The sequence below is a fragment of the Micromonospora sp. D93 genome (genome assembly GCF_018070365.1).
Taxonomy (GTDB): domain Bacteria; phylum Actinomycetota; class Actinomycetes; order Mycobacteriales; family Micromonosporaceae; genus Micromonospora; species Micromonospora ureilytica.
The window spans coordinates 1-111,299 of record NZ_JAGPXW010000026.1 but is presented as its reverse complement, the minus strand read 5'-3'; the positions used below and the strand labels follow the sequence as shown (position 1 = coordinate 111,299).

99 protein-coding genes, 1 pseudogene and 1 riboswitch are annotated in these 111,299 nt (G+C 70.8%); of the genes and pseudogenes, 17 read left to right on the top strand and 83 right to left on the bottom strand.

Translation table 11 applies throughout. The features are described from left to right. Positions 1-603: 603 nt before the first annotated feature. Positions 604-1,896, bottom strand: a complete 1,293-nt coding sequence (gene tyrS / locus KBX71_RS25230; protein ID WP_210820359.1) for a tyrosine--tRNA ligase — start codon at positions 1,894-1,896, stop codon at positions 604-606. 100 nt (positions 1,897-1,996) lie between these two features. On the opposite strand from tyrS, the gene KBX71_RS25225 reads away from it, so the two are divergent. Beyond that, positions 1,997-2,386 (top strand): PaaI family thioesterase, encoded by a 390-nt coding sequence (locus KBX71_RS25225; protein WP_124818804.1) that lies wholly within the window; start codon positions 1,997-1,999, stop codon positions 2,384-2,386. Positions 2,387-2,408: 22 nt separating this feature from the next. Here the strand turns inward: KBX71_RS25225 and KBX71_RS25220 are convergent, their stop codons facing one another. The 5 genes from KBX71_RS25220 to KBX71_RS25200 form a co-directional block, all read right to left on the bottom strand. Continuing rightward, on the bottom strand, positions 2,409-3,740 hold the full coding sequence (locus tag KBX71_RS25220; RefSeq protein WP_210820346.1) for a hemolysin family protein: 1,332 nt from the start codon (positions 3,738-3,740) through the stop codon (positions 2,409-2,411). A 204-nt stretch (positions 3,741-3,944) separates the two neighbouring features. Next, positions 3,945-4,586 carry a hypothetical protein gene (locus tag KBX71_RS25215; RefSeq protein ID WP_210820345.1) on the bottom strand — a complete coding sequence of 214 codons (642 nt, stop codon included), beginning with the start codon at positions 4,584-4,586 and terminating at the stop codon, positions 3,945-3,947. Between the two features lie 9 nt (positions 4,587-4,595). Then, positions 4,596-5,096 carry a GNAT family N-acetyltransferase gene (locus KBX71_RS25210; protein WP_210820344.1) on the bottom strand — a complete coding sequence of 167 codons (501 nt, stop codon included), beginning with the start codon at positions 5,094-5,096 and terminating at the stop codon, positions 4,596-4,598. Positions 5,097-5,142: 46 nt separating this feature from the next. Further along, positions 5,143-6,615, bottom strand: a complete 1,473-nt coding sequence (locus KBX71_RS25205) for a serine hydrolase (protein WP_210820343.1) — start codon at positions 6,613-6,615, stop codon at positions 5,143-5,145. Between the two features lie 49 nt (positions 6,616-6,664). Then, a complete protein-coding gene (locus KBX71_RS25200; RefSeq protein ID WP_210820342.1) occupies positions 6,665-7,168 on the bottom strand; it encodes a helix-turn-helix transcriptional regulator in 504 nt (167 codons plus the stop codon). 137 nt (positions 7,169-7,305) lie between these two features. Here KBX71_RS25200 and KBX71_RS25195 point away from each other — a divergent pair, with 137 nt between their 5' ends. After that, entirely contained in the window at positions 7,306-8,178 is an 873-nt protein-coding gene (locus tag KBX71_RS25195) for a universal stress protein (protein WP_210820341.1), read from the top strand. Here the strand turns inward: KBX71_RS25195 and KBX71_RS25190 are convergent. From KBX71_RS25190 to KBX71_RS25170, 5 genes are all read right to left on the bottom strand, one after another. After that, positions 8,171-8,806, bottom strand: a complete 636-nt coding sequence (locus KBX71_RS25190; RefSeq protein ID WP_210820340.1) for an FMN reductase — start codon at positions 8,804-8,806, stop codon at positions 8,171-8,173. The genes KBX71_RS25195 and KBX71_RS25190 overlap by 8 nt on opposite strands. Further along, a complete protein-coding gene (locus KBX71_RS25185) occupies positions 8,803-9,945 on the bottom strand; it encodes an LLM class flavin-dependent oxidoreductase (protein ID WP_210820339.1) in 1,143 nt (380 codons plus the stop codon). The genes KBX71_RS25190 and KBX71_RS25185 overlap by 4 nt, the downstream gene beginning before the upstream one ends. 150 nt (positions 9,946-10,095) lie before the next feature. Continuing rightward, positions 10,096-10,371, bottom strand: a complete 276-nt coding sequence (locus KBX71_RS25180) for a ubiquitin-like small modifier protein 1 (protein ID WP_112584619.1) — start codon at positions 10,369-10,371, stop codon at positions 10,096-10,098. A 2-nt stretch (positions 10,372-10,373) separates the two neighbouring features. Continuing rightward, complete coding sequence (locus KBX71_RS25175; protein WP_124818787.1) at positions 10,374-11,459, bottom strand: sialidase family protein; 1,086 nt, start codon at positions 11,457-11,459, stop codon at positions 10,374-10,376. 88 nt (positions 11,460-11,547) lie between these two features. Further along, positions 11,548-12,189: a DNA-3-methyladenine glycosylase gene (locus KBX71_RS25170; protein WP_210820338.1), complete on the bottom strand. Its 642-nt coding sequence runs from the start codon at positions 12,187-12,189 to the stop codon at positions 11,548-11,550. A gap of 183 nt (positions 12,190-12,372) precedes the next feature. On the opposite strand from KBX71_RS25170, the gene KBX71_RS25165 reads away from it, so the two are divergent. The 3 genes from KBX71_RS25165 (at position 12,373) to KBX71_RS25155 (ending at position 13,803) form a co-directional block, all read left to right on the top strand. Further along, positions 12,373-12,828 carry a hypothetical protein gene (locus tag KBX71_RS25165; RefSeq protein WP_210820337.1) on the top strand — a complete coding sequence of 152 codons (456 nt, stop codon included), beginning with the start codon at positions 12,373-12,375 and terminating at the stop codon, positions 12,826-12,828. Positions 12,829-12,931: 103 nt separating this feature from the next. Next, positions 12,932-13,372: a DNA-binding protein gene (locus tag KBX71_RS25160; RefSeq protein WP_210820336.1), complete on the top strand. Its 441-nt coding sequence runs from the start codon at positions 12,932-12,934 to the stop codon at positions 13,370-13,372. Between the two features lie 77 nt (positions 13,373-13,449). Further along, the gene (locus tag KBX71_RS25155) at positions 13,450-13,803 is read left to right on the top strand and encodes an MmcQ/YjbR family DNA-binding protein (RefSeq protein WP_124818781.1); all 354 of its coding nucleotides are present in this window, start codon (positions 13,450-13,452) and stop codon (positions 13,801-13,803) included. 43 nt (positions 13,804-13,846) lie between these two features. On the opposite strand, the gene argH is transcribed toward KBX71_RS25155, so the two are convergent. The 9 genes and pseudogenes from argH to KBX71_RS25110 all read right to left on the bottom strand — a co-directional run bounded on the left by argH (position 13,847) and on the right by KBX71_RS25110 (position 22,779). Next, a complete protein-coding gene (gene argH, locus KBX71_RS25150; protein WP_210820358.1) occupies positions 13,847-15,310 on the bottom strand; it encodes an argininosuccinate lyase in 1,464 nt (487 codons plus the stop codon). A gap of 14 nt (positions 15,311-15,324) precedes the next feature. Then, positions 15,325-16,530, bottom strand: coding sequence for an argininosuccinate synthase (locus KBX71_RS25145; RefSeq protein ID WP_124818779.1), 1,206 nt, complete (start codon positions 16,528-16,530; stop codon positions 15,325-15,327). Further along, a complete protein-coding gene (locus KBX71_RS25140) occupies positions 16,527-17,042 on the bottom strand; it encodes an arginine repressor (protein WP_124818777.1) in 516 nt (171 codons plus the stop codon). The genes KBX71_RS25145 and KBX71_RS25140 overlap by 4 nt, the downstream gene beginning before the upstream one ends. Then, on the bottom strand, positions 17,039-17,992 hold the full coding sequence (argF, locus tag KBX71_RS25135) for an ornithine carbamoyltransferase (RefSeq protein ID WP_210820335.1): 954 nt from the start codon (positions 17,990-17,992) through the stop codon (positions 17,039-17,041). The genes KBX71_RS25140 and argF overlap by 4 nt, the downstream gene beginning before the upstream one ends. Beyond that, positions 17,989-19,266: an acetylornithine transaminase gene (locus KBX71_RS25130; protein WP_210820334.1), complete on the bottom strand. Its 1,278-nt coding sequence runs from the start codon at positions 19,264-19,266 to the stop codon at positions 17,989-17,991. The genes argF and KBX71_RS25130 overlap by 4 nt, the downstream gene beginning before the upstream one ends. Further along, on the bottom strand, positions 19,263-20,168 hold the full coding sequence (gene argB / locus KBX71_RS25125) for an acetylglutamate kinase (RefSeq protein WP_210820333.1): 906 nt from the start codon (positions 20,166-20,168) through the stop codon (positions 19,263-19,265). The genes KBX71_RS25130 and argB overlap by 4 nt, the downstream gene beginning before the upstream one ends. Beyond that, complete coding sequence (gene argJ / locus KBX71_RS25120) at positions 20,165-21,337, bottom strand: bifunctional glutamate N-acetyltransferase/amino-acid acetyltransferase ArgJ (RefSeq protein WP_124818771.1); 1,173 nt, start codon at positions 21,335-21,337, stop codon at positions 20,165-20,167. The genes argB and argJ overlap by 4 nt, the downstream gene beginning before the upstream one ends. Before the next feature lie 55 nt (positions 21,338-21,392). After that, positions 21,393-22,394: an N-acetyl-gamma-glutamyl-phosphate reductase gene (gene argC, locus KBX71_RS25115; RefSeq protein ID WP_210820332.1), complete on the bottom strand. Its 1,002-nt coding sequence runs from the start codon at positions 22,392-22,394 to the stop codon at positions 21,393-21,395. Between the two features lie 111 nt (positions 22,395-22,505). Continuing rightward, a pseudogene (locus KBX71_RS25110) lies at positions 22,506-22,779 on the bottom strand (hypothetical protein). 293 nt (positions 22,780-23,072) lie between these two features. Between KBX71_RS25110 and KBX71_RS33970 the strand changes: the two are divergent. The 4 genes from KBX71_RS33970 (at position 23,073) to KBX71_RS33960 (ending at position 26,667) form a co-directional block, all read left to right on the top strand. Continuing rightward, entirely contained in the window at positions 23,073-23,546 is a 474-nt protein-coding gene (locus tag KBX71_RS33970; protein ID WP_307847302.1) for a helix-turn-helix transcriptional regulator, read from the top strand. Beyond that, a complete protein-coding gene (locus KBX71_RS33965; RefSeq protein WP_247684080.1) occupies positions 23,546-24,247 on the top strand; it encodes a hypothetical protein in 702 nt (233 codons plus the stop codon). Before KBX71_RS33970 ends, KBX71_RS33965 begins: the two co-directional genes overlap by 1 nt. Before the next feature lie 10 nt (positions 24,248-24,257). Then, positions 24,258-24,968, top strand: a complete 711-nt coding sequence (locus tag KBX71_RS25100; RefSeq protein WP_210820331.1) for a 5-formyltetrahydrofolate cyclo-ligase — start codon at positions 24,258-24,260, stop codon at positions 24,966-24,968. 1,327 nt (positions 24,969-26,295) lie between these two features. After that, positions 26,296-26,667 carry a hypothetical protein gene (locus KBX71_RS33960; protein ID WP_247684079.1) on the top strand — a complete coding sequence of 124 codons (372 nt, stop codon included), beginning with the start codon at positions 26,296-26,298 and terminating at the stop codon, positions 26,665-26,667. A gap of 99 nt (positions 26,668-26,766) precedes the next feature. On the opposite strand, the gene pheT is transcribed toward KBX71_RS33960, so the two are convergent. The 9 genes from pheT to KBX71_RS25050 all read right to left on the bottom strand — a co-directional run bounded on the left by pheT (position 26,767) and on the right by KBX71_RS25050 (position 35,325). Next, entirely contained in the window at positions 26,767-29,313 is a 2,547-nt protein-coding gene (gene pheT / locus KBX71_RS25090) for a phenylalanine--tRNA ligase subunit beta (protein ID WP_210820330.1), read from the bottom strand. A gap of 40 nt (positions 29,314-29,353) precedes the next feature. Beyond that, positions 29,354-30,421 carry a phenylalanine--tRNA ligase subunit alpha gene (gene pheS / locus KBX71_RS25085; protein ID WP_210820329.1) on the bottom strand — a complete coding sequence of 356 codons (1,068 nt, stop codon included), beginning with the start codon at positions 30,419-30,421 and terminating at the stop codon, positions 29,354-29,356. A gap of 220 nt (positions 30,422-30,641) precedes the next feature. Next, the gene (locus tag KBX71_RS25080; RefSeq protein ID WP_247684078.1) at positions 30,642-31,439 is read right to left on the bottom strand and encodes an RNA methyltransferase; all 798 of its coding nucleotides are present in this window, start codon (positions 31,437-31,439) and stop codon (positions 30,642-30,644) included. Between the two features lie 83 nt (positions 31,440-31,522). After that, positions 31,523-31,915, bottom strand: coding sequence for a 50S ribosomal protein L20 (gene rplT, locus KBX71_RS25075; protein WP_030488429.1), 393 nt, complete (start codon positions 31,913-31,915; stop codon positions 31,523-31,525). A 32-nt stretch (positions 31,916-31,947) separates the two neighbouring features. Continuing rightward, a complete protein-coding gene (rpmI, locus tag KBX71_RS25070; RefSeq protein ID WP_007458415.1) occupies positions 31,948-32,142 on the bottom strand; it encodes a 50S ribosomal protein L35 in 195 nt (64 codons plus the stop codon). A 20-nt stretch (positions 32,143-32,162) separates the two neighbouring features. Next, positions 32,163-32,813, bottom strand: coding sequence for a translation initiation factor IF-3 (gene infC, locus KBX71_RS25065; RefSeq protein ID WP_124818759.1), 651 nt, complete (start codon positions 32,811-32,813; stop codon positions 32,163-32,165). A gap of 546 nt (positions 32,814-33,359) precedes the next feature. Continuing rightward, the gene (locus KBX71_RS25060) at positions 33,360-33,833 is read right to left on the bottom strand and encodes a PH domain-containing protein (RefSeq protein ID WP_210820327.1); all 474 of its coding nucleotides are present in this window, start codon (positions 33,831-33,833) and stop codon (positions 33,360-33,362) included. A 333-nt stretch (positions 33,834-34,166) separates the two neighbouring features. Next, positions 34,167-35,012 (bottom strand): ATP phosphoribosyltransferase, encoded by an 846-nt coding sequence (gene hisG / locus KBX71_RS25055; RefSeq protein WP_030488425.1) that lies wholly within the window; start codon positions 35,010-35,012, stop codon positions 34,167-34,169. 49 nt (positions 35,013-35,061) lie between these two features. Beyond that, positions 35,062-35,325: a phosphoribosyl-ATP diphosphatase gene (locus KBX71_RS25050; protein ID WP_030335709.1), complete on the bottom strand. Its 264-nt coding sequence runs from the start codon at positions 35,323-35,325 to the stop codon at positions 35,062-35,064. Between the two features lie 133 nt (positions 35,326-35,458). Here KBX71_RS25050 and KBX71_RS25045 point away from each other — a divergent pair, with 133 nt between their 5' ends. Genes KBX71_RS25045 through KBX71_RS25035 form a run of 3 tightly spaced genes read left to right on the top strand, consistent with a single transcriptional unit; the run spans position 35,459 to position 37,911 of the window. Continuing rightward, a complete protein-coding gene (locus KBX71_RS25045; protein WP_210820326.1) occupies positions 35,459-36,322 on the top strand; it encodes an ABC transporter substrate-binding protein in 864 nt (287 codons plus the stop codon). After that, positions 36,319-37,164: an amino acid ABC transporter permease gene (locus KBX71_RS25040; RefSeq protein ID WP_210820325.1), complete on the top strand. Its 846-nt coding sequence runs from the start codon at positions 36,319-36,321 to the stop codon at positions 37,162-37,164. Before KBX71_RS25045 ends, KBX71_RS25040 begins: the two co-directional genes overlap by 4 nt. A 3-nt stretch (positions 37,165-37,167) precedes the next feature. Beyond that, a complete protein-coding gene (locus KBX71_RS25035; protein ID WP_305798245.1) occupies positions 37,168-37,911 on the top strand; it encodes an amino acid ABC transporter ATP-binding protein in 744 nt (247 codons plus the stop codon). A gap of 19 nt (positions 37,912-37,930) precedes the next feature. Here KBX71_RS25035 and ribH read toward each other — a convergent pair whose 3' ends face one another. The 7 genes from ribH to rpe form a co-directional block, all read right to left on the bottom strand. Next, positions 37,931-38,431, bottom strand: a complete 501-nt coding sequence (ribH, locus tag KBX71_RS25030) for a 6,7-dimethyl-8-ribityllumazine synthase (RefSeq protein ID WP_210820356.1) — start codon at positions 38,429-38,431, stop codon at positions 37,931-37,933. A gap of 2 nt (positions 38,432-38,433) precedes the next feature. After that, positions 38,434-39,699 carry a bifunctional 3,4-dihydroxy-2-butanone-4-phosphate synthase/GTP cyclohydrolase II gene (locus KBX71_RS25025; RefSeq protein ID WP_124821270.1) on the bottom strand — a complete coding sequence of 422 codons (1,266 nt, stop codon included), beginning with the start codon at positions 39,697-39,699 and terminating at the stop codon, positions 38,434-38,436. Next, positions 39,696-40,379: a nicotinamide riboside transporter PnuC gene (gene pnuC, locus KBX71_RS25020; RefSeq protein WP_196927261.1), complete on the bottom strand. Its 684-nt coding sequence runs from the start codon at positions 40,377-40,379 to the stop codon at positions 39,696-39,698. The genes KBX71_RS25025 and pnuC overlap by 4 nt, the downstream gene beginning before the upstream one ends. Next, entirely contained in the window at positions 40,379-41,023 is a 645-nt protein-coding gene (locus tag KBX71_RS25015; RefSeq protein ID WP_196927262.1) for a riboflavin synthase, read from the bottom strand. Before KBX71_RS25015 ends, pnuC begins: the two co-directional genes overlap by 1 nt. A gap of 1 nt (position 41,024) precedes the next feature. Then, positions 41,025-42,086 carry a bifunctional diaminohydroxyphosphoribosylaminopyrimidine deaminase/5-amino-6-(5-phosphoribosylamino)uracil reductase RibD gene (ribD, locus tag KBX71_RS25010; RefSeq protein WP_124821267.1) on the bottom strand — a complete coding sequence of 354 codons (1,062 nt, stop codon included), beginning with the start codon at positions 42,084-42,086 and terminating at the stop codon, positions 41,025-41,027. 167 nt (positions 42,087-42,253) lie between these two features. After that, positions 42,254-42,424: riboswitch (FMN riboswitch) on the bottom strand. 78 nt (positions 42,425-42,502) lie between these two features. Next, positions 42,503-43,570, bottom strand: a complete 1,068-nt coding sequence (locus KBX71_RS25005) for a response regulator (RefSeq protein WP_210820355.1) — start codon at positions 43,568-43,570, stop codon at positions 42,503-42,505. Next, positions 43,461-44,141: a ribulose-phosphate 3-epimerase gene (gene rpe / locus KBX71_RS25000; RefSeq protein ID WP_124821265.1), complete on the bottom strand. Its 681-nt coding sequence runs from the start codon at positions 44,139-44,141 to the stop codon at positions 43,461-43,463. The genes KBX71_RS25005 and rpe overlap by 110 nt, the downstream gene beginning before the upstream one ends. 254 nt (positions 44,142-44,395) lie before the next feature. On the opposite strand from rpe, the gene KBX71_RS24995 reads away from it, so the two are divergent. Further along, positions 44,396-45,289 carry a septum formation family protein gene (locus KBX71_RS24995; protein WP_210820324.1) on the top strand — a complete coding sequence of 298 codons (894 nt, stop codon included), beginning with the start codon at positions 44,396-44,398 and terminating at the stop codon, positions 45,287-45,289. Between the two features lie 82 nt (positions 45,290-45,371). Then, entirely contained in the window at positions 45,372-46,262 is an 891-nt protein-coding gene (locus KBX71_RS24990) for a septum formation family protein (RefSeq protein ID WP_210820354.1), read from the top strand. Positions 46,263-46,312: 50 nt separating this feature from the next. Here KBX71_RS24990 and KBX71_RS24985 read toward each other — a convergent pair whose 3' ends face one another. From KBX71_RS24985 to pyrR, 19 genes are all read right to left on the bottom strand, one after another. Then, positions 46,313-47,749 (bottom strand): RsmB/NOP family class I SAM-dependent RNA methyltransferase, encoded by a 1,437-nt coding sequence (locus KBX71_RS24985; protein ID WP_210820323.1) that lies wholly within the window; start codon positions 47,747-47,749, stop codon positions 46,313-46,315. Continuing rightward, positions 47,746-48,672, bottom strand: coding sequence for a methionyl-tRNA formyltransferase (gene fmt, locus KBX71_RS24980; RefSeq protein ID WP_210820322.1), 927 nt, complete (start codon positions 48,670-48,672; stop codon positions 47,746-47,748). Before fmt ends, KBX71_RS24985 begins: the two co-directional genes overlap by 4 nt. A 5-nt stretch (positions 48,673-48,677) precedes the next feature. Beyond that, positions 48,678-49,235, bottom strand: coding sequence for a peptide deformylase (gene def, locus KBX71_RS24975; RefSeq protein WP_124821261.1), 558 nt, complete (start codon positions 49,233-49,235; stop codon positions 48,678-48,680). A gap of 87 nt (positions 49,236-49,322) precedes the next feature. Then, positions 49,323-51,758 carry a tetratricopeptide repeat protein gene (locus tag KBX71_RS24970; protein WP_307847299.1) on the bottom strand — a complete coding sequence of 812 codons (2,436 nt, stop codon included), beginning with the start codon at positions 51,756-51,758 and terminating at the stop codon, positions 49,323-49,325. Positions 51,759-51,975: 217 nt separating this feature from the next. Then, complete coding sequence (locus KBX71_RS24965) at positions 51,976-52,959, bottom strand: AAA family ATPase (RefSeq protein ID WP_210820320.1); 984 nt, start codon at positions 52,957-52,959, stop codon at positions 51,976-51,978. Positions 52,960-53,215: 256 nt separating this feature from the next. Then, positions 53,216-55,126 (bottom strand): primosomal protein N', encoded by a 1,911-nt coding sequence (locus KBX71_RS24960; protein ID WP_307847297.1) that lies wholly within the window; start codon positions 55,124-55,126, stop codon positions 53,216-53,218. A gap of 59 nt (positions 55,127-55,185) precedes the next feature. Beyond that, entirely contained in the window at positions 55,186-56,379 is a 1,194-nt protein-coding gene (gene metK / locus KBX71_RS24955; protein ID WP_124821257.1) for a methionine adenosyltransferase, read from the bottom strand. Positions 56,380-56,466: 87 nt separating this feature from the next. Next, positions 56,467-57,675 (bottom strand): bifunctional phosphopantothenoylcysteine decarboxylase/phosphopantothenate--cysteine ligase CoaBC, encoded by a 1,209-nt coding sequence (coaBC, locus tag KBX71_RS24950; protein ID WP_210820319.1) that lies wholly within the window; start codon positions 57,673-57,675, stop codon positions 56,467-56,469. Positions 57,676-57,689: 14 nt separating this feature from the next. Beyond that, positions 57,690-57,953: a DNA-directed RNA polymerase subunit omega gene (rpoZ, locus tag KBX71_RS24945; protein WP_030335666.1), complete on the bottom strand. Its 264-nt coding sequence runs from the start codon at positions 57,951-57,953 to the stop codon at positions 57,690-57,692. Between the two features lie 64 nt (positions 57,954-58,017). Further along, the gene (locus KBX71_RS24940) at positions 58,018-58,551 is read right to left on the bottom strand and encodes a guanylate kinase (protein WP_210820318.1); all 534 of its coding nucleotides are present in this window, start codon (positions 58,549-58,551) and stop codon (positions 58,018-58,020) included. A gap of 25 nt (positions 58,552-58,576) precedes the next feature. After that, positions 58,577-58,894 carry an integration host factor, actinobacterial type gene (gene mihF, locus KBX71_RS24935; protein ID WP_030335662.1) on the bottom strand — a complete coding sequence of 106 codons (318 nt, stop codon included), beginning with the start codon at positions 58,892-58,894 and terminating at the stop codon, positions 58,577-58,579. Between the two features lie 178 nt (positions 58,895-59,072). Continuing rightward, positions 59,073-59,909 carry an orotidine-5'-phosphate decarboxylase gene (pyrF, locus tag KBX71_RS24930; protein ID WP_210820317.1) on the bottom strand — a complete coding sequence of 279 codons (837 nt, stop codon included), beginning with the start codon at positions 59,907-59,909 and terminating at the stop codon, positions 59,073-59,075. A 73-nt stretch (positions 59,910-59,982) separates the two neighbouring features. Then, positions 59,983-61,257, bottom strand: coding sequence for an adenosylmethionine--8-amino-7-oxononanoate transaminase (locus KBX71_RS24925; RefSeq protein ID WP_210820316.1), 1,275 nt, complete (start codon positions 61,255-61,257; stop codon positions 59,983-59,985). Between the two features lie 235 nt (positions 61,258-61,492). Next, the gene (locus tag KBX71_RS24920) at positions 61,493-62,539 is read right to left on the bottom strand and encodes a quinone-dependent dihydroorotate dehydrogenase (protein ID WP_210820315.1); all 1,047 of its coding nucleotides are present in this window, start codon (positions 62,537-62,539) and stop codon (positions 61,493-61,495) included. After that, positions 62,536-65,883, bottom strand: a complete 3,348-nt coding sequence (gene carB, locus KBX71_RS24915) for a carbamoyl-phosphate synthase large subunit (protein WP_210820314.1) — start codon at positions 65,881-65,883, stop codon at positions 62,536-62,538. Before carB ends, KBX71_RS24920 begins: the two co-directional genes overlap by 4 nt. Further along, positions 65,876-67,039 (bottom strand): glutamine-hydrolyzing carbamoyl-phosphate synthase small subunit, encoded by a 1,164-nt coding sequence (gene carA, locus KBX71_RS24910; RefSeq protein ID WP_210820313.1) that lies wholly within the window; start codon positions 67,037-67,039, stop codon positions 65,876-65,878. The genes carB and carA overlap by 8 nt, the downstream gene beginning before the upstream one ends. Beyond that, positions 67,036-68,367: a dihydroorotase gene (locus KBX71_RS24905; protein WP_210820312.1), complete on the bottom strand. Its 1,332-nt coding sequence runs from the start codon at positions 68,365-68,367 to the stop codon at positions 67,036-67,038. Before KBX71_RS24905 ends, carA begins: the two co-directional genes overlap by 4 nt. Further along, positions 68,364-69,290 carry an aspartate carbamoyltransferase catalytic subunit gene (locus tag KBX71_RS24900; protein WP_124821248.1) on the bottom strand — a complete coding sequence of 309 codons (927 nt, stop codon included), beginning with the start codon at positions 69,288-69,290 and terminating at the stop codon, positions 68,364-68,366. Before KBX71_RS24900 ends, KBX71_RS24905 begins: the two co-directional genes overlap by 4 nt. Then, the gene (pyrR, locus tag KBX71_RS24895; RefSeq protein WP_210820311.1) at positions 69,287-69,871 is read right to left on the bottom strand and encodes a bifunctional pyr operon transcriptional regulator/uracil phosphoribosyltransferase PyrR; all 585 of its coding nucleotides are present in this window, start codon (positions 69,869-69,871) and stop codon (positions 69,287-69,289) included. Before pyrR ends, KBX71_RS24900 begins: the two co-directional genes overlap by 4 nt. A gap of 288 nt (positions 69,872-70,159) precedes the next feature. On the opposite strand from pyrR, the gene KBX71_RS24890 reads away from it, so the two are divergent. Beyond that, complete coding sequence (locus KBX71_RS24890; protein WP_007458348.1) at positions 70,160-70,648, top strand: transcriptional regulator; 489 nt, start codon at positions 70,160-70,162, stop codon at positions 70,646-70,648. 90 nt (positions 70,649-70,738) lie between these two features. Here the strand turns inward: KBX71_RS24890 and nusB are convergent, their stop codons facing one another. The 5 genes from nusB to KBX71_RS24865 form a co-directional block, all read right to left on the bottom strand. Further along, the gene (gene nusB, locus KBX71_RS24885) at positions 70,739-71,149 is read right to left on the bottom strand and encodes a transcription antitermination factor NusB (protein ID WP_184188983.1); all 411 of its coding nucleotides are present in this window, start codon (positions 71,147-71,149) and stop codon (positions 70,739-70,741) included. Positions 71,150-71,172: 23 nt separating this feature from the next. Continuing rightward, positions 71,173-71,730, bottom strand: coding sequence for an elongation factor P (gene efp / locus KBX71_RS24880; RefSeq protein WP_007458344.1), 558 nt, complete (start codon positions 71,728-71,730; stop codon positions 71,173-71,175). Between the two features lie 98 nt (positions 71,731-71,828). Further along, positions 71,829-72,254, bottom strand: a complete 426-nt coding sequence (aroQ, locus tag KBX71_RS24875) for a type II 3-dehydroquinate dehydratase (RefSeq protein WP_210820310.1) — start codon at positions 72,252-72,254, stop codon at positions 71,829-71,831. Next, a complete protein-coding gene (gene aroB, locus KBX71_RS24870) occupies positions 72,251-73,330 on the bottom strand; it encodes a 3-dehydroquinate synthase (protein WP_210820309.1) in 1,080 nt (359 codons plus the stop codon). The genes aroQ and aroB overlap by 4 nt, the downstream gene beginning before the upstream one ends. A gap of 10 nt (positions 73,331-73,340) precedes the next feature. After that, positions 73,341-74,339 (bottom strand): YafY family protein, encoded by a 999-nt coding sequence (locus tag KBX71_RS24865; RefSeq protein WP_210820308.1) that lies wholly within the window; start codon positions 74,337-74,339, stop codon positions 73,341-73,343. 79 nt (positions 74,340-74,418) lie between these two features. Here KBX71_RS24865 and KBX71_RS24860 point away from each other — a divergent pair, with 79 nt between their 5' ends. Further along, complete coding sequence (locus KBX71_RS24860) at positions 74,419-75,147, top strand: alpha/beta fold hydrolase (RefSeq protein ID WP_210820307.1); 729 nt, start codon at positions 74,419-74,421, stop codon at positions 75,145-75,147. 146 nt (positions 75,148-75,293) lie between these two features. On the opposite strand, the gene KBX71_RS24855 is transcribed toward KBX71_RS24860, so the two are convergent. The 4 genes from KBX71_RS24855 to KBX71_RS34865 all read right to left on the bottom strand — a co-directional run bounded on the left by KBX71_RS24855 (position 75,294) and on the right by KBX71_RS34865 (position 84,203). Beyond that, complete coding sequence (locus tag KBX71_RS24855) at positions 75,294-75,797, bottom strand: shikimate kinase (RefSeq protein WP_210820306.1); 504 nt, start codon at positions 75,795-75,797, stop codon at positions 75,294-75,296. Continuing rightward, positions 75,797-76,975, bottom strand: coding sequence for a chorismate synthase (aroC, locus tag KBX71_RS24850; protein WP_210820305.1), 1,179 nt, complete (start codon positions 76,973-76,975; stop codon positions 75,797-75,799). The genes KBX71_RS24855 and aroC overlap by 1 nt, the downstream gene beginning before the upstream one ends. Positions 76,976-77,622: 647 nt before the next feature. Next, positions 77,623-83,727: an RHS repeat-associated core domain-containing protein gene (locus KBX71_RS24845; protein ID WP_307847295.1), complete on the bottom strand. Its 6,105-nt coding sequence runs from the start codon at positions 83,725-83,727 to the stop codon at positions 77,623-77,625. 371 nt (positions 83,728-84,098) lie between these two features. Next, on the bottom strand, positions 84,099-84,203 hold the full coding sequence (locus KBX71_RS34865; RefSeq protein ID WP_247684073.1) for a chorismate synthase: 105 nt from the start codon (positions 84,201-84,203) through the stop codon (positions 84,099-84,101). 460 nt (positions 84,204-84,663) lie between these two features. Between KBX71_RS34865 and KBX71_RS24835 the strand changes: the two genes are divergently transcribed. Beyond that, positions 84,664-87,831 (top strand): RHS repeat-associated core domain-containing protein, encoded by a 3,168-nt coding sequence (locus KBX71_RS24835; protein ID WP_247684072.1) that lies wholly within the window; start codon positions 84,664-84,666, stop codon positions 87,829-87,831. A gap of 415 nt (positions 87,832-88,246) precedes the next feature. Here KBX71_RS24835 and KBX71_RS24830 read toward each other — a convergent pair whose 3' ends face one another. The 19 genes from KBX71_RS24830 to KBX71_RS24740 form a co-directional block, all read right to left on the bottom strand. Further along, a complete protein-coding gene (locus KBX71_RS24830; protein WP_210820303.1) occupies positions 88,247-88,903 on the bottom strand; it encodes a class I SAM-dependent methyltransferase in 657 nt (218 codons plus the stop codon). Positions 88,904-88,965: 62 nt separating this feature from the next. Further along, positions 88,966-89,886: a glycosyltransferase family 2 protein gene (locus tag KBX71_RS24825; protein ID WP_210820302.1), complete on the bottom strand. Its 921-nt coding sequence runs from the start codon at positions 89,884-89,886 to the stop codon at positions 88,966-88,968. After that, on the bottom strand, positions 89,883-90,539 hold the full coding sequence (locus KBX71_RS24820; protein ID WP_374102641.1) for a glycosyltransferase: 657 nt from the start codon (positions 90,537-90,539) through the stop codon (positions 89,883-89,885). Before KBX71_RS24820 ends, KBX71_RS24825 begins: the two co-directional genes overlap by 4 nt. A 35-nt stretch (positions 90,540-90,574) precedes the next feature. Continuing rightward, positions 90,575-91,054: a UDP-N-acetylglucosamine--LPS N-acetylglucosamine transferase gene (locus KBX71_RS24815; protein ID WP_210820301.1), complete on the bottom strand. Its 480-nt coding sequence runs from the start codon at positions 91,052-91,054 to the stop codon at positions 90,575-90,577. Between the two features lie 224 nt (positions 91,055-91,278). After that, positions 91,279-92,541 (bottom strand): hypothetical protein, encoded by a 1,263-nt coding sequence (locus KBX71_RS24810; RefSeq protein ID WP_210820300.1) that lies wholly within the window; start codon positions 92,539-92,541, stop codon positions 91,279-91,281. Next, complete coding sequence (locus tag KBX71_RS24805) at positions 92,538-93,440, bottom strand: sulfotransferase domain-containing protein (protein WP_210820299.1); 903 nt, start codon at positions 93,438-93,440, stop codon at positions 92,538-92,540. Before KBX71_RS24805 ends, KBX71_RS24810 begins: the two co-directional genes overlap by 4 nt. A 7-nt stretch (positions 93,441-93,447) precedes the next feature. Continuing rightward, a complete protein-coding gene (locus KBX71_RS24800; RefSeq protein ID WP_210820298.1) occupies positions 93,448-95,031 on the bottom strand; it encodes a lipopolysaccharide biosynthesis protein in 1,584 nt (527 codons plus the stop codon). After that, positions 95,028-96,350 (bottom strand): O-antigen ligase, encoded by a 1,323-nt coding sequence (locus KBX71_RS24795; protein WP_247684086.1) that lies wholly within the window; start codon positions 96,348-96,350, stop codon positions 95,028-95,030. The genes KBX71_RS24800 and KBX71_RS24795 overlap by 4 nt, the downstream gene beginning before the upstream one ends. A 20-nt stretch (positions 96,351-96,370) precedes the next feature. Beyond that, positions 96,371-97,981, bottom strand: coding sequence for a lipopolysaccharide biosynthesis protein (locus tag KBX71_RS24790; protein WP_210820297.1), 1,611 nt, complete (start codon positions 97,979-97,981; stop codon positions 96,371-96,373). A 151-nt stretch (positions 97,982-98,132) separates the two neighbouring features. After that, complete coding sequence (locus tag KBX71_RS24785) at positions 98,133-100,052, bottom strand: delta-60 repeat domain-containing protein (RefSeq protein WP_210820296.1); 1,920 nt, start codon at positions 100,050-100,052, stop codon at positions 98,133-98,135. A 236-nt stretch (positions 100,053-100,288) separates the two neighbouring features. Continuing rightward, entirely contained in the window at positions 100,289-101,119 is an 831-nt protein-coding gene (locus KBX71_RS24780; RefSeq protein WP_210820295.1) for a phosphatase PAP2 family protein, read from the bottom strand. Positions 101,120-101,474: 355 nt separating this feature from the next. Beyond that, positions 101,475-103,178 carry a glycosyl hydrolase gene (locus KBX71_RS24775; RefSeq protein ID WP_210820294.1) on the bottom strand — a complete coding sequence of 568 codons (1,704 nt, stop codon included), beginning with the start codon at positions 103,176-103,178 and terminating at the stop codon, positions 101,475-101,477. A 298-nt stretch (positions 103,179-103,476) separates the two neighbouring features. After that, positions 103,477-104,304, bottom strand: a complete 828-nt coding sequence (locus KBX71_RS24770) for a shikimate dehydrogenase (protein WP_210820348.1) — start codon at positions 104,302-104,304, stop codon at positions 103,477-103,479. Between the two features lie 102 nt (positions 104,305-104,406). Then, positions 104,407-105,603: an endolytic transglycosylase MltG gene (mltG, locus tag KBX71_RS24765; protein ID WP_210820293.1), complete on the bottom strand. Its 1,197-nt coding sequence runs from the start codon at positions 105,601-105,603 to the stop codon at positions 104,407-104,409. Next, on the bottom strand, positions 105,603-106,061 hold the full coding sequence (gene ruvX / locus KBX71_RS24760; protein ID WP_184184558.1) for a Holliday junction resolvase RuvX: 459 nt from the start codon (positions 106,059-106,061) through the stop codon (positions 105,603-105,605). Before ruvX ends, mltG begins: the two co-directional genes overlap by 1 nt. Before the next feature lie 72 nt (positions 106,062-106,133). Then, positions 106,134-108,812 carry an alanine--tRNA ligase gene (gene alaS, locus KBX71_RS24755; RefSeq protein ID WP_210820292.1) on the bottom strand — a complete coding sequence of 893 codons (2,679 nt, stop codon included), beginning with the start codon at positions 108,810-108,812 and terminating at the stop codon, positions 106,134-106,136. Beyond that, positions 108,809-109,114, bottom strand: coding sequence for a hypothetical protein (locus tag KBX71_RS24750; protein WP_124823093.1), 306 nt, complete (start codon positions 109,112-109,114; stop codon positions 108,809-108,811). The genes alaS and KBX71_RS24750 overlap by 4 nt, the downstream gene beginning before the upstream one ends. 29 nt (positions 109,115-109,143) lie before the next feature. Further along, entirely contained in the window at positions 109,144-109,608 is a 465-nt protein-coding gene (locus KBX71_RS24745) for a DUF948 domain-containing protein (protein WP_210820291.1), read from the bottom strand. A 149-nt stretch (positions 109,609-109,757) separates the two neighbouring features. Continuing rightward, on the bottom strand, positions 109,758-110,456 hold the full coding sequence (locus KBX71_RS24740; RefSeq protein ID WP_210820347.1) for a hypothetical protein: 699 nt from the start codon (positions 110,454-110,456) through the stop codon (positions 109,758-109,760). Positions 110,457-111,299 lie beyond the last annotated feature (843 nt).

Here is a 111,299-nt window from a genome sequence, read left to right as displayed (position 1 = left end):
GCCAAAGGAATCCCAACCAGCCAGCAAAAACTGACCAGTCCGGGGTATAAATCATAATTGGCACTGGCTTTACAAGCACCCTGTTGAGTTCTCAAAGAACAACCACACACCGACCAGAAGCCCCACCACAGTGGAACCCATCTCGGGGCTTTACCGCTCCGCACACCGGCGCTATCAGCGCCAGGCACTTTTACTACGTTACCCGCTCGTTTCCGCCGTGTCAAACCGATATTTCGCGGTTCGCCATGCTTCACCCGATAACGCGGGCACCATGTCGCAACCGGCTCGCGCCGCTCTCGTCATGGATTCGATAGGCCGGCCGTCGCGATTTCCCGCGACCCGCCCGGTGCCCTACCGGTTCGTAACCATACCCGGTCGGTTTCGCCGCGCCAAATCCGCCTCGCGGCGTTTCTGGTGGCACCTCCCGGTCGGGGTTCCCGGTGGGCGTGCCCACCCGGCCCCCAGGCCGTTGGCCGGCGCTCCGGCCGTCTCAGGCTTTCGCCTGTTTCGTCCGTTCCGCGCTGGCAGAGAGAAAGTTACGCGTCCGGCGGGATGATCGTCAAATCCGCCGGACGCGTCCCCCGTCACATCGTCGACGGACGGCTATTCACCCAGCTCAACGCCCGCGAACGAACGCTTCCCGCGCCGCAGCACCAGGTATCGCCCGTGCAGCAGATCGGCCGGCGACACCCCGGCGTCCACAGCGGTCACCCGATTGTTGTTGACGTAGGCGCCGCCCTCGGCGATCACCCGACGGGCCTCCTTGAGGCCACTCACCAGCCCGGAGTCCCGCAGTAGACCTGCCACATCCGGCAATTCGCCGGAGAGGCGTACGAGACCCGCCTCGGTCAGGGCCGCGCGCAGAGTCTCCGGCGCCAACTCGTCCAACGATCCGCGGCCGAAGAGCGCCTGGCTGGCGGCGATCGCCTGCCGGGTCTCGTCGGCGCCGTGCACCAGGGTCGTCAGCTCCTCGGCGAGTGCCCGCTGCGCCAGACGGGCCGCTGGCCGCTCGGCGGTGGCCTTCGCCAGCTCTTCCAACTCGTCGCGGCTGCGGAAGCTGAAGTACCGCAGGTAGCGGTCGACCTCCTGGTCCTCGACGTTGAGCCAGAACTGGTAGAAGGCGTACGGGCTGGTCATCGTGGGATCCAGCCAGACGGCGCCGCCCTCGCTCTTGCCGAACTTCGTACCGTCGGCCTTGGTGACCAACGGCGTGGTGAACGCCTGCACCGGCCCGGCGCCTCGCCGGCGGACGTAGTCGACGCCGGCGGTGATGTTGCCCCACTGGTCGGAGCCGCCGAACTGGAGCTGACAGCCGTGCCGGCGGTGCAGCTCGTAGAAGTCGTTGGCCTGCAACAGCTGGTAGCTGAACTCGGTGAAGCTGATGCCGGTCTCCAGCCGGGCCCGCACCACCTCCCGCGCCAGCATCTTGTTGACCGGGAAGTGTTTGCCCACGTCGCGGAGGAACTCGACGATCGACATCTCGCCGGTCCAGTCCAGGTTGTTGACCAACTGGGCCGCGTTGTCGCCGGTGTACGACACGAAGGGCGCGAGCTGCTCGCGGATCCGCTCGACCCAGCCGGCGATCACGTCGAGTGGGTTGAGTGCGCGTTCGGCGCTCTCCTTCGGGTCACCGATCTGACCGGTGGCCCCGCCGACCAACAGCAGCGGGCGGTGGCCGGCGAGTTGCAGCCGGCGGGCCATGAGGACCTGCATGAGGTTGCCGACGTGCAGGCTCGGAGCGGTGGGGTCGAAGCCCACGTAATAGGTGGCGGCCGCTCCACCGTCGAGCAGCTCGCGCAGCTCGTCGAGGCCGGTCGAGTCCTGTATCAGGCCACGCCAGAGCAGGTCGTCGGTCAGGGAGTCCCGCCCGGGCGGCGGAGGGCTGCTGTCGGTCACGGTCACCAATTCTCCCCCATCGCCGGCACCGAGCCGTACCGGGTTTGGCGCAACCCGCCCCGGCTAGGCTTGCGCCCCGTTGATCGAGGAGGGCTTTGCCATGGAGATTCCGGATCTGACGGGCGGTTTCGTCGCCCTGCTCGGCCTCAAGTTCGAGGAGGCGAGCGCCGACCGGGTGGTCGTCAGTTGGCAGGTCCGCCCCGAGCTGCACCAGCCGTTCGGCATCCAGCACGGCGGGGTGTACTGCGCCGTCGTGGAGTCCGCGGCCAGCGTGGGCGGCGCCCTCTGGTTCGCCGACCGGGGCAGGGTGGTCGGGGTGTCGAACCAGACCGACTTCCTACGCGCCGTCCGGGACGGCGAGCTGACCGCCGTCGGCACCCCTGTGCATCGGGGCCGCAGCCAGCAGCTCTGGCAGGTGGAGATCACCGACGCCGACGAGCGGCTGGTCGCCCGTGGTCAGGTCCGTTTGCAGAACCTCTCCCGCGACTGAGCGACGGCGTGCGCCGGATGGCTCAGCTGCGGGCCTCGTCCAGTACCGGCTCCGCGGCCTGGTCGGCGTCGGTGTCGGTGTCATCGGGTACCCGGCTCAGTCGTACCTCGGTGATCGCCCGGTGGTCGATGCCGGCCACCACCAGCACCCAGCCGTCCAGCCTGACGTCCTCGCCGGCGACGGTGGGGATGTGCCCGAGCCGGGCCAGCACCAGCCCGGCGACGGTCGTGTAGTCACCGGCGGGGCGCGACGGCAGCTCCACGCCGATGTCCGTAAGGTCGTGCACCGGGAAGGTGCCGGGCAGCAGCAGCGCGCCGTCGGGGTCACGGCGCACCGAGCGCACATCCCGGTCGGTCTCGTCGTAGATCTCGCCGACGATCTCCTCCAGGATGTCCTCCAGTGTCACGATGCCGTCGACGGCGCCGCGCTCGTCCACGACCAGCGCGATGTGCTGACGCTCGGCCTTGAACTGGCGCAGCGCGTCCACCACCGGTAGCGAGTCGGGCAGCAGCATCGGCGGTCGGGCGATCTCGTCGACCGGGCGGTCGTCGGGCACACCCACCAGGTCACGCAGGTGGATCACTCCGGCCGTGTCGTCCAGGCCGCCGTGGCGCACCACCGGAGCACGGGAGTGCCCGGTGGCGGCCAGCACGAGCCGCGCGGCCTCCGCGGTGGTCCCGCTGTCGAGCGTGAAGACCTGCAACCGGGGTACGAGGACAGCCCGCAACCGCCGGTCGGCGATCTCCACGGCGCCCGCGATGATGGTGCGCTGTTCCTTGGTGAAGCCGTGGTTGCCGGCGACGATGTCGCGCAGTTCGTCCGGGCCGATCTCCTCCGGCTGGTGTTTGGGGTTGAGCCCGACCAGGCGGACCACCACGTCGCTGGTGGCGCCGAGCGCCCAGACGGCCGGCCGGGTGAGGCTCGCGAGCAGGTCGAGTGGGCGGGCCACCAGCAGCGCCCACCGCTCGGCGGACTGCATGGCGATCCGCTTGGGCGCCAGCTCGCCGAAGACCAGGGTGACGAAGGTCAGCGCCAGGGTGACCATCACGATCGCCGCCGTCTCGGCGGCGCCGCCGAACACCCCGAGCAGGGGCACCAGGGGTTTGGCCAGCGAGACCGCCGCGGCGGCGGAGGCCAGGAAACCGGCGAGGGTGATGCCGATCTGGATGGTGGCCAGGAAGCGGTTCGGGTCCTTGGCGAGCCGGGCCAGCACCCGCCCGGCCCGGCTGGTGCGCTCCAGCCGCTGGATCTGGCTGTCCCGCAGCGACACCAACGCCATCTCGCTGCCCGCGAAGAGCGCGTTGATCACGACCAGGACTCCGACCAGGGCCAGTTGGCTCCCGTAGCTCTGCACGCCCGGTTCGCTCCCTCGTGGTGGTGGCACCGGCCGCTACGCGCGGCACCCGCCGGTCGGCGAGCCCGCCCGGCGTAGGCGTTGTCTGTGCCCCGTCCGGCGCCGGCCGAATCCTGCCTCGGCGACGCTACGCCAATCGGGCGTCAGCGACGCCACGCTGAATCAGGCGTCAGCGACGCCACGCCGAATCGGGCGTGGACCGCGCTACGCCGTCGCGGTGCTCGGTGACGCCGGCAGGTCGAGGACGTACGAGTCGCCCTCCGGTCGGAAGCCGAGCCGGTGGTAGTAGGGGGCGACCATCCGGGGCGGGCTGACCACCCGGTGGAAGCCGCGCTCGGTGAAGAGGTGGCTGCGCCGGTAGACGAACTCGCCCGGGGTGAAGTCACGGAACTTCGGGGTCACGTAGTCCAGATCGATCTGGGCGACACCGGGCGCCTCGGCGTGGGACAGCACCACCCCGACCACCTCGTCGGCCGTGACCACGAGGAACGCCGAGCGCCCCGACGCGACCGGGTCCCAGTGGAAGTCGGGGTTGAACCTGGCGATGTCAGTGGCGTGCACCCGCAGCGTGTGCGCGAGGAACTGGTCCCCGACACCGACCTCCACCACCTGGTAGGTCTTCTCGTCGTGCCGGGTGGCGAGCATCCCGCGCAGGTACCAGATGTTGATCGCCGCGAGCACGACGTTGAGCCCGACCCCGGGCCAGACCTCGATCGCGGCGTTGTAGCCGATCAGCACGAAGCAGCCGACGAGGTTGAGCGCCCGCAACCGCAGAATGCGCGACTGCAGCAGCGACCAGACCAGCACCGCGGAGCCGGCCCAGCCGACGAGATCCAACCAGTTCACGTCGCGAGACTAGTGCCCGCCCAGGTCAGGGCCATCGGCGGGCAGCTCGAGCAGCCACTCCTCGACGTCTTCGCCGCGGCCGTTGGCGTACCCCGAGTCTTCACCGACCACCACGAACCCGCACTTGCGGAGCACCGCGAGGGAGGCGGCGTTGTCCTTGGCGGCGCGGGCGTGGATCGGCCGGGGCAGCTCGCGCAGCAGGGCGGCCAGGGCCGCCGTGGCGTGACCCCGGCCCCAGCGCGCCGGGTCGATCCAGTAGCTGACCTCGGTCTGCCCCTCGACCGGAAAGGCGCTCACGTAGCCGACCACGTCGCCGTCGACCTCGACGGTGCGGACCAGGTTCGCCGGGTTGGTGAGCACCCGGGCCCAGTGCGCGGCGAACTCCCGGTGGTCGGACGGGTCCTTGGGGCCGAACGCGGCCATCCGGTTGGCCTCCGGGTCCTGCTGGTGCAGGAAGAACTCGACGAGATCGTCCTCACGGACCGGGCGGAGCAGCAGATCGGACGTCATCCGGCGAGGGTACGCAACCAGGGTGACACGAGGCGGCGGCGCGAACTCAGGCGGCGACGGCCGCGACGGCCAGCGCGGCGGCCACCAGGGAACTCGCCACCGACAGCACGCGACGCCACGGCACCTTCGCGTCGACCGTCGGCAGTGCACGCCACCGGGCCGCCGCCTGGGCGATTCCCACCGCGGACAGGCCGACCCCGACCGGCCACAGCCAGGCCGGCACCACCGACCAGTCCCCCATCCGGTGCCCCAGGGCGAGGTAGGCCACCCCCCACACCGTCGCGGCCAGCAGCGTCACCCGGTCCAGTTCGCGGCGCCGGGCGGTGCCGAGCAGTGACAGGCCGCCGAGGAAGGTGAAGGCCACCGCGAGGCCGATGCCAATCCAGACCGGGGCAACCGGGGCTGCCGCCTCAGCCTCCTCCTGCGGCACTCCGAGCAGCCGCAGACCGATCGGTTCCACACCCTTGTCGGTGTTGCCGAGCACCACGACCGCTCTGCCGGTGGCCCGTTCGAAGCCGACGTATGACCGGAATCCGCTGGTCGCGCCGTTGTGCCACACCACCTCGCGGTCACCGTGCCGGGTGGTGAACCAGCCGTACCCGATGCGGGTGTCGCCGTCCTCGCGGAAGCGGGCGGTGGCGGCGTCGGCGCCCGACGCGGTGCCCGCGAGGGTCGCGGCGGCCAACCGGGCCAGATCCTCCGCCGTGGACCAGGCGCCGGTGCCGGCCGGGGCGTACCCGGCGCCCGTCCACGGGTCGAGCGGCCGGCCGGCGGCCCGGCTGCCGTGGGCGCGTTCGGCCGGCAGGCCGTCGGCCTGGGCGGCGACCACGGTGGCGGTCATGCCGAGTGGCCGCAGCAGCCGCGCCTGGAGCAGGTCGGGGTATGCGACGCCGGCCTTCGTGGCGAGCGCGTGGCCCAGCACTGACACCCCGAAGTTGGAGTAGTGGACCTCACCGCGCCCGTCACCGGGGGTGGCCCGGTCGGCGGCAGCGCGGACGGTGTCGACGTCCTGCTCGGCGTACGGGTTGCCACCGGAGACGTTGGACCACAGCATGCGTGCCCAGGCCAGCGGGGAGCCGAGGGCCACCCGGGGCAGACCGGCACGGTGGCTGGCCAATTCGGCGAGGGTCACGTCGCGGGCGGGACCGGTGATCGTGGGCCAGGTGGCGCCGAGCGTGTCGTCGGGATGGACGATGCCGGCGGCGGCCTGGTCGGCGAGGAGCATGCCGGTGAACGCCTTGGTGACCGAGCCGATCTCGAAAGGGGTGCCGGGCTCGACGGGCCGACCGGCGGGATCCCGGTCACCCAGGCCGGCGGTGCGGATCCGGCCGTTCTCCACCAGGGCGACGGCGAGCCCCCGGTGCCCCGACGGATCGGACGCGGCCGACCGTGCGGCCGCGGCCAGGTCGCGATCGCCACTGGTCTGCGCGCCCAGTCGGGGCACACGGGGCATCAGCGCCACCCCGACCAGGCCGGCGATCAGCGCGACGACGAGGGCGGTGACGGTCGTTCGGCGCATGGTTGTTCCTCCCAGAGGGTGGTCGGATGCGCGGCCGAGCCGCGTCTGGTCAACGGCCAGCGGCGGTGAGGATGGCCAGCAGCGGCACCACGCGTTCGGCCGGGACCGCGTACCGGCCCCGGCCGGCGCTGCGCAGCCAACCGGCGGCGGTGATCTGGCGCAGGTGGTGATGCAGTTGGCCGGTGGTGCCCAACTCCTCGATCTCGGCCAGCTCGCTGGTGCTCTGCCGACCGGCGAGGACCTCCCGTAGCAGCCGCAGCCGCACCGGGTGGGCCAGCGCGGAGAGGGTGCTGGCCAGCTCGGTCCAGTCGGCGGAGAGCAGGTCGTCGACGGTGCGGCCGTACTGCCAGTCGTAGTGCTGGTCGGCGACGCGGACGGTGCCGGTGTAGAGGACAGCGCCTGTGCCGTCGGCCGGCAGTCGTTGCTTGAGGCCGTCGAGGGCCCAGAAGGTGCCCTCGGACGGGGTCGGTGCTGGCGCTGCCGCCGTCGGACGCTCGATCAACGCGGCGACCTGTGCTTCCAGTACGGCGAGCCGCTCCTCTAGAGAGGTCATCCGTCGATAATACGAACATACGTAGTTACGTGCAAACGCCGAACCAGTGCGCCGCCAGAAACGCCAGGGCCGGCGCGTCCGGCCCCGCCGGTGCGGCCGAGCGGTCGACAATGACCTGACCGACCCAGGGAGCACCGATGAACCGACCTGTCGTGGTGGGCGTGGACGGATCGCCGTCCAGCCTCGTCGCCGCCGAGCACGCGGCGCGGGCCGCGCTGCTCCGGTCCCGACCGCTGCTGCTGGTGCACGGCTACCTGCATGCGTCCGGCTACGGCGTGCCGCTCAACCCGTACGACCTCGGGGTGCCGGTGCCCTCGGAGGAGGCGCAGGAGATGTTGGAGCGCACGGCGGCCGAGCTGACCGGCCGGTGGCCCGGCCTGGCCGTCGAGGTGCGTCAGGTCGCCGGCGGCCCGGGGGCCACCATGATCGAGGAGTCCCGCCGGGCCGAGCTGGTCGTGGTGGGCAGCCGCGGCCTGGGCGGGTTCGCCGGGCTGCTACTCGGCTCGGTCGGCGCGCAGGTGGCCGCGCACGCGCACTGCCCGGTGCTGGTCGTCCGCCCTGACGAGCAGCCGATCCCGGTGGACGGCCCGGTGCTGGTGGGCGTGGACGGGTCCGAGTCGTCCCGACTCGCCGTGGGCCTCGGCGCCGACGAGGCGGCGCTGCGGGACGTGCCGTTGGTGCTGGTGCACGTCGGTCCCGCGGACGGGGACCGGACGGTGCCGGAGGAGATCGAGGAGTCGCAGGCCGCGTACCAGGCCGAGGCGGTGCGGCTGCTGGCCGACGCCTCCGCCGCGGTGCGCGCCGAGCACCCCGACCTGGTGGTGCGGGAGCATCCGGTCCGGGCGGCCGGCGCGGCCCAGGGGCTCATCGAGGCCAGCGGCGCGGCGTCGCTGCTGGTCGTGGGCACCCGGGGCCGGGCCGGGTTCGCCGGTCTGCTGCTCGGGTCGGTCAGTCAGGCGGCGATCCAGCACGCGCACTGCCCGGTGCTGGTCGCCCACCCGATCAGCTGACCGGCGTGCCGTCACCCCGGCCGAGCATCTGCAGGAAGTCGGTGGTGAGGGCGAACGGGTCGGACGGCCCGGTGGCCGGCGGCCGGCGCTCGATCTGGTCGGCCAACTCCCCGGCGGCGCGCCGGATCCGGTTGCGCAACGCGCCATCGGCGGTGCCGTCGGACCAGTCCTCCGGGGCGGCGAAGACCGCTGTCGGGACCACCACCGACCGGAGGTAGGCGAACATCGGGCGGACGGCGTGCTCCAGAGCGAGGGAGTGCCGGGCCGTGCCGCCGGTGGCGCCGATCAGCACCGGCCGGTCGACAAGCGACTCGGCATCCAGCACGTCGAAGAAGGACTTGAACAGCCCGTTGTACGAGGCGCTGAAGATCGGGGTGACGGCGATGATCCCGTCCGCCCCGGTCACCGTGTCGACGACCTCGCGCAGCGCTGCCGGCGCGAACCCGGTGAGCAGGTTGTTCACCACGTCGTGGGCGTGCTCCCGCAGGTCGACGACGTGCAGCTCCACGTCGGAGCCGCGCCGGACCAATTCGTCGCGGGTGGCCGCGGCGAGCTGGTCGGCGAGCAGCCGGGTCGACGAGGGCTGACTCAGCCCCGCCGAGACGACGGCCAGGGTGCGGTGGGTCATCGGGTCGCCCCCTCCGGCGCCTTGCCCGTCACGTCGTCGACGGCGTGCACGGTGCTGTCCTTGGCGCCGCCCGCCGCGGCGACCAGCGAGGCGTGCGTCGGCGCCGCCGGCACGTGCGCCGGACGCAGTGCGTCGAACTCCTTGCGCAGCACCGGTACGACCTCCTCGCCGAGCAGGTCGAGCTGCTCCAGCACGGTCTTCAGCGGCAACCCCGCGTGGTCCATCAGGAACAGCTGCCGCTGGTAGTCACCGACGTACTCCCGGAAGCCCAGCGTGCGGTCGATGACCTGCTGCGGGCTGCCCACGGTCAGCGGGGTCTCCCGGGTGAAGTCCTCCAACGACGGCCCGTGCCCGTAGACCGGGGCGTTGTCGAAGTAGGGCCGGAACTCCCGGACCGCGTCCTGCGAGTTGCGGCGCATGAACACCTGCCCACCGAGGCCGACGATCGCCTGGTCGGCGGAGCCGTGGCCGTAGTGCGCGTACCGCTGACGGTAGAGCGCGACCATCCGCTGGGTGTGCTCCTTGGGCCAGAAGATGTGGTTGGCGAAGAAGCCGTCGCCGTAGTACGCGGCCTGCTCGGCGATCTCCGGGCTGCGGATCGAGCCGTGCCAGACGAACGGGGGCACGCCGTCGAGCGGGCGCGGCGTCGAGGTGAACGACTGCAGGGGCGTGCGGTACTTGCCCTTCCAGTCGACCACGTCCTCGCGCCACAGCCGGTGCAGCAGGTCGTAGTTCTCGATGGCCAGGGGGATGCCGGCGCGGATGTCCTTGCCGAACCACGGGTAGACCGGGCCGGTGTTGCCGCGGCCCATCATGAGGTCCACCCGGCCGTCGGACAGGTGCTGGAGCATCGCGTAGTCCTCGGCGATCTTCACCGGGTCGTTGGTGGTGATCAGCGTGGTGGCGGTGGACAGCAGCAGCCGCTCGGTGCGCGCCGCGATGTGACCGAGCATGGTGGTGGGTGACGACGGCACGAACGGCGGGTTGTGGTGCTCGCCGGTGGCGAAGACGTCCAGGCCGACCTCCTCGGCCTTCAGCGCGATGGCGACCATCGCCTTGATCCGCTCATGCTCGGTCGGCTCCCGACCGGTGGTCGGATCGACCGTGACATCCCCGACCGTGAAGATTCCGAACTGCATGACCAGCTCCTCGCGTGTCAACCGGGTGCCGTCGTGGTACCCGGACGCAGCTCTCAACTTATTTGACGACGCAACTATTCCGTCGGCGGGACGCCTCGCAGTGGCGCCGATCACCCTCGACAACCGGACATCGGGCCAGGAACTCCCCGCTCAGCCGCCCGCCACCGAGGGCAACACCTGCACCTCCGCGCCGTCCTTCACGGGAGTGGCCAGACCGCCGGAGTGCCGGCAGTCTTCCCCGTCGACGAAGACGTTGACGTAGCGGCGCAGCTCACCGCGCTCGTCGCGGATGCGCCGGGCCAGCCGGGGATGCGCGACGGCCATCTCGTCGAGGACCGCCCGTAGCGTCCCGGCCGCGGTGACGTTCAGGCGACTCGCGCCCCCGGCCTCGCCGCGCAGCGGGCCGGGCAGCAACACGGTGACCACGCTCAGACCTCCGCGGCACGAACGCAGAGCACATCGGGCAGGTGCGCCGCGACCGACGACCAGGAGTCACCCTCGTCGCGGCTGGCGAAGACCGAGCCGGAGCGGGTGCCGAAGTAGACGCCACCGGGGCTGGCGTCGTCGGCGCACATCGCGTCACGCAGCACCGCCGGATAGAACGGGCCCTCGGGCAGCCCGACCGACAGCGGCTCCCACTTGCCGCCGGCGTCGGCGGAACGGAACACCCGGCAGCGGTGGTCGGTCGGGAACCGCTCGCCGTCGGCCACCAACGGGAAGGCCCACACCGTGCCGCCGCGCCCCGGGTGGGCCACCATCGGGAAGCCGAAGTCGCTGGGCAGCCCATCAGCGATCGAGGACCAGGTGCGGCCGTCGTCGTCGGAGCGGTAGACGCCGTGGTGGTTCTGCGCGTACAACCGCTCGGGATTGCCGGCGTCCCGGGCGACCTTGTGCACGCACTGGCCGAACTCCGGCCACTCGTCGGGCATGAAGTAGGCGCGGATGCCGGTGTTGCCCGGCGCCCAACTCGCCCCGGCGTCCTCCGAGCGGTAGACCCCACCTGTGGACATGGCGACCAGCAGCCGAGCCGGGTCACGCGGGTGGGGCAGCACGGTGTGCACTGCCTGACCGCCGAAGCCGGCCTCCCACTGCGGGCGGTGCGGGTGGTCCCAGAGGGAACGGACCAGCTCGAAGCTGCGGCCACCGTCGGTGGATTTGAACAACGCCGAGGGCTCGGTGCCGGCCCAGACCACGTCCGGCTGGTCGGGACCGGCCGGCATCAGCTGCCAGACCCGCCCGAGGGAGACGCCGGTGTCGGCCGGGAACGCGACAGGCGCCTCGTCGGGCTCGTCCCAGGAGGCGCCGAGGTCGTCGCTGGTGGCGACACTGGGGCCGAAGTGTGAGCTGGTCATGCCGGCAAGCAGCCGCGGGGTGGAACGACGGGTGTCGACAGCGACCGCGTAGACGCCGGTCATCGGAAAGTGCGGACCGGTGATTTCCCAACTGCGCCGGTCATCGGTGCTGGTGGCGAGAAACAATCCCTTGGCCGTGCCGATCGCGAGCAGTGTTGCCATGACGTCCTCCGAACCGTCGGTGAGCAGGTTCGGTGATTATGGCCACACCCCCCGACAACCTCCGCCGCCCACACGCCGGAGGGGCTGCTCAGCGCCGGATGCGGGGCACGTGTCGGCGGTACGCGCTGACCGTGGGGTCGCCGTCCAGCCAGAACCGCCAGGGCAGGTCGTGCGCTCCGGTCACGCCGACCCGGGGGCCGGCCACCACCGTCTCCGGCGGCACCGGTCGGGCCGGGGGCCGCAGGCGGACCGGGCCGTCGCCGAGCAGGTGCGCGCCGTACGCCTCGCGGTCGATGCCGAGCGCGGAGCAGAGCCGGGCGGGCCCGCGGGCGAGGTCCACGTCCCGCCGGATGGCCGGCCGGCGCTCCCGTGCCGTGGGCAGCCCGTCGACCACCTCACCGGCGCGCAGCAGCACGGCGGACGCCTCCCCCTCGACACCGGTGACCACGTTCATGCACCAGTGCATCCCGTAGGTGAAGTAGACGTAGGCGTACCCTGCCGGGCCGAACATCACGGTGTTGCGTGGAGTGGGGCCTCGATGGGCGTGCGAGGCGGGATCGCCGCCACTTCCCGCGTACGCCTCGACCTCGGTGATCCGGACGGTGACCCCGCCGGCGTGCAGCTCGCAGCCCAGCAGGCCACGCGCCGCCGGCAGCAGTGGACCGGCGAGCAGGTCCGCAAGCGCCGCCAGGTCGGCGGCGGTGCTGCGGTCGCCGGACGACAGGGCCATGTCCCCGACGGTACCCATCCCGCCGCACCGGCACCCGGCCGGGCGCACCGACCTCTCAGCGCCGACCGAACAAGACTCACGTCGCACATCAGACAGCCGGCCGAACAGTGAAACCCCACCGTCGGCTCGGGAGTGTTCCCGATGTCGTCGCAGGGAGCGACGACATCACGGGAGGAAATCACCATGACCGTACGGAGCATCCGGCGACCACTGATCGCCACCGGCCTCGTCGCCGCAGCCGCGACAGTGGCCTTCACCCCGTCGGCCAGCGCGAGCGTCCCGCTGCGGGCCGCGGCGCAGGCCGACAACGCGGCGCTGCCCACGCTCGCCATCGGCGCCACGGGCAAGATCGAGGCGAAGGGCGCGGCGGCGATCGTGCCGGTCACCGTGACCTGCACGAAGGCCCTCGAGTTCGACGTCACGGTCAAGGTCGCGCAGGCGGTCGGCCAGACGATGCGCGCGGGCACGACGGTTCGGAGGGTCACCTGCGCGGAGGGCACCCAGCAGGTGCGGATCGCGGTGATCCCGGTCGAGCGTCCGTTCGCAGCGGGCGTCGCGTTCGGCGTGGTGACCGCGAGCCCCTGTGACCCGTACTGCACACCCATCCACGACGAGCGGCGGGTCGACCTGACGCTCTGAGGAACCTGACGCTCTGAGGAGTCGCCTGGCGGCACGGCTCGCTCGTGCCGCCAGGCTTCAACATCTCGTTGACAATTAGGCGTTCATAGGGTGTGCTCGGGGTATGACGACCGAGGACATCTTCACCGCGCCGGACCCGGGCCGGGCCCGCGCCCATCGGACGTACGAGGCGTTGCAGCGGATCAGCGAGCGGCACGCCGGCACCGACACCCAGCGGGGCCGCTGGGCCCACCCGTACGTGCTGGACCCGTGGGAGGCGGTCGCCCTGGTCACCGCGCTCGCCGCCGGCGGGGCCGAGCGCGAGCCCGCCGAGGAGCCGATCGACGCGGCCGACCTCACCGCCGCGTTGACCCTGCTGCCCCACGTCCGCGCCGAGCTGGACGCCCTGGAGGCCGGCCTGTTGACGCTGGCCCGCGACCGGGGGCTGACCTGGCAGGCGATCGCGTACGGGTTGGGGCTGGGCAGCGCACAGGCGGCCCGGCAGCGCTACGAGCGGGTCGCCGCCCGCTCGGCCGAGCAGACCACCGGATCCGGCACGTCCTGAGCCGACGCCCGGATCGGCACGCCGCCCCTGCGACGGCGGTCGGGCGGGCACACTGTGCGCACGACGAGGAGGCACCCATGGAGCGCGCGGAAATGCTGGCGTACTGCCTGGCCAAGCCGGGAGCGTGGCTGGACCAGCCGTGGGAGGGCGACGAGGTGGTGAAGGTCGGAGGCCGGATCTTCGCGTTCCTCGGCAGCGACAGCGGCAAGCCGACGGTCGGCATCAAGTGCGGGCCGACCCGGGAGGTGGCCGACGAGTGGCTGCACCGACACCCCGACGACGCCAGCGTGATGGCCTACATCGGCCGGTCCGGGTGGAACACGCTGCGCCTGGACGGCGGGATCGACGACGAGGAGCTGACCGAGGCGGTCGACTCGTCGTACGACATGGTGGTGGCCAAGCTCCCCAAGCGGGAGCGCCCGACGGCCTGAACCGCCGCGGCGCCGGCGGCCAGCGCCGACGCCACGGCAGGGCTCAGCGCGGGACGACCTGTTCGGTGGCCCACTCCCGCCAGCCGGCCAGCCGGTCCGCCGCGGCGGCGAGCTGGTCGGCGACCGGGCCGGGGCCGGTGGAGCCGGGGGTGGTCCGGGCCGCGAGAGCCGAACGGACCGAGAGCACGTCGCGCACCGACGGGTCGAGGTGCCCGCTGATCGTGGCCAGGTCCTCGTCGGAGACGTCGTTCAGCTCGCACTCCCGAGCCGCGCAGAGCGCCACCAGCTGACCGGTGATCTCGTGCGCGTCGCGGAACGGCACGTTGCGTCGGACCAGCCAGTCGGCGACCTCGGTGGCGAGGGAGAAGCCGACCGGGGCGGCGGCGACGAGGCGGTCCACCCGGACCGTCATCGTGGAGATCATTCCCGCCAGGGCCGGAAGCAGCAGCTCCAGGGTGTCGACAGCGTCGAAGGCCGGCTCCTTGTCCTCCTGCATGTCCCGGTCGTAGGTCATCGGCAGACCCTTGAGCATGGTGAGCACTGTCATCAGGCCGCCGATCAGACGCCCCGACTTGCCCCGGGCCAGCTCGGCGATGTCCGCGTTCTTCTTCTGCGGCATGATCGACGAGCCGGTGGCGAACGAGTCGTCCAGCTCCACCCAGCCGAACTCGTGCGAGGTCCAGAGCACCACCTCCTCGCCGAGCCGGGACAGGTGCACCCCGATCAGGGCGGTGGTGAAGAGGAACTCGGCCACGAAGTCCCGGTCGGCGACGGCGTCCATCGAGTTGGCGAACGACGTACGGAAGCCCAGCTCCTTGGCCACGGCCACCGGGTCCAGCGGAAGCCCGGAACCGGCCAGGGCGCCCGCGCCGAGCGGGCTGATCGCCGCCCGGTGGTCCCAGTCGCGGAGCCGCTCCAGATCGCGCAGCAGCGGCTGCACGTGGGCGAGCAGCCAGTGTCCGAAGGTGACCGGCTGGGCGTGCTGGAGGTGGGTCATGCCCGGCGCGGCGGTGTCGATGTGCCGCTCGGCCTGCTCGACCAGCGCCTCCGCCAACTCGACCAGGCGACTGGCCACGCCCCGGGCGTGGTCGCGCAGGTAGAGCCGCAGGTCGGTGGCGACCTGGTCGTTGCGGGACCGGCCGGCGCGCAGCTTGCCACCGAGGCTGCCGAGGCGCTCCAGCAGACCGCGCTCCAGCGCGGTGTGCACGTCCTCGTCGTCGATGGTGGGGCGGAACGATCCGGAGGCGCAGGCGGCCTCCAGGTCGTCCAGCGCCGCCAGCATCCGGCCTAGCTCCTCGGGGTCGAGCAGGCCGGCGCCGGCCAGGACCCGGGCGTGCGCCCGGGAACCAGCGATGTCGTACGGGGCCAGGCGCCAGTCGAACTGCACGCTCACCGACAGTCGGGCGAGCGCCTCGGCGGGGCCACCCGCGAACCGGCCACCCCAGAGGCTCGTCCGGTTGGTGGCGGCGCTGTTCTCGGTCAGGCTCTTGTCGTCCACCCCGCCCATTGTGGTCCCCATGGTCAGTGGCCTCCCAGCCGGGCGTCCCGAGCGGCGGCCATCCGACTCGGCAGCCCCCACAGCTGCACGAAGCCCTTCGCCAGCGACTGGTCGAAGGTGTCGCCGGTGTCGTAGGTGGCCATCCCGAAGTCGTAGAGGCTCGCCTCGGAGCGCCGGCCGGTCACCGTCGCCCGGCCGCCGTGCAGGATCATCCGCACCTCGCCGCTCACGTGCCGCTGCGCGTCGTCGATGAACGCGTCCAGCGAACCCTTCAGCGGCGAGAACCACAGCCCGTCGTAGACGAGCTCGCCCCAGCGCTGGTCGACGCCCTTCTTGAACCGGGCCAGATCCCGTTCGACGGTCACCGCCTCCAACTCCTGGTGGGCCGTGATCAACGCGATCGCGCCGGGCGCCTCGTACACCTCGCGGCTCTTGATGCCGACCAGGCGGTCCTCGACCATGTCGAGCCGGCCCACGCCCTGGGCGCCGGCGCGTCGGTTGAGCTCCAGGATCGCCTGGTACGGGGTGACCGTCTCACCGTCGATCGCCACCGGCACGCCGCCGTCGAAGGTGATCACGACCTCGTCGGGGTCGCGCTCCTGGGTCGGGTCGGAGGTGTACGAGTAGAGGTCCTCGACGGGGGCGTTCCAGATGTCCTCCAGGAAGCCGGTCTCCACCGCGCGACCCCACAGGTTCTGGTCGATGGAGTACGGCGACTTGGCCGACACGTCGATCGGCAGCCCCTTCTCCTCGGCGAAGGCGATCGCCTTGTCCCGGGTCCAGGCGAAGTCCCGGGCCGGCGCGATGATCCTCAGGTCGGGGGCGAGCGCGTTCAGGCCCACCTCGAACCGGACCTGGTCGTTGCCCTTGCCGGTGCAGCCGTGCGAGACGATCGTTCCGCCGTGCTTGCGCGCCGCGGCCACCAGGTGCTTGACGATCAGCGGTCGGGACAGTGCCGACACCAGGGGGTAGCGGTCCATGTAGAGGGCGTTGGCCCGGATGGCCGGCAGGCAGTAGTCGGCGGCGAACTCGTCGCGCGCGTCCACCACCTCGGACTCGGCGGCGCCGCAGTCCAGGGCACGCTGGCGGATGGCGTCGAGGTCCTCGCCGCCCTGCCCGACGTCGACAGCGACCGCGATCACCTCGGCGCCGGTCTGCTCGGACAGGTACGGAATGGCGACGGAGGTGTCCAACCCTCCGGAGTACGCGAGCACGACCCGCTCGGTCATGGCGTGGTGTTCCCTTCGACTGTGTCTTCCCGGCGGGCCCAGCCGGCGAGCTTGTCTCCGAGTGCGGCCCCGCCGAGGGCCTCACGGGCCACGACGAGGATGGTGTCGTCGCCGGCGATGGTGCCGACGATCTCGGGCAGGCCCGCCCGGTCCAACGCGCTGGCCAGGTACTGGGCTGCGCCCGGCGGTGTCCGCAGCACGGCGATGTTGCCGCTGGAGTCGACCCCGTTGAGCAGTTCGCGCAGCAGCCGTACCAGCCGGGCCGGCGCGGCCTCGGCGTCGCGCAACGGGCGCTGCCCGTCCTCGGGGATCAGGTAGACGGCCGGCCCGTCGCCGCCGCGCACCTTGACCGCGCCCAACTCCTCCAGGTCCCGCGAGAGGGTGGCCTGGGTGACGCCCACGCCGTCGGCGGCGAGCAGGTCGGCCAGCTCGGTCTGCGACCGGATCGCCCGGTCGCGGATCAGCTCCACGATCCGGGCGTGCCGGGCCGCGCGGGTCAGCGGCGCGGTCATCGTGGCCCGCCGGTCGCGGCGTCGCCGGTCGCGGTTTCCAGCAGGAACGTCAGCAGCGCTTTCTGCGCGTGCAGTCGGTTCTCGGCCTGGTCGAAGATCGCGCTCTGCGGCCCGTCGAGCACCTCGTCGGTGATCTCCTCGCCGCGGTGCGCGGGCAGGCAGTGCAGCACTATCGCGTTCGGCGCGGCCTGGCCGAGCAACCCCTTGTTGACCTGGTACGGCAGGAACGGGGTGATCCGGTCCAACCCGTCGGCCTCCTGCCCCATCGACGTCCAGGTGTCGGTGGCCAGCACGTCGGCGTCGCGGACCGCCTGGGTCGGGTCGGTCAGCACCCGCACCGACCCGCCGGTGTCCGCCGCGATCCGGGCCGCTCGTTCCACCACGGCCGCGTCCGGTGCGAACCCGGCCGGGCCGGCGATCCGCACGTGCATCCCGGCCGTCGCACCGGCCAGCAGGTACGACTGCGCCATGTTGTTCGCGCCGTCCCCCACGTACGCCAGGGTGCGGCCGGCCGTGCCACCGCACCGCTCCCGGATGGTGAGCAGGTCGGCCAGCAACTGGCACGGGTGGAAACCGTCGGTGAGCGCGTTGACCACCGGCACGCTGGCGCCCGCCGCCACCTCGGCGATCCGCTCGTCACCGTGGGTACGCAGCACGATCGCCGCGACGTAACGGGACAGCACGCGACCCGCGTCCGCGAGGGACTCGCCACGGCCGAAGTGGGTGACCTGGGTGTCCACGACGAGGGGGTGCCCGCCCAACTCGGCGATCCCGGCGTCGAACGAGATCCTGGTCCGCAGGCTCTGCTTGTCGAAGAGCACCGCCACCGAGCGGGGGCCGACCAGCGGACGGTGGCCGAACCGGTCCGCCTTCATCCGCGCCGCCAGGTCGAGGACGGCGACCTGTTCGGCGGGCGAGAGGTCGTCGTCGCGCAGGAAGTGCCGGGTCATCGAGTCGTCCCCGTCGTGGTCGTGGGTGTCGGCGTCGAGATCTTGGAAGATTTCGGACCCTGGAGGGGCGCTTTCCCTCCAAGATCTGCGTCGGTTCCGGCGGCGGCAACGGCCGCCGCGTCCAGGGCAGCGGGTAGGGCCGCGAGGAAGGCGTGCGCCTGGGCGGCGGTGAGGATCAGCGGCGGAGCCAGCCGGAGCGCACCCGGCTGCACCGGGTTGACCAGGAAGCCGGCTTCCCGCAGGGCGTCGGCCAGCACCGACGCCACCGGCGCGGTGAGCGCCACGCCGAGCAGCAGACCGGCACCGCGTACCTCGGCGATCAGCGGGTGGCCCAACGCCTCGATGCCGCGACGCAGCCGCTCACCGACCCGCTTGACGTTGTCGAGCAGGCCCTCGTTGGCGATGGTCGCCACCACGGCGAGCGCCGCCGCGCAGCTGACCGGGTTGCCGCCGAAGGTGGTGCCGTGCGAGCCGGGGGTGAGTAGGTCCGCGGCGGGGCCGAAGGCCAACGTCGCGCCGATGGGCAGCCCGCCACCCAGCCCCTTGGCCAGGGTGACCACGTCCGGCTCCACGCCCTCGGCCTGGTGCGCGAACCAGTGCCCGGTACGCCCGACGCCGGTCTGCACCTCGTCGAGAACCAGCAGCGCGCCGTGCCGGGCGGTGATCCGCCGGGCCGCGGCGAGATAGCCGGCCGGCGGGACGAGGACGCCGTTCTCACCCTGGATGGGTTCCAGGATCACCATGGCGGTGGCGTCGGAGACGGCCGCGTCGAGGGCGGCGACATCGCCGTAGTCGACGTGGGTCACCTCGCCGGGCAGCGGCCGGAACGGGTCGGCCTTGGCCGGTTGGCCGGTCAAGGCGAGGGCGCCCATGGTGCGGCCGTGGAAGCCGCCCCTGGTGGCCACCACGTGGGTACGGCCGGTGCGCCGGGAGAGCTTGAACGCCGCCTCGTTCGCCTCCGCGCCCGAGTTGGCGAAGAAGACCCGACCGGGTCGGCCGGCGAGCGCCAACAGCAACTCGGCGAGGGCGACCGGTGGCTCGGCCACATAGAGGTTGGAGACGTGCCCAAGGGTCGCGACCTGCTTCGACACCGCCGCCACCACCGCCGGATGGGCGTGACCGAGGGCGTTGACAGCGATGCCGCCCACCAGGTCGAGGTACTCCCGGCCGGCGTCGTCGACCACGACGGCACCGGTGCCGGAGACCAACGCCAACGGCGGAGTGCCGTAGTTGTCCATCATGGACTGCTTCCACCGCTGCGCCAACGTGCTCATGTCGCGTCCGTCCCGTCTCCCGGCACCACCATCGTTCCGAACCCTTCCGAGGTGAACACCTCGAGCAACGTGGAGTGCGCCACCCGACCGTCGACGACGTGCGCGGCGGGCACTCCCCCACGCACCGCCCGCAGGCAGGCCTCCATCTTCGGCACCATCCCCGACTCGAGGCCGGGCAGCAGCTTGGCCAGGTCGTCCGCCGCGATCTCGGAGACCAGGCTCGTGGTGTCCGGCCAGTCGGCGTACAGACCGGCCACGTCGGTGAGCACCACGAGCTTTCGAGCCCGCAAGGCGATGGCCAACGCCGCGGCGGCGGTGTCCGCGTTGAGGTTGTGCAACACGCCCTCCACGTCCGGCGCCACCGTGGAGATCACCGGAATCCGACCGGCCTCGATCAGGTCGGTCACCGCGGACACGTCGACCGACTCGACGTCCCCGACCTGGCCGACGTCGACCGGCAACCCGTCCACGTAGGCCGGACGGCGCACCGCGGTGAACAGCCGGGCGTCCTCCCCGGAGAGGCCGACGGCGTACGGACCGTGCGAGTTGATCAAACCCACCAGCTCCCGGCCCACCTGACCGACAAGCACCATCCGGACCACGTCCATCGCCTCGGCGGTGGTCACCCGCAGACCACCCCGGAACTCGCTGGCGATGCCGAGACGACCCAGCATCGCGGAGATCTGCGGACCACCACCGTGCACCACCACGGGCTTCAGGCCCGCAAAGCGCAGGAAGACCATGTCGGCCGCGAACGCCCGCTGCAACTCCGGGTCGGTCATCGCGTTGCCGCCGTACTTGACCACGATCGTCGAGCCGGAGAAACGCGCCAACCAGGGCAGCGCCTCGATCAGCGTCTCCGCCTTGACCTGGGCGCGAGCCAGGTCGCTGCTGAGTGTCATGTGGAGTACGCCGAGTTCTCGTGCACGTACGCGTGGGACAGATCGTTGGTCCAGATCGTGGCGGCCGACGTGCCCGCGTGCAGGTCGATCCGGATGGTCACGTCCCGCCCGGTCAGGTCGACCTTCGAGCGGTCCTCGGCGGCGGCGCCACCCCGGCACACCCACACCCCGTTGACCGCCACGTCCACCTCGTCCGGCTCGAACGCGGCGGCGGTCGTGCCGACGGCGGCGAGGATCCGACCCCAGTTGGGGTCGTTGCCGAACAGCGCCGTCTTGACCAGGTTGTTGCGGGCCACCGTACGGCCCACCTCGACCGCCTCGTCCTCGTCCGCCGCGCCGACCACGTCGATGGCGACCTGCTTGGTGGCGCCCTCGGCGTCGGCCACCAACTGCTGGGCCAGGTCGTGACAGGCCGCTGTGACGGCGGCGGCCAGCTCGGCCGGCGTCGGCTCGATGCCGCTCGCGCCGCTGGACAGCAGCAGCACGGTGTCGTTGGTGGACATGCAACCGTCGGAGTCGACCCGGTCGAAGGTGATCCGGGTCGCCGCGCGCAACGCCTCGTCCAGCGTCGCCGGGCCGGCCACCGCGTCGGTGGTCAGCACGCACAGCATGGTGGCCATCCCCGGCGCGAGCATCCCGGAGCCCTTGGCCATGCCGCCGACCGTCCAGCCGCTCCCCCGGGCCACAGTGGTCTTCGGCCGGGTGTCCGTGGTCATGATCGCCTCGGCGGCGGCCGGGCCACCGTCACGGGACAGCCTACGGATCGCCGAGCGGACGCCCGGCAGCAGCTTCGGCATCGGCAGCCGCTCACCGATCAGGCCGGTCGAGCAGACCGCGACCTCACCGGCACCGAGGATCAACCGTGGGCTGACCGAGGTCAGCGCGGCGGCGGTGTGCTCGGCGGTGGCGTGCGTGTCCTGGAAGCCGGCCGGGCCGGTGCAGGCGTTGGCGCCACCGGAGTTGAGCACGACGGCGCGGACCACACCGCCCTGCACGACCTGCTGGCTCCAGAGCACCGGCGCGGCCTTGACCCGGTTGGTGGTGAAGACACCGGCCACGCCGGCGTCCGGACCGTCGTTGACCACCAGGGCGACATCCGCGCCGCCGCTGGCCTTGAGGCCGGCGGCCACACCGGCCGCCCGGAACCCCCGAGGGGTGGTGACACTCACGGCGCCTGCCTTTCGTTCGCGACTGCGGGGCTCCGTTGCGCTGCACTCCTCGCGCTCACGGCGCGGTCCCCCAGATCGACAGGCCCGTCGTCTCCGGCAGGCCGAGCATCAGGTTGGCGTTCTGTAGGGCCTGACCGGCGGCGCCCTTGCCCAGGTTGTCCAACGCGCTGAGCACGATCAGACGACCCGAGTCGACGTCGACGGTGGCCTGTAGGTGACACGAGTTGGAGCCCAGGGTGGCGGCGGTGTGCGGCCAGCGGCCCTCCGGCAGCACATGCACGAACGGCACGTCCGCGTACGCCCGCGCCAGCACGTCCTGCGGGTCGACGCCGCGCGCCGGCACCGCGGTGACCGTGGCCAGGATCCCGCGCGGCATCGGCGCCAGGACCGGGGTGAACGACAGGCCGGTCGCGCCGGTGGCCTGCTTGATCTCCGGGACGTGCTGGTGGGTTCCCACCCGGTACGGCGACAGGTCGCCCATCACCTCGCTGGCCAACAGGTGCGGCTTGGCCGCCCGGCCGGCCCCGGAGGTGCCGGAGGCGGCGACCACCACCACGTCGGCGGGGCTGGCCGCGCCGTCGGCGATCAGCGGCGCGAGCGCCAGGGTGATCGCGGCGGCGTAGCAGCCGGTGTTCGCCACCCGGGTGGAGTCGGCGATCAGCTCCCGCTGGCCGGGCAGCTCGGGCAGGCCGTAGGTCCACTGCCCGGCGTGCGTGCCGCCGTAGTACTGCGCCCAGGCGTACGGGTCGGTCAGCCGGTGGTCGGCACCCAGGTCGACGATCCGCACCTCGGCCGGGAGCTGGGCCGCGAGGGCTGCCGACTCGCCGTGCGGCAGGGCCAGGAAGACCAGGTCGGCGTCGGCCAGGGTGGTTGGATCGGTCTTGCCGAGCACCAGGTCGAGCCCGGTGAGCTGCGGGTGCACCACGTCGACGCGATGCCCGGCCTGGCTGTGCGCGGTGGCGGCGACCAGGTCGAACTCCGGGTGCCCGGCGATCAGGCGCAGCAACTCACCCCCGGCGTACCCGCTCGCTCCGGCGACCGCGACTCGGATCCCCATACTCACCTCCGCATGACTATGCAGCGAAGATTAACAAGGACGACACAGGACTGCAAGTTAATACAATGCTCTGCATGATGATGTAGTTCCATCCCGATGAGCCAGAGCCTTTCATGCTTCTGGCTCATCGGGCTGCGGAGAGCCGATCTCAGTCATCCGGTAGGACCGGGTGTGTCGGGCGGGCCAGCCGAGGAACCGATCGAACATGTCACTGGCGCACCCGGTGGTGGTCGGGTCGAGCTTGTGTAGGTCGTCGATGGCGTCATGGAGCAGACTGGCCAGGTAGAGGAACAGGCTGACCGGGTTGCCGTCGTACTCGGTGACGAGAGCGAGCTTGGCCCGCCCACAGGGCCCAGGGTCGGCCGCAGGCACGGCAGAGCCAGATCGGGGCGCAGCGCGGTGTGCTCTCGGGGCCGCTCTCGCTCCTGAGCGCTCACTTCTTTCCCCACTCGGTAGGTCGGGCTTGGAATGGCAGCGGAACGGGCGGGAGCCCACGCAGTCGCCACACCTTGCACAGCGGCTTCCGCTCTCACCCGTTCCGGCCATGCGTCTACACAAGTCCCGGCGGTCGCTGGTGCCCAGCGCGGCGACGATGCAGAACTGACGCATCCCCATTGCGTCACATGGCGTGAGCTGGATGAATGGACCGTGACGGATGGAGGCGAAGGGAGGCGGTACGTGGCGGACAGGCGTCGGCATCGGCTTGCCCAGCGCCGTAAGACGATCGGGCTGAGCCAGGAACGCCTCGCCGAAGCCCTCGGCGTCGACCGCTCCACCATCGTGCGGTGGGAACGGGCGGAGACTGACCCGCAGCCCTGGCACCGGCCGCGACTCGCTGCGGCCCTCAAGCTGTCGATCGAGGAACTGGCCGACCTTCTGGCCGACGTCGGCCAGGCACCGTCACCGCCCGACGAGCGTCTCGGCTACGTGCTGCGCAACCCCGGCCGCGCCGACCTGATCGCTGTGGCGTACCTGAGGGAAAGCGTGCAGCGCCTCGACGAGCACTACGACCAGACGCCCTCGACGCTCCTGCTCGCCGAGGCCGGACAACTACATGGTCAGGCAATCTTCCTTCGCCAGCACGCCAGCACGCCAGCAACGGGCCGGTTCAGCGCGAACTGGCGGCAGCAGTCGCCGAGTCCGCGACGTTGATGGGTCAACTCGCCTGGGACGCCGCCCAGCGGCGCGACCATGTCGCCAGCCCCGCCTACTTCGACCAAGCGATCAGCGCAGCCCAGGAAACGCGAGACGCGGCCACTGAGGCCAACGCGTTGCTCCGCAAGAGCTACCTCGCCCTCTACGGCACCAAGCAGCCCCACGCCGGCCTCGTCCTGACGACCCGCGCAGCCGCCGTCAGCAACAGGGACAGTCACGTCATCGCCGGCCTCGCCCAACTGCATCGGGCCGAGGCACACGCGATGCTCGGTCAGGCCGGGGACTGCTCCAACGCTCTCGGTACCGCTGAGGCTCACTTCGCCGCCATCGACGCCCGAGATCCAGCCACCGACATCTTCTGCCCCAGCCACTACACGAGGCTCGCGGGCTCCTGCTGGCTCTCCCTCAACAGGCCAGACCAAGCGGTGCCAGCGCTAGAAAACGCCCGACAACTGATCGCCGCACGCCGCAAATCCACGGCCGTCATCCTCGGCAATCTCGCCCTCGCCAGCATCCTCCAACACGACATCGACGCCGCGACGTCCTACCTGCATCAGGCCGTCGACGTCATCGAGCGGACCCGTGCCGGCGGTGGACTCAACCTCGCCTTCGCCGCCGCCCGACAACTACGCCCCTGGCGCAACGAGCCCTCGGTCCAGGACGTGAACGACCGACTCCTCACACTCATGAGCCCATAGGAGCACCAACGTGACCGACATCGACCGCGCCAAACACGCCGTTCGGCAACACGTTTGGGACCTCCTCGAACGTCAAGGTGCCGTCCCACCCGGCGTGCACGGTCACATCCCTGACTTCGTCGGCAAGGAAGAGGCCGCAACCCGCCTCGCGGAACTGGACGTCTGGAAGAACGCCCGAGTTATCAAATGCAATCCCGACCGGGCACAGCTTCCCGTCCGGGTACGAGCCCTGCAGGAAGGCAAGCTGCTCTACATGGCAGTCCCGAAACTCGCTACACCCAAGCCCTTCTATCTGCTCGACCCCGCCAGCCTCACCGCACCAATCGAGACCGCAGCTACGAGTAGCGGTGCACCGCAGGTCGCTCCCACCGTGGGACCCGCCGAAATGCGTCCGGTGGACCTCATCGTCTGTGGCAGCGTCGCTGTCAGCCGCCAAAGCGGCGTGCGGGTCGGTAAGGGCGCCGGCTACTCCGACCTGGAGATCGCCCTCCTCACCGAGGCCGGACTCGTCACCACCGAGACCGCCATCGCCACCACGATCCACCAGACCCAACTACTTGAGGATGTGCTGCCCGACACGGACCATGACTTCAGCGTCGACTTCGCGATCACGCCGAACGAGGTAGTGGCTTGCAGACCCGACCGGGGACGGCCGTCCGGCATCATCAGATCAAACCTTCTTCAAGATCAACTCGACAGCATTCCTATACTGCGCGCCTAGCGACCTTTCGCCACAGGACGTCAGGAGGCCGAGACAGAGCCTCGCTAACGGTGTTTAGCGATCTTGTTCAGTAGGTCAGCGGCTGGGAAGCGGTCGCTGAACGGCCAGCTCGTTGGGAAGATGGCCACGGGCCTTGACCGGCCGCCGGCAGCGGGCGTCCATCGGCACCGCCAGGACCCCCGCCGTTCGCAGAAACACGGTCAACGGCGGGGTGTGTGCAGCCAGGCTCGACGATCTCCCACTCGACGTCGGTCAGGTCAGACGCATACCTGCTTACCGACCGAGCTACACCCATCGACCGGAACCACTGCGCGACACACCCAACCGACCCACAGACCAAGCGCGCCCCTAGAGAGAAGATACGTTCGATTCGTGGCGTTATCAGGGCGTCTGACAAAGTCCGATGAGAAATCGACGTAGCCAAACACGAGCCAGGACGGCAGCGTCTTCGGTCAGGCCGCGTCCGACGTCGGCCGCACGACCGCAACCCGGCAGAACGAATGGCACAGCAGGGTCTAATTCACCGAGCCATGCGACCCTCATCTGGACGTTGAAACCCGGTGTGAAGATGATCTTGGCAAGAGTACCTTCACACCGGGGCTCGGTGTCTTGTTCCACTGCAACAACTTCAGGTGTGGAACCAACCCAGCCTCACCCTGCTACTGCACCGTCGCCCGAGCGGCTAGCGCCGCGTTGATGAATGCCTCAGGTACAGCGTACCCACCGCGAGGAACAGGGATAGGCAGCCTAGTGTCCCTGTGATCCACACTTGGTGCTGCTCATGCGGACGGAACAGCGGGGGAACGGACAGGATGAACGCGCCTGCCGTCAAGGCCATTCCGATGAGTAGCACCGCGGGAAGCGGGTTAGACATATTGCGCATGTCAAATCCTTACGTGAAGCAACTTGCGATTGCTGCAATGGAAGCACCGCCGATAGTGGTGTAGGCAGCGATGCACGCGATGACGCCACAATCCCAAGCACTGCGAGGCAAGACCTCGTGCTTTGGGCTTCGTGCGACGTATCCGTCGAGCTGTTCTTCTGCAACTGAGCATCAGACATGTAGGGCATGTCTCTGTCCTGGCTGCTGATGAGTTTGCCATCGCTGCAGCTGGTGATGTTGAAGTTCCCGGCGGCGTTCTCGCTGACGTACGTCTCGGTGTACTGGACGATACTGCTTTTCTCGGCGAAGAGGACAGTGAAGTAACCCGTCAGGCTGTAGCCGGCGCCGATGGGCACGATCGCGGCCGTGTAGGTGCCCTGCTCGGACGGGTTGGCGTGGACCTTGGCATCTGATGTCTTTAGCGCACTCTTCGCGACGCGAGGGGTGACTACCGATGGCGTCCACCACACCGCCGACCTGCACACCGAGATCCTCGCCTGCGGCCAACAGGGCAGCCTGCGCGCACTGAAAGACTGGTTCACCACCAACCTCGCCGACGCCCGCAACCGCTGCCCCAACCTCGACACCGTCGCCGACCTCGCCCGCAGGTTCACCGCACTGGTCCGCCACCAAGGCACCGGACAACGCTCGACGCCTGGATTCACCGCGCCCGACACGACGCGGCGTATGGCGGTTCATCCATCCGCCGACGCGGCCGGCGTCCAAACGAGCGTGGCCGGTCCAACGGCTTCCGAGCACCCGCCGAGCGACCACTCACCATCGACGTACACGAAAAAGGCCCCGAACCCGGTGTGAACCACCAGGCCAGGGCCCTTGATCGTTGGTGCGCCGCCAGGGACTCGAACACCGAACCCGCGGATTAGGGAATCGCGGGGCAGGGACGGGCCGGTCCGGTTACGCGCCGCGCAGGGTCGCGCCGAGGCGTTCCGACGCGACGGCGACCGCCGCGTCCCGTGCCGCGACCGCCTCCTCGACGGTGAGCGTCCGGTCCGGTGCGCGGAAGGTGAGCTTGTACGCCAACGACCGGCGACCGTCACCGAGCTGCGCGCCGGAGTACACGTCGAACAGCCGCACGTCCTCCAGCAGCTCACCGGCGCCCGCCTCCAGCGCGCGGCGCACCTGCTCCGCCGGCACCGAGTCGTCCACCACCAGGGCCACGTCGATCAGCGCCGGCGGGAAGCCGGAGACCGTCGGCGCTGGCGTCACCGGGGTGGGCGGCAGCGCGTCGAGGTTCAGCTCCATCGCGCTGGTGCGGCGGGGCAGCTCCAACGCCGCTACCGCCACCGGGTGCAGTTCGCCGGCGTGTCCGACGACCGAGTCGTCGACCCGCAGCTCGGCGCAGCGGCCCGGGTGCCACGGGGCGTACTCGGCGGCGCGCACCTCGACCCGCTCGTCGGGGATCCCGGCGGCGGCCAGCACGTCACGGGCCGCCTCGATCGCGTCCGCCCAGCCGGCCGGTCGACCCGGCCCCCACCAGCCGGCCGGGTCCAGGTCGCCGGAGAGCACCACCGCGACGTGCACCGGCTGCGCCGGCACCACCGCGTCGGCGGCCGCGAACTCGGCGTCGGTGGGGCGCCGGTCCACGCCCATCGCCGGCGGGCTGCCGGCGCCGATGCGCGGGTGGAAGACCGCACCGATCTCGTAGAGGGCGAGGTCGCGGTGACCCCGGCCGAGGTTGCGCTTGAGGATGCCGAGCAGCGGGCCGAGCAGTGTGGTGCGCAGCAGCGGCTCCTCGTCGGACAGGGGGTTGGCCAGCCGCACCGCGGGCCGACGCGGATCGTCGGCCGGCAGGCCGAGCTGGTCGGCCAGCTCCGGCGACACGAACGGGTGCGCGAGCACCTCCACGTACCCCCGCTCGGCCAGCGACCCGGCGACGGCCCGGCGGCGGCGCTGCCGCGGGGTCAGACCGCTGCCCGGAGGCGCGGTCGGCAGCACCGACGGCACCTTGTCGTACCCGTCGAGGCGGACCACCTCCTCGACCAGGTCGGCCGGGTCGGTCAGGTCGGGCCGCCAGGTCGGCGGGGTGACGCTCAGCACCGCACCGGCGCCGCTGGCCACGCCGACCGCGCCCGGGTCCTCGGACAACCGGTCCGCGCCCTGCGCGACGGTGCAGCCGACCCGCTCCAGCAGGGCGACCACCCGCGCCGGCGGGTACTCCACGCCGACCCGCCGGGTCGGCAGGTCCGCCGGAAGACTGATCGGGGTACGCGGCCGAACGTGGTCGATGTCCAGGATCTCCGCGCTCGGCGTGCCCCCGCCGTGCTCGGTGAGCAGCCGCACGGCACGCTCCAGCGCGACAAGCGCCACGGCCGGGTCGACGCCCCGCTCCCAGCGCTTCGCGGCCTCGCTGAACAGCTTGTGCCGGCGGGCGGTGCGCCCGACCATCGCCGGGTCCCAGTGTGCCGCCTCGAAGAGCACTGTGGTGGTGGAGGCGACGACCTCACTGGTCTCGCCGCCCATCACGGCGGCGAGGGAGATCGGACCAGTGTCGTCGCAGATGACCATGTCGTCGGCGGTGAGCACCCGGTTGACGCCGTCGAGGGTGGTCAGCTTCTCCCCTGCCTCGGCGCGACGGACCACCAGCGGCCCGACGATCCGGTCGGCGTCGAAGGCGTGCATCGGCTGGCCCAGCTCCACCATCACGTAGTTGGTGATGTCGACGGGCAGCGAGATGCTGCGGATGCCGGCGGTGACGAGCCGCTGGGCCATCCAGGACGGCGTGGGCGCGTTCGGGTCGACCCCGCGCACCAGACGGGCCGTGAACCTGTCGCAGCCGACCGTGTCGAGGACCTCCACCGGGTACGCCGGCGTCTCGGTGCCGCCCGGGGCCGGCGCCAGGGCCGGGTCGCGCAGCGGCACGTCGAACGCGTGCGACAGCTCCCGGGCCAGGCCGCGCAGGCTCAGCGCGTACCCCCGGTCGGGGGTGATCTCCAGGTCGAGCGCGACGTCGTCGAGGCCGACCACCGGACGCGCGTCGTCACCCGGCTTGGCCGTCACGTCCGGCCCCAGCACGATGATGCCGGAGTGGTCGTCACCCAGGCCCAGCTCCTTGGCCGAGCAGATCATGCCCGCCGAGTTGTGCCCGTACGTCTTGCGGGCACCGATGGCGAAGCCGCCGGGCAGCACGCCACCGGGCAGGATCACCACCACCCGGTCGCCCTGGGCGAAGTTACGCGCCCCACAGACGATCTCCTGCGGCTCGCCGGTGCCGTTGGCGGCACCCACGTCGACCCGGCAGAACCGGATCGGCTTCTTGAAGCCGGTGAGCTCCTCGATCTCACGAACCTCACCGACGACCAACTGGCCAGTGACGGTCTCGGCCAGGTCCACCACGGACTCGACCTCGATGCCGAGGTTGACCAGGGCCTGCTCCAGGTCACCGGTGGGCAGGTCGGCGGGCAGGTCGACGTACTCCCGCAGCCAACTGACAGAAACTCGCATGACTTCAGACCACCGTTCCCGTGTCTCGTACCCGCATCGCCTACGCCCCGGTCCCGAGCGCGCGGCTGAACCGCACGTCGCCCTCGAAGAGATGGCGGATGTCGCTGACCCCGTGCCGGACCATCAGGGTCCGGTCGATGCCCATGCCGAAGGCGAATCCGGAGTAGACCTCCGGGTCGACGCCGCAGGCGCGCAGCACCCGCGGGTTGACCATGCCGCAGCCACCCCACTCGACCCACTGCGGGCCGTCCCGGTGCTCCGGGAACCACACGTCGAACTCCGCCGACGGCTCGGTGAACGGGAAGTAGTGCGGCCGCCACCTGGTCTTCGCCTCCGGGCCGAACATCGCCCGGGCGAAGTGGTCAAGCGTGCCCCGCAGGTGCGCCATCGTGATGCCCTTGTCGACCACCAGACCCTCGGCCTGGTGGAACACCGGGCTGTGGGTGGCGTCGATCTCGTCGGTGCGGTAGACGCGGCCCGGCACGATCACGTAGATCGGCGGTTTGCGGCTGAGCATGGTGCGGGTCTGCACCGTCGACGTGTGCGTTCGTAAAACAAGACCCGAACCCTCGGGTGCGATGTGGAAGGTGTCCATCAAACCGCGCGCCGGGTGGTCGGCGGGGATGTTCAACGCGTCGAAGTTGACCCACTCCAGGTCGACCTCGGGCCCCTCGGCCACCTCGTAGCCCATCCCGACGAAGAGATCGCTGATCGACTCCATCAGGGTGCTCAACGGGTGCCGGGCGCCACGCGGACGCCTGTCGTAGGGCAGTGTGACATCCACCCGTTCCTCGACCAGCACCCGCTGGGCCTGCTCGCGCTGCACCACCTCGGCGCGGTCGGCGTACGCGGTCTCGATCGCCCGGCGGGCCTCGTTGACCCGCTTGCCGGCCTCGGACTTCGCCGCCGGCGGCAACGCGCCGATCTCCCGGCGGGCCAGCGAGACCGGTGACCGGTCACCCAGGTGCACCGAGCGCAGGGCGGTCAGCGCATCCGGGTCGGTCGCCGCTGTGAACGCCTTCGTGGCGTCCGCGACGGCCTCGTCCAGGGCGGCGGGGTCGAGCAGGGCGACCTGCTTCGGGTCATACGGATCGTTGCGGTAGCTCATGGCGTACGGGCACTCCCTCACGGCGGCGCCAGCCCTCAGCGGGGCGGCTAGGCGAGTCTACGGACGCGCGGCTGTGCCGCAGCCCGCCGGTAGGAGTTGCGCAGGGAGCAGGTCAGGCCCGCCGCCCGCCGACACCGGCGGGCTGGCTAAACGAACGCCGTGTCGCGTTCATGGACGGACGCTCTCCCCCTGCTGTCAGTCGCGCCGGAGGCAATCACCCTCAGCGCTGCGCTCTCGCTGAAGCGTACAGGCAGACCGCCGCGGCGGCAGCCAGGTTGAGGCTCTCCGCGCGCCCGTACAACGGCACCCGTACCCGGGCGTCGGCGGCGGCGCTCAACTCCTCGGGCAGGCCGTGCGCCTCGGAGCCGAACAACCACGCGGTGGGCGCGACGAGCCGACCGTAGTCGGTCATGTCGTCCAGGTCGCTGTCGCCGTACCCCGTGGTGGCGAAGATCGACAGCCCGGCGGCGCGCAGCGCGTCGACCACAGCGACCGGGTCGGTGGCGCGGACCACGTCGACGTGGAAGAGGCTGCCGGCCGAGGCCCGCACACACTTGCCGTTGTACGGGTCGACGGCGTCTCCGGCGAAGACCACCGCACCCGCACCGGCCGCGTCGGCGGTGCGCAACACCGTGCCGGCGTTGCCCGGGTCGCGGATCTCGGCGAGCACCGCCACCAGCCGGGGCGCGCCCGCGAGGGCCTGCTCCAACGAGACGTCCAGGTGCCGGCAGACCGCCACCAGCCCCTGCGGTGCGACGGTCTCGGCCAGCGCCGCGATGGCGTCGTCGGTCACCTCGGAAACCGGCACGTCGGCGCGGGCCGCCGTGGCGGCCAACTCCGGATACCTGTCGAGCGCGGTGGTCGTACCAAACAGTTCGGTGACCACGCCCGGCCGCGCGAGGGCCTCGCGGACCGCCTGCGGGCCCTCGGCCAGGAAGCGGCCGGTGGCGTCGCGGTCCCGGCGGCGTTGCAGACGACGGGCGGCGACAACCCTGGGGGTACGCGGGGTGAAAGCCATGATGTGCGCTCCTCCGGCACGATTGAGGCGCCCCCCGGACGGCGATGCCGACACGGGAGACGCCTCGCTCTGGTGCGTGGGGATCAGGCGGCCTGAGCCGCCGCGCCGCCGGTGCCCTCGGCCGTGACCGCGGCCCGGGCCAGCTCGACGATCGCCGCGAAAGAGGCGGCGTCGTTGACAGCCATGTCGGCCAGGATCTTGCGGTCGACCTCGATGCCGGCCAGACGCAGGCCCTGGATCAGACGGTTGTAGGTCATCCCGTTGGCCCGGGCGCCCGCGTTGATCCGCTGAATCCACAGCTGCCGGAAGTCGCCCTTGCGGTCGCGACGGTCCCGGTAGGCGTACTGCATCGAGTGCAGCACCTGCTCCTTGGCCTTGCGGTACAGGCGGGAGCGCTGACCGCGGTAACCACTCGCGGACTCCAGCAGGGTACGACGCTTCTTCTGGGCGTTTACAGCCCGCTTGACGCGTGCCATCTCAACTCCTAATTACGTAAAGGTGGCGCGCGTCAGCGGCCGAGCAGCTTCTTGATGCGCTTGACGTCGGCCTTGGCCAGCACGACCGTGCCGGTCAGCCGGCGGGTCTGGGTGGAGGGCTTCTTCTCCAGGTTGTGGCGGAGGCCGGCCTGCTGGGCAACGATCTTGCCCTTGCCGGTCACCTTGACCCGCTTACCCATACCCGTGTGGCTCTTCATCTTCGGCATGTGGAACGTCTTCTCCCCTGTTACTCGCCGCTGGTGTCGGCGGCGAGGCCGGTGTCACCGGCTGCTGCGGTCTCGCTGACCGCCGCGGTCTCATCGGCTTCCGGAGCGGCGGACTCGTCCCCTGCCCGGTCCCGAGGTCCGCCGCGAGACGCCGTGGCGGCGACCGCGGAGGCCTTGACGGCCCGATGCGGGGCGAGAACCATGATCATGTTTCGACCGTCCTGCTTCGGAGCGGCCTCGACGTATCCCAGTTCCGTGATCTCGGACTCGAGCCGGCGCAGGAGCCGGTAACCCAGCTCCGGGCGGCTCTGCTCGCGACCGCGGAACATGATCGTCACCTTGACCTTGTCGCCCGCCTTGAGGAACCGCACCACGTGACCCTTCTTGGTCTCGTAGTCGTGCGGGTCGATCTTCGGCCGAAGCTTCATTTCCTTGATGACGGTCTGCTGCTGATTACGCCGCGCTTCGCGCGCCTTGAGTGCGCTCTCGTACTTGAACTTGCCGAAGTCCATGAGCTTGCACACCGGCGGGCGCGCCATCGGCGCAACCTCGACCAGGTCCAGATCGACGTCCGCGGCCAGCTGAAGAGCGCGCTCCAGCGGGACGATGCCCACCTGCTCACCCTCTGGGCCGACCAGTCGGACCTCACGTGCCCGGATCTGCTCGTTCACGCGTGGTTCGACGCTGATGGGGCCTCCTCGAGTCGTTTCTGCTCTCTCGCCGACCGCTGCGGCTCCCAGGAGGGAACCGACCCGAAAAGCAGAAGGCCCTGGCGCATGCCAGGGCCCGCTCGACCGGTCAGCACGATCACAAGGATCGCGCATCCGGGACCGGGACATGCCCGGAACCGGTGACCGGACCCGGCCACCGTAGCGGTGACTCGGGTGGGAGCAGGCGCCCCGCTTTCAAGGCTGTCTGCTCGCACGCGGAGACAGCCTGGTCGACTCGATAACACTACACCGGCGCCCCGGCCACCCCCAAACCGGGCACGACCTGCGCTCACACCGGCGCGCCGCGCCCCGCCGCGGTGCCGCGCCGCGGTGCCGCGCGGCGCCGCCTGCTGAGATCCGCGCACTTTCCCCGAAACTGCTGCCTCAGGATTTCGGGAGGCAGCAGTTTCGGGGACGTTGTCCAGATCTTGGCGTGGGTGCGCCCGGCCGGGCGGGCGGCGACGCGGGGTCGGCGGTGGGCGGTGGGCGGTGGGCGGTTTCGCTGGGTCAGCGGCCGACGGCGCGTTCGGCGAGACGGGCCTGGTGGGCCTCGTGCAGCCGGCGCAGCGCGCGGACCCCGTCGACGGCCAACTCCTTGTCGGCGGCCTGCAACGCGACCATCGGCAGCAGGTCGTCGTCGTGCAGCTCCAGGCTGGCCCACGGCGCGCCCCGGTCGAAGCGCACGCCCCGGACAACCTCCCAGGGCAGCTCGTAGGAGCTGATGACGTTACGCACCCGGATGCTTCGCGCGTCCGCCTCCACCCGGGGGCGGGTGAACAGCAGGAACCCCAGCGCCCCGAAGACGCCCAGGCCGATCATGGCGATCTGGTCGCCGCGCTGGAAGCTGCCGTAACCATCGCCGGTCGGGCCACTCAGCGACGTGGCGACCAGACCGAACACCAGCACCAGGGCAACCGCCGCCGACCAGCAGACCACGCGAATGCGGCGGGGCTTCAGGCGGACCAGCTCGGTTTCACTCACCCCACCAGTCTGCCACCCACACTCCCCCATCAAACGCACCACCCGCCGAGCCACCACCCCCGAACCGCGAGTCCTGTGGCCCTGGCGAGCGGAAGGGTCGCCGATCTTGCGGTTTCGGTTGTCGGAACGGGGTGATATGCGCCGTGTGTCGGTGCAGAAAGTGCAAGATCGCGGAGGAGGGTCAGGTCGGGCTTGGCGATCATGGAGTTGTGGTGCCCGGTTTGGGGCCCTTCGGGCGCTTTGCCGCCCACCACAACTCCATGATCGACGAGGTAGCACTGGAACGGGCGCGCGCGGACACCCCGGTCCAGCCGGTGTTCGGGACGGGGACGGTCAGAGGCGACAGGCGTGGATGTTGGTGACGAGGATGGCGCGGGCGCCCAGCTCGTACAGCTCGTCCATGATGCGGTGCACGTCGTCGCGGAGCACCATCGCCTGCACCGCCACCCAGCCCTCGCGGTGCAGCGGCGACACGGTGGGCGACTCGATGCCCGGGGTGAGCCCGCTGGCCCGGTCCAGCAGACCGGCCGGCACGTCGTAGGCGAGCATCACGTAGCGGCGGGCCACCAGCACGCCGTGCAGGCGGCGCAGCAACTGCTCGGCCTGTGGTTGTGCGGGCGCGCCGGCGCGCCGGACCAGCACCGCCGACGAGCGCAGCAGCGGCTCGCCGAAGACCACCAGGCCCGCCTGGCGCAGGGTCGCGCCGGTCTCCACCACGTCCGCGATCACGTCGGCGACGCCGAGGCGTACGGCGTTCTCCACGGCGCCGTCGAGGCGGATCACGTCGGCCTTGACCCCCACCTCGCCGAGGTGCCGCTCGACCAGCCCCGGGTACGCGGTGGCGATCCTGTGACCGCCGAGCTCCTGAACGGAGGCGATGTCGTCGGGGCGGGCGGCGAAGCGGAAGGTGGCCCGGCCGAAGGCGAGGTCGACGACCTCCTCGGCCGGCGCGGCCGAGTCGATCAGCAGGTCCCGGCCGGTGATCCCCAGGTCGAGGTCACCGGAGCCGACGTAGGTGGCGATGTCCTTCGGGCGCAGGTAGAAGAATTCGACGTCGTTGGCCTCGTCCCGGCAGACGAGGTCCTTGGGGTCGGTGCGCTGGCGGTAGCCCGCCTCGCGCAGCATCTGGGCGGCCGGTTCGGCCAGGGTGCCCTTGTTGGGAATGGCGACACGCAGCATGACGGAGTGCTCCTTCGATCCGGATGGCGATCAACGGGGTTGGGGGCACTCACAGATGTCGGTAGACGTCCTTGAGCTCGAGGCCACTGGCGAGCATCAGCACCTGGACCTGGTAGAGCAGTTGGGAGATCTCCTCGGCGGTGCGCTCCGGCCCCTCGTGCTCGGCGGCCATCCACGACTCGGCCGCCTCCTCGACGACCTTCTTGCCGATGAAGTGCACGCCCTTGTCCAGCGCGGCGACGGTGCCCGAGCCCGGGGTGCCGGCGGCGGCCTTGGCCTGCAGCTCGGCGAACAACTCCTCGAACGTCTTCACGGGGAGCAATTCTTCCAGCCACCCGAGCGGCGCCCCGCGTCCGGGTCCGCCGGAATCCAGCAAGCGGACAATTCCCTACCAAGATGGTGGGACAATTGTCGATCGATGCCCATGGAGCTCTACGCTGTCCGCCATGGCCAGCAGCTCACGTCTCCTCGCGCTCACCCTCGCCGGCGCCGTCGTCGTAGCCACCGCCGGATGCGCGCCGCAGGACGAGAAACCCACCCCCAATGTCACAGCGGCGCCGTCCTGCGACAGGGACAGCCTGCCCACACGTACGCCGGGCAAGCTGACCATCGCCACCGACCAGCCCGCGTACGAGCCGTGGTTCGCCAAGGACAAGCCGGACAGCGGCGAGGGCTTCGAATCCGCCGTGGCGTACGCGGTGGCCGAGAAGCTCGGCTACGCCCGCGCGGACGTGGCCTGGACCCGGGTCAAGTTCGACACCGCGATCGCGCCGGGGCCGAAGGACTTCGACTTCGACATCAACCAGTTCTCCATCACCGAGGAGCGCAAGCAGGCGGTCGACTTCTCCGCGCCGTACTACCTGGTGCGGCAGACAGTCATCGCGTTGAAGTCCTCGAAGATCGCCGGCCGGAAGTCGCTGGCCGAGCTGCGGGACGCTCGGCTCGGCGCGCAGGTCGGCACCACCAGCTACCAGGCGATCACCGACGTGATCAAGCCGGCGGCCAAGCCGCAGGTCTACAACAGCAACGACGACGCCAAGAAGGCCCTGCAGAACGGGCAGTTGGACGGTCTCGTGGTGGACCTGCCGACCGCCTTCTACATCACCGGCGCGGAGATCACCGACGCGACGATCGTCGGGCAGGTGCCGCAGGTTGGTACGCCCGAGGCGTTCGGGTTGCTGCTGGACAAGAACTCGCCGCTGACGTCCTGCGTGAGCGGGGCGGTCGGTCAGCTCACCGAGGCGGGCACGCTGAAGGAGCTGGAACAGAAGTGGCTCGCGCAGGTGGCGGGGGCGGCCGAGCTGCGGTGACTCTTCTGGATCATGTGCCCTCGGAGGCACAGCTGCGGCGGTCGGCGTACCGGCGGCGGCAGACCGTCCACAGCGTGCTCGTCGCGGCGTTCTCGACGGCGGCGCTCGGCACGCTGCTGGTGATCGCGGTGACCGGGGCGCCGGGCTGGGACCGGGTCCAGCGGTCGTTCCTGGATCCGGAGATCGCCCGCGACGCACTGCCGACGGTGCTGAGCGGGCTCTGGCTCAACGTACGGCTGCTGGTGTGTTGTGCGGTCGGCGCGCTGCTGGTCGGCTTGGTGATCGCCGTGCTGCGGACGCTGCGCGGGCCGGTCTTCTTCCCGGTCCGCGCGCTGGCCGCCGGCTACACCTACACGTTCCGCGGCCTACCGCTGATCATCGTGCTGTACCTGCTCACCCTCGGCGTGCCGGGGCTGCGGTTGCAGGGCATGCCGCCGGTGCTGGTGCTGGGTGGGATCGCGTTGGTCCTCACCTACGGCGGCTACCTCGCCGAGGTGTTCCGGGCCGGCATCGAGTCGGTGCACTCCAGTCAGCTCGCCGCCGCCCGCTCGTTGGGCCTGACCTACCGGCAGACGATGCGGCACGTGGTCCTGCCGCAGGCCGTCCGTCGGGTGGCGCCACCGCTGCTCAACGACGTGGTGGCGTTGCAGAAGGACGTGGGTCTGGTGTCGCTCGCCGGGCCGATCGACGCGGTCCGCGCCGCCCAGATCGCCACCGCCCAGACGTTCAACTACACGCCGTACGTCGTGGCCGGGGTGCTCTTCGTGCTGCTCGCGATCCCGTTGATCGCGGTCACGGACTGGGTGACGCTACGCGCGGCCCGCCGACAGTCGGGGGGCTGACCCATGGCGTTGTTGCGGTGTCGGGGCCTGCGCAAGGAGTTCGGCGGGCACGTCGTGCTCGACCAGCTCGACCTGACCGTCGCCGAGCACCAGGTGGTGGCAGTGATCGGCGCGTCCGGGTCCGGCAAGTCGACACTGCTGCGCTGCGTCAACCTGCTGGACGAACTCGACGACGGCACCATCGAGTTGGACGGGGAGGACATCTCCGATCCCCGGGTGGACCCCGACCAGGTCCGGCGGCGGATCGGCATGGTGTTCCAGGCGTACAACCTCTTTCCGCACCTGAGCGTGTTGGACAACATCACCCTCGCGCCGCGCCGCGTACACCGGCGGGCCCGGGCGGAGGCCGAGGCGCAGGCCCGGGAACTGCTCGACCGGGTGGGGCTCGGCGCCAAGGCGGACGCCTACCCGGACCGGCTCTCCGGCGGGCAGCAGCAGCGGGTGGCGATCGTCCGGGCGCTGGCCAACTCACCTCGACTGATGCTGCTCGACGAGGTCACCTCCGCGCTGGACCCGGAACTCGTCGGCGAGGTGCTGACGATGATCCGGGACCTGAAGGCCGACGGCATGACCATGGTGCTGGCCACTCACGAGATGGGTTTCGCCCGGGAGGTCGCCGACGAGGTGTGTTTCCTCGACGCCGGGCGGGTCGTCGAGAGCGGCCCGCCCGAGCAGGTGCTCGGCGAGCCGACGCAGCCCCGTACCCGGCAGTTCCTGCGCCGGATCATCGAGGCCGGTCGGCTGTGAGCGAGAGGCGGTAGGGGCGTCAGCCGCTGAAGCCGACCCGCTGGGCGTTGCCCGCCGCCACGGTCCGCACGGCCAGTGCCGCGTCGAGCGCCGCGACGGTGGCGGCCCAGCCCTTGTCCTCCGCGGACCCGGGCAGACCGGCGCGGTCGCGGGCCTGCTCGATGGTCTCCACTGTCAACACCCCGTGCGCCACCGGCTTGCCCTCGTCCAGCGCCACCCGGGTCAGCCCGTCGGTGACCGAGCGGCAGACGTAGTCGAAGTGGGCGGTGGCCCCGCGGATCACCACGCCGAGGGCGACCACGACGTCGCAGCGGCGGGCGAGGGCCTGTGCCACCACCGGCAGCTCGACCGAACCGGCGACCCGGGCCACCACGGAACGGGCGCCGCACGCCTCGGCGGCGGCAATCGCACGCTCCAGCATGTGGTCGGTCAGCTCGCCGTGCCAGCGGGCGGCAACGACCCCGACGGTCAGACCCGCGGCGTCGACCGCCTCGACTCCCGGCTCACCGAAACCCGCCATCGTCATGCTCCGATCTCGTCGTTGGCGACCGGACGCCCCAGCGGCGCCTCGGACACCTCGTCCAACTGGTCCAGCAGGTGACCCATCCGGTCCCGCTTGGTGCGCAGGTAGCGCATGTTCTCCGGGTGCGCGCCGACCGGTAGCCCCTCGCGGCCGGTGATGGTCAACCCGTACCCCTCCAGCCCGGCCCGCTTGGCCGGGTTGTTGGTCAGCAGCCGCATCGAGCGCACGCCCAGGTCGTAGAGGATCTGCGCGCCGGTGCCGTAGTCGCGGGCGTCGGCCGGCAGGCCCAGGTCGAGGTTGGCGTCGACGGTGTCGCGGCCGGAGTCCTGCAACTGGTACGCCTGCAGCTTGTGCAGCAGCCCGATGCCACGCCCCTCGTGCCCCCGGACGTAGAGCACCACGCCCCGGCCCTCCTGCCCGACCCGAGCCAGCGCGGCGTCCAACTGCGGCCCACAGTCGCAGCGCAGCGAGCCGAACACGTCCCCGGTCAGGCACTCGGAGTGCACCCGGACGAGCACGTCCTGGCCGTCACCGAGGTCACCCAGCACCATCGCGACGTGCTCGGCGGGGTCGTGCTCGGCCCGGTAGCCGAGCGCCCGGAACACCCCGTGGCGCGTCGGCATCCGGGCGTCGGCGACCAGCTCGACCTGCTTCTCGGTACGCCGCCGGTAGGCGATCAGGTCGGCGATGGTGATCAGCGTGAGGCCGTGCTCGGCGGAGAACTTCTCCAGGTCCGGTAGGCGCATCATGGTGCCGTCGTCGTTGACCAGCTCGCAGAGCACGCCCGCCGGACGCAGCCCGGCCAGTCGGGTCAGGTCGATACCCGCCTCGGTGTGCCCCGGGCGACGCAGCACCCCGCCCTCGCGAGCGCGCAGCGGCACCACGTGCCCGGGCCGGGACAGGTCGGTCGGGTCGGTCGCCGCGTCGGCGAGCAGCCGGCTGGTGTGCGCGCGGTCGGCCGCCGAGATGCCGGTGCCGACCCCCTCCCGGGCGTCCACTGTCACCGTGTACGCGGTGCCACGCCGGTCCTGGTTGGTGTGGTGCATCGGCGGCAGGTCGAGCCGGTCGGCCTCGCTCTCGGTCAGCGCCACGCAGACGTACCCGGAGGTGTGGCGCACCATGAACGCCATCAGCTCCGGCGTGGCCAACTCGGCCGCGAAGATCAGATCGCCCTCGTTCTCCCGGTCCGCGTCGTCGACCACGACGACCGGCCGGCCGGCCGCGATCTCCGCGATCGCCTGCTCGATATCCCCAAAACCGGTCACGCCAGGGCCTCCGTGTAGGTGGGCGTACGGACGGTGGCCGTCGCGCGCGAGGTGCGCCACCAGGCGGCGAAGCCCCAGACGCAGAGGGCGCCGTAGATCAGGTACATGACGGCCGACGGGTAGAACCCGCCGCGCAGCAGCAGCGGCACGCCGACCGCGTCCACAGCGATCCAGAGCAGCCAGAACTCCACCCAGCCGCGGGCCATGCCGTAGGTGGCCAGCAGGCTGCCGGTGAGGATCCAGGCGTCGGGCAGCGGGCCCCACGAGCCCAGGGCCTTGAGCAGCGGGTACGCCGCGGCGGTGCCGATCACGGCGGCCACCAGCAGCAGCAGTCGTTCCCGTCCGGTGGCCCAGCGCGGGACGACCGCCGCCTGCCCGGCGTCGCCGCGACGGTTGCGCTGCCAGCGCCACCAGCCGTAGACGCTGACCGCGAAGAAGAACACCTGTCGGCCGGCCTGCCCGTACAGGTCGTGCTCCTGCGGGGTGGCGAACACCCCGCCGAGGAAGACGGTGAGGAGCAGCGCGTTACCGATCATGCCGACCGGCCACGCCCAGACCAGCCGGCGCAGCCCGAGCAGCGCCGAGACCAGCCCGAACGTGTTGCCGACGATCTCCCGGGCCAGCACCGGCGAGCCGGCGACCTGCACCTGGGCGTCCAGCAGCCAGCTGAGCGGACCCATCAGGCCACCCCGCCCGGTGTCGAGGCCACCCCGCGAGCGTCGGCGTCGGTGACCCGGTCGCCGAGCAGCCGCTCGACGTACTTGGCCAACACGTCGACCTCCAGGTTGACCGGGTCGCCGACGCCCTTCGCGCCGAGCGTGGTCAGCTTGAGCGTGGTCGGGATCAGCCCGACGGCGAACTCGTCCGCGCCGACGGCGGCCACTGTCAACGAGACGCCGTCGATGGTGATCGAGCCCTTCTCCACCACGTACCGGGACAGGGCGGCGGGCAGTCGGAACCGGACGGTCTCCCACTGCTCGGCCGGCTCCCGGGAGATCAGTTCACCGACGCCGTCGACGTGGCCCTGCACCAGGTGCCCGCCGAGGCGACTGCCGAGCGCGGCGGCCCGTTCCAGGTTGACCGGGTCGCCGGGGCGCAGGGCGCCCAGCGCGGAGCGGCGCAGCGTCTCCCCCATCACGTCGGCGGTGAAGACCCCGTCGGCCACCTCCACGACGGTCAGGCAGACACCGTTGACGGCGATCGAGTCGCCGTGCCGGGCGTCGGACGTGACGAGCGGGCCGCGTACGCCGAGCAGCGCGGAATCTCCCGCCGTCGGCGCGACCCGGACGATCTCGCCCAATTCCTCGATAATGCCGGTGAACATCTCAGCCCTCCCTTTTGCGGGGCAAAGCGGTGATCCGGAGATCCGGACCGATCTGCGTAACGTCGACGAACTCCAGATCGATGGCCTCAGCGATGGTGGTCACTCCCGCGTCGACCAGAGCGGTCGGGCCGGCGCCGAGCAACCGCGGCGCGACGTACCCGACGATCTTGTCGACCAGGCCGGCCCGCAGGAACGCGCCGGCCAGTCGGGGGCCGCCCTCCAGCAGCACCGCGCGGACCCCACGCTGGTGCAGCGCCGCGAGCAGCGCCGACAGGTCGACCCGGCCGTCCGCGTCGGCGCCGACCTCGTCGGCGGTCGCGATCCACGTCCGCGCGGCGCCGTCGCGGACCAGGGCGTCAGCCGGGGTACGCCCCGAGCTGTCCACCACCACCCGCAGCGGCTGCCGGATGGCGAGGCTGCCGTCGCGCAGGTTGCGGGCGGTCAGCCGGGGGTCGTCGGCGAGCACGGTGCCCACCCCGGCGACGACCGCGTCGACGGTGCCTCGCAGCGCGTGCACGTCGATCCGGGCCGCCTCCGAGGTGATCCACATGCTGGTGCCGTCCGCCGCGGCGGAGCGCCCGTCGAGCGTGGCGGCGTACTTCCAGATCACATACGGCCAGCCCCGGCGCATCGAGGTCAGCCACGCGACGTTGCCGGCCTCGGCCTCCTCGCCGCGTACCCCCAGATCGACCCGGACCCCGGCGGCGCGCAACGTGGCGGCGCCACCGGAAGCGACCGGGTTGGGGTCGGGTACGGCGATGACCACCCGACCGACCCCCGCCTGGACGAGCGCGGAACTACAGGGGCCGGTGCGGCCGGTGTGATCGCAGGGTTCCAGAGTGACGACAGCGGTGCCGCCCTTGGCCCGCCGCCCGGCCTGTGCCAGCGCGACGATCTCGGCGTGCGGGCCGCCGGCGTACGCGTGGAAGCCCTCGCCCACGACCTCGCCGTCCTCGTCGAGCAGCACGCACCCGACCACCGGGTTGGGGCTGGTGGTGCCGAGCCCGCGCGCGGCCAACTCGATCGCACGCCGCATCGCCTCATCAACGGAGACGCTGGCCATCGCCCTGCCCCTGCCCTCTCACTCGCCGATCCGCGCGCGGGCGGTCAGGGAGGCGGTGGCCATGGGGCCACGGGCAGGCGGTGGCGGATTCCGGGAACGGCACAGCCGGCCCCGGAGGGTCGGGACGGCACGCTGAAGCCAGCGGCCGGCTCGGACCCGTCCGTCCCGCGCGCTGTCTCCCATCCGGACTGTCTGGGCGCGGACGAACCGCCCCCAACCGTCGGCCCCGGATTTTCACCAGGTCCACCGGACGGCAGAGCCGTCCGGGTCGCGGGCTGACCACGGTTGGACCGTGGATCACCGCCGGTTCGGAATTTCACCGAGTCCCGCCAGCGCGTGGTGGGTACACGGGAAGTCTTACACGCCGATGCGACTCTGCCGCCACCTAGGCGAGCTACTTCACAGCGGTATCACGCTCAGGTGACGCCGCGACGCCGGTCCACCGCCACGTACGAACCCGGTTGACTCTTGGCGACCGTCTTCATCTCCGAGGCCACCGCGATCGCTTCGAGGGGGTCGGTGAACCGCTTGCCGTCGTCGGAGAGGGACACCCCGATGGAGAGCGTGACCAGGGCCGCGCGCCTGATGTTGCCGCGTCGGTCCTTCAGCTCGACGAAGCCGCGCTCCCGGTCGGTCGGGTCGTAGAGCGTGTCGGCGGCGTTCTCGAAGTCGACGACCGCCCGGGACGTCAGTGGGCGCACCTGGTCCGGGGCGCAGACGATGACGAAGTCGTCACCGCCGACGTGGCCGAGGAAGGCGGGCGGCAGGCCCACCGCCACGACCGCCCGGTGCAGGCTGCGGGCCAGCGCGGAGATGAAGTCGTCGCCGCGCACGAAGCCGTACCGGTCGTTGACGCTCTTGAACCGGTCGATGTCGACGTAGCCGACCGCGTAGTCCACGCCGTTTCGGACCCGGTCGCTGATCTCCCGGCGGATCCGGCTGTTGCCGGGCAGCCCGGTCAGCGGGGAGACCTCCCGGAACTCCTTGTTGCGGCGCAGCGTGGACGAGACCCGGGCCACCAGCTCGGCGGTGTCGAACGGCTTGACCAGGTAGTCGTCCGCACCGGCGCTGAGCCCGTGCACCTTGTCGACGGTCATCCCCTTGGCGGTCAGCATGATCACCGGAAGAGCGGAGGTCATCGGGTCCGCGCGCAACCGCCGGGTCAGCTCCAGCCCATCGATCCGCGGCATCATGAGGTCGACCACCGCCAGGTCCGGCCGCTGGCGCTCGATGACCTCCAGAGCCTCCTGGCCGTCGCTGGCGTGGATCACCTCGAAGCCGTGCAGCCGCAGGTTGAACTCGACGAAACGAGCGATGTCCTCGTCGTCGTCGACGACGAGAATGATGTCCTTGCGGTCGGCCTCGGGCTCCACCTCAGGCCCCGGGAGCCGCGCGTTCCGCCAGTGCCCGCAGGTGGCGTACCGCCTCCGCCGGGTCGGCGGCCCCGTACACGGCGGTGCCGGCCACGAACGCGTCGGCGCCAGCGGCGGCCGCCTGCTCGATCGTGTCGGCGGCGATCCCGCCGTCCACCTCGATGCGCAGCTCCAGGTGCCCGGCCGACACGTGCCGCCGGGCCGTCTGGACCTTCTCCAGCATCTGCGGAATGAACCGCTGCCCACCGAAGCCGGCCTTGATGGTCATGATCAGCAGGGTGTCGAAGCTGGGCAGCAGGTCCAGGTAGGGCTCGATCGGGGTGTCCCGATCGATGGCCAGGCCCGCCTTCGCACCGGCCGAGCGCAGGTCCTTGGCCAACGCCACCGGGTCGTCCGACGCCTCCGCGTGGAAGGTGACGTTGTACGCCCCCGCGTCGGCGTACCCGGGCGCCCACCGGCGTGGGTCCTCGATCATCAGGTGCACGTCGAAGGGCATCGCCGTGACAGCGCGCAGGCTCTGCACCACGGGCAGCCCAATGGTCAGGTTCGGCACGAAGTGGTTGTCCATCACGTCGACGTGCAACCAGTCCGCGGCGTCCTCGACGGCACGGACCTCTTCGGCGAGTCGGGCGAAATCGGCGGCCAGGATGCTCGGCGCGACGATCGGCGGCGGTACGGTCACGGGGCCAGTGTACGAACGTGGCCACCCGCCACCCGCATCGCGCCACCTTCGGGGACGCGCTGTGACCCAGTAGTGACCAGTGGTGCAGAATTGGACGCTCCGGACCCCCGAATCCGGACGAACAGACATCAGCGACTGGCCGATCGACGGAAACGCGACGACACTCCAACCGGGACGGTGCCATAGGCTGCACGCCCGCCGGGGTTTCGCCGCGGGGCGCGGTGACCGGCCGCCAGCTCCCGGGAGGGCGGACGATGCGACGGTGGCTTCCAGCGCTGGTGCTGGCCGGCGTCACGACGATGCTGCTGCTGACCGGCTGCGCGCCGGCGCGGGGCGCGGACGGTGATCTCACCGACGACTGGCCGACGCTGCGGGTGCCGAAGCCGTTCACCCCCGCCACCGACACCTGTCTGCCGCGGATCGCCACCGTGGTGCAGGCCAGCACGTACGAGACGGTGGACTGCGCGCGTAACCACCTGGCCGAGACCATCCACGTCGGCACCTTCGTCGGGCCCGACGCGCTGACCGAGACCCGACCGGAACCCGGGTCGTCGGCGCTGCGCACGGCTCGCGCCGAGTGCGACCAGCGAGCCCGGCAGGTGCTCGGCGGTGACTGGCACACGGCCCGACTCGCGCTGTCCCTCGCGCTGCCGTCCACACCCGCGTGGACCGGCGGCGCCCGCTGGTTCCGCTGCGACCTCAGCGAGACCGGCAGCATCGACAACACCCGCGCGGTGAACCGCACCGGCAGCCTGCGCGGCGCCCTGATCGGCGACACGCCCCTGACGCACCGCTGCTTCGATCCCAAGCTGATCGGCGACAACCTCAACTACATGGCGCCGGTGCTCTGCACGGAGCCGCACCGCGCCGAGTTCGTGGGCGTCTACGAGGAGGGGGACGTGAGCTGGGCGGAGTTCGCCAAGTCCGCCGAGCAGGCACACCGGCGCTGCATGGCGCTGATCGCCGAGTACGCGGCGGTACCCAACAACAGCGAGCTGCCGTACCGGGCCGGGTCCATCTACTACCCACCCTCGCAGCGGGAGTGGGAGGAGGGCGACCGTGGAGTGCGCTGTTTCCTGTGGAGCGACGACCGCAAGCTCACCCGCTCCATGCGCGGCGCCGGCCCCGAGGGACTGCCCGCGATCTGAGCATCGGTGCCGTATGCTGCTGCGCCGTGGCGCTATCGACCGGCTGGGTCCGGTCGGGGGCCAGCAGCGGCGGGAGGTCGGGATGCGACGGTGGTTGGCGGCGTTCGCCGGGGGTGGGGCACTGGCCCTGACGCTGGCCGGGTGCGGCGCACCCGCCGGACTCGACAGTGACCTCATCGACGACTGGCCGGCGCCCGTCGCGGCGCAGCAGTTCGTCCCCGCCGCCGACGTCTGCCACCAGAGCTCCCAGCAGGTCGGCTTCCTGACCGGCTACAACCCGACGGCGTGCACCGAGTCGCACCGGGTGGAGACCATGCACGTCGGCACCCTCACCGGCCCGGGCGCCGCGGGCGGCACTCCCCCGCAGCCCGGCTCGGCCGGCATGCGGGCCGCACAGGCCGGGTGCGACACCGTCGTCAACAAGGCGGTGGGCGCCGACTGGCGTTCCGGGCGGCTCGGCCTGACCGTCGTGCTGCCGTCACCGCAGGCCTGGTCGGGCGGGGCCCGCTGGTACCGCTGCGACGTCACCGAGATCGCCAGCATCGACGACACCGCCGTCGACCTGCGCACCGGCAGCCTCCGGGGCGCGCTGTCCGGCACGGCGCCGCTGGCGTACCGCTGCTTCAACCCGAAGCTGGTTAAGGACGACATCGACGAGATGAAGCCGGTCTCCTGCACCGCCAAGCACCACGCCGAGTTCGTCGGCGTCTGGCAGGCCCCGGACGTCAGCTACGCCGAGTTCACCCGCAGCATCAAGCGGACCCACCGGGCCTGCCAGACGATGATCGCCAAGTACGCCAAGGTTCCGGACAACTCCCAGCTCGACTTCCGCGCCGGGACGATCTACTACCAGCCGTACGAGGAGGAGTGGCGCAACGGCAACCGGGGCGTGCAGTGCTTCCTCTGGATCTCCGACCGGAACCTGACCCGGTCGATGAAGAACGCCGGCACCAAGGGTCTTCCGGTCACCTGAGCGCCGCGTCCGGCCAGTCGGGTCACCGACCGGCCGGACGCAGGGTCGGGTCAGCCTCGGCGCAGGACGGCGAGGAACATCGCGTCGGTGCCGTGCCGGTGTGGCCAGAGCTGCACGGTCGGCCCGTCGCCGAGACCGGGCATGCCGGCCGGCAGCAGCGGCCGGGCGTCCACGAAGTCCACCGGAACCCCGCTGCGGCGGGCCGCCTCGGTCACCGTCACGTGCGTCTCGACGGTGTGCGGCGAACAGGTGACATAGGCGACCAGCCCACCCGGGCGGACCGCCCGCAGCGCCGCGCCGAGCAACTCCCGTTGCAGTCGGGTCAGCGGCGGCAGGTCGGACGGCTGGCGACGCCAGCGCGACTCCGGCCGGCGACGCAACGACCCCAGCCCGGTACACGGTGCGTCGACCAGCACCCGGTCGAAGTGCTGCTCCGGCAGCTTCGGGTCGCCGCCGACCTCACGGCCGTCCATGGTCAGCACGGCCACCGGCAGGTCCCGGGTCGCCAGGGAGACCAGCCGGGCGCGGTGCTCGGCCACCTCCACCGCTGTCACCCGGGCGCCCCGCTGCGCGGCCAGCGCGCCGAGCAGCCCGGCCTTGCCACCCGGGCCGGCGCACAGGTCCAGCCAACGCCCGTCCGGGCCGTCCAACGGCGCGTCGGCGAGCGCTGTCGCCACCAGCTGGGAGCCCTCGTCCTGGACGTGGGCCCGGCCGTCGACCACCGCCGGGATGTCACCCGGCGCGCCACCGGGCAGATAGACGGCGTACGGCGAGAAGGCACCGGGCGCACCGCCGACCTGGTCGGCCAGCTCGACCGGGTCGATCAGGCCGGGCCGGGCACACAGGTGCACCGGCGGGCGCTCATTGTCCTCGATCAGGAGGCGCTCCGTCTCACCCAGATCGCCGCCGAGCGCCTCGGAGAACGCCCGCACGATCCACTGCGGGTGGCTGTACGCCAACGCGAGGTGCCCGACCGGGTCGGTCTCCATCGGTGGGGCGAGCTTCGCCACCCAGGCGTCCGCGTCACGGGTGGACACCTCGCGCAGCACCGCGTTGGCGAAGCCGGTCGCGCCCGGTGCGACCGAACGGACCAGATCCACAGTCGACGAGACCGCGGCGTGCGCCGGCACCCGGGTGTGCAGCAGCTGGTACGCCCCGAGCCGCAGCGCGTCGCGGACCGGCGGGTCGATCCGGGCCACGTCCCGGCCGGCCGCGTCGGTCAGGATCGCGTCCAACGTGCCCAGGTGGCGCAGGGTGCCGTAGGTCAGCTCGGTGGCGAAGGCCGCGTCCCGACCGAACAGCCCCTCTTCCCGCAGGATGATGGGCAGCACCAGGTTGGCGAACGCGTCGTCACGGTGCACCGCCGCCACCGCCTCGTACGCGGCGCGGCGCGGTCGGTCCAGCGGTGGTCGGACCGGGCGGCGATCCCCGCCACGGCCGGTCGACGGGCCGGAGCGCGTCGGTCGGGTTCCCTCCGGTGCCGTCACGAGAAGTCCTCTCCAGTGCCGACCCGGACGCCGCGCGCCCAGTCGGTAGCGCCCATGGCCCGTTTGCCCGCGGCACGGACCTCGCCGAGACGCACCGGCACTGTCGCCGTGCCGGCCAGCACCCGGGACTTCTCCACCAGCAACTCCCCCGGCTTCAGCTCGGGGCCGTCGGGCACCGGGACGACCGGGCCGAGCTTCACCCGCTCGTCGCGGAACGTGGTCCAGCCGCCCGGCGCCGGGGTGCAGGCCCGGATCCGCCGATCCACGGCGAAGGCCGGGTCACTCCAGCGCACGCGCGCGTCGTCCACTGTCAGCTTCGGCGCCAGCGACACCCCGTCGGCGGGCTGCGGCTCGGCGCGGGCGGTGCCGTCGGCGATCGCGTCGAGCACCGCCACCAGCAGCCCGGCGCCGGAATCGGCGAGCCGCCCCAACAGGTCACCGGAGGTGTCGGCGGCGCGGATCTCGTCGGTCAGCGTGCCGTAGACCGGCCCGGTGTCCAGGCCCTCCTCCAACTGGAAGACGCTGGCCCCGGTCAGTTCGTCACCGTGCAGCACGGCGTGCTGCACGGGCGCGGCGCCACGCCACGCGGGCAGCAGGGAGAAGTGCAGGTTGATCCAGCCGTGCCGGGGGATCTCCAGGGCGGCCGGTGGCACCAGCGCGCCATAGGCGACCACCGGCACGCAGTCCGGCTCCAGCTCGCGCAGCCGATCGAGGAACTCCGGGTCGCGGGGACGGGCCGGCGTGAGCACCTCGACGCCGTGCTCGTCGGCCCACGCGCCGACCGGGGAGCGGGACAGACCCCGCCCACGCCCGGCGGGCGCGTCGGGCCGGGTGACCACTGCCACCAGCTCGTGGCGGGAGGCGGCGACGGCGGCCAGTGCGGGAACGGCGACGGCCGGCGTACCGGCGAAGATCACGCGCATCCGGGTCAGCGCCCCAGACCGAAGGGATCGCTGATGTGCGGGCTGAGCTTTACCGTGGGCGGGGCCGCCGCGTCGTACCACTCGGCCTGGCGGATCGCCTTCATGGCTTCCTTGCGTCCCTCCGGGTCCAGTCGGTCCAGGAAGAGCACCCCGTCGAGGTGGTCGGTCTCGTGCTGCACGCAGCGCGCCATCAGACCGGTGCCGACGATCTGCATGGGGTCGCCGAACGAGCTGAAGCCCTTGGCGACGACATTCTGCCGACGCTTGGTGTCGAAGTAGAGCCCGGGGATCGACAGGCAGCCCTCCGGACCGTCCTGCTCCTCCTCGTCGGGGAACTCCAGCACGGGGTTGATCAGGTGCCCGAGGACGTCGTCGACGTCGAAGGTGAACACCCGCAGACTCACACCGAGCTGCGGCGCGGCCAAGCCGGCGCCGTTCTGCTCACGCATCGTGTCGGTGAGGTCGGCGACGAGCCGACGTAGCTCGGCGTCGAAGTTGACCACCGGATCGGCCGGCGTGCGCAGCACCGGATCCCCAAACAGACGGATGGGCTGGACGGTCACGCGGGACGGCTCCTTATTGCGGTGGGACGAGCTATGCGGTGACCAGTCTACGGAGTGCCCGGCTGGACACCGGCCAGCGCACCTCGGTCACCCACCGCCGGTGTGCCCAGCGTCACCGGCGGGCAGCCCGGCCAGCAGGTCACGCACCCGCTCGGCGTCCGGGTGGCCGAGATCGTCGAGGATGGCCAGGGCAGGCCGCCAGGTACGCGCGGCAGCGGCCGTGTCCCCCACCGCCTGCCAGCTCTGGCCGAGCCGGGACAGGGTGTCCGCCTCGTCGTAGCGGTCGCTGACCCGCCGGTACAGCCCGAGCGCCCGCTGGAAACAGCGGATCGCCGCACGGTGGTCACCCAAACGGGCGTGGATGAAGCCGAGGCTGTCCCAGGTGTTCGCCTCACCGTGCCGGTCACCTGTCGTCCGCAGCAGCGCCAACGCCTCCTGGCAGTGCGCGAGCGCCGGCTCGTACTGACCGAGCTGGGCGTGCGCCCAACCCACCGCGTTGCGGGCGCTGGCCTCCCCCGAGACGTGGCCGGCGGCCCGGTACAGCGCCAGGGCCCGCTCGCTCTGCTCCAGCGGCTCGGCGTGCCGGCCGAGTCCGTCGAGCATCGCGCCGAACGCCCGGTGGGTGCGCGCCTGCCCGGTGTGGTCGCCCAGCTCCGCGAAGATCACCAGCGCCTGGCGGTAGTTTGTCGCCGCCTCGTCCACCCGACCCAGCCGGGACAGCACCCGGGCGAGGTCGCGGTGGGCGTTCGCCTGCCCGGGTCGGTCGCCGGCCCTCCGCGCCCCGGCCAGGGCGTTCCCCTGGGCCACCGCCAGGTCCGGCCAACGTCCCCGGCGTTGCAGGAAGTCCACGAGTGTCCAGGCCAACTGCCACGCGTGGCCGTCGAACCCGGCCCGCCTCGCGTGGGCGACCGCCGCCAGCAGCACCGGATACTCGACGGTGAACCAGGCGAGCGCCTGACCGTGGTCGGTGATCTCCTCGGGCACCACGCCCGCTGCGACGGCGGCGAGGGTGACCGGGTCCCGGCCCGGTTGCAGCAGCAGCGCCGCCGCGTGCGCGGTGTGCAGGTAGTGGTCCAGCCCGCGCCGGATCGCGGCCCGCCGGGCCGGTGCCGGTTCGAGACGTTCGACCTGCTCGGCCGCGTACGCCCGGAGCAGGTCGTGGGCGCCGAACCGGCCGGGGGCGTGCTCGGTGACGAGGTGCGCGTGGGCCAGCTCGGCCAGCAGTCGGGGCGCCTGGGCCCGGGGCAGCCCGGCCAGACTGGCCGCCGCAGCGAACCCGATGTCCGGCCCGGGATGGCAGCCGAAGAGCCGGAACAGGCGTGCCGCCTCCGGCGTCAGGCTCCGGTACGACCAGGAGAAGACGGCCTGCACGTCGGTGCCTTCGTCCCCTCCGTCGAACGAGTCGAGTGGTCGCGGCGCCGCCCGCAGTTCGGCCGCGAGGGTGGCCAGCGGGAACGTCGGCTTCTCCGCACCTCTCGCGGCGAGCACGGCCAGCGCCAACGGCAGCCGCGCGCACCGCTCGATGATCTCGTCCACCGCCTGCGGCTCGGCCGCCAACCGGTCCGGGCCGAGCCGCCGGGCCAACAGTTGCCAGGCCTCGGCGGTGGTGAGCAGGTCGACGCCGATCGGCCGGGCGCCCTCGGCGGCGATCAGGCCGGCGAGCCGGTTGCGGCTGGTGACCAGGACCAGGCAGCTCTGACTGCCGACCAGCAGGTGCCGTACCTGGTCGGCGTCGCGGGCGTTGTCCAGCAGCACCAGCATCCGGCGGCCGGCGAGCAGGCTGCGGTAGAGGCCGACCTGCGCGGGCAGGTGGGTGGGGATTCGTTCGGGCGGCACCTCGAGGGCCTCCAGGAAGCCCCGAACCGCCTCGACGGCCGTCACCACACTTCCGCTGGAGTCGAACCCACGCAGGTCGACGTAGAGCTGGCCGTCCGGGAAACGGTCCGCGACCCGGTGCGCCCACTTGACCGCGAGGGTCGTCTTGCCGACCCCGGCCGTGCCGGACAACGTCATGACGGTGACCGACGCCACGCCGTCGTCCCCGGGTGCCACCGCGCGAGCGCACTCGGCATCGAGTTGGGCGAGTTGGGCCGCGCGTCCGACGAACCCGGGAAGCGCCGGGGGTAGTTGGCGAGGCACCGGGAATCGGGGGGACGTGGCACCGGGGCGCGGGGCGCCGGCCCGGGCCCGAACGACAGCCCGCCCGGTGGTCGCGTGGTCCCGGTTCGGGCGTCGACGTCGCTCCTCGACCCGGTCCCGCGCGGTGGCCAGCACCCCCTGTTCGGCGGGGGTCGCGCCGAGCAGCCGGATGAGGGCGTCGAACCGCTCTGGCGGCGGCAGGATGTTGCCGGCGAAGTACTCCCCGATGATCCCGCGCGACCAGCCGGTCTTCGCGGCCAACTGCCGGTACGTCAGCAGGGTCTCGCCCTGTTGCCGGGCCTCACGGCGGCGCAGCTGGCGCAGCAACCCGGCCAGTTCCGGCAGGGTCTGCGCCTCGCTGGCGGCGCGGGCGAGTTCGAACACCGCGGGTGACCCATGTGACGTCTGATGAGTGCCGGACGGTATCCACTGCTCGGACATGCGGCCCCCACCCCCGGTGATCCGGCCCCCCGGATACGCAGGGGCAGGGTAATTCCGGGCCGAAGCCACTCGATAGACGACTGCCAATGTATGACAGTTCCACTGCGGAGCCCGCACCTCTGCGTCAACGTCCGCGCGTCGGCCCGGCCTCGCGCCGGGTTCAGACGCTGGCGCCCGGGTCCCCCGCGAGCACCGCGTCGCCGCGCAGCAGCGCGGGCTCGGGCAGCGGCAGTTGGATCTTGTGAGCCGCCTCCCAGTCGTAGATCAGGCCGGGGCGCACCTGGGCGGCGAAGTAGTCGATCGCGGTCATCCCACCCACGACCGGCTCGTCGACCTCGGCGACCAGTTGGGCCGGGACCAGGGAGAACCCGTTCTGCAGCGCGGCGCTGAGGCGGCGGTGACCGTCGACGACGAAGAAGTACTCGCCGGTGAACCCGATCTTTAACGGTTCGAGGGCCTCGTCGCCGGCCTCGGCCACCCCACCGACGAAGTCGGTGTCCCACAGACCCCGCAGGGTGGCGATGTCCTCGGTCGGGTAGACCCGGGCCGGGTCCAGCAGCAGCAGCGGCGGCGCGTCGCGCAGCACCTCGGCGCCGAGCGTGCCCTCGTACGCGGCCACGATGTGCTCGATCACCTCGGCGGCGGACGCCCGGGTGGTGTCACAGATCAGGTCATAGTTGCGCAGACGGGCCTTGTCCACCCCGTACCGGATGATGAACCGGCTCCGCTCGCTCGAGCTGCGCTCACGGAGCTTGGCCTTGGCCTCGTCCAGGGAGGCGTAGCTCTCCGCCGGCCCGGAAGGCCGGGCGAGCACCCGACGGGCCGCCTCACCCGGCTCGGTGATCATGTGCACCTTGAGCGCGTCGGTGAAGAAGTGCCAGGCCAGCCGGGAGTCCATCACGAGGCGCTCACCGGAGGCGGCGATGTCCCGCTGGAGCTGGTCGACGTAACCGTCCACGGCCTGGTCGAGCTCGGCGTGCAGGTTGAGCTGCAGGGCGGTCATCTGCCGCTGCTGCGCCATCTCCCGGTAGAGGTCCCCCACGCTGACCCGGCGCATGCCGAGCCGCTTGGCGATCTCGACCGACACGGTGCTCTTGCCGCTGCCGAGGTCGCCGTTGAAGACGATCGATTGCCCAACGGTCACGACTGGTCCACCCCTGATCACCGGCTCATTGACATCATCGACCTCGCGCCCGACCGACGCGTTCCCGCCATCGTCGCGCCATCCCGCGGCGGCTCCCGCTCGGCGCGGCTGACGCTCCGTGGCGACCAGGAGCCCGTCGTACGCCTCGGCATGACGGGCGATGCTACCACTCGGACGCCACCGCTTTGCCGGACGCGGTGTGCGAGGACCACCGCACCGGGAGAGGTCCATCACCGCCGGCACCGGCCGAAACTCCTCAGAACAGGCTCAGCGGATCGACCTGGAGACGAACCGGATCGGCGGCCTTGCGGGCGGCCCGAGCGCCGGCGGCCGAATGCAACGCGTCGGCGAGCGCGGCAGCCCTGGCCCGGGGCACCCGAACCAACATCCGCTCCCGACCTTCCTCGGCCGGCACCGGCCCGAGCACCTCGGCGTCGTCCGGCAGCCGGGCCGCGGCCAGCAGGTCCGCCACCGCCTCGGCCGCGCCGGTGACGCTCGCCATCCGTACGGCCGGGGGGAAGCCCAGCTCACGGCGCTCGGCCAACTCCCGGCCGGCGAACCAGGCGGCGTCCCAACGCAGCAGCGCCTGCACCGGGGCGAGCGCGCCGTCGGCGACCACCACCACCCGACCGGCCGGCGCCGGGCGGGCCAGGGCCGCCGCGGCCAGCCAGCGGCGCAGCGCCTCCTCGCCGGCCCGCAGGTCGGCTCGGGTCAGCAGGGCCCACGAGTCGAGCAACAGCACCGCGCCGTAGCCGCCCTCGGCGACCGGCTCGGCGCCCGGGGTGGCCACCACCAGGGCCGCGCCGCCGGGCACGTCGGTCAGCACCTCCTCGCGCCCGGAGGTGCGCACCGGGACGCCGGGGAACGCCCGGCCCAGCTCCTCGGCGGTCCGCCGGGCGCCGGTCACCGCGGCCCGCAGCCGCCGCCCACCGCACTCCGGGCAGGCGTACGCGGCGTCCACCCGGGCGCACCACCGGCAGGACGGGGTGCCGCCGGCCGAGGGCAGCGCGAGCGGGCCGGCGCAGTGCGCGCAGCGGGCCGGGGTGCGGCACTCGGCGCAGGAGATCGACGGCAGGTAGCCGCGTCGGGGCACCTGCACCAGCACCGGCAGGTCCTGCCGGAGCGCGTCACGGGCGGCCGTCCAGGCCAGGCTGGGCAGCCGGGCGGTGGCGGCCCCGGGGTCACGGGCCAGTTGCGGGTCGTCTCCGGTCGGTGCGATGGACGGGATCCGCGCCCGCACGGTGGCCCGGTCGGCGACCACCTCCGGCGCCCAGCCGGTCTCCACCAGCAGCTGCGCCTCGGCCGTCCGGGCGTACCCGCCGACCAGCGCGCCGGCCTCGGCGAGGTGGGCGCGGGTGAGCAGCACGTCGCGGGCGTGCGGGTAGGGCGCCCGGGGTTCGGAGTGCAGGTCGTCGCCGTCGTCCCAGACGGCGACCAGGCCGAGGCGGTCCACCGGGGCGAACATCGCCGCCCGGGTGCCGATCACCACCGGCACCTGTCCACGGCGAGCGGCGAGGAACGCGCGGTAACGCCGGGCCGGGCCGAGCGCGGCGGAGAGGCTGACGTGTCGCCCCGGGCCGAGCACGCCGGTGAGCGCGGCGTCGAGGCGGTCGAGGTCACGCGCGTCGGGCACCACGACCACCGCGCCGCGCCCACCGGCGACGGTGGCCGCCACCGCGTCGGCGTAGCGGGCCGCCCAGTCCTCGCCGGGCAGCGCCGACCAGACCGCGCGGGGCGCCCGGCCGTCGGCGAGCGCCCGCAACAGGGCCGGGCCGGTGGGGTAGTCGCGCCACCCGCGCGGGTCGACCGCCCCGGTGGGGACGGCCGGGGTGGGCTGGTCGTCCTGGGGCTCCTTCTCCACCCGCGCGTGCCGCGGCGGCACGGCGAGCCGGAGCACGTCGGCGAGGCTGCCCGCGTACCGGTCGGCGACCGCCCGGGCCAGCCGGGCGATCTCGGGGGCCAGCACCGGCTCCGGCGAAACCACCTTCTCCAGGTACGCGAGGCGGCCGGTGTGGCCGGAGTCGTCGGCGCGCGACAGCAACCACCCGTCGACGAGTTGACCCGCGAAGCGCACCTTCACCCGGGTACCGGGCACCGCCACCTCGTCCAGTTCCGCCGGCACCAGGTAGTCGAACGGCCGGTCCAGGTGCGCCAGTCCGACATCCACGCAGACGCGCGCGACCGGCGACCCGTCCGCGGGTCGCCGGTCGCTGCGCTTGGTGGCGGTCAGGCTCCCGCGGCCGACTTGAGGTCGGCGGCCCGGTCGGTGCTCTCCCAGGTCAGGTCCGGCAGTTCCCGGCCGAAGTGGCCGTACGCGGCGGTCTGCTGGTAGATCGGGCGGAGCAGGTTGAGGTCCCGGATGATCGCGGCCGGACGCAGGTCGAACACCTCGGTGACGGCCTTCTCGATCGAGGAGACGGGCACGGTCTCGGTGCCGAACGTCTCGATGAACAGGCTCACCGGGTGCGCCTTGCCGATGGCGTAGGCGACCTGCGCCTCGCACCGCTCGGCCAGGCCGGCGGCGACCACGTTCTTGGCCACCCAGCGCATCGCGTACGCGGCCGAGCGATCCACCTTGGACGGGTCCTTGCCGGAGAAGGCGCCACCACCGTGGCGGGCGTACCCACCGTAGGTGTCGACGATGATCTTGCGGCCGGTCAGCCCGGCGTCACCCATCGGGCCGCCGATCTCGAACCGGCCGGTCGGGTTGACCAGCAGCCGGTAGCCGTCGGTGTCCAGACCGAGGCCCTCCAGCTCCGGGGCGATCACGTGGTCGCGCACGTCCGGGGTGAGCAGCGAGTCCAGTGAGATGTCGGCGGCGTGCTGGCTGGACACGACAACGGTGTTCAGCCGGACCGGGCGCAGCCCCTCGTACTCGATGGTGACCTGGGTCTTGCCGTCCGGCCGGAGGTACGGGATCGTGCCGTCCTTGCGCACCGCCGAGAGGCGGCGGGCCAGCCGGTGGGCGAGCGCGATCGGCAGCGGCATCAGCTCGGGCGTCTCCGAGCAGGCGAAGCCGAACATCATGCCCTGGTCACCGGCGCCCTGTGCGTCGAGCGCGCTCTCCGACGCCCCGGTCCGCAGCTCGAAGGCGTTGTCGACACCCTGCGCGATGTCCTCGGACTGCGCGCCGATGGACACGCTGACCCCGCAGGAGGCGCCGTCGAAGCCCTTCTTCGACGAGTCGTAGCCGATGTCGAGGATGGTCCGGCGGACGATCGTCGGGATGTCGGCGTACGCCTTGGTGGTCACCTCACCGGCGATGTGCACCTGACCGGTGGTGATCATGGTCTCCACCGCCACGCGGCTGTGGGGATCCTCGGTCAGCAGCGCGTCGAGGATGCCATCGCTGATCTGGTCAGCGATCTTGTCCGGGTGGCCTTCCGTGACCGATTCGGACGTGAAGAGACGGCGTGTCACGGCACTCCTAAGCGTGTGAGGTCGTTCCGCGGCAGTCTAATCACCACTGCGGCCGGTGTCGGGATCGGTCGCGCCCTGTTCCACCCGTCAGGAGCGGCCGGGCAGCCGCGCCACGACGAGATCCCAGACGGCGTCGGCCACGGCCTCCTTGGCCTGCTCGGGCAGCCGGCTGACCGAACCGTCCGCGCCGATGACCGTCACCGTGTTGGTGTCGGCGCCGAAGACCAGGTCCGGACCGACCTCGTTGACCACGATCAGGTCGGCCCGCTTCCGGGCGAGTTTCGCCCGACCGTTGGCCTCGGCATCGCCGGTCTCGGCGGCGAACACCACCAGCACCTGTTCTGGTCGCTTGCGCTGGCCGAGCTCCGCCGCGATGTCCGGGTTCGTGACGAGCTCGATGGTGGGCGCGACACCGTCGTCCGACTTCTTGATTTTGTCAGGCGCGTACGTCGCAGGCCGGAAATCGGCCGGAGCCGCCGCCATCACCACCGCGTCGGCCTCGACGGCGGCCTTGACCGTCGCCTCCCGCAGCTCGGCGGTGGTGCCCACCCGGATCAGGTCGACGCCGGCCGGGTCGGCGAGGCCGACGTTGGCCGCGATCAATGTGACCCGGGCGCCCCGGGCCACCGCCGCGCGGGCGAACGCGTACCCCTGCTTGCCCGACGAGCGGTTACCGAGGAAGCGGACCGGGTCCAGGGGCTCGCGGGTGCCACCGGCGGTGACGACCACCCGGCGACCGGTCAGGTCGGCGGGGGCGGAGTCGCCGCGGGCCAGGAGCCGACCGGCGACGGCGAAGATCTCCGCCGGATCGGGCAGCCGACCCTTGCCGGTGTCGGCGCCGGTGAGCCGGCCGACGGCGGGCTCGATGACCCGGACACCCCGGGAGCGCAGCGTGGCGACGTTGGCCACGGTGGCCGGGTGCTCCCACATCTCGGTGTGCATGGCCGGGGCCAGCAGGACCGGGCAGCGGGCGGTCAGCAGGGTGTTGGTCAGCAGGTCGTCGGCGAGGCCGTGCGCGGCCTTGGCGAGCAGGTCGGTGGTGGTCGGCGCGACCACCACCAGGTCGGCCTGCTTACCGAGCCGGACGTGCGGCACCTCGTGGACGTCGGTCCAGACGTCGTCGGCGACCGGTTGACCGGAGAGCGCGGCCCAGGTCGGCGCTCCAACGAACCGGAGCGCCGACGCGGTTGGCACGACCCGAACCCGGTGACCCGATTCGGTGAAGAGTCGCAGCAGCTCGCACGCCTTGTAGGCGGCGATGCCGCCGCCGACCCCGAGGACGATCGAGGCGGACATCGGCCAGCGGGGGCTTACGGCTGGTCGGTCGGCTCGGCGGTGAGCAGGCCCGAGTTGATCTCGCGCATGGCGATCGAGAGGGGCTTCTCCTGCGGGGTGGTCTCGACGAGCGGACCGACGTACTCCAGCAGACCCTCACCGAGCTGGCTGTAGTAGGCGTTGACCTGGCGCGCGCGCTTGGCGGCGAAGATGACCAGCGCGTACTTCGACGTCGTCTTCTCGAGGAGCTCGTCGATCGGCGGGTTGGTGATGCCTTCGGGGTTGGCGATGGATCCCACGAATTAACCTCTGCGTCTTTCGAGCCGCGCGGACGCGGTGCTGAGTCTCAACGGCGGCCGGCTGTCAGCCACGCACGCGTGACCAGGCCGGATCCGGATAAGAAGAACCGAGTAAGCCTACCAGCTCGTCGACCACCCGTTCGGTGTGGTCGTGCGTCAGCGTGTGCTCGACGATGGCGACCACCGTGGCGTCCGGCGCGTACCCGGGTGGGCTCAGCAGCACCAGCCGGGCATCGGGCAGGCGCGCCCGGACCAGTGGGGCGCCGCGCAGGTCGAGCGGGAGCAGCACCGGCTGCCCGGCGTCGAGCCGAGCGCGCAGTGGTGGGTACGGGGTGCCCCGGCGGTACGAACCGATCCGGGACCACTCCAGCAGCTCGCCGTCGACGATCCGTCGATCGAACTCGGCGGGGGCGAGGAAGACGCGGTCCACCCCGTCGGTCTCCGACTCCCGGCGCGGCCTGCTGGTTGCCGCGACCGGGATCCACACGGACGGAGAACGCGCCCGGACGAGCTCGACGACACTCTCCCTGCCGGAACCCGAAGGTCCAGCCAGGACAGTGAGCCGAGCCGCCGGGCGCGCCTCGTCATCCGTGCTCACTGCTTGTTTCTACACGCTGCCAGGTTCAGTTGGCGGCGAACTCTCCAAGCAGTGCCTTGCGCTGCTGCTCGCCGAGGCCGCGCAGGCGACGGCTGTCGGCGATCTTGAGCTTCTCCATGATCTGGGTAGCCCGGATCTTGCCGATGCCCGGCATCGCCTGCAGGACGGCCGACACCTTGAGCTTGCCGACGACGTCGTCGCTCTCGGCCCGCTCGAGGACAGCACCGAGGGTGGTCTTGCCCTGCTTGAGCTGCTCCTTCAGCTGAGCACGGGCCTTGCGGATCTCCGCGGCCTTCTCGAGCGCGGCAGCGCGTTGTTCGGGGGTCAGTGACGGGAGCGGCACCAGTTCTCCTCAGGTCCCTATCGCGGCGGGCGGGGCGCACCGCCGCATCTGTGAAACGTGGTGTCGCTGTGAACCAAGGGGTCCATGGTTCCCAGCGCGGGGAAAACTAGCGGCCAACGGAGCTTTCGGCAACGTGGGGGCCGCATGATCACCGTAGAGTGACCGACCCGTCAGTCAGTCACCGGGCAGGCAGGACGGCCCGGCAGTCGACCAACACGCGGTCCGCGGCGACCCGCAGCGCGGCGACGTCGGGGCCGGCCGAGAGCACTTCCCGGGAGTACGACGGGAGCACCGAGGCGAGGCTCGAACCGAAGACGGTACGCAGATCGGCTGCACCGGCACCCTGCGCGCCGAGCCCCGGAGCGAGCAGTGGGCCCCCCACACCGGAGAGGTCGTGACCGGTGTCACCGATGGTCGCGCCGACCACCAGACCGAAGCTCCCGAGCGGAGACGCACCCCTGTTGAGCTGGGAAATCTCGTCGATCACGGTCTGCGCCACGGTGCGACCGTCGGCCGTGACGGCCCGCTGCACGGCCGCGCCCTCGGGGTTCGAGGTGAGGGCCAGCACGAACACCCCGCCGCCGTGCTCGGCGGCCAGCTCGAACATCGGCGCCAGCGAACCGACCCCGAGGTAGGGGCTCGCGGTGACCGCGTCGACATACATGGGGCTGGATGGGTCGAGGTACGCGGCGGCGTACGCGCTCACCGTCGAGCCGATGTCGCCGCGCTTGACGTCGAGCAGAACGAGCGAGCCGGCATCGCGTAACTGTCGGATAGTTGACTCAAGAATCGCCACACCTCGGGATCCGAACCGCTCGAAAAAGGCCGACTGAGGCTTGACTACCGCAACCCGGTCACCGAGGGCTTCTACGACGGTCCGGCTGAACCGGTCGAGCCCCTGAACGTCGTCCGGGAGGCCCCACCGAGCCAGCAGACCGGGATGCGGGTCGATGCCCACACAGAGCGGGCCCCGCTCAATGACCGCCCGGTGCAGCCGGGTACCGAAGCTCTCCATCGGAGTGTTCCCCTCTTCTCGTCCGAGCGGCTGCCCCGCCCGGGTAACCCGTCGACCCGGTGACCGGGCCGACTCAGCCAGCCGCCACCGCCGCCGCCACCCCGCTCGCGATCCGGGCCAGGTCGACGTCGTCGGTGACGTACGGCGGCATCGTGTAGATCAGGTCGCGGAACGGACGCAGCCACACCCCCTGGGCGACCGCGGCCGCGGTCGCGGCCCCGAGGTCGACCTCGTGATCGAGCTGGACCACGCCGATCGCGCCGAGCACCCGTACGTCGACCACGCCCGGGGTGCCACGCAGCGGCTCCAGGCCGGTTCGCAGGCCGGCGCCGACCCTGGCGACCTGGCCGGCCCAGTCCCCGGCCCGCAACAGCCCGATGGAGGCGTTCGCCACCGCGCAGGCCAGAGGGTTGCCCATGAACGTGGGGCCGTGCGCCAGCACGCCGGTCGCCGCGATTCCCCGGGCGACCTGCGGGGTGCACAGGGTCGCCGCGAGGGTCAGGTACCCGCCGGTCAGCGCCTTGCCCACGCACAGCACGTCCGGCGTCACCCCGGCGTGCTCGGCGGCGAACATCTCACCGGTACGGCCGAACCCGGTGGCGATCTCGTCGAAGATCAGCAGAATCCCGTGCGCACGGGTCACCTCGCGCAGCACCCGCAGGTAACCCGGGTGGTGGAAGCGCATCCCGCCGGCGCCTTGGACGACCGGCTCGACGATCACGGCGGCCAGCTCGTCGGCGTGCCGCTCGACCGTCTCCACAAGCGCCGCCACGTACGCGTCGTCGGGCGGATCGGTGAAGCCGCCCGGCGGCACCGGGGCGAACACCTGCCGGGGCAGCACGTCGCCCCACAGGTGGTGCATCCCGCCCTCCGGGTCGCAGACGCTCATCGGGTGGAACGTGTCGCCGTGGTAGCCACCCCGCCAGGTCGCCAGCCGGCGCCGCTGGGGCCGCCCGACGGCCCGCTGGTACTGCAGGCACATCTTCACCGCCACCTCGACGCTGACCGAGCCCGAGTCGGCCAGGAACACGTGCTCCAGGCCATCCGGGGTCAGCTCGACGAGGGTCCGGGCGAGCCGCACCGCCGGCTCGTGGGTGAGCCCGCCGAACATCACGTGACTCATCCGGCCGAGCTGGTCGGTCACCGCCGCGTCCAGCACCGGGTGCCGGTACCCGTGGATCGCCGCCCACCAGGACGACATCCCGTCCACCAGCTCCCGGCCGTCGGCCAGGGTCAGCCGTACCCCCTCGGCGCCGCGCACCACGTACGGCGGGTTGGCCGGCGGCAGCGCGGCGTACGGATGCCAGACGTGCGCCCGGTCAGCGGCCAGGATCTCCTCGGGTGTCACGCGTACTCCTCTGTGCCTCAAGCGGTCCGGACGGCGGACGTCCAGCGGCCGGGTCGAACCTCTCCGCCGCCGCCTTTGCTCTGCACCCGCGGATGCGACACCCGGCGGCCGGGTGTCGCGCTCCGGGTGGTGCACCCTGGGGTGCAGAGCAAAGGGGCAACAACGGGCGTGGGCTCCTCGACGCGGAGCGGGCTCGGCACCCGGTTGGGCCGGGCCAACACCGGGCCGAGGGCGGTCACCGGCCGGCTACCGCGTCCGGTGCCGCCGTTGTGGCCACCGCGCGAGCGGCGGCGCGGACCAGGGCCGGTCCTCGGTAGATGAAGCCGGTGTAGAGCTGCACCAGGGCGGCGCCGGCGTCGAACATCCGGGCGGCGTCGTCCGGGTCCAACACGCCGCCGACGCCGATGATCGGCAGCCGGCCCTCGGTCTCCCGGTGCACGAAGGCGACCACGTCGCGGGCCCGCCTGGTGAGCGGCCGACCGGAGAGACCACCGGCCTGCGCGCCACGCTCGACGTCGACGTCGGCGAGCCCGTCGCGGGACAGGGTGGTGTTGGTGGCGATCACGCCGGCGGCGCCTCGGGCCAGGCAGACCTCCAGCAGTTCGGCGATCGCCGCCTCGGTCAGGTCCGGTGCGATCTTGACCAGCACCGGCTTCTCCCCCACCAGGGCGCCGAGCAGCGCGTCCAGGTGACCGCGGTCCTGCAAGGACCGCAGACCCGGAGTGTTCGGTGAGGAGACGTTCACGGCGAAGTAGTCGCCGTGCCCGCGCAGCGCCTGGTACGAGGCGAGGTAGTCCTCGACCGCCTCGTCGAGCGGCGTCACCTTGGACTTGCCGAGCGAGATGCCCAGCGGCACCCCGAGCGGACGTGGCAGCGCGGCCAGCCGGGCGGCCAGCGCGGCGGCTCCGGCGTTGTTGAAGCCCATCCGGTTGACCACCGCCTCGCTGGCCGGCAGCCGGAACAGCCGCGGCCGGGGGTTGCCCGGCTGGGCGTGCGCGGTGACCGTGCCGACCTCCACGAAACCGAAGCCGAGCGCCGGCCAGGCCGGCAGCGCCGCGCCGTCCTTGTCCATCCCCGCGGCCAACCCGACCGGATTGGGGAACCGCACACCGAACACCGTGCGTGGCGCGTCGACCGCGTACCGGGCCCGCAACGCGGCCAGGGCCACCGGTTGCCGCGACAGGGCCGCCAACCGCCGCAGCGTCCACTCGTGCGCCGCCTCGGCGTCCCCGCCCCCGAGCCGGAACAACAACGGCCGTACCGCCTGCTCGAACACTGTCACTGGGCCGCCCGCAGGATGGCGTGCAGGTCCTGCAGGGGGCGTACCTGCATGTCGCCGCGGATCCGCGCCTCGATGCCCATGACCGCCGCCGCCGCGCCGGGGACCGTGGTGATGCAGGGGATGTCCGCGGTGACCGCCGCGCTGCGGATCTCGTAGCCGTCGGAGCGGGCGCTGGCGCCCGAACCCTGCGGCGTGTTGATCACCAGCGCCACGTGGCCGCCGCCGATCAGCGACACCGCGTCGTCGCCCGCACCGGCCTGGTAGTGCTTACGGATCTGCTCGCAGGCGATGCCGTGCCGGCGCAGCACCTCGGCCGTGCCGGCGGTGGCGACGATCTCGAAGCCCAGATCGGCCAGCCGCTTGATCGGGAAGATCATGCCCCGCTTGTCCCGGTTGGCCACCGAGACGAAGATCTTCCCGGCGGTCGGCAGCGACCCGTACGCGGCCGACTGGCTCTTGGCGAAGGCGTGCCCGAAGTTGGTGTCGATGCCCATCACCTCGCCCGTCGACTTCATCTCCGGCCCGAGCAGCGAGTCGATCCCCTTGCCCGCGCGGGTCCGGAAACGCTTGAACGGCAGCACCGCCTCCTTGACCGCGACCGGCGCGTCCGCGGGCATCGTGCCCCCGTCACCCGTCGCCGGCAGCAGGCCCTCGGCGCGCAACTCGGCGATGCTCGCCCCGAGCGCGATCCGGGCCGCCGCCTTGGCCAGCGGCACCGCCGTGGCCTTGGAGACGAACGGGACGGTCCGCGACGCGCGCGGATTGGCCTCCAGCACGTAGAGCACGTCGTCCTTGAGGGCGTACTGCACGTTGAGCAGGCCGCGGACGCCGACGCCACGCGCGATGGCCTCGGTGTAGCGGCGCACCTCGACCAGGTGCGAGCCCGCCAGGGTGATCGGCGGGAGCGCGCAGGACGAGTCGCCGGAGTGGATGCCCGCCTCCTCGATGTGCTCCATCACGCCGCCGATGTAGACCTCACCGTCGGCGTCGCACAGCGCGTCCACGTCGATCTCGATGGCGTCGTCGAGGAACCGGTCCACCAGCACCGGGTGGTCCGGGGAGATGTCGGTGGCCCGGCCGATGTAGTCGCGCAGCGTCGGGTCGTCGTAGACGATCTCCATGCCCCGCCCGCCCAGCACGTACGACGGCCGGACCAGCACCGGGTAGCCGATCTCGTCGGCGATCGTCTTGGCCTCGTCGTACGAGGTGGCCATGCCGTGCGCCGGCGCGCGCAGCCCGGCGCGGGCCAGCACCGCGCCGAACGCGCCCCGCTCCTCGGCCAGGTGGATCGACTCCGGGGAGGTGCCGACGATCGGCACACCGGCGTTCTTGAGCCGCTGCGCCAGCCCCAGCGGGGTCTGCCCGCCGAGCTGCACGACCACCCCGACCACGCCCGGCCCACCGGCCGCCCGGCCGGACGAGTCCTCGGCGTGCCAGACCTCCAGGACGTCCTCGAAGGTCAGCGGCTCGAAGTAGAGCCGGTCGGCCGTGTCGTAGTCGGTGGAGACCGTCTCCGGGTTGCAGTTGACCATGACGGTCTCGTAACCGGCCCCCCGCAGCGCTTGTACGGCGTGCACGCAGGAGTAGTCGAACTCGATGCCCTGCCCGATCCGGTTCGGGCCGGAGCCCAGGATCAGCACCTTGGGCCGGTCCGACGGCACGACCTCGGTCTCCAGGTCGTACGTCGAGTAGTGGTACGGAGTGGTCGCCTCGAACTCGGCCGCGCAGGTGTCCACCGTCTTGTAGACCGGGCGCACGTCGAGGCGGTGCCGCAGCGTCCGTACGCCGTCCTCGGCGGCCAGCTCCGGGCGCAGCGCGGCGAGCTGCCGGTCGGACAGACCGGCCCGCTTGGCGCGGCGCAACAGGTCGGCGTCGAGCACCGGCGCGTCGACGATCTCGGCGCGCAGCTCGACCAGCGCGGCGATCTGGTCCAGGAACCACGGGTCGATCCCGCCGGACGCCTCGGCGACCTCGGCGATCGACGCGCCGAGGCGCAGCGCCCGCTCGACGGTGTACAGCCGGCCGTCGTGCGGGATCCGCAGCGCGGCGAGGGTTTCCGCCAGGGTGACGCCCGCCGGGTCCGGCACACTCCAGAAACCGGCTGACTTGGTTTCCATCGAGCGCATCGCCTTGTTCAGCGCCTCGGTGAAGTTGCGCCCGAGGCTCATCGCCTCGCCCACCGACTTCATCGTGGTGGTCAGCTCCGGGTCCGCGCCGGGGAACTTCTCGAACGCGAACCGCGGGATCTTCACCACCACGTAGTCGAGCGACGGCTCGAACGCCGCCGGGGTCTTCAGGGTGATGTCGTTGGGGATCTCGTCGAGGGTGTAGCCGATGGCCAGCTTCGCGGCGATCTTCGCGATCGGGAAGCCTGTCGCCTTGGAGGCCAGCGCCGAGGACCGCGACACCCGGGGGTTCATCTCGATCACGACGATCCGGCCGTCGACCGGGTTGACCGCGAATTGGATGTTGCAGCCGCCGGTGTCCACCCCGACCTCGCGCAGCACGGCGATGCCCAGGTCACGCAGGCGCTGGTACTCCCGGTCGGTGAGCGTCATGGCCGGGGCCACTGTGACGCTGTCGCCGGTGTGCACGCCCATCGGGTCGATGTTCTCGATCGAGCAGACCACCACCACGTTGTCGTGCCGGTCGCGCATCAGCTCGAGCTCGTACTCCTTCCAGCCGAGCACGCTCTCCTCGATGAGCACCTCGTGCACCGGGCTGGCGGACAGGCCGTCGCCGGCGATGCGGGCCAGGTCCTCCGGGGTGTGCGCCATGCCGGAGCCCAGGCCACCCATGGTGAACGACGGCCGGATCACCACCGGCAGGCCCAGCTCCGCGACTGTCGCCTCGACCTCGTCCATCGAGTGGCAGACCCGCGAGCGGGGCACCAGCCCGGTCGGGTCGTCGACGCCGAGGCGTACGCCGGCCTTGGCCACGATCTCCTTGAACAGCTGCCGGTCCTCGCCCCGGTTGATGGCGTCGATGTTCGCGCCGATCAGCTCCACGCCGTACTTCTCCAGGACGCCGGCCTCGTGCAGGGCGACGGCCGTGTTCAGCGCGGTCTGCCCGCCGAGGGTCGCGAGGATCGCGTCCGGGCGCTCCTTGGCGATGACCAGCTCCACGAACTCCGGGGTGATCGGCTCGACGTAGGTCGCGTCGGCGAACTCCGGGTCCGTCATGATCGTCGCCGGGTTGGAGTTGACCAGGCTGACCCGGATCCCCTCACTGCGCAGGACCCGGCACGCCTGGGTGCCGGAGTAGTCGAACTCGCAGGCCTGCCCGATGACGATCGGCCCGGAGCCGATCACGAGGATGTGCTTGAGATCGGTCCGCTTAGGCATTGCTGCGCCCCCTGCTGTGGTTCCGGCCCTCGATGAGATCGGCGAATCGGTCGAAGAGGTAGTCCGCGTCGTGCGGGCCGGCCGCCGCCTCCGGGTGGTACTGGACGGTGAACGCGGGCAGGTCGACGGCCCGCAGCCCCTCGACCACGTTGTCATTGAGGCAGACGTGCGACACCCGTACGCCACCGAAGTCCGTGTCGATCACCTGGTCGGGGACGACCACGCCGTTGCCCGAGCCGGGGACCTGCACCGCGAAGCCATGGTTGTGGCTGGTCACCTCGACCTTGCCGGTGACCCGGTCGAGCACCGGCTGGTTGATCCCCCGGTGGCCGTAGCCCAGCTTGTAGGTACCGAAGCCGAGCGCCCGACCGAGGATCTGACTGCCGAAGCAGATGCCGAACAGCGGCACCTCCCGCCGCAGCGCCTCCCGGGCCAGCTCCACCGGGGCGTCGGCGGTGGCCGGGTCACCCGGGCCGGGCGACAGGAAGATCGCGTCGGCGCCGGTGGCGAGCATCTGCTCGATGCTCGACGACGCCGGCAGCACGTGGGTGGTCACCCCACGGGTCGCCAGCCGGCGCGGGACGTTGCGCTTGATGCCCAGGTCCAGGGCGGCCACTGTGAACCGGTGCTCACCCACGGCCTCGACGACGTACGGCTCGGCGGTGCTCACCTCGGCGGACAGGTCCGCGCCGACCATCTGCGGCGCCTGGCGGACCCGGGCCAGCAGGCTCTGCGGGTCGTTGTCGATGCTGGAGATGCCCACCCGCATGGCGCCCCGCTCGCGCAGGTGCCGGGTCAGCGCCCGGGTGTCCACCCCGCTGATGCCCACCACACCCTCGGTGGCGAGGCGGTCCTCCAGACCACCGGTGGCCCGCCAGTTCGAGCCGATGCGGGCCGGGTCGCGCACGACGTAGCCCGCCACCCAGATCCGGCCGGACTCGTCGTCCTCGCCGTTGACGCCTGTGTTACCGATGTGCGGCGCGGTCTGCACCACCACCTGACGGTGGTAGGACGGGTCGGTCAGCGTCTCCTGGTAACCGGTCATGCCGGTGTTGAAGACCGCTTCGCCGAAGGTCTCCCCGACACTGCCGTACGCCTCACCGGGAAACGTGCGCCCGTCCTCCAGCACCAGGATTGCGGGTCTGCGCTTACTCACTTGACAGCCTTTCCGTCCAGGACCGTCGGCTCGCCGCGCAGGAAGGTCGCCACGATGCGACCCGGCAGCGTCATGCGGGCGTACGGGGTGTTGCGACTGCGACTGGCCAACTCCGCCGGCTCGATGGTGCGGCGGGCGGCCGGGTCGATCAGGGTCAGGTTGGCCGGCACACCCGGCGCGGGGTCGACGCCGTGCCCGGTGAGGCCGGCGATCCGTGCGGGGGTGCGCGACATCCGCTCGGCGATCAGGTCCCACTCGGGGCCGAGCACGTCCAGCGCGATGGAGAGGGCCGTCTCCAGACCGAGCATCCCCGGCCGGGCGTACGCCCACTCGCACTCCTTGTCCTCCACCGAGTGCGGGGCGTGGTCGGTGGCGATCACGTCGATCACCCCGTCGGCGAGCGCGGCGCGCAGCGCGGCGACGTCCGAGGCGGTGCGCAGCGGCGGGTTCACCTTGAAGACCGGGTCGTAAACTCCGGCTGGGCTCCAGTTGTTCGCGAGTGCGGGGCTCGCAAGCTCACTCCTCCCGCTCACGACTTCGTCGGTGAGCAGCAGGTGGTGCGGGGTCACCTCGGCGGTCACGCGTACCCCGCGTGCCTTTGCCTGGCGCAGCACCTCGACGCTGCCGGCGGTGGAGACGTGGCAGACGTGCAGTCGGCTGCCCACGTGCTCGGTGAGCAGCACGTCCCGGGCGATGATCGCCTCCTCGGCGACCGCCGGCCAACCGATCAGGCCGAGCCGGGTGGAGACCTCGCCCTCGTGCATCTGGGCGCCCTCGGTGAGCCGGGGCTCCTCGGCGTGCTGGGCGATGATCCCGTCGAACGCCTTGACGTACTCCAGGGCCCGGCGCATCAACTTCGGGTCGGCGACGCAGTGCCCGTCGTCGGAGAAGATCCGAACCCGGGCCGCCGAGTCGGCCATCGCGCCCAGTTCGGCAAGCTGCTCGCCGGCCAGCCCAACGGTGACCGCGCCGATCGGCTGCACGTCGACAAGGCTGGCCTCGCGGCCGAGCCGCCAGACCTGCTCGACCACGCCGGCGGTGTCCGCCACCGGGGAGGTGTTGGCCATCGCGCAGACCGCCGTGTAGCCGCCCAGCGCCGCCGCCCGGGAACCGGACTCGACGGTCTCGGCGTCCTCCCGGCCGGGCTCGCGCAGGTGGGTGTGCAGGTCGACGAGGCCGGGCAGGGCGACCAGGCCGGTGCCGTCGACGACGATGGCGTCCGGCGCGGTCAGGCCGGACCCGACCTCGGCGACCACGCCGTCGCGGATCAGCAGGTCGGTCGGCGCGGCGCCGACGACACTCACGCTGGTAATCAGGTACGCGGTCACCGGTTGTTCCCTCCGAGCAGCAGGTAAAGGACAGCCATCCGCACGGAGACCCCGTTGGTGACCTGTTCGACGATTGTGGAGCGGGGTGAGTCGGCGACCTCGGGGGTGATCTCCATCCCCCGGTTCATCGGGCCGGGGTGCATGACGATCGCGTGCTCGGGCAGCCGGCGCATCCGCGGCCCGTCCAGCCCGTAGCGGCGGGCGTACTCGCGCGCGGAGGGGAAGTAGGAGTCGTTCATCCGCTCCCGCTGCACGCGCAGCATCATCACCACGTCCACGTTGGGCAGCACTGAGTCGAGGTCGTAGGAGACGTCGGTGGCGGGGGCGAGGGCGCCCGCGATGTCGACCGGGATGAGGGTCGGCGGGCCGACCAGGGTGACCTTGGCGCCGAGGGTGGAGAGCAGCAGCACGTTGGAACGGGCCACCCGGGAGTGCAGCACGTCCCCGACCACCGCGACCGACAGGCCGGCGAGCCGGCCCAGCCGGGCCCGCATGGTGTACGCGTCCAGCAACGCCTGGGTGGGGTGCTCGTGGGTGCCGTCACCGGCGTTGACCACCGACCCGTCCACCCAGTTGGCCAGGCGGTGCGGCGCGCCGGAGGCGGGGTGTCGGACGACCACGGCGTCCGCGCCCATGGCCTGCAGGGTCAACGCGGTGTCCTTCAGGCTCTCACCCTTGGTGACGCTGGACCCCTTCGCGGAAAAGTTGATCACGTCGGCGCTGAGCCGCTTCGCCGCCGCCTCGAAGGAGATCCGGGTACGCGTGGAGTCCTCGTAGAAGAGGTTGACCACGGTCCGTCCGCGCAGCGCGGGAAGCTTCTTGATCTCCCGGCCGGCGACGGTGGCCATCTCGGCGGCGGTGTCCAGGATCTCGGTGGCGGTGTCGGCGTCCAGGTCCCCGCCGGAGAGCAGATGCTTGATCATGAGTGGGTTCCCCCGTAGAGCTTGACCTCGTCCGCCCCGTCGATCTCGGCGAGCGTCACCTTGACGCTCTCGGCGAGCGCCGTCGGGATGTTCTTGCCGACGTAGTCGGCGCGGATCGGCAACTCCCGGTGGCCCCGGTCGACCAGGACGGCGAGCTGCACCGACGCCGGACGGCCCACGTCGTTGAGCGCGTCGAGCGCGGCCCGGACGGTGCGGCCGGAGAAGAGCACGTCGTCGACCAGGATGACCCGTTTGCCGTCGATCCCGCCGGACGGCAGCTCGGTCGGGCCCACCGCGCGGGTGGCGTGCCGACGGAGGTCGTCGCGGTACAGGGTGATGTCGAGCACACCGACCGGGACGGAGACGTCCTCGAAGGTGCTGATCCGGTCGGCGAGCCGCCGGGCGAGGGGGGTGCCCCGGGTGGGAATCCCCAGGAGCACCGTGTTCGCGGCGCCCTGGGTCTTTTCCAGGATCTGGTGGGCGATGCGGTCGACCACGCGTTGCACGTCGGCGCTGGCGAGGATCACCTTCACCGAGGGTTGTCGCGGTGGTGACGAGCGGGCAGCCGGTGGGTATGCCACGGCGGACCTCCTTCCCCGCCTCACGGGACGGGTCGTTAAAGGATGTCGGGCACCTCCGGCCGGACCGCTCAGCGGACCTGGGCCGGGGCTTCCGCCACGTTACCAGTGGTCACCGGGCCGATGGACGGCGGCCGCTGACCACCGGATCAGGCGCCGGAAAAGGGGATAACTTCCCGGACGCTCCCCAACGGTAGGGTCACGACCACTTGACCACGTGTCGCATTCCCCGTACCGTCACGCTCCGTAGCGATCGACGGGAGAACCCCGAGCAGCACTGGGAGTGTCCGAATGCCCTCTGAATACGCCAAGTCTCTGGGCGCCCGCCTGCGCTCCATCCGCCAGCAGCAGGGTCTCTCCCTGCAGGGTGTGGAGGAGAAGTCGAACGGGCGGTGGAAGGCCGTGGTGGTCGGCTCGTACGAGCGTGGCGACCGGGCCGTGACGGTGTCCCGTCTGGCCGAGTTGGCCGAGTTCTACCGCGTACCCGTCTCGGAGCTGCTGCCTGACGGCAGTGGCGTCCGTCACGAGCCCACCAGCAAGATTGTCCTGGACCTGGAGCGGCTCTACGACGAGGCCTCCGAGGACCTGGCCTACGTCGCCCGCTACGCCCGCGCGATCCAGCAGCAGCGCGGCGACTACAACGGCCGGGTGCTCTCCATCCGCGCCGATGACCTGCGGGCGCTCGCGATCGTCTACGACGCCTCACCGTCGGGTCTGATCGAGCGGCTCACCGAGCACGGCGTGCTGGTGGCCGACCCCCGGGCGTTCTTCGCCTCCTGAACTGCCGCCTCACCTGATCTACCGCTTCACCGAAAGGGCCCGTGCCAACCGGCACGGGCCCTTTCGTGTTGCGGCGTTCGGTGCTGACGCTCAGCGGGTGGCGTACTCGGCGATCCGGCCGAGCACCCCGTTGAGGAAGCGCGGCGAATCGTCTGTCGACATCTGCCGGGCCAGCTCGACGGCCTCGCTGATCGCCACCGCGTCGTCGATCTCGTCGACGTAGAGCAACTCGTAGACGGCGATCCGGGCCAGATTGCGGTCGACGACAGGCATCCGCTCCAGCGTCCAACCCTCGGCGTAGCTGGCGATCAGCTCGTCGATCCGGTTGAGGTGCTCGGCGACACCCTCGACCAGGCCCACCGCGTAGCCCAGATGCTCCGGTCGGGGCTGCTCGATCCGCTGCACGTAGCCGGCGAGCACCTCCACCGGAGGCTTGTCCCGTAGGTCGGCCTCGTAAAGGACATCCAGCGCCCGCTTGCGCGCCTTGCGGCGCGCCGGCATCTGCTGCTTGGAACCCTCAGCCATCAGGCGCGGCCGAGGTAACGGCCGTCGCGGGTGTCGACCTTGATCTTCTCGCCGGTGGTGATGAACAGCGGGACCGGTACGGTGGCGCCGGTCTCCACGGTCGCCGGCTTGGTGCCGCCGGTCGAACGGTCGCCCTGCAGGCCCGGCTCGGTGTAGGTGACCTCCAGCACGACGCTGGTGGGCAGCTCGATGTAGAGCGGCACACCCTCGTGCTGGGCGACTGTCGCCTCCGCCTCGGGCAGCAGGTAGTTGGCTGCCTCACCGACGGTGCCACCGGGCACGGTGATCTGGTCGAAGGTCTCCAGATCCATGAAGACGAAGTCCTCGCCGTCGGCGTACAGGTACTGCATCGTGCGCTTGTCAACGGTCGCGGTTTCGACCTTGGTGCCCGCGTTGAAGGTCTTGTCGACCACCTTCCCGGACAGCACGTTCTTCAGCGTGGTGCGCACGAAGGCACCACCCTTACCGGGCTTGACGTGCTGGAACTCGACGACGGCCCAGAGCTCGCCGTCCAGGTTGAGTACCAGGCCGTTTTTGAGGTCGTTGGTGGAGGCCATTTCCTGCCTTGATCATCAATTGGCGGACAGACCTGGCAAGTCTACAAGCTGCGTCGAATCGGACGGCCCCCCGTTCGGAGCGCCCAGTCCGTGGGCCTTCAGCGGGTGGCCAGATGGTACAGCGCGAGACGATAGCCGTCGATGCCCAAACCGCAGATCACCCCGGTCGCCACCGCCGACACCACCGAGTGGTGCCGAAACTCCTCGCGGGTGTGGATGTTGGAGATGTGCACCTCCACCAGCGGTCCCCGCAGCATGGCGCAGGCGTCCCGCACCGCGTACGAGTAGTGCGACCAGGCGGCCGGGTTGAGCACCACCGCGGCACCCTCCTCGGCCGCCGCGTGCAGCCAACCGAGCAGCTCGTGCTCCGCGTCGGTCTGCCGGACCGTCACGTCCAGCCCCAGCTCCCGCCCGGTGCTCTCGCAGAGCGCCACCAGGTCGGCGTAGCTGGTCGCGCCGTACACGTCGGGCTCGCGGGTGCCCAACCGGCCCAGGTTCGGCCCGTTCAAGACGTAGACCTTCACGGGGTTGCCACCTCCCGGTAGGCGGCCTCCAGCAACGCGTCGTCGGGGCCTTCCAACATCGCCGGGCGGGCCAGCCCGTCGAGCACCACGAAGCGCAGCCGACTGCCCCGGGTCTTCTTGTCCACCCGCATCGCGGCCAACAGCTGCGGCCAGGCGTCGGCCGGGTAGCTCACCGGAAGCCCCAGCGCGCTCAACGTGACCCGGTGCCGCTCGGCGGTCGGCGCGTCCAGCCGCCCGGCGAGGCGGGCCAGCGTGGCGGCGTACACCAGACCGACGGCGACGGCGTGGCCGTGCCGCCAGCGGTAGCCCTCATTCTGCTCGATGGCGTGGGCCAGGGTGTGACCGTAGTTGAGCACCTCCCGCACGCCCGACTCGCGCAGGTCGCCGGAGACCACGTCGGCCTTGACCCGGATCGCCCGCTCGATCAGCTCCCGGCTCACCGGCCCACGGGGGTCGGTGGCGGCCTGCGGGTCATTCTCGATGAGATCCAGGATCGTCGGGTCGGCGATGAACCCGCACTTCACGACCTCGGCCAGACCGGCCGCCAGGTCGACAGCGGGCAGGCTGTCCAGTGTGGCCAGGTCGGCCAACACCCCGACCGGCGGGTGGAACGCGCCCACCAGGTTCTTGCCGGCGGCCGTGTTGATGCCCGTCTTGCCGCCCACCGCGGCGTCGACCATGCCCAGCAGCGAGGTCGCCACCGGCACCCAGCGCACCCCCCGCAACCAGCAGACCGCGACGAAGCCGGCCAGGTCGGTCACCGCGCCGCCGCCCACCCCGACCACCGCGTCGGTACGGGTGAAGCCCGCCGCCCCGAGCCGGTCCCAGCAGGCGGAGGCCACGTCGATGTGCTTGCCCGACTCGGCGTCGGGCACCTCGATCGGCAGTGGCAAGACGCCTGCCGCGCGCAGGCGCTCACCGAGCGCGTCCGCGAGGGCCTTGAGCGGAGGCGCGTGCAACACCGCCACCCGCGTCGCGCCGGGCAGCAGGCCAGGCAGCGCGCCCAGCAGGTCACGTCCCACCAAGACGTCGTACGGCCGCTCGCCGCCGACCGGAATCCGGGTCACCTCGTCCATCGCCGGCAGCCTAGTCCAGCGGGACCCGCGGCGAGGGCGGCTGTCCACCTGCTGGCCGAGCGGCCCAGCCCGCCAACCGGCGGGCGTGCTCGGCCACCGCGGCGCGCAGCGCGTCCGGATGCCGCACGGTGAAGGGGCAGCCCAGCCCGGCGAGCAACGCCGCCATACCGGGCAGGCTCTCCGCCCGGGCCCGCAGCAGCACCCCGTCGGAGGTGGCGGTCAACTCGGCCACGCTTGGCGGGATGCGGCGGCGGGCGGCGACCAGGTCGGTCTCCAGCACGACCTCCACCTCGTGCGCGTACGGCACGCCGGCCAGCGACCTGGTCACCCAGGCCACCGCCTCGAAGCCGTCCGGCACGGTGAACGTCGCCACGCCGGGCGTCACCGCGCCGATCCGGTCCAGTCGGAAGGTGCGGATCTCCCCGCGCCGGTGGTCGTGGCCCGTGACATACCAACGGCCGGAGTGGAAGACCAGCCCGTACGGGTCGAGTTCGCGGTGCGACTGCTCGCCCCGCCAGGAGCGGTAGTCCACCGCCACCCGCTGCCGGTGCCGGGTGGCCGAGGCGAGCGCGAGCAGTGTGCCGGACGCCGGTCCGCGCTCCGGCTCCGGACGACGCAGGGTGAAGCCCAGGTGCTCCTGGACGGCGGCGAGCCGGTCGGCGAGCGCCACCGGCAGCACCCGGCGGATCTTCGCCAGCGCGGTGGCGGTGGCGGGCTGCTCGGTGGCCAGCCCGACCCGTTCGGCGACGACGAGGCCGAGCAGCACGGCCACCGCCTCGTCGTCGGTGAGCATCAGCGGGGGCAGTTTGTAGCCGGAGTGCAGCCGGTAGCCGCCGTAGCGGCCGCGGTCGGCGGTGACGGGGATGCCCAGCTCGACCAGGGTAGTCGCGTATCGGCGCACGGTCCGCTCGTCCACCCCGAGGTGGCCGGCGAGGTCGGCGGCGGTCGACCGGTGCCGGGTCTGCAGCAGTTCGAGCAGGGCCAGCACCCGTCCTGCGGGATGTGACACGGGCCACTCCTTCAAACCGGGCGGATCCTGTCCAGATTCGATCGTACGGTCTGTCGGTAACCGAGAGAAGGAGCGACAGATGGCGACATTCGTGCTGGTACCGGGATTCTGGCTGGGTGCCTGGGCGTGGCGGGACGTGACAGTGGCGCTGCGGTCGCAGGGGCACGAGGTGTATCCGATGACGCTGACCGGGTTGGCCGAACGCGACCACCTCGCCGGGCCGGAGGTCAGCCTGGACACGCACACCACCGACATCGTCCGACTGATCGAGGTCGAGGACCTGCGCGACGTGCTGCTGGTCGGGCACTCCGGCGGGGGGATGCCGGCCGCCCAGGCGGTGGACCGCATCCCGGACCGGATCGCCCGGATCATCTACGTGGAGAGCGGGCCGCTGCCGGACGGCACGGCGCAGTTCGACACGCTGCCGGCCGACGAGCAGCAGCGGCTGCGGGCTGTTGTCGGCAGCGGGCACCTGCTGCCGCCGCCGGCCTGGGATCCGGCCGCCGACCCGACCAACCTTGCCGGTCTGGACGAGCCGACGCTCGCGCTACTGCGTACCCGGGCCACCCCACAGCCGCTGCGGGCCGCCACCGACCCGGTCCGACGCAGCGGTGGGCGACGGGTGCCGACCGCGCTGGTCGCCAGCACCTTTCCGCTCGGCATGGTGCAGCAGATGATCCAACAGGAGCATCCGTTCTTCACCGGACTGGCCGACGGCCAGTTGCATGAGCTGCCCACCGGGCACTGGCCGATGCTCAGCGAGCCGAAGGCTCTGGCCGACGTCCTCGACCTGATCGCCCGCGGCTGAGGGCCACCCCACTGCGCCCCCGCCCCCACCCTCTGCGCCGATCTTGCAGTTCCGGTTGCCGAAATGCGGTGAATGCCCCTTAAGTCAGAGCAGTAAGTGCAAGATCGGCGCAAGGGGGGCGACGGGGGCGACGGGGCAGGGGTACGTCAGCGGGGCAGCAGGGCGGCGACGTCGGCGACTACCTGCGCCGGGGCCCGGCCGTCGGTGACCACCGTCTCGGTGGCGACCTCGGAGTAGAGCGGCCGGCGCTGGTCCAGCAGGTGCTTGAGGGTGGCCCGTGGGTTGATCGCCAGCAGCGGCCGGCCGGCGCCGAGCCCGACCCGCCGCACCGCGTCGGGCAACTCGACCGAGAGGTGCACCACCCGGTGCCCGATCAGGGCCGCTCGGGTCTCCTCGGCCAGCACCGCGCCGCCGCCGAGGGCGAGCACGCCCGTGCCGCCGGCCAGCGCCGCGGCCACTGCGGCCCGTTCCAGGGTACGGAAGTGCGCCTCGCCCTCGTCGATGAAGATCTCCGGGATCGGCTTCCCGGCCATCTGCTCGATGTCGGCGTCGGTGTCGCGGAACTCCACGCCGAGGGTGGCGGCGAGCGCCCGACCGACTGTGGTCTTGCCGCAGCCGGGCGCGCCGACCAGCACGACGACAGGTGCCATCAGCGGATGACCAGCGCGTCGAGGTAACCGGCGAGGTTGCGGCGGATCTCGGCGATCGAGTCTCCGCCGAACTTCTCGGTGGCTGCCTCGGCCAGCACCAGCGCCACCATCGCCTCGGCGACCACCGCCGCGGCGGGCACCGCGCAGACGTCGGAGCGCTGGTTGATCGCGGTGGCCGGCTCGCCGGTGGTGACGTCCACGGTGGCCAGCGCCCGGTTCAGCGAGGAGATCGGCTTCATGGCGGCGCGGACCCGCAGCGGCTCGCCGGTGGTGATGCCACCCTCCAGCCCGCCGGCCCGGTCGGTGACCCGGCGGACGCCGGTGGCCGACGGGATGATCTCGTCGTGCGCCTCGGAGCCGCGGGACCGGGCCTGCTGCCAGCCGTCGCCGATCTCCACGCCCTTGATCGCCTGAATGGACATCAGCGCGGTGGCCAGCCGGGCGTCGAGCTTGCGGTCCCACTGCACGTGGCTGCCCAGCCCCGGTGGCACCCCGTACGCCAGCACCTCGACCACGCCGCCGAGGGTGTCGGCGGCCTTCTTCGCGGCATCGACCTCGGCGACCATCAGGGCGCTGGCCTCCGGGTCGAGGCAGCGCAGCGGGTCGGCGTCGATCCGGGCGGCGTCGGACGGCGTCGGGCGCAGCCCGGGCTTCGCGGCCACCGGGCCCAGCTCGACGACGTGCGAGACGATCTCGATGCCCAGCGCCTGACGGATCAGCGCCTTGGCGACAGTGCCGACGGCCACCCGGGCGGCGGTCTCCCGGGCGCTGGCGCGTTCCAGGATGGGCCGGGCGTCGGTGTGGCCGTACTTCTGCATGCCGGCCAGGTCCGCGTGGCCCGGCCTGGGGCGGGTCAGCGGGGCGTTGCGGGCCTGCCGGGCCAGTTCGTCGGGGTCGACCGGGTCGGCGGCCATCACGGTCTGCCACTTCGGCCACTCGGAGTTGCCGACCCGGATCGCCACCGGGCTGCCCAGGGTCACGCCGTGCCGCAGGCCGCCGAGCACCTCGACCTCGTCCCGCTCGAACGACATCCGGGCACCCCGGCCGTAGCCCAGTCGCCGACGGGCCAGCTCGTCGGCGATCTCGGTGGTGGTCACCTCGATGCCGGCCGGCACCCCCTCCACCATCGCGACGAGGGCGGGACCGTGCGATTCACCTGCAGTCAGCCAACGCAACACGGTGCTCAGTCTGTCACGCCCGGTCGCCGCCCCGCCGTGCCGCCCGGCGCGTCCCGCCCTGCGGACGTGAGCATCGACTCACACCCAGCAGCCACACGTCACATCTCGTCGTTCCGACGATCAGCCGCCGGGACGGCGAGGAGCTCATGGTCGGGACGGGGCCACATCTGGCCGCCCTTGACCAGGCCCTGCTCAGTCTCTACGACGGGCGGTCGGTGCGGCTGAAGGGTGCACAACAACGTGGCCGGTGCGTTGACAGCACCGGCCACGTTGTCTAGCGCACCCCGCCGTCGTCCGCCCGGGTCCGCACCATTCTGAGCCAGCTCAGGAGCAGAGAACAAACCACCAGAACGAGCGGGAGCAACACCAGCCAGGAGTTCTCGTGCCACCAAAGCAGTACGAGGTACATCAGGACCGCCAAGGAGACACCCAGTGCACCAAAGTGCAGGACGAATCCTCGGCGAGAGAGATTCAACCCCGCTCCCCACACCCTACGACTCCTCGGCATTTGGCCCTTCATGCCGACCACGACCAAGGCATACACCGCGAGGACGGTCCCGCAGAGCTGGAGGAGATAAAACACGGAACGTGCTAGTGACTCACCCACGCGGCTCTCCTTCAGCTCAAGGGACTGCTATCAGCATTTGTCAGCTACAGCGCGGCGTGAGCGAATAGCCCCAAGACGCAGTGTAGCTCCTCTTGCCTCTCTTGTATTTCCGCCACTTGTACGTGCCTCTCACCTGAGCTCCATTGCTACCCCTACACCACGTGCTGTACCAATAGCCCAATCCGCCGCCGACAATTCCACCAATTATCGTGCCTGGGACATTGCCGAAGTATGCACCAATGGCTGCTCCAGCGATCGTCAGGATAAAACCGCCGCTCGTGAACCATCCGTGGCCCAGTCGGCATCGGATGTTGAGGTTGTAGCCCGCGTAGTTCCAGCCGAGAATTCGTCCGACCACTGTAGATCTCCACGATTCTCGGCAACTGAAATAGAACGTCGAGTACAGCCCGGCAGTATCGGTACAGTTGACACTGTCACCGGAACAATAGTCGTAGGGATTGGCACTGCCCCCGTAGACCGGGTCGGTGGACAAGAACCTTCCTGTTGCCGGATTGTAGAGCCGGGCACCCATAAGGATCATTCCGGTCGGGGTGTCAGCAGCACGCTGTTCGGACCCCAACCAGCCATAGCGTTGATTTCCGACATCCGACCCATTGCGCATCTGCCCGAACTCGGTTTGTTCACTCGTGTAGGAGAGACCTGGGGCAGATTCAATGATTCCAGCAACGTGGTCACCGTGGAGATTGGTGATATTCCAAGTCAACCCGGTCGTGTTACGAAAACTTGCAACAATGCTGGACAAGCCCTCCACCGGGCGACTGAAAACACTGCTGCCCTCGTCGATCCAGGAAGGCTTGTCGCCGTCTTCACTGTAATGGTTCCGCTTCGTGACGGTCGCTCCAGACGCGTTGTCACTGTAGGACCTGAATCGATTTGAAACGACATCGAGGGTGTATGTGGCGGTTCTTGCGCCTTGCGTGATGGAACGGACCATATCGTTGGTGTGGTAGCTGATCTGCGGGTTCACCCCACCACCGGAGGGTGCATCGATTGCTGGGATCTCGGTGCTGCGCCCGAGAGAATCGTAGACGTAACCCGCACCGGTCGTACGGTCGCCGCTGTCATAATCCCAGGTCCGACTGTTGGTTGGGGTAGCAGTTTGGCAGGCTCCGCCGACACTCGGAGAGAACGTGTTCGCGTTGTTACGATTGGTGGCCGAGTCAAGAACGTAGTTGCGGACGGTGCACTGCCCACCGACGATGTCCTGAACCGTCATCAACCGGCCGGCGTCGTCATAGCTCATGGACTGGGCAGACAGCGTCGACTGGCGATCACGCTGCTGCCCGTGAACGCTTCGCTTTATGTTTTCTGCGTAAACAGTGCAGTCCGCCTGGCCGCAGTTCGCTCTGACATACGAGACTCCCACGACGTTTCCCGTCTCATCATGAGTCGGAGTTACCGTGACGCCGTTCGGCCAGACCTCACTAAGCACCGCACCATCTGCGTCGTACTGGCCTGCGAACGTCCCACCCTGAGAGTCAACAACCTGAGTGACAAGGCCACGCCGTTCTGAACCGGTATCGTAGCTGTAACTTTGAGTGGCTTTCCCATCGTTGAAAGTGGCAGCCCTGGAGAGCAGGTCGTATGTGGTGGTGGATACAATTCCGTCCGCGTCGGTGTAGGAGACCTGACGACCCAGGGTGTCGTAGGATCTGATAATTTCGCTGGTCACCGTGCCGGTCGAACTGACGGACTGTGTGCGGAGTAGTTGCGCACTGGCCTGGTCGTAGATGTTGCGGCGCTTCTCTACCGGCTCACCCAACCCGGAGGCGGTGACGACGGTTTCCAACTCCCGACCGGCAACGTCATAACTGATGGTCGAACGACGAAGTTCAGCCGTCGTCTTCTCCAGGTTGACACGAAGATGCCCATACATATCGTAGGTGTTCACCGCGACGGCAAGCTGCGGACCCGACTCGGGCTGCCCGGCTGCCTGTGTGCGACACACCTCCCCCTCCCACTCCGCGCGGCTGCCACATTCGGGGTAAGTCGTGTTAGCGGCGGCACCATAATAAGTGGTAGCGCGCGTTGCCGGCGTAGTGTCGACGCTCCCTCCACCAGGAGTGGTGTTGAGAACGGTACGTCCCGCGCTGTCAAAGCTGGTACGGGTGATCAGGTTGAGTCCACCCGGGTCCTCGGTGACCACGGTCGGTTTCTTGAGCGTCCAGTCGTACTGAGTGGTGGTGGTGCGGGTGTCGGAATCGATTGTCTGACCGGCATTGACGTAACTGACCGACACCAATGCGGTAGTGGGAAGATTGAACGGCCCGCCTGTCGTTGGCGCCCCTTCATCGTAAATGTAACGTGTATGAGTACGCCCGCGAACCACCACTCCGGACGGCAGCATCACGTCGTGCTCAGGCCCGAAGGTCTCAAGCACTCTCTGCCCGTCCTCGGAATAGACGGTTGATTCTGACAACCTCGACGCGATCTGGGTCTCAGCCAAAGCATCGTCGCTGCTGGAGGCATCCAGTGCGCGCTTCCGATTAGCTGCGGTCAGTTCACTTGTCACGTTGCCGTGCCGGTCGTACCAGATGGTGGCGGTGTGGCCTCCCGGCTGAACCGTGTTCACCGCACGGGCGTTCGCGTTCAGGTACGTGAGCGTCGCTCGCTCGTAAGAACTCGGGAGCGCGCCTGTGGTTGGATCACCGGTTGGCACCTGGGTGGCTGGGAAGATCGCGGTGGCATCGGTCGGTGGCTCGATTTGGCCCCATCGCGCGGCCTGCCCGGCCGAGAGGTCATAGGCGGCCCCGCTGCCTGAGATGGGGACCTGGTAGATCACCGTCTGTACCGCCGTGCCGGCGCTGAGAGCAGACCGGGTGACCTTGTGCAGGCGGCCCTTACCCGGGTCATTTGGCACGGTGGTGTAAGAGAACTGCCATGGCTGTTGCGCTGGCGGGGTCAGGGAGACCAGGATGCCGTCGCCGTTGTAATAGTAGACGGTCCGCAACTGCTGGCCAGAGTAGTCGAGGCGGGGGTCAGAGGAGGCGCGCAGCCGACCGCTGTTGTCGTAGGTATAGCGGGCCAGGACGACCGTCCGCATGGCTGGCGTGGCGAGGTCGGGGTCCCAGGCGGTGTAGGAAATCTGCGTGATCCGGCCGATGTAGTCGCCCCAGGTGCCGTCGGACAAGCCGGTGGCAGTGGTGGCTGCCGCATAGGTGAACGTCAGCGCGCGGCAGCCCCGGACTAGCGTCGAGCAGGTAACGCCGACTGGGGCCGGAGCCAGCAGCCGAGTAGGCCGCATGATCTCATTTGCTCCGACGGTCGCTTTCTCCCAGGAGTACGTCGTCGAGTTGCCGGAACCCGGCGCGACGGCCGACGAAGGGGTATAAACGTTAGCCGGGTCGGTCGAGGTCCGCTTGAAGGTCACCACGTTGCCTGCGCCATCGGCAAGAGTGAACGTGCTGGTCGCCGAGGCGAAGGTCAGCTTGTAGGACTCGCTGCCGGGCTGAGGCTCGTAGTTCACCCCGGCGCTGTCGAGCTTGGTGAAGCCGATGGTCGAGTCGTCCGGCAGCTTGACCTGGACCAGACTGCCATAGGCGGTCAGCCTCGTGTAAGGCGCATCGGCGTCGGACACGACCAGGCCGGAGACCCATCCCGGGCCGAACAGCGGGTCAAGGCCGCCCGGCTGGCGGCTGTTGACCGTCCGGGAGATGGAGAGCCCGGCGACGGAAACATCCGTGGACGAGAGCCGGTAATTACCCGTGATCAGGTTGACCGAGCCGGGCCCGACGTCGACGGTGTCCGCTGAGGCAAGGTTCCGGTCGAAACGAAACTTTACGTTGTCGGCCGGCGCACCGGAACTGTTCAGATTGAAGTACGGCCGGACTTGAAGGGGACCGTCGCGCGGGACGCTCTGCGCATCTACCGAGGCGAGCGTAGCGGCGACGTCCCAGTTGAGTTTGGGCGCGGAGCCGTTGTTGAGGGTTACCGGCCATGTAATTGCGCTACCGCCGACGGCATTCGAGACATGAGCTGCCGGGATGACGACCCAGGCATCGGAGCCGGCTCGGCGCCACTGATAGGTGACGTCAACGAAGGAGGGCGTGGCCGTCGAGTCGAGTACCACCTTGGCGCCACTGACATCTCCGACCTTGGGCGAGTCCTGGGAGCCAGTGCCGGCCTTGAACGGGTAGCTGCGCAGGGCGGTCACGTTACCGGCCGAGTCGCGGGTACGGACCCAGACCGTGTGCCAGCCAGGGTTCGGCGGCTTGATGCTCACGGTTGCCGGCGCCCCGACGGACGGCGCGTTCACAACCTTGTTCGGTGGCTGCACATCCAGGCTGTATTCGTAGGCGGCGGCGTCGCTGATGCCGTTCGGGTCGAAGGTGAAGTTACCCGCGACGTTGGCATCGCCGCCCCACTGGTTTTCCGGATAGGTGGTCGAGCTGACGATCGGTGGACTGCCGATCGAGGTGTCTACTGTGAACTCGCAGAATGAGGACCAACTGCCATCGACGGTGCCGTCATTGCCCCGGACTCGCCACTTGTAGGCAGAACCGTTGGCCAGCACGCCGGACGGGACAGCGGCACTCAGCGTCGAACCGGAGGCCGCGGTGCCGGTGATCGTGCTCCCGAGCTTGGTGGTGCCGCTCAGTGTCCACCATTCGAACTCGGCTTTGACCGACGAGCCTTCGGCGTCGGAGATCACGGATCTGAGCTGGGGAGTCGCGGTGTTGATGGTGGGCCGCGCCGAACCCGTGGCACAGGCGCTCGCTGGCAATGTCGAGCGCGTTCCGACCGCTGGGTACGAGTTGTAGGTGACCACCGCGTACGGCACCTGACTGCTGTCGACCGCGTTACGGGAACGGAGCTGCTTGAAGCTGTCGGCGCTGGCCTCGTTCGTGCCGCGCACACCCATGTATGCGGTGGACTGGTTGGCGGTGGCAGCTCGCTGGAAGAAGGTCGTGCCGCTGATGCTCACCCACCCGTCGGCGCAGGTCGAGCCGCCCTTGCTCTGGGTCGAGGTCGCTTCCTTCTGCGTCCAGCTGGGCTGGGTGCCCCACCGGGTGGCCGACGAGGCAGCACCGGTGGTCCAGATTTCCCAAGAGGTCGCGGTGCAGGTGTTTGACCAGAAGTTCCAGAAGTTCACGGTGGCAGCGGTGATCTGCTTTCCCGCAAGCGCCGAGACGCCCCAGTGCACGAAGGACCGCGCCTTGACGCTCGGGGAGCCGGCCAGCAAACCAAGCTGCAGGTCGTTCGCCCCGCCCCGGTCGACTGTGTCGCCCTCCTTCACATAGGTATCGAAGGTGGTGTAAAGCGGGTTGATCTGGGGATCGATGGTGACCGGGTACTGGGTCGCGGGATCCTTGAGCCACTTCAGGTCCGGCTTCAGCCGCATGGTTAGGCCATTGGCCTCACGGGCCGACCGGCTGGCAGGCCGTTCCGCCTTCGCCGCCACAACCGCCCGCCGGGTCGGCTCGCCGCTACCCGATGCTCGCTTCGCATCCCACATCTCCGGCGCCGCAACTGCCGCAATGGGCCGGCCCTTGGCATCCTTCAACATCAGCCCACCCGAGCTGTCCTGGGTGAAGGAGGACAGCCCTTTACCTGACAGTGGGAGGTCCAGCGCCGGCAGTCGATCCACGGCCTCGCGGCTCTTTACCGTGAGGAACTGCGCGAAACCGGTCCGGGTGGCCTCGACCACTAGATCGATGCCGGTCGCCACCTCTGGATAGGTGGCCCGGTTGCCCTCGAGTACCGGCGCGGGCAGGGCACCAGCCCAACCCATGCTCAGCCGCCCGTCTCCGACCCCTACTGCGGCTAGCTCGCCACCCGCCTGCCGGGCACCGGAGATACGCAGCTCCAGGGGGTGAGCGAGGGCTCGGACGGAGCCGTCCGCCGCGGGCTGGAGAGTGAGGTCGATCGGCACCCACCTCCCGTTCTGCCGCATCCGGACCGGACCGGCATGAACCTTCGCTTCGATCTGCCCGTTGGGGTGGGCGACGTATTCAGCTGATTCCGTGGTCATGCCGGTGATCCGGACCTGCTCGCCGGTCATCCGGGCGGTGACGAGAGCAGCGATCTCATCCGGACGCTCGAGTACCTCAGCCGGCTTGGAACGAGGTGCCGCTTCGACTCGCTCGACAGGCACCTCGGAGAGGGTCATGGCGAGGCTTGCCACCACGACAACACTCGCTGCCCGACCCCACCGAGATCTGACGAATCTTCCCCATTTGACCATTGAACCACTTCCATGCGGGCGCGCACGTGCCACCACGGTCCCCGATTCCTAGGATGAAAGGTGCGCCGGACACTACGGTTGTCGATGAAGCTGGTCAACGAAAACTATGGGCGACGATCCAACGGTTCGAGAGACGTCTTTCACCAGCTAGAACGTGATCGTTAAAGTCCAGAAACCACTCCCAGTGACGAAGGATCGGCCGCTCGCGGAAGTCGCCTGATCGGTAGTGCGCCAGTTTCTTGCCAGGAACAGTGCAAGCTCAAACGGAGGCGCTTTTTTGTACAGAACCACCTTGAGTGGGGCGAAGGCACTTAGGCCAGCTCGGACGAGGACTGCTTCATCGCGGCGCGGACCCGCAGCGGCTCGCCGGTGGTGATGCCACCCTCCGGCCCGCCGGCCCGAGCTTGCGGTCCCACTGCACGTGGCCGGCCCGCCCGGCGACCCTCGTAGCCAGCACCCCCAGCCGTCAGTCGGTCTACGGCCGATGGCCAACGAGCCGTGCAGTCCTGCGCGGACCGCCCAGTGGACGCGAAGCCGATTCCACGCAAAGTGGATCTGCTCTTGTCTCCATCGAGTCATGCCCATAAGTTGTTTGACAGCAAGTAGTTACGACCGCACGGGGAGTTTGGTCGTCTACCTTGTCTGCTGTCCATGAAGGTGCCCGCGCCGTCGGGCCCTCGTCTCTTTGTCCGCTCCCCAATTCCCGCCCGGCCCCAGGTCTGGCGGCGAACCCACCTGCGCGTTTCACGAAGGCGCAGCTCGGCTCGATGTTCGACGGGACCTGCCCGCCGAATCACCATAGGAGAGTATGTGAGATCTACCGCGGTACGTATGGGGGTGGCGTTGGCGGTTACCGCCTCGTCAGTGCTGATAGCAATGTCGACGCAAGCGGTGCCAGCCGCCGCGACGTCGGCTCGGACAGCAGCCGCGCCGGTGGTGTCGCCGCGCTCCGGCTCGAACGTGTGGTTGTTCAAGGCGGGGGCCGCTCCGGCTTTCGCCGCCGCGGCGGCGGCACCGTCGGTGCCGAAGGGCACCGGCCCGGTCCGCAACGGCACCTTCCTGGACTTCTCGCTGACCGACCGCCTCCAGGCCAAGGTCAACGTGGGCTCCGGAAACCTGGTGCTGACCAGCACCGAACTGACCCTGCCGGGCATCGCCGAGAACGTCACGCTTGGCGCCTCGTTCAACAGCCTCCTGCTCGGCAGCGGCATCGCCAACGGCGCCCACGGCCCGGGATGGCGGACCCGGTCCGGCATCGACGTCCGGCTGTTCCCCGCCGACGACGGCTCGGTGACCTACGCGGCGGCCGACGGTGTGGTCGGAAAGTTCACCGCCTCCGGCTCCGCCTACACCTCGCCGGGCGAGTTCAAGGCGAAGCTGGCCCAGAACGGCACGGGGTGGATCCTCACCGAGAACGACAGCGGCAAGGAGCTGTTCTTCACCTCCGACGGCCTGCTGGACAAGACCGAGGACCGCAACGGCAACGTCGTGGACTTCGCCTACAGCAGCGGCAAGATGACGACAGTGACGTCCAACCGGGGCGTCGGGTCGGTGCGGTCGGCCGCGGTCACCTACACCGGTGACCGACTGACCCGTTACCGGCACACCGGCAGCGACGGCAACTGGCGGGACGTGTCCTACGAGTACGACTCCGCCAACCGGCTGAAGACCATCCAGAGCGCCACCTGGCGCAAGGTGCAGTTCGAGTACAACTCGGCCGGTGACCTGACGAAGATCGTGATGGAGGACAACACCTTCGCCACCATCACCTACGACGGTCAGCACCGGGTCACGTCGTTCACCCAGGTGACGGACAACGCCACCATGCAGGGCGCGACGACCCGCCTGGCGTACACCAGCTCGACGGTGACCGACGTCGCCGACCCCCGCCAGGACCTCTCCCAGCCGGTCACCTCGGTGCCGCACACCACCTACACGGTGAACTCCGAGAAGCGGATCACCAAGGTCACCGACCCGGCGGGCAACAGCCGCAGCAAGACGTACACGCCGTTCAGCGACGTCGCGACAAGCGTCTCGGCCGAGGGCGGCACCAGCACCAACACGTACGGCGCCAACAGCGGTCAGTCCCAGACGAAGTCGGAGGCCCCCACCGGCGCCAGCGGCTCGGCCGCCTACGCCAACACGCCGACGTCGACAAACCCGACAGCGAACTTCCAGCCGTCGTCGTCGATCAACGCGCAGGGCAACAGCTCGACGTACACCTACAACGGCGCCGGCAACCAGATGTCCAGCAAGGACGCCCTGGCCGCCGAGGCGAAGGTCGACTACAACAGCGACGGCACGATCAAGTCGTCCACCGACCCGGGCAATGGCACCAACGCCACCACCTACTCGTACGACTCGAACAAGCAGCTCACCACTATGACCCCACCGACCAGCAACAGCCTGTCGGCGAAGACCTTCACCTACGACAGCTACGGCCGGCTGCGCACCGAGGTCAACGGCGGCTGCACCACCACCTACGAGTACAGCCTCGACGACCGGTTGACGACGACCAGTTACTCCGGCTGCGCGGCCACCACCGCGGTCACCTACGAGTACGGCGGCTCCGGCAACCTGCTCATCCGCACCGACGCCACCGGCACCACCACGTACGAGTACGACCAGCTCAACCGGCTGCGCAAGCGCAACCCGCCGACCGGGACCCAGCAGATCTACCGGCACGACACGGCGGGCAACCTGGACGAGCTGGTCGACGGCCGGGGCACCACGAAGTACTACTACAACACGCGCAACTGGCTCGTCCGCATGGACACCGCCGGGGGCACCCGCTACAACTTCGAGTACGACAAGGATGGCAACCGCACCAACACGTGGTTCGCCACCAACGCCGCCAACAGCAGTTGGGCGCTGAAGACCACCACCACGTACGACAAGTCCGACCGACCGCTGCGCATCACCTCCACCCGCAACTCGGCGAGCCCTGCGACGGTCTTCGACGTGACCTACTGCCACGCGAAGTACGTGTCCGGCCAGGCGTGCTCGACCGCCAAGGCCGACGACACCGGGCTGCGTCAGTGGCAGAAGAACGAGGTGAACGGGCAGATCAGCCAGTACACCTACGACAAGGGTGACCGGCTCACCAAGGCCGCCAACCACAACGGCAAGACCTACGACTACACGTACAACACCAACGGTAACCGCGAGACGGTAAAGGTCGACGGCACCACGACCCAGACCTTGGCCTACAACAGTGCCAACCAGGTCACCACCACCAACAACACCTACGACACCCGGGGCAACCAGACGAAGACCAGCGCCCCGGCGGTCAGCGGCATCGGCTACAACGCCGCCAAGCAGATGACCACCGCCACCACCAGCGGCACCACCACCTACGGCTACGCCGGCACCGATCAGGTGGAGTTGGCTCAGGCGGGCGGCATCAGCCTCACGTACGGCCGCGACGACCAGCACGGCATGCCCTGGCTGCAGTCGTGGAAGAACGGCGCCAACGCCAACGTCTATGTGGAACGTGACGGGCTCGGCACCCCGCTCGGCGTGCGCATCGGCACCACCGATCACGCGTACGTCCTGGACGGGCTCGGCTCGGTCGTCGCGCTGGTGAAGGCGGACGGTTCCACCTCGGCCAGCTACACCTACGACCCGTACGGCAACGCCCTCACCGCCTCCGAGACGGGCCTGGGCCAGACCAACATCATCCGGTACGCCAGCGGCACGTACGACCCGGCGACGAAGTTCACGAAGTTCGGGCAGCGCTGGTACAACTCCGACCAGGGCCGATTCACCCAACAGGACAACCTCAGCTTCATCGGCAACCCGCAGCACGGCAACCGCTACGCGTATGCAGCGGGCAACCCGGTCAACTACCTTGACCCCACCGGACTCTTCTCATGGGGAGGACTTGTCTATGCAGGGGCTGCGGGAGCGGTCTTGGGCGGACTGGGCGGGTGTCTGGGCACGATCCTGGCGGGCTGTGCGGGGGGGCTAGCTGTGGGGGCCGTAACAGGAGCCATCACCGGCTCAGCCGCCTACCTCGTAGACCAGGGCAAACCCGAGGATTAGCAGTGAGAATCGATAATTGCGGATTTGCAACGAATGAAAGTTGGGGCCAATGACGAAGGCGCAGTACACCGCTTTCGCCGTGATCATGTTAGTGACCGGCGTCGCAATCGGTAGGTTTGTAGTCGAGGCGGACTGGTCTATCTCGGGCGCGGTGGGTGTACTCATGGCCGCTGTGGCTACGGCCCTGCTCTACCTGCAGAAGAAGTAAGATTTGAATCTCTAAGCAGGTGAGCAGGTGAGCAGGTGAGCAGGTGAGCAGGAAGATCCTGTACCTCGCCGTGACCGTTGCGTTCGTCGCCATGGCCGTACTGCTCGTGGCAGGCACGCTGTAGCAGCGCTACCCGGCAGAGACGATGGATCTGCCGGGCGGGGAGGGTTGGCTGGACAAGGCCAACCCTCCCCGACGTCAACCCGCTCAGTGGTGTCGGATGGCGATAATCGACTTGGTCAGACCCGCCAGACGCTCATTACGGATCGTCGCGTCGGGAAACAGGTACTTGAGTTCGGCGCGGCCGATGAGTTCGGTCGTGAGCACCTGCCTCATCGCCGCCTCGTACGACTTGCCGGGGTTGTAGGCGAGCGGCCACTTACGCGCCATCACCACTCGCGCCGACACCGGCAGGAACTGCATCCCCGGGGCCACCCAGTGCGGCTCGACCGGGAAGTACCGGTACGGCGTCTGCACCCAGTACGCGCGCCCCAACTCACGGACCGCGTCGGCCATCCGCTGGCGGCGCTCGTGGCCACCGACGTGTTCCAGGACGCTGTTGCTGAAGACGAGGTCGTACTTGCGGCTCAGGATGCTCTTGGGCAGCTCACAGGCGTCGGCGTGGTCGGCCTCGGCCCACTCTGGTAGCTCCGTGGGCAGCGGCTCCAGGTTGACCACGTGGACGTGTGCCGGCCGGACGGGGACGCGCGCCCAACTGTCCACCCGGCCGCCCAGGTCGAGGACGGTCATGTCGGCCAGGTCCGGGAAGGTGTCCGAGAGCCAGGCCGCGCGCCGCGCACGGCGTTTCGCGCCGAGCGAGGTCGGCGAGTCGACGAGTCGGAACCTGAGCGAGTGAAGTCCCATGAATGGTTGTCCTTTGATCTGCTGTGGGCTCGTTGAGGAGGGCGGGGCGTCGTCCGGCTCGTTCAGATGCCCCGGCCTCGTTTGTGCAGCGTGCGCAGCACCGCGTCGGCCCGGACCATCCGTCCGGCCACGGCGAGTGCGAGGTAGGCGCGTGGCTCGCGGGGGTTGCGCCGCAGCGTTCGCCGGGCCCAGCGCAGCGCGCCCCGCCGGTCACCGGACGCGGCCCGCGCGAATGCGATCTGCCCGGTCACCCGGGCCTCGCCGGCCGGCTGGCTGGCGAACTCCGGGTAGCGCTCCAGCAACCACTGCAACGCCTCGGAGATGGTGTCCCAGCGTTGCGCGAAGTAGGAGCGCTTGTGCCACCGCACCAGCACCGACGGGGTACGCAGGTTGAGCAGCGGCGCGCTGCGCGCGGCCCGCAGCAGGAACTCGTAGTCCTCGGCGTAGCTGCCCGGGATCTCCTCGTCGACAAGCCCGAACCCGTCGCGCAGCGCGCCGGCGCGAATCAGGAACGTGGACGGGTGCAACTCGGTCATCCGGTCGCGCAGCAGGTCGGCGAGGGTGATCCGGTCCTTGTCCAGCACCCGGTCGACGGTGGTGCCGTCGTAGCTGACCCGGATGCCGCAGCAGACGAACTCCGCGTCCGGGTCGGCGGCGAGTGCGGTCACCTGCGCGGCCAGTTTGCCGGGCAGCCACTCGTCGTCGTCGTCGCAGAAGGCGATCAGGTCACCACCGGCGGCCAGGGTGCCGCTGTTGCGGGCCCCGGCCAGGCCCGGTGTGCGGGTGTTGTGGATGACCCGGACCACGCGGTCCGGGTCGGCCGACTCGGCCAGGGACTCGTCCGGCACCGACTGGTCGTGGACCACCACCACCTCGACCGCGCCGGGATACTCCTGGGTCAGGATCGCGCGCACCGCGGCCCGCAGCAGTTCCGGGCGGTCCCGGGTGGGCACCACGACGCTGACGCTCGGCTGCCGGGTCAACGGGTCTCCTCCGCACCGCGGCGGAGCCGCGCCCACACCCTCCGCCGCGGCGGGCGCCGCGCCGATCGGGCCACCAACTCCTCGACGATCGCACCCACCCGGGCCACCGCGGCGACCTGCGCCCGGTGCGCCTGCGGGTCGGCCGCCACCGCGTACCGGGAGGGTTCGTTCAGCCCGGCGTCCAGCGCCTCGTACAGCTGCTCCCGGGTTTCGCAGAGCACCACCATGCCGGCCGCGCCGAGCCGGCGGGCGAAGAGCTGCTGGTGGTCGTCCACGTGTTCGCCGCGTTCCGGGTCGCGGGGCACCACGATCGGCAGGTGGCCGTGCCGGCGGGCCTCCAGGATGGTGGCCGGGCCGCCGTGGCAGACCACCAGGTCGGCGCGAGACATTGCCTCCTGCAGGGCGGCGTGGCCGAGGAACGACACCGCGCCGGGCACCGCCGGCGCCCGGGTGTGTCCGTGTTGCAGGGTCAGGTCCACCGGGCCGACGGTCTCCGCGTGCCACTGCGTCAGCCAGTCGACGAGCCGACCGAAGGGGTGCTTGTCGGTGCCGACGGCGACCAGCACCCGCAGCTGGTCGGTCGAGGCGGTGTCGCGTTGCCGCGGCAGGCGACCGTGCTCGGCGTCGGTGCTCGACTGGGGTTCGGGCGGCAGCGGACGCCGGGTGGTGCCGGTCGTCGCCTCCCCGCTCACAACAGCGTCCCGACGACTGTGGCTTCCGGGTACTGCCGCCGCTGCTCATCCCACTGCACGAGCATCGCGGACAGGAAGGGGCGACACAGTCGGGCGGTAAGCGTCGGGGTGTCGATCCGGTCGTACACCTCGATGTAGATGGTTGGTATACGCCGCAGCCGGGCCAGCACCACGAACGGCACGGCCACTCCGGCACCCGTGGTGACGACCGCCTCGACCCGCCGCTCGCGCAGCACCCGCCAGGCGAGCACCGCGTTGCGCAACAGGTTCGGCACGTTACGGGTGGTCGGATGGTGCGCCGGAACCAGGTCCTCGCCGGCGAGCAGCGACACTGCCTCCGGTGTGTCAAAGGTGACCCAACAGCGCCGCCGGCTCTCGTACCACGGCCGTAGTGCCAACAATTGAGCCAGGTGCCCGCCGCTGGATCCGACCAGTAACAGCACCGGCGGTTCTTCGGCCTCGATCTTCGTGTCCACGCGACTCCCCACAAGTCCGCTTGGAATTACGGTCCACGCCACGCATGAGCAGATCACACGTTTGCCGGCCGCTGTATAGCGCGACCGGTCGTTCGCCTGCCCACCACGTACGGTGGTTGGTCCCACAGGTCGCCCGAGCCATATCGACGTTCATCACGACCTGCGTCTTCTTCGTCACTCTGCGGCGCCGCCCCCGGCGCCGTCCTCCCGGCGATTTCCCCGGATCAGCCGCTATGTCGTTTCTCGATGACGTCCAGCAGCGCGGGGTGCAGCGCGGCGTTCCAGCCCGCGCCCGCGTCCGCCAGCCGCCAGGTCCGCAGCCACATCTCCAGCAGGTAGCCGTCGGCCACCAACCGGCTCTGCGCCGGGCCCAGACCGAGCCGGTCACCGTGCCGATCGAGGTACGCGTCGACGGCACCGGCGGCCACCGCGGCCGGATCGCCGCGCAGCACCAGGGCCCGCTGGAACGCGTCGTGCGCCAGGTCGAACCCGACCGGCACGTCCGGGCCACTGTGCTCCCAGTCCCAGGCGACTAACCGTCCGGCGTGCTCGCCCAGGTTCCACGGCACCCAGTCACCGTGCCAGTGGCCGAACTCCACAGCGGTGCCCCCGTGCCGCCGGGCCAACACCCGGACCGCGTCGACGGCCCGAGCACCGGCAGCCCCGCTGGCGGCGGCGCGCTTGGCCTGCCCGGTCAGTCGCGCCAGGAACGCCGACCCGGCCAGCGGTCGGGGCGGCGTCCCCGGCCCACCACGTCGGGCCACCGCGAGCAGCGCCGCGATCCGGGGCGGGTCGTCGACCGGCACCCCACGTACCGCCGGGGGTAGCGGCTCGATCACCGCGACCACCTGGTCGGCCCAGGTCAGCTCGGCCAGCAGGCCCGGCGGTACCGGGTGGTCGGCCGCGCCGGCAACGGTCCGCAACGCCCGCAGCGCGTCCGCCTCGGCGGTGACCAGCGCGCGGGTCGCGTCGTTCCAGCCGATCTTGGCGTACCCGCGCGGGCGGCCGTCGGCGCTGAACAGTTGCAGGGTGGGCTTGTGGTTGGGATCCGGTGGGCGGACGCCGAAGGCGGCCAACAGCGGGGTGCCACCGAGCGCCTCGGCGAGCCGTTCGGTCAGCAGCACCTCGGCCGCGGACACCCCGGCGGGCACCGAGACGGTCAGGGTCGGGAACGGGGCCAGGCCCACCGCGCCGAACCGGGCCAGCCCGCCGACCACGGCCCGCAACGCCCGCACCTTCGGAGGTCGCAGCGCGTTGTACGCCAGCAGGGACGCGGCCGCGGCGCGGGGCGCGCCCAGCGGCACCAGGAACCGGGCCCGGGCCGGCGAGGGTACGACGGCGTAGTGGGCCACCGCGCGATGGCCGACCGGCGGGTCGCCCCCCACTGTCAACGCGACCCGCCGGTCGGGGAAGACCGCCCGGCTCACCCAACCCAGGCCGTCCGTCCGTGACCGGGGATCCGCCGTCGCGTCGACCTGCGCGGTCACGCCGCCCGGTCCGCCCAGTCGAGTTCCAGCCCGAGCCGCTGGCGCAGCGCGTCGTTGTACGGCCGGTAATACTCGGTCAACTCGGCACGCAGCGCCGGCTCCAGCGGTGCCGAGCGCCGGTCGTTGTAGACCTTGAAGTCGGGCAGGTCGTACGCGGGCAGCCCCAGGAAGTCCAAGGTCCGCCGGTAGGTGGCACGCGCGTCGCGGTACAGGTCCTCGCTGGGCAGGAAGAGGATCTGGCCGGGATCGAAGCGCTCCAGCCACGGTTCCAGGTGCTCAAGGTAGCGACCCCGGGCCCGGTACGTGTACCAGTCGTACGGCTCGCTGAAGGACTCCGGCTCGGCGATCAGCCGCTCCCGCTCCCCCGCCGTACGCTCCGGCTCGGCGGCCAGCGCGGCGGCGAAGTCCAGCGGCTCGATGCCGTGGGTGCGGCGTTCCTTCCAGTGCGAGTACGCCCGCTCCACCGGGTCGCGCAGCAGCACGATCAGCTTCACCGTCGGCATCAGCCCGGCGACCCGCTGCGCGGCGAGCGGGTGGAACATGTAGAGCGGGGCGGCCTCGCCGACCCGGACCGGCCCGCCGTGCCGCTTGGTCAGGGCCGCACGCTGGCGCTCGGTCGAGAAGTGCGAGCGGTACCACGCCTCCCCGCGACCCCAGTGCTCCTCGAAGTAGTGCGCCGACTTGGTGTTCCAGGCCGGGAAGAGCCGGGGCACCAGCGGGTGCTGGACGAGGTAGTTCCACAGCGAGGTGGTGCCACCCCGCTTGGTGCCGATGATGAGGAAGTCCGGCAGCGCCCGACGGTCGCTGGTCCGCACCCCGTAGTCGACCAGGGAGTCCTTCAACCGATTGGTCACCTGGGCCGGCACGAGCTGTTTCACCCGATCTCGGATGGACGACACAGCGTTCTCACCTGTCCTTCGTCGACGTCGCGGCGGCGTCGGCGGCGAGCGGCGCCGCCGTCCGACCGGGACGGAACTGCTTCATGGTCACCCGGATGCGCCGTCGCACCGCGGGCACCGTCAACAAGCCGACGCAGCCGGTGACCAGCACGATCAGTGCCACCACCAGGCCGGCGATCCCCCGACCGCCGGTGAGCACGCCGGCCAGCGCCGCGATCCCCACCCCGACGACGACCGCTGCCGCCGCCCGGGCCAGCGCCAAGTCGACGAGCGGCTGGCCGATCACCACCCGGGCGCAGACGAAGGAGATCAGATTCTCGGTGGCGATGCCGACCGCCCAGGCCAGAGCGGCACCCGTCACTCCGTACTGCGGGATCAGCCACAGTCCGAGCGAGACGGTGACCACCAGCCCGGCCACCGTCGCGACCAGGTGCAGGCCACTGCGCCCGCTCATCAGCAGCAGCGTCTGGACGTTACCCACGCCGGTGTTGACGAGCATGGCCAGGGCCAGCACGGTGATCGCGGTGACTCCGGCGGTGAAGCCCGGCCCGAAGAGTTGCAGGAACGCCAGCCCGAACACCGCGAGCAGGAGGTAGACCGGCCACGACAACACCAGGGCCCAGGTGGTCATCTGCCGGTGAACCGCTGCGGCCGCGGCCCGCTCACCGGCACCGAGCAGGCGGGACAGCTGGGGCGACACCGCCACCCGCAAGCCCTGCATGGCCAGTTGCCCGGCCAGGATGTAGCGGCCGACCGCGCCGAACACGCCGGCGTCGGCCTGCCCGGCGAGCACCGAGGTGAGCAGCACGCCGACCCAGACGGCGCTGGCGTCGATCGCGGCGGAAGCGGCGCGGGGCAGCGCGAAACGCCAGAACGTCGACCAGTCGGCCCGTTCGGGGCGCAGCGCCGACCCCCGGCCGACGCCCAGCGGGCCCGTCACCAGCACGAGGCAGACCAGGATGGCGATCGCCGCCGGGACCACCCAACCGATCATGCCGGCCAGGACGCCACCGCTGCCGACGGCCGCCACGCCGACCAGCAGCGGCCGGGCGACCGGCACCAGGACGGACTGCACCCCGACGTACGCCCGGATCGGGCGGACGCAGCGCAGGACGGCCAGCAGGAGCGTCATCGCCACCACCAGCGGCACCGTGGCGAAGCTGACCGCGAGCAGGGCCGTGTCGGTGCCGCCGCGTCCGTCCAGGAGATGGGGTGCGAGCGCGTCGGCGGCGAAGACCCCGCTGACGGCGACGACGACGGCGGCCGCCAGCGGAGGCAGTAGCGCCACCGGGAGCACCCGTGCCGCGTCGCCTCCGCGGCCGACACGCCGGCGAGGCAACGTCCAGATGAGCCCGGTCTCCGCGCCCAGGGTGCAGATGGCGGCGGTCACCGTGACCACTCCGATCGCCGCGAAGAAGGCGCCCGAGCCGACGGTGCCGTAGCTGCGGGTGATCACCACCGCCAGCAGGAAACCGAACAGCCCGTTGGTCGCGGCCCCGGCAAGCCCCGCCAGGCCGGTGCGGGCGCTGCGCCGCGCCTCGGCCGTACCGTCGGCGCCGGAGCCGACGGCGGCGCGGGTTCCGGTGGTCATGCCGCCAACGCCTTCGGGCTCCGGACAGGGTGCTTCGGACTGGCCCCCGCCTCCCGCTCGGCGAGCGCCATCGCGACGGCGACCCCGAAGTACGCGATCGTGATGGTGGGGTCGGCCATGCCGTAGAACGGGATCTGCACCAGGCAGATCACCGGGACCACAGCCAGCCACTGCCCGGGCGCCGAACGGGCCCTGGCGCTCTTCAGCGTAACGATCACGAACCAGGCGAGGAAGAAGAGCAACGCCGGTACGCCGTGACTGAACAACACCGTCCAAAGCTGCCCCTGGGTGCCCACCGGCACCTCTGCCGTGACCGTGTCCACGGTGACCGGAGCGCCGTACCCGAGCCACGGCGAGTCCGCGATGCGCCGGAGGACCTCGGCGTAGAGGGAGAACCGGTCCGTGTTCGTGTCGGTCGACTCGACCCGATTGTTGATCAACTCGGCGACCGGGATCAACAGGCTGCCGAGCCCGCCGATGACCAGGACCCCGACGACGGACGCGCCCACCCGGACGTTCCCGCGCACCGCGGCCCGCACCCCGAGCACGGCCAGGCCCACGCCCAGGCTCGCGAACATCGTCCGGTTCAGGGTGAGGAAGGCCGGCACCAGCGACAGCGGCAGCGACACCAGCAGCGCCCAGCGCAGGATCCCGCGCCGACGCAACATGGTGAACGCCACCACGCACGGCAACGTCATCGCGTACGCGCTGCCGTAGTTGTTGGTGTACGGGAACGGCGCCGCCGGCCGGTAGATCGGGTTGAGCGCCACCTTGCTGTACTCGGTGGCGGTGCTGTGCACCAGGTCCTGCATGTACGGGTGGCTGGCCATCCCCCCGGGCAGCAGCATCTCCACCGGGGTGGTCAGCGCGAAGCGCGGCGCCAGCACACCGAGCCACCCCAGCGCGACCAGGCCGAACCAGAACACGCAGATCGGCACCAGCGCCGCAGCCGCGTCGGCCCGCTCGCGCGCGTACACGTACACGTAGACGCCGAGGACGAGTGCGGTGACGTAGTAGCCCAGCCGCAGACCGAACGGTAGGAGCGAGGCCGGCGAGGGCAGTTGGGTGGCGCTGAGCAGCACGAGGGCGAGAAACAGCAGCCAGGTGCCGGTGGCCGGTGGCAGCGGCACCCGCCCCCGGACGATCAGCAACGCCAGCAGCACCGCGCCGAACAGCGGCCAGATCAGGTAGAACGCGCCGGCCAGCCACCACAGCGGAACCAGACCGAACATGATCAGCAGCGGCCAGATGGGCAGCCGGGGCGGCAGCGGCGCGGCGTTGGCCGACAGGCCGCTCGCGTCCGGCTCGTTGCTGGCCAGGGCGACGGCGACGACCACCCTCAGCCCCGTCCGCTGCGAGTGAGCACGAACCCCAGCGGGGACACACCGGCCGCCCGCAGCCGCTCGGCGAGCCGGCGCAGGTCACCCTGACGGGTCCTGTCCTGCTCCACCACCACCACCGCGGTGCCCTGGCGGGCCGCCGCGACGCCGCGCTCGTCGGCCTCGGAGGGTGGCGCGTTGAAGAGCACCACTCCGCTGGAACCGCGCTGCCGCCACGTGCCGAAGCGCACCTTGCCAGCTCCCACCGGCACGTCCTCCCCGCTCTTCCCGATCGGGCTCGGGCCGCTCGCGGCCGTGCTCGGGCTCGCTCGGGGCAGGGTCAGGGTGGCGTCCGGGTCCGATGACGGGTACGCGCCGACCGGGTAAGGGGACGGACGACGGGCGGGGACCTGGTCGGTGACGTCAGCACCGCCGGCCGAGCCGGCGACCCGCGGCTTCGGGACGACTGGACGTGCCGGGTTGGCCACCGCGGACAGCTGGTCCCGGTCCGCCAGCACCGCGGCACGCAGCTTCTCCAGACGACCGCTGTCGTCGGCCACATACACCTCCCGGCCGGGTGCGGCGAGCGCGACCGCGAGACCGGCGGTGATGGCCGTCTGGTCCTCGTTCGTGGTCAGCAGCGCCACCCGGGCCGGCTCGCGAACCTGCTCCGCGATCGCCATCGCCACATACCGGATGTCGGCGGCGACCGCCTTTCCTCGGCCCCGGAACAGCCGGCCGCGCACGGTGCCGAGCAGCGGCAGGCCGGTGACGTCCCGCCCGTCCTGGACCGATCGAATCCGGCGGTCCGCGGACTCCCAGGCGTACGCCAGCACCACGCCCGCCAGTGCGCCACCGAACAGACCGGCCAGAACGTAGAGCAGTATGTGCCCGCCGGAGGAGACCAGGACCTTTTCCGCGCTCTGCGTGATCCAACCCGGATTGACGTCGACGGCCGCGATCTCCGTGCGCGACGACTTCAACTGGGTCAGCTGATTGTTGATGCCGCCCAGTTCGGCGATGGCAGCGTCCAACGAACCGTTCCGTGCGCTCGCGATTCGCCGCTGCAACAGATCCTGCTGCCTCTCCACCTCCGCGACACTCTCGTCGTACCGCTTCAGCATCTCGGCCCGCTGCTTCTCGTACATCATCCGGCGCACGTCGAGGTAGGTCTGGGCGGCGAGATTGACGTTGTTCACCGCCTCGTTGGCGGAGCGACCGGTGTAGGAGAAGCGCAGGATCTGCCCGCCGGTCGGCACCTCCACCTCGAGGGCGTCCCGCACATCGCTCGGGTCCCCGCCCTCGTCGGCCAGCCGCTGCACCACCTCCGTCCCGGTGGCGATGCCGCTCTCCACGTTCATGTTCACCGCTCGGTCGGCGGCGGCGCCGCTCGGCGTGAACGCATCGGTGACGACCGGGCGGACCGCCACCACGGCGCTCGCGGTGAACGCGCTCGGCATGATCAGGACGTACCCGAGGGCGGCGAGCAGACCGAAGGCAGCGACCGCCCCCACCAGCCGGATCCGGTGCAGAGGGACGCGGAGCAGGTCGGTCAGTGTGACCGTCCGGGCCGGCGTGCCTCCACCGCCGAGTGCGTCGGCGGACCAGGAACCGGGAGGTGCATCAGCCATGAAACTTCACCGTCTGTTGTGAGTTGCCTGGACGTGTGGACGCCTGCCACGACAGGCGCCCTACGTCTCCGTTGACGCTTCGGGCCGGCGACGTGGTCCGCCGCCGGCCCGATCGTGAGCTATCGATTCTCCGCGACGACAGGGCCCGTCGTCACTGCACGGAGAAGAACATCCGCGGCGTGGACCAGGTCAGGTCGCCGCTCGCCGGTGCGATCGCCGTGCTGGTCGTACCGTCGACGACCAGGTCAGCGGTGGGATCGAACGACACGCTCCGTAGCGTACCGTCGGTCGCGCCGTACACGATCCGGCCGTTGACCCAGGCCATGCCTCGCACCGACGACCAGGTGACTCCGCTCGTCGGCAGAGCGAACTCGGTGGCGCCGAGATAGTTGCCGTCGATCTCGAAGTAGCGGTAGTAGAGCGCGTTGGCGCCGCTGCGGGTGTAGTAGAGCCGGCCGTCGAGGTAGAACGCCCCGGTCAGGCCCGCGGCGTTGAACCAGTCGTTGAAGCCCGACGACTCCCAGGGGACGCCGATGGCGCCACCGTTGAACATGGAGACGTCGAGCCGACTGCCGGTGGGAGTGCCAGCCACCGTGTGGGACCAGTAGATGCGGTCGCTCACCCGCCAGGTCGCCCCGGCGTTGGTGTAATTGGGCTGACTGACGGTGGTGGGGGCACCGACCGCCGAACCGTTGAACGAAGCCTTGGCCAACTGGCCCTCACCGGTGCCGAGGTAGAGGTTGCCGGTGGCCGCGGTCGGCGGGTTCTTCGGGGCGAAGGTGCGACCGCCGGCAAGCGGGAACATGCCGAGCCGGCCGTGGTACTCGCTGCCCATTCCGTCGGAGTTGTGCCCGAAGTAGAGCCCGTCGCTGCCCCGCCAGAGCACGGGGACCTGTGAGCCCCAGTTGCTGGTGCCGGCAGGCATGGACGCGCTGCCGCGACGGCCGGGGTTCCAGGCGACCGGCAGGCCGGTCGCCGGGGTGACCGCGGCGATGCCGAGCCGATCGATCGCGCCGTTGCCGGCCGCGTCGCTGGCATTCGGGTTGTTTAGCCACCGGAAGTGGCCCCCCAGGTAGATGACGTTGTCCGCGACCTCCACTGAGGTGATGGTGTCGTTACCGGTGTAGTCGACCCAGGTGCCGAGTTGACCGGTCCCCCGGTTCGCGGTCTCGAACCGGATCAGCGCATCGCAGTAGGCGGCCGGCCAGCCGGCGCCGCCGTTGGTGCCGACGACGAACCAGCTGCCGTCCGCGCCGAACTTCAGGTCCTGCACGTAGTGCACGAAGGTCGTGGGCGCCGCGCACGGCGCAACGAACTTCTCGGTGCTCCAGTCCAGCACCGTCGGCGTGCCGGACAGGTCGATCATCGCCATCTGGTTACGGGACAGCCCGTTCACCAGGGTGAAGTTGCCGCCGGCGATCATCGTCTGCCCGTCCGGGGTGACATCGATCGTCCAGCCGTACGAGCCGATGCCATGCCGCCCGACGGTGGCGTTGATGTTGAAGGTCGGATCGATCGCGCCGGTGGTGGCGTTGAGTCGACCAAGCCCCGAGTGCGAGGTGCCGTTCAACCAGTTGAAGGCGCCGGCGACGTAGAGCCAGTTGTCGCGCAGCACCATGTCCCGAATCATGCCGCCGTCGGACCGGCCGACCCAGCTGCCGATCGTCGCCCCGGTCGTGGGATCCAGGGCCACCAGGTTCAACCGGGCCACGCCATTGACGTTCTTGAACCCGCCGCCGACGATGAGCGTGCCATTCGGGCCGGGGATCAGGGAGTTGACCGGGCCGTCGAGAACCGGCAGGAACGTGGTGGAAATGGTTCCGGTGGTCCGGTCGTACGAGAACAGGTAACTCTGCGTCACCCAGGCGGCGCTGGCGTTCTGCCGGATCTGGGTGAAGCTGCCTCCGACGTACACCTGCGAGCCGACCTGCGCGAAGGCACGGGTCTCACCGTCGCGGCCGTGCGGGGTGTTGTCGGCGGGATTGGTCGACACCAGGGTCGCCGTCTCCGGGGCCGGCACCACGGCGGCCGAGGTGGCGGTGGGAGCAATCAACACCGCGGCGACGGTCATCAAACCGACCGCGGCCACGCGGACACGGAATCCGGCAGACGACCGAGAGAGCGGAACTTTGGGCACGCTGCGCCTCCAAGTTGGACGAGAACCCGCGTAGCGTGCCTCGCCGATCATATTTTGCGATATCCGCCGAGTGGGCTGTCGCCAGCCCCACGCGACGACGATGGACGGCTTTTGTATCAGGTGTCAGACCACCTCGGCGTACCGCTGTGGAACAGCGATGCGAAACCCGATCAGGTGGTGCTGGTCACCGCGACGGGAGTTTCGTCCGCGGACCGAACGGGCGGACGCACCCGATTCTCGGCCACCAGCACGGTCAGCACCATCACACCGAGCAGCAGGATGGCGAAGATCCAACCACCGATCACGTCGGTGAACCAGTGCCGCTCGGCATAGATCCGGGTGTAGCCCTCCACGGAGACCAACACGGTCAGCGCCGTCGCGATGGCGATCCGGCCGCGTCTCGGGATGTTCCAGGTCAGCCCCGCCAACATCGCGATGGTGCCGAAGGTGAGCATGACCCGGGCGCACCCGCCGGAGGGGTAGGTGCCCAGGTCGGTGGGAGGGTGGCCGCGGTTGACGGTCAGCGCCAGGATCTGCTGGGTGTACTGCTCGACGACGAACTGCAACGGCATCGCGACCAGCGGGATCCACCATCGGCGGCGTCGCCAGGCGATGGCGAAGCCGATCGCCGCGACCACCGTCACCCACTTGAGCGGGTAGCGGTCCCCGATCGCGGTGATGAACGAGTTGATGTCGGCCCACGTCTCGACACGACGGGCATGCACGTACTCGAAGACCGAATTGTCGAGGGTGGGTTCCAGTTTGGACAGCAATTCGCCGAGAGGCCAGCAGATCGTCACCACTGCCGCGCACCCGGCGAGCAGGACGACCAGGGCGGCCCCCAGTTGGCCGAAAGCCTCGGTGAGCCCGGCCACCGCGACCCGCAGCCGGTCGGCCATTCGGCTGGCCCGCACGGCCGGCACCCAACGGGTCGCCACCACCGGAACCAGCAACACCGGTACCAGCACCGACAACGCCCCAAGAGCGTAGATCAGGACCACGGTCGGACACCGCCGCCCGGTCGAGCGGCGGCTGAGCCCGCCACGTCCGCGGCGCACAGCCCCCTGATGTTCGCCGACGTCATCGGTCCCCTCTCACCCGGGCACCGAGCATCGACCCCGTTCAGGATCCGCTGGCACCACCGCATGGCGTTCGAGGTGACACGTTAGGGGACTGGGACGCTCCGCGAAAGCCGCCGTTCTGTCCGCTCCCCGTCAACCCTCCGTCCTGATCTCGGCAATCTTCGGGGCCGCGCCATCGACCGAACTTTCCTATTGCGGCCGAGTCACAATCACGACAGTGGCGAATTCCGACGGCAGCATCTGGGCTGAGGGCTCGTCGTCGGTCCGGAGGTCGTCAGCGACTCCCACCGGTCGGCTGCCGCAGGTACGGGTCCTGGCCAGCCTGCGCGAAGCCGGCTACTGCCGAGGCGTCGTGATTCATCGTCATGTCGCAGGTCGACGTGCGGCTGGTCATACCGGCCGAGTTGAAGTAGATCGCCGCCTTGATCTTCGGGTGCGCCTTCAGCGCCGCCGGGAAATCCTGGAACCAGCGTTGCTTGGCGCCCAGGTCGGCGGAGTTGAAGTTGGTGCCGAACTCGGCGAGCATCCGGGGCTTACTGGCGCCGATGCCGTTGTTGTCCAGCCAGCTGTAGAAATCGCCGATGGTTGTTTTCGGGCTCTTCCATACGGTGCTGCCGTTGCAGACGTGGAAGTTGTACGGGTCGTAGGCCACCCAGTCGACGTACTGGTCACCGGGGTACAGGCCGGCGTACCGGGAGTGGTGCCCGGACCAACCCATCATCGTCCAGACCCAGACCGCGTTTGTCGCGCCGGCCCTGGTGAACCGATCGTGGACGTACCGCCAGGCCCGGACGAAGTCGGCGTCGCTGCCCTTGGCCGGCTCGTCCTCCGGCTCGTGGTCGAAGCCGATGAAGACCGGCACACCGGCGGCGCGGATCCGGCCCGCTACCGCGTCGATGGTGTCGTCCTGTTTGCCACCGTAGACATCCGACCACTTGAGGGTGGTGCCGGCGGAGAAGTCACGGGACTCCCAGGCGAAGAACATCAACCGGCCTTCGCGCATCTGCTGCGACTCGTACACGTCGGGGAAGGCGCCGTTGCTGCCGGCGTTGGAGAAGTCGTGGTAGCGGTGCACGATGTCGAACTTGCGCCCGACCTGCGTCTCCACGTCGGTGACGGCTTTGCCGTGGTCCCAGCCGCCGGCCGCGCCGGTGGGCGTGTACATGCCCCACCAGGCGCCGCAGGACGGGACGAGCTTGTCCGAGACGGACCCGCACTTGCCGGACGGAAGGGTGCCGCTGGCGCTCGGGGTCGCCGTCCGGGTCGGGGCGATGGTCGGCGACGGCTTCGGCGCGGTGGTCGGCGACGCGCTCGGTGAGGGCGGCGGCGCCGGCCGGGTGGGGGTCACCGGCGAGGGCCGGGCCCCGAGGTCGTAGCTGATCAGCAGGCTGGGCCGCAGTTCCGGGTTGCGGTTCTCGACCGACGCCCAGTAGATCCGGCTCTCCAGGCCGCTCTGCGCCAACGAGACCGTCCAGGTGCCGTTGCCGGTGACCAACTTGGAGACGTCCCACTCGTTGAAGCCCTTGGACACACCGGTCACGCTGTCCAGTGCGGCACCGGCCGACGTCAGGGGAGGCCGCGACTCGCGGGCGCTCAGCGGCGAGGAGTGCGCCGTCACGGTGGCGGCGAACTGCTGCCAGGCGTGCACCCGCAGCGTCGCCCGCACGTTGACCGCGGCGGCCGGCACCGTGGTCACCGCGAACTCGATGACCGCGTCGCGGCCACCGCGCGGGTTACCGTCGCAGCGAGTCGCGCAGGTAGCCAGCGTCGGCTTGACCGCGTTGTCACCGTCCTGCGACACCGTGGTGGCGGTAGTGTCCGCCGCCGCCCGGATCGACAGGTCATCGCCGGCCAGCAGCGGCATCATGGTCGCCACGATGCCCGCCACCACCGAACCGCCGACCACGCCGATGGCAATCGCCTTGCGCCGGGGTCCAGAACGGAACCGGGTGATGCGGTGCAGTCCGTGCCTGGTCAAGGAAACTCCCTGTGTCTGCGTCCGTAACGGTGAGCAGCGTATCGATGACCAGGACATGCGGCAGGTAGGACAGCTTTCCGTAAGCGCGTCTTAACCGTCAGCTAAGAAACCGCCTCAGGGACATCGGCGGGCTCTGGCCGCTGATGCGACCGAAGCCCGCTCTCCACCTTGCCTGGGGGGCGCGCGCCGAGTCAACGGGGCGGGTTGGGAGCCTGCCTGCGGGACGTGTCGCGGCTACCTGCGACCGCGACGGATCGCCAACGGGATGGCGCCGGCGGTGAGCTGCCTGTTCGGTCCGTCAGCCGGCGCGAGCGGCAGTCAGCGCGGCAGCCATCGCCGCCCTCGGCGCGGCAACGCCAGTGAACTGCTCGAACTGCCCGACCGCCTGGGCCAGCAGCAGGTCCAGACCGGAGACGATGCGGCAGCCGGCCTCGTCGGCGGCCGTCGCCAACGGTGTCGGCCACGGGTCATAGAGGGCGTCGAAGAACACCGCGCCCGGCCGCCAGGCAACCGCGCCGGCCAGCGGGTCGGCGACCCCCTTCGGCACCGTGGAGACGACCACGTCGGCGGTGGAGAACCGCCGGGACGCGTCGGCCCATGGTGCGGGCGCCAGCGCGACACCCAGGGCGTCGGCCACCGGGCGCAGCTCGTCGACCGCCTCCGGTCGGCGGGCCACCACGGTCACCGACGAGCAGGCCAACTGCGCGGCGGCGGCGAGCGCGGCGCGGGCCGTCCCGCCGGCGCCGAGCACCGTCACGGCGGCACCGGCGCTCACGCCGGCGTCGGTGAGCACCCCCACCATGCCGGCGACGTCGGTGTTGTCCGCGTACCAGGATCCGTCCGGACGGCGTACCAACGTGTTGGCCGCGCCGACGGCGGCGGCGACCGGTGACGCGGTGTCGGCCACGGCGAGCGCCGCCTCCTTGCCGGGCATGGTCACCGACAACCCGGCCCACTCCGGGCCCAGGCCGGCGACCAGATCCGGCAGCTCCGCCGCCGCGCACTCGATCCGGGTGTACGACCACCCGGTCAGGCCGGCGGCGACGTAACCCGCGGTGTGGATCACCGGGGAGAGGGAGTGCGCGATCGGCTTGCCCAGCACCGCGGCCCTACGCGTCGACACGATCACCGCCGGTCACTGTCGACATCATCTCTCCGCTCTCCCCCACACGTCGGGATCGACTCCAACCAGCAATGGGAGGGGAGCCCTTAGGCGGCACCCGGCCGGTCAGATGATTCCTGCTTCTCTCGCCCTCGCCTCGTTCTTCTGGTGACCCTCGTACGTTTCAGCAAAAGCGGAGTGACCCTTATCGTCGATCGCCACGAAGTAGATCCACTTGCCGGGCGGCGGGTCCATCGCCCCTTCCAGGGCCTGCTTGCCGGGGTTGTTGATCGGGGTGGGGATCATGCCGCGCAGCTTGCGGTTGTACGGGTTCTTCTCGTCGTCCAACTCGGCCGCCGTCATCTGCTTGGACGACTTGGTCGGCTTGCCGATCGACTCCAGGTAGTAGTTGACAGTGACGTCCATCTCCAGGCAGTTACAGTTGAACTCGCCGTACACCCGGTTGTAGGCCACCCGGGCGACCTTGCCCAGGTCGTCCTTGTTGCCTGCCTCGGCCTGGGCCAGTGAGGCCACGATAAGCGCCTCGTACGGGCTGACCTTGCGCTCCTCCTGCACCCGGTCGGCGAACTTCATCTCCCCGCTCACCGAGAGGAAACGGTTCACCATCAGCTTGAGGACGCTCTCGGCGGTGGACTTCGGCGGAATCTCGTACGTGTCCGGGTAGAGGAAACCCTCAATGGACTTGACGACCTTCTTGCCGTCGTCGCGCTTGAACCACCAGTCCGGAACGCCGAGCGCCTCCGGGTCCTTCGCGGCGGCCTGGAAGTCCTTGACCGGGACCTTGGTCTTCTCGGAGAGCAGCTTGTAGATGTTGAAGCTCGTCCGGCCCTCGGGGATGGTCAGCCCGTTGACGATCTTGTTCTTCAGGTCGAGCATCGCGGTCACGGCGTTCGCGCCGCTCATCTGCTTGCGCAGCTTGTACGTGCCCGGCTGGATGTTCTTGCTACGCGAGTTGGCCTCGGCCGCCTCGATGAAGGCCTTCTGGCTCTTCACCACGTCGGCCGCCACCAGGGCGTCGGCCATGTCGGCGATCAGCGCGCCGCCCTTGATCTCGACGGTGATCTCACCGGCCCCGCCGCCGTCGTAGTCGGGGGTGACGAAGTAGTTCTGGATGCGGTCGAAGCCGTAGAAGGCGCCGCCGCCGATGCCGCCCAGCAGGAACAGGGCCATCAGCAGGGCCAGGAACGTCTTGCCCCGGCTGCTGCCGCCGGACCCGCTCTTGCGCTTGCGGAAGCCGCGCCGGTGCCGACCCTTCTCCCCCCGCTCCGGCTCGTCGAACCCAAGATCTAGATCGTCGATCATTACGTCCGCCTCCGCTGCGCGTCCAGCCAGCTCTGCAGGATCTCCACCGCGGCCGCCTGATCGACAACCGCACGTTGACGTTTACCTCGGACGCCACGCTCGGCAAGCCTACGAGAAGCGACCACGGTCGACATCCTCTCGTCAGTGAGCGTTACCGGGACAGGCGCTATCACATCGACCAGTCGGTCAGCGTACGCCTTCACGTGGACGGCCGCAGGGCCGTGCTTGCCGGCGAGATTGACCGGAAGGCCGACGACAACCCCGACGGCCTCGTGCTCGGCCACCAACGCGGCCAGCTCGGCGAGGTCGCTCGGCACCGCGTCCGGCGCCGCCGTGAGGTCGCGGGCCAGGGTGACCAGCGGCGTCGCCAAGATCCCGTCCGGATCCGAGCGGGAGATGCCCACCCGCACCTGACCGACATCCACGCCGATCCGCACGCCGCGCGTCAACTCAGCCACCGAGGGTCACCGCCGGTCGGGTACGAGTCAGGGCGGACCACATGGCCCGCCCTGACTCGCAGTGATGATGCATCACGCCTCAGTGATCGCCTTCTCGACGGTGAGCAGCAGGTTCGGCGCCTCGGCCGCGGGCAGACCGCCGCCCTGGGCCAGGTCGGGGCTGCCACCGCCGCGCCCGGAGAACGCCGCCTTCACCAGATCCGACGCGGCCAGGCCGCGACCCCGCGCCGCCGCGTTGACCGCCACCACCAGGGACGCCTTGCCGTTCGACCGCGCGGCCACCGCCACGACCGCCGGCCGCGCCGGGTCGATCTTGCCGCGGATCTCCTGGGCGAGCGTTCTCACATCGTTGCCGGCCGCGCCCTCCGGCGCCTCGGTGCCCACGTACGCGACCCCGCGCACGTCCTTGGCCTGCGCCGCGAGCGCAGCCGCGCCACCCAGCACCAGCTGGGCGCGCAGCTTCTCCAGCTCCTTCTCGGCGTCCCGAAGTTGGGTGACTGTCTGCTCCACCCGGTCGGCGACCTGATCGTTGGGCACCCGGTACAACTCGGCCAGCCGGGAGACCAGCAGGTGCTCCTTGGCCAGGAAGCCGAAGGCGTCCATGCCGACCAGCGCCTCGACCCGGCGGACACCGGAGCCGATCGACGACTCGGAGAGGATCTTCACGAGGCCGAGCTGGGCCGAGCGGGCCACGTGCGTGCCGCCGCACAGCTCCCGGGCGTAGTCACCCACCTCGACGACGCGCACCTCCTCGCCGTACTTCTCGCCGAAGAGCGCCATTGCGCCGATCCGCCGCGCCTCGTCCAACGAGGTGATGAAGGCGTGCACCTCCAGGTCGGCCAGGAGCACCTCGTTGACCTGCTGCTCCACGTCACGCAGGACGCTCGGCGACACCCCGGTCGGGGTGTTGAAGTCGAACCGGAGCCGGCCGGGGGCGTTCAGCGACCCGGCCTGTGTGGCCGACTCGCCGAGGAAGTTGCGCATGGTCTGGTGCACCAGGTGCGTGGCGGTGTGCGACCGGGAGATCGCCCGACGCCGGGTCGTGTCGATCTCGGCGAAGCCAGCCTCACCGGCGCGTACCTCGCCCCGGATCACCCGGGCGCGGTGCACGATCAGGCCCGGCACCGGCTGCTGCACGTCGAGCACCTCGACCTGCCCGCCACCAACCGTGATCATGCCCTGGTCGGGCTGCTGACCACCGCCCTCGGCGTAGAACGGGGTGGTGTCCAGCACCAGCTCGATGGTGTCGCCCTCGGTCGCCGCCTGACGCGGGCCGTCGGCGCCGAGCAGCGCCCGCACCGTCGACTCGCGGGACACCTCGCTGTACCCGGTGAACGTCACCGGCCCGCCCGCGTCCAGCACCGACCGGTACGCCGACAGGTCGACGTGCCCCGTCTTGCGGGCCTGCGCGTCCGCCTTCGCCCGGGTCCGCTGGTCGGCCATCAGCCGCCGGAAACCCTCGTCGTCGACAGTGAGGCCCTGCTCCGCGGCGATCTCCAGGGTCAGATCGATCGGGAAGCCGTACGTGTCGTGCAGCTGGAACGCCTTCGCCCCGGACAGCGCGGAGCCACCCGCCGTGCGGGTCTCCGCGATCGCGGTGTCCAGGATCGTCGTCCCGGCACGCAGCGTCGACAGGAAGGCTTCCTCCTCCGCGTACGCGTAGTCCGCGATCCGGTCGAAGTCGGTCGCCAGCTCCGGGTACGACGGCGCCATGCAGTCCCGGGCCACCGGCAGCAGCTCGGGCAGCGCCCGGTCCTGCCAGCCCAGCAGCCGGATCGACCGGATCGCCCGCCGCATGATCCGGCGCAGCACGTACCCGCGACCCTCGTTCGACGGGGTCACCCCGTCGCCGATCAGCATCAGCGCGGTCCGCACGTGATCCGCGATCACCCGCAGCCGGACGTCGTCCGGGTGCGACTCGCTGGCCACGTGACCGGAGTGCGCGCCGTACCGCTTACCTGTCAACTCGGCCGCCCGGGCCAGGATCGGCCGGACCTCGTCGATCTCGTACAGGTTGTCCACACCCTGCAGGATCGAGGCCATCCGCTCCAGGCCCATGCCGGTGTCGATGTTCTTCGCCGGCAGGTCACCCAGGATCGGGTAGTCCTCCTTGGTCGTGCCCGGACCCCGCTCGAACTGCATGAAGACGAGGTTCCAGTACTCCATGTACCGGTCCTCGTCGACCGCCGGGCCGCCCTCACGGCCGTACTCCGGGCCCCGGTCGTAGAACAGCTCCGACGACGGACCGCACGGCCCGGGAATGCCCATCGACCAAAAGTTGTCCGCCTTGCCCCGGCGGACGATCCGCTCGGCGGGCACCCCCACCGACCGCCAGATCTCGTACGCCTCGTCGTCGTCGAGGTAGATCGTCGGCCAGATCCGCTCCGGATCCAGCCCGTAACCACCCTCGGCGATCGGCTTCGTGGACAACTCCCAGGCCAGCGGAATCGCGCCGGCCTTGAAGTAGTCACCGAAGGAGAAGTTGCCGTTCATCTGGAAGAACGTGCCGTGCCGGCTGGTCTTGCCGACCTCGTCGATGTCCGGGGTGCGCAGGCACTTCTGCACGCTGACCGCCCGCTGGTACGCGGGCGTCTGCTGACCCAGGAAATACGGAACGAACTGCACCATGCCGGCGTTGACGAACAGCAGGTTCGGGTCGCTGATGGCGGGCAGCGGAGCGGACGGCACCACGGTGTGGCCATTCGCCTCGAAGTGCGCGAGGTACCGCCGCTTGATCTCCGCCGTCTTCATCGCTGGTGTTCCTCCGGAAAGATTTCTCGATCGCCGATGCGCGGGTCTTCCCGCAGGTCGGCGAACTTGTCGTCGAACGCCTCGCCCTGGGCGAACGCGTGGTGGATCTCCTGCTCGCGTTCGGCCATCCCGACCCGGACGTCCTCCACGAAACTACGCAGCGACTCGACGAGCCCGCCAGCGGATTCCGTCAGCGAGCTGGCGATGCCCGCCGGCGTGTACGACTGCGCGGTCCGGGTCGCCTTGCGGACCACGACCACACCGACGGCCACCCCGATACCGAGCCAGAACAAGCGCCTCATGTCCCGCTACCCCCTGGTACGCCGGTCGGTCAGCTGTTGCCGCGTCGCGCGGCCCGTCGCTGCTGCTTGATGGTGTCGCGTACCTCACGCTCGGTCTCGGCGTGCCGGCGGCCGGCGGCGGCCTTACGCACGCCGTAGCCGAACGCGGCCACCTTGACCAACGGGTTGGCGGCCGCGGCGGAGACGACGGTGGCCAGGTTCGCGACGTTGGCGGTGACGTTCTGCGCGTGGCTGGTCATGGTGTCGACCTTCGCCAGCTGGAGGTTCACACCGTCGAGCGAGATCTGCACCTGCTCCAGCGCGGTGTTGACGTTCTTCACAGTGGTGTTCACGTCGCCGAGCAGCGGAGCGGTCCGATCGTTGAGGTCGTTGATCATGCGGGTGGTGGCGTCAACCGTGTGCCGCAGCCGCAGGATGGGCAGCGTCAGGATGAGCACCAACACCGCGAACGCGGATGCCGCGACCAGCGCCGCGATCGCTAAAATGTCGCCCACGCCTGTCCTCCTCAAGCAGAGTTCCGCAGGACCCGACGTCCCGGGAACGCACAACCATGGCACCCGTACCGGTCGCCGAGCCGTCGGCGGTCACCGGTGGCGGGCGTGCCCGCCAGCCCCAGACCCTACCGTCCGTGATGGAGGCCGGCTCAGGACGGTGAGGGTGTCGGCTCACCCAGCGGGTCCGCACTGACCGTCGGGAACGGATCCTCACCGGTCAGTGACGGGTCGGTGGTCGGCTGCGGCCTGGTCCGCTCGTCGTCGATCGCATTGCGCACCTTCACCGACACCAACGAGCCGGCGCACTCGGTCGCAGCGGCCGACGGGTCGGCGGACGGGTCGGCCGACGGGTCGGCGGACGGCACGACTGCCGGCTCCCCGTCGACCGGCGGCGGCACACAGGTCGGCTCGCGTACCCACAGGTCGAGGGTCAACTCGTCGCGACGCCAGCAGGTGTAGCTGCCCTTCGTCTGCTGCTCCGGGCAGCGGCTCACCTTCCACGGCCGCCACCCGTCCTGGCGCAGCGCGTCCTCGTAGACCTGCGCCGTCTCCTTGGGCGCCTTCTCCGAGGTCACGGTGCGTTCACGCAGCCGGCAGTCGAGCAGGCACCAGCGGCTGCCACTGACGTCGTCGACAGTCTTCGCGGCCGCCCAGCCGGGCACGCCGAGCTGGTCCAGGTTGTCGAAGACCGGGTCACGGCTCAGCGTCCGGATGCCGAAGAAGAGCGGCACCGCACCGAGCAGCACGACGCTGACCAGCACCAACACCGCCGCGCGCAGGCGGCGTCGTTCACGGGTCTGCCGGCGTTCCTCGGAACGGGCACCCGGCGCGGCGTCGTCGTCCGGCACGTCCTGACCGGCCGAACGCAGGGCCGGTCCGTCGGAGGGCTCCGGCGCCGGCCGGTCGACCGGGCCGGACGCGGACGGCACCACGGCTGCGGCGCGGGCCACGCCGACGGGCTCGCCGGCGCGGCCGGGCGGCGGCACGGGCGCGACACCGCTCGGCTCGGCACGACCGGGCTCCCGATTCGGAGGCAGGGCACGTCCGGCGGCACGGTCGGCCGGCGCGGGTCGACCGACCGGCGCACCACCACGGGCCAGGCCGGCCGGCCCCGGTTCACCGACCGCCCGGTCGTCGGTGGGCGGCTGCGCGCCGGGCGGGCGGACGGCGGCACGAGCCGGACCGTCCGGACGTGAACGTGGCGGACCATCCACACCCGGCGGCACCGCCGCACGAGCCGGGCCGTCCGGACGTGTCGCGTCGACACCCGGGCCGGGACGCGGTGGGCCGTCGACGCCACGGCGCACGGCGCCGGGTGCGGGCGCGTCGCCGGGGATGGGTCGGGCCCGGCCGGGTGGGGCGGAGCGGACCGCCCCCCGAGCCGCGGGACCGGCGGCGGGCCGCCCACCGGCGTAGGGGTCGTCGCCATGGTCGCCGGCCGGCCCGGGTCGACCCGAGCCGGCCGTACCCTCCTGGCCGGGCTCGGCTGGTGGACGACGTCGTCGGCCGGCCGGATCCGGGGTGGGCGGTGCGTCCGGGCCGTGCCGACCGGTGGGGTCCGGAGTCGGTACCGCTGCGGCGCCCCGCCCACGGGCGGGCCGTTCACCGGGCGCCGGCGGATAGGGCAATGCCTGCTCTCCGGTGGATCCCGACGCGTCGGGCCGGACGGCGCGACGACCGGTCGGTGCGTC

What these genes read in the sequence shown, in the direction of transcription:
- KBX71_RS24835 (WP_247684072.1), top strand. Translation starts at nt 84,664, where the DNA reads ATGTCGACGCAAGCGGTGCCAGCCGCCGCGACGTCGGCTCGGACAGCA.
- KBX71_RS25210 (WP_210820344.1), bottom strand. Translation starts at nt 5,096, where the DNA reads ATGACGTCCGATCTGCTGCTCCGCCCGGTCCGTGAGGACGATCTCGTC.
- aroB (WP_210820309.1), bottom strand. Translation starts at nt 73,330, where the DNA reads ATGGACGAGGTGACCCGGATTCCGGTCGGCGGCGAGCGGCCGTACGAC.
- argC (WP_210820332.1), bottom strand. Translation starts at nt 22,394, where the DNA reads ATGGGGATCCGAGTCGCGGTCGCCGGAGCGAGCGGGTACGCCGGGGGT.
- KBX71_RS24855 (WP_210820306.1), bottom strand. Translation starts at nt 75,797, where the DNA reads ATGGCACCTGTCGTCGTGCTGGTCGGCGCGCCCGGCTGCGGCAAGACC.
- KBX71_RS25145 (WP_124818779.1), bottom strand. Translation starts at nt 16,530, where the DNA reads ATGACCGAGCGGGTCGTGCTCGCGTACTCCGGAGGGTTGGACACCTCC.
- KBX71_RS25160 (WP_210820336.1), top strand. Translation starts at nt 12,932, where the DNA reads ATGACGACCGAGGACATCTTCACCGCGCCGGACCCGGGCCGGGCCCGC.
- KBX71_RS24790 (WP_210820297.1), bottom strand. Translation starts at nt 97,981, where the DNA reads ATGGCTGATGCACCTCCCGGTTCCTGGTCCGCCGACGCACTCGGCGGT.
- KBX71_RS25080 (WP_247684078.1), bottom strand. Translation starts at nt 31,439, where the DNA reads ATGGCTTTCACCCCGCGTACCCCCAGGGTTGTCGCCGCCCGTCGTCTG.
- pnuC (WP_196927261.1), bottom strand. Translation starts at nt 40,379, where the DNA reads ATGGGTCCGCTCAGCTGGCTGCTGGACGCCCAGGTGCAGGTCGCCGGC.
- KBX71_RS24900 (WP_124821248.1), bottom strand. Translation starts at nt 69,290, where the DNA reads ATGATCAAGCATCTGCTCTCCGGCGGGGACCTGGACGCCGACACCGCC.
- KBX71_RS25155 (WP_124818781.1), top strand. Translation starts at nt 13,450, where the DNA reads ATGGAGCGCGCGGAAATGCTGGCGTACTGCCTGGCCAAGCCGGGAGCG.
- KBX71_RS24995 (WP_210820324.1), top strand. Translation starts at nt 44,396, where the DNA reads ATGCGACGGTGGCTTCCAGCGCTGGTGCTGGCCGGCGTCACGACGATG.
- KBX71_RS25195 (WP_210820341.1), top strand. Translation starts at nt 7,306, where the DNA reads ATGAACCGACCTGTCGTGGTGGGCGTGGACGGATCGCCGTCCAGCCTC.
- alaS (WP_210820292.1), bottom strand. Translation starts at nt 108,812, where the DNA reads ATGAAGACGGCGGAGATCAAGCGGCGGTACCTCGCGCACTTCGAGGCG.
- KBX71_RS25130 (WP_210820334.1), bottom strand. Translation starts at nt 19,266, where the DNA reads ATGAGCACGTTGGCGCAGCGGTGGAAGCAGTCCATGATGGACAACTAC.
- KBX71_RS33965 (WP_247684080.1), top strand. Translation starts at nt 23,546, where the DNA reads ATGGGTCAACTCGCCTGGGACGCCGCCCAGCGGCGCGACCATGTCGCC.
- pyrF (WP_210820317.1), bottom strand. Translation starts at nt 59,909, where the DNA reads ATGGAGAGCTTCGGTACCCGGCTGCACCGGGCGGTCATTGAGCGGGGC.
- KBX71_RS24990 (WP_210820354.1), top strand. Translation starts at nt 45,372, where the DNA reads ATGCGACGGTGGTTGGCGGCGTTCGCCGGGGGTGGGGCACTGGCCCTG.
- ribD (WP_124821267.1), bottom strand. Translation starts at nt 42,086, where the DNA reads ATGGCCAGCGTCTCCGTTGATGAGGCGATGCGGCGTGCGATCGAGTTG.
- KBX71_RS25035 (WP_305798245.1), top strand. Translation starts at nt 37,168, where the DNA reads ATGGCGTTGTTGCGGTGTCGGGGCCTGCGCAAGGAGTTCGGCGGGCAC.
- efp (WP_007458344.1), bottom strand. Translation starts at nt 71,730, where the DNA reads ATGGCCTCCACCAACGACCTCAAAAACGGCCTGGTACTCAACCTGGAC.
- KBX71_RS24860 (WP_210820307.1), top strand. Translation starts at nt 74,419, where the DNA reads ATGGCGACATTCGTGCTGGTACCGGGATTCTGGCTGGGTGCCTGGGCG.
- KBX71_RS25200 (WP_210820342.1), bottom strand. Translation starts at nt 7,168, where the DNA reads ATGACCTCTCTAGAGGAGCGGCTCGCCGTACTGGAAGCACAGGTCGCC.
- pheT (WP_210820330.1), bottom strand. Translation starts at nt 29,313, where the DNA reads ATGCGAGTTTCTGTCAGTTGGCTGCGGGAGTACGTCGACCTGCCCGCC.
- KBX71_RS25225 (WP_124818804.1), top strand. Translation starts at nt 1,997, where the DNA reads ATGGAGATTCCGGATCTGACGGGCGGTTTCGTCGCCCTGCTCGGCCTC.
- rplT (WP_030488429.1), bottom strand. Translation starts at nt 31,915, where the DNA reads ATGGCACGCGTCAAGCGGGCTGTAAACGCCCAGAAGAAGCGTCGTACC.
- coaBC (WP_210820319.1), bottom strand. Translation starts at nt 57,675, where the DNA reads ATGTCCGCCTCGATCGTCCTCGGGGTCGGCGGCGGCATCGCCGCCTAC.
- hisG (WP_030488425.1), bottom strand. Translation starts at nt 35,012, where the DNA reads ATGCTGCGTGTCGCCATTCCCAACAAGGGCACCCTGGCCGAACCGGCC.
- nusB (WP_184188983.1), bottom strand. Translation starts at nt 71,149, where the DNA reads ATGCCGGCGCGCCGCAAGGCGCGCAAGCGGGCGCTGGATGTCCTTTAC.
- KBX71_RS25185 (WP_210820339.1), bottom strand. Translation starts at nt 9,945, where the DNA reads ATGCAGTTCGGAATCTTCACGGTCGGGGATGTCACGGTCGATCCGACC.
- KBX71_RS24830 (WP_210820303.1), bottom strand. Translation starts at nt 88,903, where the DNA reads ATGGGACTTCACTCGCTCAGGTTCCGACTCGTCGACTCGCCGACCTCG.
- KBX71_RS24800 (WP_210820298.1), bottom strand. Translation starts at nt 95,031, where the DNA reads ATGACCACCGGAACCCGCGCCGCCGTCGGCTCCGGCGCCGACGGTACG.
- mltG (WP_210820293.1), bottom strand. Translation starts at nt 105,603, where the DNA reads ATGATCGACGATCTAGATCTTGGGTTCGACGAGCCGGAGCGGGGGGAG.
- KBX71_RS24890 (WP_007458348.1), top strand. Translation starts at nt 70,160, where the DNA reads ATGCCCTCTGAATACGCCAAGTCTCTGGGCGCCCGCCTGCGCTCCATC.
- ribH (WP_210820356.1), bottom strand. Translation starts at nt 38,431, where the DNA reads ATGGCGGGTTTCGGTGAGCCGGGAGTCGAGGCGGTCGACGCCGCGGGT.
- fmt (WP_210820322.1), bottom strand. Translation starts at nt 48,672, where the DNA reads ATGCGCGTGATCTTCGCCGGTACGCCGGCCGTCGCCGTTCCCGCACTG.
- rpmI (WP_007458415.1), bottom strand. Translation starts at nt 32,142, where the DNA reads ATGCCGAAGATGAAGAGCCACACGGGTATGGGTAAGCGGGTCAAGGTG.
- KBX71_RS25165 (WP_210820337.1), top strand. Translation starts at nt 12,373, where the DNA reads ATGACCGTACGGAGCATCCGGCGACCACTGATCGCCACCGGCCTCGTC.
- KBX71_RS25045 (WP_210820326.1), top strand. Translation starts at nt 35,459, where the DNA reads ATGGCCAGCAGCTCACGTCTCCTCGCGCTCACCCTCGCCGGCGCCGTC.
- KBX71_RS25140 (WP_124818777.1), bottom strand. Translation starts at nt 17,042, where the DNA reads ATGACCGCGCCGCTGACCCGCGCGGCCCGGCACGCCCGGATCGTGGAG.
- KBX71_RS25190 (WP_210820340.1), bottom strand. Translation starts at nt 8,806, where the DNA reads ATGACCCACCGCACCCTGGCCGTCGTCTCGGCGGGGCTGAGTCAGCCC.
- carB (WP_210820314.1), bottom strand. Translation starts at nt 65,883, where the DNA reads ATGCCTAAGCGGACCGATCTCAAGCACATCCTCGTGATCGGCTCCGGG.
- argB (WP_210820333.1), bottom strand. Translation starts at nt 20,168, where the DNA reads ATGACACTCAGCAGCGACCTGGCTCGCGCCCAGGTCAAGGCGGAGACG.
- KBX71_RS25205 (WP_210820343.1), bottom strand. Translation starts at nt 6,615, where the DNA reads ATGCGCCGAACGACCGTCACCGCCCTCGTCGTCGCGCTGATCGCCGGC.
- argF (WP_210820335.1), bottom strand. Translation starts at nt 17,992, where the DNA reads ATGACCCGGCACTTCCTGCGCGACGACGACCTCTCGCCCGCCGAACAG.
- KBX71_RS24750 (WP_124823093.1), bottom strand. Translation starts at nt 109,114, where the DNA reads ATGAGGCGCTTGTTCTGGCTCGGTATCGGGGTGGCCGTCGGTGTGGTC.
- pheS (WP_210820329.1), bottom strand. Translation starts at nt 30,421, where the DNA reads ATGAGCTACCGCAACGATCCGTATGACCCGAAGCAGGTCGCCCTGCTC.
- KBX71_RS25175 (WP_124818787.1), bottom strand. Translation starts at nt 11,459, where the DNA reads ATGGCAACACTGCTCGCGATCGGCACGGCCAAGGGATTGTTTCTCGCC.
- KBX71_RS24785 (WP_210820296.1), bottom strand. Translation starts at nt 100,052, where the DNA reads ATGACCGTCGCCGCGGTGTTGATTGCTCCCACCGCCACCTCGGCCGCC.
- argH (WP_210820358.1), bottom strand. Translation starts at nt 15,310, where the DNA reads ATGGGCGGGGTGGACGACAAGAGCCTGACCGAGAACAGCGCCGCCACC.
- KBX71_RS25015 (WP_196927262.1), bottom strand. Translation starts at nt 41,023, where the DNA reads ATGTTCACCGGCATTATCGAGGAATTGGGCGAGATCGTCCGGGTCGCG.
- KBX71_RS25170 (WP_210820338.1), bottom strand. Translation starts at nt 12,189, where the DNA reads ATGGCCCTGTCGTCCGGCGACCGCAGCACCGCCGCCGACCTGGCGGCG.